The following is a 106191-nucleotide window of genomic DNA, read 5'->3' as shown; positions in this document are numbered from 1 at the left end:
GTACCGCACCGTGTGCATGACGAACTGGTAGAGGTGTATGCCTTCCCATCCCATCGCGACCTGAATGACGCCATGAAACTCGCGTAGCGTCATCGTCGAGAAAACCTGAACCCTACGCCACAGCATCGGGCTCACGTCCTTCAGCCAGATGCGGAATTGCAGGATGAAAATCTCATCCTCCGAGGCTGCCGCCTCTCCGGCGGTTTTCGTCGCTGCCCGTTTTGCCCTTTTCACATCCGCCAGTCCCGTCAAAATTCAACGACGACATACGTCGTTCCAGCCCGCCCCACAAATCCTCATGCTCCCCCAGTCTGGCGCATAGGCCGTACGCAGGCCAGGCGCACCATTATCGCGTCCGCCCTCGCGCATTCCCGCCGCATGAAAAGTTTCCACGCTCTCGCGGGTGGGCGCGGTAAGGCAGAGGTGCAAGTTGGACTTGTCATCCTCCGGCACGGGGCGTTCCGTCTCGCCAATCCAGAAGGCGACGGCCTCGCGCCCGTAACCGAGCGAGGTGGCATCCTCGCTAAGGCAGGTGTAGCCTAAGGGCGCGAACACGGCGTCATAAAAACGTTTGGTGCGCCCGATATCGCGAACGCCGATGGAAATGTGATCGAACATGGAATTCTCCCGAGTTTAGTGTGTCAGACGGCGGCCCAGCATCTCGGTTTGCAAAACCCACGTCGCTTCGCCGTCGAACGAGCGCTCGCCGAGCCATCGGAAGGAATCGTTCGTAATATCGGTAAAGCTCCATCGCATCGCGGCTCCGCTGTCGGCCTTGCCCAATTGAACAATATCCGATCCCCGCGCGCGGCCGATCTGGCGTGTATAGTTTTGCCGTAAAGGATCGCTCCAGATAATGTGCCAGGCATCGATACCGGGGTCGTAGATGCGCAAAGTGGTTCCATAAAAGAAGCCGGGCAGAATCCAGACATCCTGAATCGCGCGCCCTTCCAGCGCCCAGCCGAAGCGGATTTTGCCGCGGCCTTTATGTATTTCGCCATTTTCGGCGTGAATGGCGGCGTCCATCTCCCAGTTGCCGATGAGCCAGCCATAAAGGTCCATTTTGTCGGCGCGATCGGGCGCGGGGCCGTCTGACAATAGAAAATCGGCGAGAGAGGCAGAGGGTTGGTTCATGGTATTGCTCCATTGCGAATGCTTGCTTTCTAACTCCCGGACCCTTGCCGCCGCTTGGGAAAAATTGCTAAAATATCGGGCATGACGACGAGTTCTCAATTGCTGGCGTCCGGTCAAGGCTGGACGGTGAGTGACATTATCTGCACGGCCGGTCCGGGCGACCGCCCCTTCGAGGAGCGGCATGGCTCCGTCTGCATTGCGGCGGTCACGCGGGGCAATTTCCGCTATCGCGCGGCACAAGGAACGGCGACGCTGGCGCCGGGCGCGCTGCTCCTTGGCAATGAGGGGACGTGCTTCGAATGCGGGCACCAGCATGGTTTCGGCGACCGCTGCCTCTCCTTCCATTTTGCGCCTGATTATTTCGAAAACATTCTCGCGGCAGTCCCCGGCACGCGTCGGCTTGCCTTCACCCTGCCCCGATTGCCGCCCTCAACGACACTGCTCTCCCTCATCGCAGCGGTGGAAACGGCGCGGGACAATCTGGAATTTGAAGAGCTCGCCTTGCGCCTCGCGGCCATGGTTGCGACAAAGCTTGCGCCTGTCGGAAAGACCGCCATGCCGAGCCGGCGCGATGAGCGCCGTATTGCCGAAACGCTCCGGCATATTGAAGCCGGGGCGGATGAGCTGATTGCATTGGCGGATCTGGCGCGCGGTGCCGCGATGAGTCCGTACCATTTTCTGCGCACGTTTCGGGCAGTTGTCGGCATAACGCCGCATCAATTCATTCTGGCGGAGCGTCTCCGGCGAGCCGCAGTGAGGCTCCGCCGGTCGGACGAATCCGTTTCCACCATCGCCTATGATGCCGGGTTCAATGATTTATCAACCTTCAATCGGCGTTTTCGCTCGATCATGGGCGCAAGTCCAACCATTTATCGCTGGTCGAGACCTTCGCGAAAACCTTGAAACCGGAAATATTTTGTCTGATTGCTCGGGTAGCGGGCGTCCACATCAGAGTTCCAGATTGGCGTCGACAATCGTCTGGAATCATAAGACTTCCCGCCACTCAACCTCAATTTGAGCAAGAGTCAAAAACAGCTCCCGATCTTTCGGGATGAACTCTAAGCTGTTGATTATCGCGCGAATTTGACCCACTTTTTCATCTCGGACGGATCCGCCCACGCTGCAAGAAAATGTTTTCGATCAACACCATAAATGCAATTAGTTGGTACAACGCGAAATGAAAAAGTGGCGCAAATCTAGCTGAAACTCAACACTCCTGGCGTTGAAAATCCGGTCGAAACTAGACCTGTGGGACCATCGCGGACATGCGGCTTGAAGGTCCCACTGTTTCAATTTGACGTGATGATGAAACAAACCGAGCCTGGATCGGGTTTCCATGAGCGGACCTGCCGCAACTCTCTCCCGATCGGAATTTTAATGCCCATTGCCTTTTCATGCGATCTCCACGCTTCCGGCGCGGAGTTTGCGCATTTTTGGGAACACACTGTTGGTAGCGGTCATGCGACCCTGGCACTTCGTGCGGACTGGCAACAACAACTGAGTCTTGCGCACGCGGAGTTGGGTTTCCGACATGTCCGCTTCCATGGTATCCTCGACGACGACATGGGGACAATGATCGATCAGAACGACCAGCCGCTTTACTCATTTTTCAACACAGACCAGATTTTCGATTTCCTAGTGTCCATCGGCATGCGGCCATTTGTGGAACTAAGCTTCATGCCGTCGATGCTGGCCTCTACGGACCAGACAATCTTTCGATACCGAGCCAATGTCAGCCCGCCGAAAGACTATGAGCTGTGGGCGACTTTGATCAAAAAGATCGTTGGACATTGGGTCGACAGGTACGGAATTGCGGAAGTTCGAGAGTGGTTCTTTGAGGTCTGGAACGAGCCAAACCTAAACGCGTTCGGCGATGCCAAACAGGATGAGTATTTCAAACTCTATTCGAAAACAGCAGCAGCGATAAAATCCGTCGACCGTGACCTCAAGGTCGGCGGCCCTGCAACTGCAGCAAATGCCTGGATAGAGGACACGATCCAGTTTTCAATCGAAAACGGCCAGCCGCTCGACTTCATCAGTACTCACCATTATCCGACAGATTCTTTCGGCAAGCCCGGCGACGACACCGTCACTCAGCTTGCGATGAGCACAAGAAGTGCGTTACGGGACGAAGCGCAAACGGCGCGCAAGCAGGCCGGCGACCGGCCCCTTTACTACACGGAGTGGTGCACTTCTTCCAATCCTCGCGATCACATGCATGACGAACCCTATGCTGCAGCCTTCATCGCCAAGACGGTCATGGAGGCTCGTGGCCTGGTCCAGGGTTACAGTTATTGGACCTTCTCTGATATTTTCGAGGAGAATTACTTCCCGTCGATACCGTTCCACGGCGGGTTCGGCCTAATGAATATCCACGGCATTCCGAAGCCGGCATATCGGGCGTTCGAATTGTTGCATGCTCTTGGCAACGAAATCCTCGAGGTTGTTGGCGAACACGATACTGTCGACATTTGGGTCACACGCGCGAGTTCTTCGATCACCGTCTTGATCTCGAATTTTGCTCTGCCTCAGCATCCTATAGGCGACGAAGAAGTTCATCTGACGATGAGGGGTCCAAATCTTGCGAAGGACGCTAGCGTTAGAGTCATTGACGCAACTCGCTGCAATCCGAGGGCACACTGGGAGGAGCTGGGATCACCCGAGTATCTGAGCGGGGAGATCGTCGAGAGGCTCAAACAGACGTCTCGGCTTCGCGAGGAGTCCCTAAAGGTGTCAAATGCCTCGGGCACGATCGATTTGGCCATTGTCGTCAAGCCATACAGTGTCACAGCGATCAACATTGTCTTTTAGATCATCGTTGGAATTCGGCTTGAGGCTTTCGAGCAGGAGGTTGAGTGTGATGTGCTTTTTCCGAAAATCTATGTTCCGGCGATCGATCTGGACGAACTGTTCGACGATCTCTTTACACCGATCGCGCGCGATAGCGCGGCCTTCGTCGAGGTCGGCCTGAGGCTGCAGAAGGTCTTTGCCATCTTGGCCAGACTCCTCCAACCCAGCTATCGCGACAGTGCCTTCCGCCACTCGCAAGAGGCGCTGGCACGCGCCGAGCTCGAAGCCGTCAAGCCGACGCTCAGGATCGCGGAACGTGCATAAACGGAAGGCCGGCAACGAAGAAGTGCAACCCCGGATTAACCACGGGCGCCCAATAATCTCTCACCGCATAGCCGGGGCCGACAGCGACGAGAAACATACAGGCGAAAGAAAAATCATGCGCATCGAAGATTATGCCGTCATTGGCAATTGCGAGACGATGGCACTTGTTGGCAAGAATGGTTCGATCGACTGGCTGGGACTGCCGCGTTTCGACAGTGCCGCCTGCTTCGCGGCCCTGCTGGGCGATGGTCAAAACGGCCGATGGGTGCTCGCTCCGGACAATGAAAAATACAGCGTCACCCGCCGCTACCGCGGCGACACCCTGGTCCTGGAAACGGTTTTCGAGACGGAAACAGGCGTTGCCTGCGTCATAGATCTGATGACGACGAGAGACAGTGTATCGGACCTGACGCGCATCGTCCGTGGCCTCCTCGGCAGGGTTGCCATGCGGACAGAGGTTGTCGTCCGATTCGAATATGGAAGTGTCGTTCCTTGGGTCTCGAAGAGCGACGACGGACGGACCCAGTTCATCGCCGGCCCCAACAGGATCATGTTCGACGCGCCGATGCCGATGGAAGGCGAGGACATGACCACTGTCGCCTCGTTCGACGTCGCGACCGGCGCAGAGTTTTGCTTCACGATGAGCTGGACACCCTCTTTCAAACCGATCCCCAGCAAACTGCCCGGCCTGCAGGCGCTCCAACAGGCAGAAGCCTTCTGGTCCGAATGGGCAAGCGCCTACAAGCCTTTGAAGGAGTGGACCGCCCCGGTTCTGCGGTCTCTGCTCACACTCAAGGGTCTCAGCAGTCTCGAGACCGGCGGCATCGTCGCAGCGGCGACCACGAGCCTACCGGAGAAAATCGGTGGCCCGCGAAACTGGGACTACCGCTTCTGCTGGCTGCGGGATGCGACTTTCACGCTCTATGCATTGATCGGCGCAGGTTTTCTCGACGAGGCCGAGCAATGGCGGGACTGGCTGCTGCGGGCCGTGGCCGGCGATCCGGATGATCTGCAGATCATGTATGGCATCGGCGGCGAGCGACGCCTTGCCGAGTATGAGGCACCGTGGTTGGCCGGCTATGAGGGCTCGCAGCCGGTTCATATCGGCAATGCCGCCGCAGGCCAGATACAGCTCGACGTCTATGGCGAGGTGCTGGACGCGATCTACGTTGCCAAAAAAGCCGGGATGCCAGAGCGCGACGCGACATGGCCCGTGGCCCGCTCGCTCGTCCAACACCTGGCGACCATATGGAGCGAACCTGACGACGGCATTTGGGAGGTCCGCGGTGGCCGCCGGCAGTTCGTCCACTCCAAGGTGATGGCATGGGTCGCGATCGACCGCGCTGTCAGGATGATGGAAGAATTTGGCATGGAAGGGCCGCTTGCGGAATGGCGAACGTTGCGCGACGAGATCCATGCGCAGGTCTGCGAACAGGGGTTTAGCGAAAAAAAGCAATCCTTCGTGCAGTCCTATGGCTCCGAAATCCTCGACGCCAGTCTTCTCCTCATCCCGATGGTGGGATTTCTTCCGCCAGACGATCCGCGCGTGATCAAGACGCTGGCAGCAGTCGAACAGGACCTTGTCCATGACGGCCTCGTCATGCGCTACGATACCGGGGCTGGTTCCGACGGTCTGCCGCCGGGTGAAGGGGCATTTCTCGCCTGCAGTTTCTGGCTGGTCGACAATTACGTTCTGCAACGTCGATATGACGAAGCAAGGACGCTGTTTGAGACGCTGCTATCGCTTGCCAATGATGTCGGACTGCTGTCAGAGGAATACGACATGCCGAATAATCGGCAGCTAGGTAATTTCCCGCAGGCCTTTTCGCACCTTGCGCTGATCAACAGCGCCTACAATCTGGTCCACTACAACGGCCCGGTTCACCAGCGCTCCAATCGGGTCGCCGCAGAACCCTGAACAAATACTTCCAGAACGGCAGCGCCGTCGATGGAAGCGACCTACATCTGCTCCTTGATACCACACGGATCAGCCACCAGTTATCGGGATAGGCCATCGCAAAGCCGCAAATCATCGCGATCTGCATTATTAGCCAGAACTCCAGGCTCATAGGGACGAGTTCAGCGTTCAGCAGATCGCGAAATATCCAGAAGTGCGACGATGCCCATCGGGCTAGACACGCGCACAGCCATCCGCGGCAATCCAGATGGCAGCCGCCACACCGGCCGAGTTTGATCGCGGCCACTATCGCCTGCCATACATGCGCCGTTGGCAGTCCTTTTTGAAGAACCCGGCTGTTTTGGTCGCGCCACTGTTCATCCGGCTCTCAGAGGCGATGTTTAACCCGCCGGAGCACTCGTCGCGGCTGGGCTTACCGGCTCACCGGGATGAACTTTTAGAGAGAACCATATAGCCAGGCCACAAGCAATGACGAGGGCGACGGCGATGAAGGCGGCCATACGTTTGTAGGGTTTAGGTTGTCCCGTAGCCATGAGGTGCCCCGTCTATGAATGCGATGGCTTTGTCGCGGTCTTCGTATCTCGAACTTACCGGAATCGGTTAAGGCCAGTAGTCCTGAACAACTTAGATATGGACTGATGGTTCCTGCCAATTACCGTCTTGTTTAAACCAAGGAGACCTTGAAACTGGCGTCCTCCGGCATAGTTCGAAGAGGCGGTATGTGAACACTCGCGGTCCGCGGGTCAGGAGCGATTTAGCGTGTGGAACAATGGAATCCTTGCGCCGCAAGGCCCGGTCGCGGCGGCAGAAGCAAAGATTCTCTTTGATGCGACCGTGATCATGCTGGCTGTGATTATTCCCGTGATCCTTGCCACCATCGGCTTTGCCTGGTGGTTCCGCGATAGCAACACGAAAGCGCGCTATCTCGCGAATTGGACTTACTCTGGCCATATCGAGTTGGTGGTTTGGTCGGTGCCAGCCTTGGTCGTGATGTCCCTCGGCGGCATCACCTGGATCGGCACACACGATCTCGATCCTTACAAGCCGTTGCAGTCGAGCGAAAAACCCCTGAACGTCCAGGTCGTCTCCCTCGACTGGAAATGGCTCTTCGTCTATCCGGACGAGGGAATCGCCACAACGAGCACGCTCGTTGTTCCAGCCAGTCGGCCCATCCATTTCTCAATCACCTCCGCCACGGTGATGAACAGCTTTTTCATTCCCCAGCTTGGCAGCCAGATCTACGCGATGACGGGCATGGTGACGCAACTGAACCTCAAGGCCGATCAGCCTGGGGACTATCGGGGGCTGTCGGCCCAGTTCAGCGGTTCGGGCTTCTCCGACATGGTATTTGTCGTCAAATCGATGCGGGCCGCTGAATTCCAGAACTGGGTGGACAATACGAGAAAAAACAACAGCGTGCTCGACCAGACCGCTTATGGCAGTCTGTCCAAACCCGGCACGGCCCCCGCTGGCCAGACATTCGGAAAAATTCAACAGGGCCTTTTCGATTCCATTGTCCGGCTGACTAGCGGCCGGAACCAGGCGAAAAATGACGGCGCTCCGCAACCTGGCACCATGGAGATGCAGTGATGCTGGGCAAGCTCGATTGGAACGCTATCCCGCTCGGCCAGCCTATCCCGCTGATTGCCGGGGCAGGGATCCTGGTCGCAACGGCCGCGCTGCTTGGACTGATCACGTGGAAGCAGTGGTGGCCCTATCTCTGGCAGGAATGGATCACCAGCGTCGACCACAAGCGGATCGGCGTCATGTATGTGATGCTCTCCTTCGTGATGCTGCTGCGCGGATTTGTCGATGCGATGATGATGAGGACGCAGTTGGCGCTCGCAGCGAACGGCTCGCAGGGGTATCTTCTTCCGGAACACTACAACCAGATCTTTTCCGCGCATGGGACGATCATGATCTTCTTCGTCGGCATGACGTTCATGATCGGCCTGATGAATTTCGTCGTGCCCCTGCAGCTCGGTGTCCGGGACGTCGCCTTTCCGACGCTCAATTCGGTCAGCTTCTGGCTGACGGCGGCCGGCGTGCTGCTGATCAACATGTCGCTGGTCATCGGCGAGTTTGCCAAGACCGGGTGGCTCGTCTATCCGCCGCTGTCCGAAGTCACCTATTCGCCGGGCGTCGGCGTCGACTATTACCTCTGGGCGCTGCAGATATCGGGTGCCGGCACGCTGCTTTCCGGCATCAATCTCACGGCAACGATCCTGAAGTTGCGCGCGCCGGGCATGGGCTACATGCGCATGCCCATCTTCTGCTGGACGGCGCTGGCATCCAACCTGCTCATCATCGCAGCCTTCCCGATCCTGACGGGCACGTTTGCGATGCTGTTGCTGGACCGGTACCTCGGCTTCCACTTCTTCACAAATGAGCTCGGCGGCAACGCCATGATGTATGTCGACCTCATCTGGGCCTGGGGACACCCCGAAGTCTATATCCTCATTCTGCCGGCTTTCGGCGTGTTCTCGGAGGTGATCTCGACGTTCGCCAGAAAATCGATCTTCGGCTACCGATCGATGGTGGCGGCGACGATGGCAATCTGCGTTCTGTCCTTCCTCGTGTGGCTGCATCATTTCTTCACGATGGGGGCCGGCGCCGATGTCAACGGCTTTTTCGGCATCATGACGATGATCATTGCCGTGCCGACGGGCGTCAAAATCTTCAACTGGATGTTCACGCTTTATGGTGGCAGCATCCGCTTCAGTGTCCCGCTCTACTGGGCATTGGGGTTCATGGTTACCTTCACGATTGGCGGCAGGAGCGGCGTGCTGCTGGCCATCCCGCCCGCCGATTTCGTCCTTCACAACAGCCTGTTTCTCGTTGCCCATTTTCACAATGTCATTATCGGTGGCGTTCTGTTCGGAGCCTTTGCCGGCTATAATTTCTGGTTTCCGAAGGCTTTCGGATTCACGCTGAACGAGCGGCTGGGCAAGGCCGCATTCTGATGCTGGTTCGTCGGTTTCTATCTTGCCTTCATGCCGCTGTACCTGCTCGGACTAATGGGCGCGACGCGGCGAATGCAGCATTATGACGACCCAACCTGGCAGCCGCTGATGATCATCGCTCTTGCCGGGGCAATCCTGATATTGATCGGCATCGTGCTGATGGCCGTTCAGCTCTTCGTCAGCATCCGTGACCGCAACGACAATCGTGATACGACCGGGGATCCCTGGAACGGCCGATCGCTTGAATGGTCCACAACGTCTCCGCCCCCGCCCTGGAACTTCGCGACGTTGCCAGAGGTCGACGGCATCGATGCCTTCTGGAAAATGAAGCAGCAAGAGCACGTCGCTGGGAGGCAAGCCAAACCGTTGGAAGCGATCGAAATCCCGAAGAACAGCATGATCGGGATCACGATATCGTTCTTCGCCGTCATCATGGACTTTGCGCTGATCTGGCACATCTGGTGGATGGCGGTGATCGGCATCCTCGGCATCCTGGGTGCGTCGCTGGTTTTCGCATGGCGGACGTCGAACGAAATCGAAGTTTTGGTCGACGAACTCGCAGCCGAAGGGGCCCAGGCATGACCGAGACCACTGCTGCCGAACACGATCAGGACACCGTCGCGCTCTCCGAGCGCGGCCCTGCATCGAAAGACCTTGTTGTCCGCTTCGGTTTCTGGCTGTTCCTCCTGAGCGACATCGTCATCTTTGCCGCCCTGTTTGCCGCCTATTCGGTTCTCTCACAATCGACGGCAGGCGGCCCGTCCGGCGCGGCGCTGTTCAGCCGAACCCACACCTTCATTGAAACGACCTGCCTGCTGCTTTCCAGTTTCACCTGCGGATTGATGACCGTCGGCGTCGAGATCAGGAGCCGCATGATGATCTATCTGTCGGGGATGGGCACATTTGTACTTGGAACCGCGTTCGTTGTCCTCGAAGTCATGGAGTTCATGGATATCGTCGCCAAAGGTGCGGGTCGCACGCACAGTGCGTTCCTGTCGGCATTCTTCACCCTCGTCTCGACCCACGGACTTCATGTCACGGCAGGTCTGTTGTGGCTCGTCGTCATGATGGCGCAGGTGGCGACACTCGGCCTGCGGCCGATGGTCATCAGGCGGCTGTTCTGCTTCAGTCTCTTCTGGCACGCGCTCGATATCGTCTGGGTGGGCGTCTTCATAATCGTGTATCTGGGAGCCAGATGATGGTCGACCATAGCGACAGCCGAAACCAGGCAAGGGCAAAAGCGCCCGGTGAGCACAAGACGGGAACCGGCGCGATCAAGAATTACGTGGCGGGCCTTTTTCTGGCGTTCCTGCTGACAATTGCCTCATTCTGGGCGGCCGAGACCGATCTTGTCTATGCTCCGGCCGTGCCGTTGCTGCTGGCAGTGCTGGCGATTGCCCAGATGGGGGTGCATCTGGTTTTCTTTCTGCATATCTCGTCCGGTCCCGACGACACGAATAATGTTCTCGCTCTCGCCTTTGGCGTCTTTGTCGTCGGCCTGGTGGTGCTCGGTTCCATGCTCATCATGCACAATCTCAATGTGAACATGATGCCGCCCGACGAACTTATGAAAATGCCGCCGTGACCCGCACTCCTTTCCTTTCGGTATCTCGACGTCGCTGTTTGGCGCCGGAAAATGCGGCCGATCTCAATTAAGGTATCGAAGTGCTGATGCTGGGGCTCGTGACGGCGACGTGCGGGCTGGCCTAACGTAGCAATTCGGACGCCCCTTCCGGTCGAGGCCTCCGCTGCGAGGTGATCATCCGTCATGAAGTTTGCTCCATGCCGCTCTCCTATAACCGTTCGCGGATACTGTTGGCGACCCGAAGCGAATTGGCGATGATCGTCAGCGTCGGATTGACAGCGCCGATCGACGGGAAAAAACTCGCATCGACCACATAAAGATTGTCGATTTCATGCGCCCTGCAGTCGAGGTTGAGAACGGACGTTGCAGGGTCCTTTCCGAACCGTGCGGTGCCCGCCTGGTGGGCCGTTCCGCCAATCGGAATGTTCTTGCCGAGATACAGGCTTCGCTCCATCAGCACCGGATGCGCGCCGGCTTTGCCGAGCATGTCCTCCAGCTTCTTCTTCAGCCGATGGTGCGCCTCCATGTTGCCTTCCTCGACGTCGAGCACGACGCGATCGCCATCGTAGAAAATCCGGTTTTCCGGCTGCGGCAGGTCTTCGCTGGACAACCAGAAATCCATCGAATGGCGGGCCATTTCCTCGAATGGCATTTTTGGCATCCATTCGAGCCAGCTCGGAAGGGCTTCCCCGCGGATCTGCGCACCATGCGACGTGGCGCACATCTGGATCAGGCCGAGTGGAAACTCCCAGTCGGGGGCCCCGAAATAATAGTCGCTGACGGCGAGGGTCTTCTGGAAGACTGTGTCATTGCGCTGGCGCATCAGCGCCATCAGGATCGCCTGATTGTGGCGCATGTAGTTACGGCCGACCTGGTCCGACCCGTTCGCAAGCCCTCGCGGATGCCGTTCGTTGGCCGACCGCAGCAGAAGCAGGGCCGACGATAGTGCGCCACACGACGAGACGACGACGTCGGCGGAATATCGCTCTTCCTGTCCTTCGCGTGTTACGACAACATCGGTGATCGTCCGTCCGGTTGGGTCCGTCTCCAGTCTGGAAACATAGGCGCCCGTCAGCAAGGTCAGGTTGGGATATGCCTTGAGGGCCGGGTCGACGCACATCACCTGTGCGTCTGCCTTGCCATTCAGCAGGCAGGGAAACCCGTCGAACGCATCGCAGCGGATGCAGATGCTGGTCGGCGTGACCTTGCCGTTCTTCTCGTCCAGCAGGATTCCCAGCGGAAGATGAAAGGGATGCAGGCCATCCCTCGTCAGGCTTTCGCTGAGGGCGGCGACCTGTGGTTCGTGGGAAGCAGGTGGATATGGGAATGGCTCGCTGGAGGGTGGCTCGGTCGGGTCTTCGCCACGCTCACCATGGACGTGAAACAGCCGCTCCGCCTCGCTGTAATAGGGCTCGAATGCGTCATAGCCGATTGGCCACGCCGGCGAGATCCCGTCCTTGTGGATGATCTCGCCGAAATCCTGCTCGCGCAGCCGAAGTAGCGCTGCACCATAGACCTTGGAGTTGCCGCCGACATAATAATGAAGACCCGGATGGAATTCGCGACCTTCACGACCATACCAGGTTTCCGGTGATTGATAGGCGCCGTCGACGAAGACGGTTTGCGGATCCCAGTTCGCCGGAGAGCGCGGCAGATAATCGCCGCGCTCGAGCAACAATATGCGCTTGCCGGTCGCAGCAAGTTTTTGGGCCAGCGTTGCCCCGCCAGGGCCGCTGCCGATGATGATCACGTCGTAGTGGTCGGACATTGTCTGCTCCGTCTGGTGTGGGTCATCCGCCCGTTGCGAAACCTGGATATAGCGTCATGCCGCCATCGACAAACAGGGTCGTGCCGACGACGTAGTCGGAATGGTCCGACGCGAGCCAGACTGCGGCGCGGGCGATGTCTTCGGGCTCGCCGATGCGGCCATAGGGCACCAGCGTCATCAACTGATCGTAGGCTTCCTTCGTCTGCCATGCCGAGGTGTTGATCGGCGTCCTGACCGCGCCGGGCGCGATGGCATTGACGCGGATCCGATGCGGCGCGACCTCCTGGGCCAGGCTTTCCATCATCATCCTGATGCCGCCCTTGGAGGTCGCGTAGTTGGCATGGCCGGCCCAGGGAATTTCCTGGTGGACGGAGCTCATGCAAATGATCTTGCCTGCCGCGCTCGAGGTCGCCGGCACGATACCACGTCGCAGGAACTCGCGAACGGCTTCGCGGGCGCACAAAAACTGGCCCGTGAGGTTGACGCTGAGCACCTTGTTCCACTTGTCGAGGGTCATCTCCTGAAACGGCGCATCCCTTTGCAGGCCAGCATTGCTGACGAGGATGTCGATCGTTCCGAACTGATCGAACATCTTGCCGAACATTGCGGCGACTTCGGCTTCGGAGGAGACATCGGCCTTGTGGGCATAGGCCTTTACACCGAACGTCAGTATCTCTGCGACGACAGCATTCGCGGCATCGTCTCCGTCAACATAGTTGACGACGACATCTGCGCCAGCTTGACCAAGCGCGATGGCCACGCCTTTGCCTATGCCCGAGTTTGCACCCGTGACCAACGCCTTCTGCCCGGCGAGGACCTTATGGAGTGCAACAGGCGGCGCGGTCGTCATAGCTGGAGTCTGGTCGGTTTCAGTTGTCATAGGATGTTTGCTCCGGTTTATCTATCTTTGAAGAAAGGTCGGACATCTTGGTCTCGGCGGCGAAATTGCCGGCAAGATCTGCAGACTGCGAGACAAGGATTCGGTGACCGTCGGGATCGACAAAGCATTGGGACGCCCCTATCGCGCCGAAGCCGAGAGAAAGACGGGTCGCCGCTACGTCGTTGCCTGCAATCCTGATCGGACTGCGAGGGGTCGCGCGCTGATAACAGAGCAGTTCCAGGTGAGGCGTTTCGGGACCCAAAGCCAGGGACGTAACCTGAACCCTTACATCCGGAGCGCATCCATCAAGGGCTGCCTGCTCATTCCCCCGGTTCAGCATGCCGCCCAAAACACGAAATCCGAGCGACCGATAGAATGCGATACTCGTTTCGCTGCTGGAGACACTGATCGCCGAGTGATCGATGCCGAGGAAGAGATCCGCGGCCGGCATTGCTTTCCAGTGTTCTGGCATGGTCTCCGGTGGAAACTCGAGAAGTTCGAGCGGGTGTCCGTCAGGATCCCGAAATTTGAAGGCGCGGACGCCTCCGGATGAGGACGGCAGCTTTACGGGGCCGGCAATCGAGATCGGCTGCCAACCAGCGGCAGCACACAGTTGTCGATAGGCTCGGTCTATGTCGGTCACTACGATGGCAAAATGCTGAAAGAACAGATTCGCCGATGATCGGTCCTCGGGATAGGGCCGCCCCGGAACGTCAAACTGCAGCAGCTCAAGCAACGTTTCCCTGAGCCGCAGCTGGAAAACGGTTGCGCCACAGGCGACACTCGTAACGCGTTCGAAGTTTCCCCCCTCGTGTCTTGCGACCGACAGGATCTCGAAGCCGAAAGCCTGCCGATAGAAATCCGCCAGCCTCCGGGCATCCTGCGTCAACAGTGCGAAGGATCGCAGTCCGATCAGGCTCTCACCCCGTTCAGCATTCACGGCCATGCCACTCCCCGGCGATTGAGGAATATCGCATAGAGGGTGTGCGACCCGCCGATGAACAGCCGGTTCTTCAATCGCCCGCCAAAGGTGAGGTTCGACACACGATGGGGAACCAGCACCTTGCCCAGCAACTCGCCTTCGGGCGAGATACAGTGGACGCCATCGGCAGCGCTCGACCAGACATTGCCGTCTTCATCGACGCAAAGACCATCCGCATAGCCCGGCTCGATCTTGTGAAACAGATCGCCTCCGGACAACGTGCCTTCAGGGCTGACGTCGAACACACGAACATATTGCTTCGGGTGGTCGAGGGTCTGGTCGCCAGTTTCGGCCACATAAAGGCGCTGCTCGTCGGGAGAAAAGGCCAGGCCGTTCGGCCCATCGAAGTCGCTCGCAACACACATGATCGACCCAGAATTGGGATCAAGGGTATAGACTGCGGCCGGCTGCTCGGAGGCTTGGCGTCCGCCCTCGTAATCGTTCTGGATGCCGTAGAGCGGGTCGGTGAACCAGATGCTGCCGTCTGATTTCACAGTGACATCGTTCGGGGCGTTGAGGCGCTTGCCGGCATGCCGATCAACAAGGCGCGTGACGGTGCCATCCAGTTCGGTGCGAAACAGGCAGCGCTCCCGATGCGAACAGGCGATGAGGCGACCCTGGCGATCTCGGGCCTGGCCGTTGCCATATCCGGATGGCGAACGAAACATCGACACGCCGTTGCCTTCTATCCACCGCATGGTTCGGTCGCGCGGCAGGTCCTGAAACAACAGACAGTCGGCGTCCCCGAACCAAACCAGTCCTTCGATCCATCGGAAACCGCCGGCCAATTCCTCAAGTCCGGTATTGGCCAGCAAATAGTGCGCGAAGCGCGGTTGGATGACGTCAAACCCTTCCATCGCTTTCAGACGCCCTTGCAGGGTGGCGGTGCCGGGATATCGTCGTACTGGACGACCATCAGAACGGCCGGCACGTCGCCGATCGTTCCGGAGCGATGCCCGCGCCTGCCATCGACTTCGCGACAGTTCTGGTCGCCACCGAATGAGAATTCGCCCGGCCCCATCTCGACGCGGCTGCCGTCCATCGCCTCAACGAACCAGCGGCCTGTCAAAGGAACGATCCATTGCGGCTTCGGATTTTCATGCCACGTGCCGACCCAGCCCACGGGTTGAACTGTGATCATCGTCGTCATCTGGCCGCTGGCTTTCTTTCCGATCCACTGCGGGTCTGCGGGCGGCTTCATCGACTGGAGGTCGAATTCAGTTATCGAACAGAGATCTTGCCGGCTGATGCCGTCGTCTCCGGTCCAAAGATGCCAATACGGCACGATAGGCTTTTGGGACATCTAACGTTCTCCGATCGTATAAGGGTGGGACGAGGCCAACGGATGGGACAGGAACTGCTGCACGCCCGCAGCGTTTGGCCCGAACGCCAGCGTCAGGAAGCCACCGGCCAAGGCAAAATTCTTCAGGAAGTCCCAGAACATTTCGCGACCGCGGCTCTCTCCCTTGAGCCGGAAATCCGCAGTCTTCCAGAACTGCTTCCACATGATCGCGGTGATGGCGCAGTATACCGCAAGGATCAGCGCCGCCATCCTGTCCCACTCTCCCATCAAAACGGCGGCGGACATCAAGATCTCAACGCCCAGACCTGCAAAGATGAGCAAGCGTGCGACCGTCCCGCTGCGCACGGCACCCTTGGCCTGCTCAACCGCACTTTCAAAATTGAGGATCTTATCCAACGCACTAAAAGGCAGAAAAAGCCCAACCAACATGCACCGCGTGGCGAAGACGACCAGAATGTTCAGCACGTCAAAGACCTATTCCGCCAACCCAGCATGCCGGGTTCGTTAATCTGTGTCAGAGGAACGCGGCGAGACGCTATTGGTTACGATGTGATGGCAGGCTTCAGTAAATCGTGATCGAGCGCATTGGTGCGTGGATCATCATTTGTGCGGAATTCGCCCTTTGATAGGCCGCTTATTTCATTGCAGTGGTCGATGCCTCGCAACGAATGGATTTCGGGCGTCCGAAGGCGAGCATTCGGTTCAGTATGGTGACCCCGATCGCAGCTTCTGTCTGCTGCGCATAGAATGAACGGGCATGCAACCGCGGCCCAATTACGCCCTTGTATCGACCCATCGCGGTTTCAACCAAAGCTCGTTTGCCATAGCCGGTGGATGTCTGCCATTTCAACCGGCCATCTATCTGCATGGAGACTATGTGGTCGTCTCTCTGGCAGGATGCTTGGGCGTTGGGCCGTTCAACTCGTTCGAGCGCGGCGGGATGACTACCTTTGCGCCTGGGCCGTGACCCAGCACGGCGTCATAGCTTGGCTCGCCATCATAAGCTCCATCGGCAGTGAACTGGCCGATCTCGCCGTCGATCTGGTCCAGCAACGGCTCAAGCTGCGAGGCGTCGCCGGCCTCCTGATCTGTCAGACTATGTGCAATGATCTCGCCACTGTCGGCATCAACAGCCAGGTGCAGTTTTCGCCAGCCACGCCGGGACTTCGCTCCGTGCTTTTCTTCCAGCCATTGGCCAGCGCCATAGATCTTCAGCCCGGTACTGTCGACCAGAACGTGAATGGGGCCATCTACCACATGCTGCCGGTCGCGGCTTCTGGTCGATGGCTTCCAGGTTCTGGCCCTCCGGCTCAGTGTCGTGTGATCGGGCACAGGCAAATCCAATCCCATCATGTCAAGCACCGAACTCAAAAGCCCTTCGCTCTGGCGCAAACGCAATCCGAATACCATGCCCTGTATCAGCGTAGTTTCGATCGCCAGATCCGAACAGAGAGGTTGACCACCGCGCGTCTTGCGACGTGGGGCGGCCCAGCCCGCCAGAGCTTCCGGTGTTATCCAAAGGGTTAAACTGCCACGGCCGCGAAGGCCCGCCTCATACTCCGCCCAGTTCGTCACTTTGAACTTCATTTTAGGGGTCGGAACAAGAGCAGTCCGAAATCGTACGCGGCCTTTATCAACCAAAGACAGCAAATCTGTTGTGAAGCCGTGCTTTCCATGCGATTTTTCGGTCAGTCCCGAAGGAGGTAATTATGTCTGAAATGATGCTGGCAACGCTTTCCAATATTCGGACAGTTGAAGACATGGTCGCCGCGTTCCGGGACGAGGAGCATTGCCGTCGTTTGCTGGAAAGCATGGTATGGCCGAATGGCAGGTGCTGCCCCGCCTGTGGTTACAAACGCTCGATCGCGATAGCTGGCCGCGATACTGGCAAGCGCCGTGCGCGGCCGGGTCTCTATCGATGCTCCAGCGGTGATTGCCGTTTCCAGTTCACGGTGACAACGCATACGCCCTTGCACGCCACGAAACTTCCCTTGAGCGTGTGGCTCAAGGCGATGTGGCTGTTGCTGCAGTCGGACAAAGGCTTGTCATCGGTCCGTCTCGCCGAGATACTCGGGGTAAGCCAACCCACGGCCTGGCGGATCGGTCATGCTCTGCGTCTCATGGTGGCGCGCGAGAACATGCTCGACGGCACGGTAGAGATTGACCATTTCTATCTCGGTGGCAGGCCACGAAAGTATCCCGATGCTCCATCGCTCGGAAGGGGGCGCAAAGCGCAAGCAAAAACGCAGAAGACGCCGGTCGTGGCGATTGTTCAGCGACCAGCAGATGTCACCCCCGGTTCCGCTGCGGGCGATGCTCGCGCCGCTGTCGTTACCGGCCTTTCATTGCGTGCTGCCGTAGGTGCGATTGCGCCACAAGTCGAGCTTCAGGCACATTTGATGAGTGACGAGGCAAAGGCATTCATGGCTATTGGCGAGAGCTTTGCCGCACACGAGACGGTCAACCACTCCAGCCCCGAATATGTCCGTGATACCGTCCACGTTAATTCAGTTGAAGGGTTCAACGCTCGGGTCCGCCGAACCATCGCAGGTCTTTCATCACATCAGCCCGCAACTCGCCGATTTGTATTTCCATGAAATAGGCTTCCGCTGGTCACAACGTGTCGTAACCGGCCAGGCTATGCGAAAAAGCCGAAATGGCAGGGAAAGTATGAAAACCCTTTGGTCGCGGGTGCCTCCCGCGCTGCAGTTGTTGCAAGTGTTCCGCGCTGCCACCGGTCGCCAGATGCGCAGAAGTCCGGACGGCGGCATCACCATCAAATCGGCCGTAGCTGTCTTTGGTTGATAAAGGCCGCGTACGATTTCGGACTGCTCTTGTTCTGACCCCATGAACGCGACTTGTCGGTTGGCGGCTGACGACACATGAGGCGGCACCCGCCGGGACCCAACGCGATGTCCCCGAACGGGTGCGGAATTCGATCGGAAACCCTTCCTCTTCTCAGCCGTCTCGACCTCCATGCCGAACTTATCGGCGATGAAGGCACCAGCCAACATCGCCCCCAAATGCCCTAGAGGAGATTCAGATTATCACTAAAACACTTCCGTCTACGTCGATCTTGAACGCCCCCGGGATCGTTTCAGTCCACGATCTCTACTTCTGATCGCCTGGTTCCGCCGAAACCGCGCTGGCCTGCCGTTTGGTCGTGCCAGATGGTCATTCGAGCGGCGATATTCTGGAGGTGCATTTCGGCATCCGTCACCTCTCGCTTCAGCCGGAACGGAACGTCCACGTCCCCTGAGGTGCCGCAGGTTATAACGTGCTCGCTCCGCGCCCAGATGACACGGGAGACTCTGGAAATGCGATAGTCGCGAAATGGCAGCAATTAGATCGGCGAAAATATTGTCCTGCCGCATACCTCGAACAAGTCTGCCACGAATTGATCGGGTTCCCGAATATCTGGGTAGACGACCGGATCGAGATCTCTGGCATGCGCGGCAGCGATGAAGTGGATCCAGCCACAGTGTTAGACTGCCGCGACGGCGAAGGCCTGCTTCATACTCCCGCCAGTTCGTCACCTTGAACTTCATCTTGCTGATGCGATGACGGCGGGCGGCGTTATGCTTGTGCGGCATGGTGTGCGGATCAATCACGCTGGTTGCGATCGCAGACCCATAGGCGGAAATCGTTGAAATTCGATCCCTGCACCAATGCTATCTACACCCATCATTCACGGAATTCAACGACCGCAAAGGCCACATTCTTTCGAGTCCCTACGGTTGCAAAAGCACCGCGGCGATCCCAAGCGGTGCCGTCGTAGTTGGGAAAAAGCCGAGCGCTCGCAACGCTGTATCGATGCAGTGCGCGGGAACGTTTGGGCCGGACGAGCGTTAAGATCGATCCGCCGTCGCCCGGGGCGGACCCCTCTGGGGAAGGCCAGGTGTCAGCCGTGTCCCTCACAATTGCCCCTGGCCGCACCATCGTTTTATACATCCGCCGCCTCGTACAGTATCAGACATATGGTTGAACCCCCGTCCCTGAAGATTACAATTCCATTGCGAGCGCCAGTGCAGCGTATCAAACCGCTCGTCAAGTGAGGCTGCAATGGCAGACCTTTACGAGAGTTTTTTCGATGCCGATCGTAGGTCGTGCTTGAGGCTTTGACCCAATGGTGCATTCGCAAGCACGACGACCTTCCTGAAGCCGCTCGTCCCGATCTTCTTGGTGTCCTGAGTTGTCATCCCCAAAGTGAATTGCCATGGGGCGTCGGCGACGAAAAGGCCGGCTTTCTGCCAGCACGAACACCTGCCGTGCCTCCTCCAGCAAAAGATTTCCTTCATGACTTCGGTGCACAGCTCCAAGACCTGGAGTTCGACGGTGGCAGTCAGCACGGGACGGGCAGGCGAGGAACTCTGTCAAAAACGCCGTTGGCGAGACGTCTATCGCGTCGAAAAGAGGCCAGGAGCTTTTCGTCGTTTGGGGGAAACGTTGGCACCTGGTCTTAAGCCCGGCCGGGGAAGATAAACTATTTCAAATTTAGATTTTGTGCCTGCTGCTGTCAAGACATACAAACGGTTAGGCTCAGTAAGCTCATCAGCTTTCTAAGACGAAAAAACAGCTCTTGGACGGGAATTTGCTTCCTACCTTGTTGATTGTTTGGGATGCCCGCCCTGCCTGCGTTCGCCCATAGCGCTACAAGGGAACAGCAATGTCGGCGGGCAAACACCGCCGGGCATCCACACTGCTACAGCGCGACGATCAGGATGAGACGACCCCCCGGCCACTATCGTCGTTGATCATCCCGGAGAGCCGGTGACGGCTCCAGCAGAACCGGGCCCACCGTCACTCCGACGACGCGTGTCATCAAGTTTACAATCGGCAATCGCTTCACCGAGAGATCCGTTCCCGACTGCCCTTCGAGCACGGGATTGATCGCGGTTCCGCGATTTGCACCGAGCGGGAGCGCGAGTGCCTGGTATGGATTGACCAACGCTTTGCTAGGCCAGCGACACAATGAGGAGGACAACGACAACACTGGAATACGCCCGTCCAGGTTAAGATGGCGGCAAGCAGTATGTTGAGGATTGCGTCGTCGCAATAGCCCCCAGGACATAGGCAAGAGCCTTCCACCCTTCATACTGCGTCATCAGATCGAGAAGCTGGTGCAATGCCAGAGCATGAAACCGGAGCCCGCTCGCCCGAGGTCGTGAACCTGCGGATTGGCGACCCGCCGGAGCATCAATACCCCGATCAGGATCAGGGCCGTCGAGGCGGCGAAGCCCGACGCCATGAGCCCGGTCGCAGCGCTGCTCTGAAGAACTGCAGCCACGCCCATGCCCGCAAAAAATGCCTTGAAACTGTTATATTCTGGGGGACTGAGAGGAGGACGAACGTCCCAGTTCGGCACGATGTGCTAGGAAGTGTCGACAGTTATCTGATCCATTGGGCGATTAAGGCTCGCGGAATGCATGGCTGGCATTATGCGCTTTCACTGACGCTATAGATTGCGGCAAGGCGGCACCCATTGTGGTCGGAGCGTCAGGCACGGCTGTTCCTTCGTACGCATCCGCACAGAGCCTGAATGCGATTGAATTTTCAGAGATTCGGCTCTTTACTCAACGGTCGGGAGAGTGGTCGCCACCAAGAGCGATCCTTCCAAGGAGGAAACATCATGACGGACAAATGGAGCAGACCAATCGAAGTGGGTTTCGGCGTTTCAGGCTATCGGACCGTCACGGGACCGTTCGATGCGATGATCTGCCTCACCGATCTTTGGCCGGACAGACGAGGCTCACGCTTCATCCGGGCCCGCAACGCCTGCAGCGGGGCGATCGCCGGCCGGGTCGGTGCGGAGCAGGCGCGCGCGGAGTTCCTTGCGGCGGCGGAAGAAGCACATCTGAGCACACATTGACGTCACCGAGCGTCATTCAGGGTTGCGACCGTTGCGCATTTGATAGATGCGACGCCACGGGTTTTCGACAGACGTGGCCGCGAGAAGCTGCTCCGAAGACGGGCTTGGGACCTCTCTCAGGCGAAGCCGGTCTCAAGTTCTATCGGTCCTTGGACAGGCGTCCGGTGTCAAGCAGGCATTGGGCCTATGCCAGACAAGACGATATCGCCCTGGTCGATCAGCTTCTGGATGGAGAAAGCGGCCTGCAACTCGCCTGCTGCCTGATCGATCGCTTCAATACGGCCGTCTTTTTGTCACGGGAACGCCTGAAGCTGCCAGGCGGGAGTTCGGCGATGCTTTCGCGGTGATCGCCAAACCAATTGCCGACAAACAAGTCGCGGAGGCCCATCAGGCCCGTGGCATGCGGATCGAGATGAAAAGTCAAATCTCTTCTGATCGAGCTTCGATCTCTAGACTCCAAATAGCCCATTCGACAACGGCCTCGTCACCATGTGTTGCCCTACTCTTGCGCCAGGCTCCAGAGCACCGCCCAGGGACCGACCCTGTCAGGCGCGATATCACCGAGACTTAGGATAATCTTTTCCCAGTTTGGCACCGTCGTATCGACGGCCTCGCCAGAGAGGTTGGCCATGAGGTGGAGGACGGAGCGGCCTATTCGCCACGTTACGCAAACCGGCCCTCCGTCATTATCGTACTTAGCTGAATGGCCCTGTGCATCCGCGAGACATGGCACGATCCATTTTCTCCTCAGCGACAGCAGCAGTCGATAATATTCGAGGAACGGCTCGTTATGGATTGCTCCACTCCATTGCAACTTTGCCTGACGGAAGGTGCTTTCGCAGGTCGGATCGAGCGCGTCGTCCACATCGAAGCCGGGCAGCCGCGATAGTTCTTCTTTCCTTCCCGCTCTTATCCTTTCGTTCAACTCATCATCAAGATCGCAGAAGAATGGAAAGGGATCGGACGATCCCCATTCCTCGCCCATGAACAGCATTGGAATTTGCGGTGCCAACAGATAGACGGCCGCAATTGCCTTTATGGCTTCGATCGGATGAGACGCGTTCATCCGATCGCCCATTGCCCGGTTGCCGATCTGATCGTGGTTCTGGATGAACGAAACGAACGCGGTGGGCGGCAAGCCGGTGCTGGGCCTTCCCCTCGTTTTCCCCCGATAGGGCATGTGCTCGCCCTGGAATACAAATCCTTCCGCCAAGGCGCGACCAATCTTTGCGCTATCGCCGGCATAATCCCGATAGTAGCCGAATGTCTCGCCCGTCGCGGCAATATACAGGACATGATGGATATCGTCGTTCCACTGCGCCGTGAATTGCCGCGCTCTTCCCTGCGCGTCGCGGACCAGAAGATCGGCATTATTGTCTTCATTCTCGACGATCAGATGGATAGGCCGTTCGGGAACCGCCTCCCGCACGCGCTCGGCGAGTTCGCACAATATATGCGGATGGCCGTTATCCTTGATGGCATGAACCGCATCAAGCCGCAGGCCATCCATCCGAAACTCCCTTATCCAATAGTGTGCATTCTCGATGACGAAGTCCCGGACGAAACGACTGCCGGCGCCGTCGAAGTTGAGACCGCGGCCCCACGGCGTCTTGTGTGTCACTGAAGATCGGCGCATAATGCGGCAGATAGTTCCCGTCTGGCCCAAAGTGATTATAGACCACATCGAGAAACACGCAGATTCCGCATCCGTGCGCCGCGTCTACGAGTGCCCGCAAATCCTCGGGCCGACCGTAGCTGCTATCTGGCGCATATGGCAGAACACCGTCATAGCCCCAGCCGTATCGTCCGGGAAAATCGGAAAGCGGCATGAGCTGGATCGCGGTGATGCCGAGGCGCCGCAGATGCTCCAGCTTTTCGATCGCTCCCAGGAAGGTGCCGGCCTCGGTAAAGGCTCCGAGATGCGTTTCATATATTACCATTTCCTCCCAGGCGCGGCCGTTCCAGGGGTCGGCACGCCATGCGAAGGTCGGATCGATGATCTCACTGGGCCCATGAACGTCATGCGGTTGGAAGCGCGATGCCGGGTCCGGCACTTCAAGGCCATCTGGCAGAACGAACCTATAAAGATCACCCGGACGAGCACCCGGTACCTCAACACGATGCCATTCATCCGCCAATGGCTCCATCTGCCATTGTCCGCGCTTTTCGATTTTTAGGGTCACGCGCTGATGGAGCGGTGCCCAGAGGCGAAATGTGACCGCTTCGTCCCTGATTTCCGGACCATGTGCGATGTTGCTCAGCTGCATTTTCGAACCTCCCGCTCAGACCTGTTCCAACGATTGCCGCTCCCCAACGCGGCTGTTGCATTGCTGTTCCTGCGGATTGGAACAGATGTGACTCCGCATCGTTAGGTAGCCGAATGGAAAAAGAGGCCACGATGAGCGTTCCCACGTCCACCTACCGCCTGCAGTTTCGCAGCAGCATTACCTTCGATAAGGCGATCGGGCTTATCCCTCATCTCAAAGACCTAGGCATCAGCCATCTTTATGCATCACCGATTTTCACCGCCGCCAGGGGCTCGGCACATGGTTACGACGTCATCGACGCGAATGAGATCGATCCGGCGATAGGCGGGCGGGAAGGCTTCGAGCGTCTCGTCGTCGCCTTGCGGCGGGCCGGCCTCGGCCTCATCATCGATATTGTTCCAAACCATATGGCGGCGTCGTTTGAAAATGCGTGGTGGCGTGATGTTTTGCGACGGGGGAGGCATAGTCCCCACGCTCGCCATTTCGACATCGATTGGAACGAGAAGCTGACCTTGCCGCAGCTCGGCAAGCCGCTCGATGAAGTTTTGGCGGCCCGGGAACTGCAGCTTGCTTACGACCAAACTGAACATCTGGTGATGCTTGCCTATTTCGACAAGCACTACCCGCTGAGCGATGCCAGCAGCCGCCACATACTGGCGCAGACGGACGGAGACGACGAAAAGCTGAGAGCTTTTTCACAGAATACGACTGGGATGAAGCAGTTGCTTGCCGAGCAGCACTGGCGGCTGCTCTACTGGCAAGACGCGACCGTTCACCTCAACTACCGGCGCTTTTTCGATGTCGGCGGGCTCGCTGGCATCCGGGTTGAAGATCCCCAGGTTTTCGACGATGTCCACCGGTTGACCATTGAACTGGTTCGATCCGGTAAGGTGCAGGGTCTTCGCATCGACCATATTGACGGATTGGCCGATCCAAAAGCCTATCTCACGCGCCTGCGTCAAGCCGTCGGCGCGGAAACTTTCATCGTGGTCGAGAAGATCCTTGGCAGCAACGAAACCTTGCCGTCCGACTGGCCTGTCTCTGGAACGACCGGCTACGAATTCATCTCGGCGATGGCGCATCTTTTCATTGCCGGCGACGGCTTGCGCAAAATCGACATGGCATACGTGGCCGCAGGCGGTAAACAGGCTGATTTTCATGCAAGTTTGCGCGAAGCGAAGCTGCTGATAATCCGCCGCAGTTTTGCCGGCGAGATCAGACGGCTTATCCAACTTGCCCTGGCGATTTGCCCTGAACTTGGTCTCGACGATATCTCGTCTGCGCTCGAGGAATTGCTGATCGCTTTTCCAGTTTACCGCATTTACGGCTGCCGGAGGCCACTGGAGGCCCGGGATGAAGAGATCCTTGCCGGCGCGAGCGCACAAATTCAGCCGAGTTTGCAGCCCATTCCTGCGCTGGGGATGATCCTACGGATACTGAGAGGCGAAATCGGCGGCGCAGATGCCTTCGAATTCCGGACAAGATTTCAGCAACTTAGCGGCCCAATCATGGCAAAAGCCGTGGAGGATACGCTGTTTTATCGGTACAATCGTCTCATTGCTGCCAATGAAGTCGGCGGCGACCCGAGCCAAACGCCTGGTGGCGTCCCGATGTTTCATCGGATGATGGTAGATCGCACGCGGCTTCAACGATATGGGCTTTCGGCCACATCGACGCACGACACGAAGCGCGGCGAAGATGCGCGCGGCCGCCTTTACGCTGTCTCCGAGTGCCCCGACGTCTGGATTGAAGGCATCGGACGGTGGCGCGAATTGAACATGGCTTTTCGCCGCAACCTTTCGGATGGGCTGGCGCCGGAACCCAATGTCGAATGGATGCTCTACCAAGCCCTGGCGGGAATCTGGCCCGACGATCTCGAACACAGTCGAACCGAGGAGCTGCAGACCCGTTTCGTCGCCTACGTCGAAAAGGCCATAAGGGAGGCGAAGCTGCGGACCGACTGGGTGGCGCGAAACACCAATTACGAAGAAGCCGTGCTGGGGTATGCCGCAGCGCTGGTTTCTCCCGACAATCATGGCTTCGTAACGGACTTCGACAAGACCATGCGCCTCTTTGCCGAGCTGGGCTATTTGAACAGCCTGTCTCAAACCCTGATCAAACTTACCGCACCCGGCATTCCTGATATTTATCAGGGATGCGAAGGTCTGGATTTCAGTCTGGTTGACCCGGATAACCGCAGGATCGTTGATTATTCATCCCTTGGCGAACCCGGCACGGGCGACACCTCTTCCAACGCCCGGCAGGCGGCATCGCGGAAACGCCACATCATAAGAACCGTATTGCGGTATCGCAACGAGCGACCGCAGCTGTTTCTTGAGGGGCTTTACCAACCACTCGATGTCATCGGTCGACGGCAGGACAATCTTGTCGCATTTGCGCGCCGTTATGGAGATCAGACGGCGATAACGATCGCCCCCCGCCTGCTGGGCGACTATGCCGCCTCCGGCATGGACAAAGGAGGGGCCGATTTCTGGCAGGACACGGCGGTATTGATCCCGCCACGGCTTGGCGGACCGACACGGGATCTGCTGACAGGAAAATTCGTCGATGCCGGCGATATCGCAGCCTCGTCGATCCTCACAGATTATCCGCTCTCCGTTGTCGTTTCGGTTTCCTGAGCAACGACACTGCGGCCGGCTCGAGGCTGGCTGTTATCGGAACAAATCCGATCATACCGGGTTTCGCGCAGCAGCAAGGAGGACGCCGATGACGGAAAAAGTCGGGCGGCAGGTAATAGAACCGGGCGAATTCTCGCGTCTGGAGGCAAATTACGATGGCGACGGCGTCAATTTCGCACTGTTCAGCGCCTATGCCGAAAAAGTAGAGCTCTGCCTCTTCGACGAGAACGGAAACCGGGAGATCGAGCGGATCCCCTTGCCGGATTATACCAATGAGATCTGGCATGGCTACATTCCCGGTATGAAGCGCGGGGCCCTTTACGGCTATCGTGTCCATGGACCGTAAGATCTGGAACACGGTCATCGCTTCAATCCGAACAAGCTGCTTACCGATCGCTATGCGCGTGAACTTGTCGGCGACGTCGAGTGGTCGAATGCGCCGGATCGAGACCATTCATCAAAATTGCGTTCTATTTTGGGAATGCCACAGATCAAGTGTTTTCAGAACGGAACCCAGCGGGTACGAAGAAGGTTGTCGGAGAAACTCGCAGGGAGGGTCTCTCATGCAAAAAATCATCCACTTCGGCTTGCTCCTCACTCGGAGGGCCCCATGTACCTCCGGGTCGGCGATGGCATGCGCGCGTATCGATGGCGACGGCGCTTGCGCTGGCGGCGCGCCGAAACGCCTGAAGCGCGACCGCGACAACTATGCCAGCGACGTGAATGATCTCACCGGATCAGAAGCACAGCCCTCGAAGGCAGCAAACTGTAAAGCGGGGACTGCTGCGCGTAACTGTGCCCGCTAGACGCTTCATAGCAATCGTGATCCCGCAGGAAGAACTTACGAGGGGAACCAAAGACGAGGCATATTGCCACATGTATTCCAAGAACATCCAAATCCTCTAGCTCGAGGATGGCAATCATTAACTGATGCCGAGGAAGAAGGTCTCAGGTTTCGGTAGCCGATCATCAGGCGACTATGGCCGCAATAGTCAGAAGGTGGCCTGACAAGGCGGCGGCGCAGAAGGAGGCTTGATTGCCGGCGCTGACCTCGTGTCGTGGGCGCTATAAGGACGCATGGTGATATCGCTCGTGGACTTGACGGGCATGGGAGGCAGTCCGGTTGAAGATGCAGTCGAAGGCGCGGGAAAGGATCACCTATTTCATACTTCTGGCAATTCAAACGCTGGCAGTTGGCTTCCTGTTGTGGATCGTGTTCCCGATCTTCTATTCGGTGATCACACACTTCGGCGAGCAGCAGGACATCCGCCCGTCCAGGCAGCTTGGCGCGTTCGCAGGCACGCTCCTACTTCAAACATGCTATTGGGCGAGGGTTCGATGGGTGACCGTCCAACCACCATGCCACAACACGTTCATTGCTCATCTGGTATTCTTCGCAGCTCGCCTCAGCTTCGTGTTCGGGGGCGCATTCTTCTCGGCCATATTCTTCAGACATTTGCCTGAACTGGGAGCGCTGCCTCCGTTCGGCGAGGCGCTTATCAGGGCGGTTTCGATCGTCATCATACTGTTTGGACTGTTCTGCTATTCGCTCGAGCTGGACCGCCTCGGGAAAGCGATCGAGCCCCCGGCGACCTAATTTTTGGTCGCGTTGGTCAGTGGCAGTTTGTGCATCAACTTTCAGGAGAACCATAAGGTTGCCGAAGGTTGCACTGTAGCAGATTCGGCCGCTGCCCCTGTGGAACGGGGCAAATATGACTTGCTCGTTGAAGATGCCGGCGGCGTCGTGGGTGAGATAGACGGATTTCGACCAACCGCGCCTTTCAGTCGTCGTGTCGCGGCAACGCTCGAAGATCCTGAGCCCATGGCAGTTCCGAAGAACACCAGAACTGCGCCCATGGCTTGAGATCTTGCCGCTGGTTTATGGTACCGAGCCGGATGCCGACCTGATCAGCGTCCTGCAGCTCGCCTGTCGTGTAGATTGGCGACCCGCAGTTTGAGCAGAAGTACTGCATTCGTCGACGACCGTTGTCAGCGATTTTTATATACTCCTTCGGGTCGCCGCAGGTGATGCGGAACTTCTGCCGAAGCGCGCTGACCGTCACGCGATAGGCGGTGCCCGTTAGTCTTTGACAGTCCGTGCAGTGGCAGATCGTAATTTCGCGAGGGTCAACGTCCGCCTCATACCTCACTTGCCCGCACTGACACCCCCCGTCGATATACATGCCTGTCCTCCTTCTGCATCAATCCCCGGCGAGATAGAGATCTAAAGTCATAAGTCGACATGAGTTGGCTCAATTTCGGCATGAACCCGAGCGTGAAGCCGAACAAATGGGCGATCCGCTCGAGCGTACCGGTCTCGATTTTGAGGACCAGTCACTCAGTGTTGCCGGTGATGGCCGCAATGCTCCTGCGTCAGCCGGTGCGACTTGCGAATTTCACTACGGCAACCTAGTTCTCCAGCGGGCGCCTTATTCCTGCAAGCGGATACGTCCTTCACTACAAACTGCGGCCGCTGTTAAGAGGCGATGTGCCGGGGGTGGTGACGAGCACCGGGAAATCGTGAGTTGGAAAAGGGTCCCCGGTGGAAGTCCGGGACGAATGGGTCGCTCCTCAGGCCCATGCGCTATGGGAAGAGGCCGGCCGCTCTGACGGTTATGATGGCGAACACTGGGATCAAGCTTCTATCGAGTATGATGAGCTCCAAACTGCGGCGGCGGCTTAAACATCCTTAACCTGCTGTGACCGTTAAGCGCAGAAGGCGTGGAGCAGCCGACAAGAAGCCGGCCGCTCCCAGGTGTCTTAAAGACGGTTTGTTCGATATCGCTCACGCTCGGCAGCCATTTGCTCCGGCGTATAGGGGGCGGCCGCTTCATCGAACCGGGTCCAGCCCTCTTCGATGTAGCTCGCGCGACGGGCTGCTACATCTACCGGACGCGTGCTGTCCAGGATCGCCTGCGCCTGCGCGACTTTCCCTTCATCGACCTTCGCGGCGACGACGGAGCCGCCTCGACGGATGCTTTCGGCATAGAAATTCGCCTCGTCCCCAGGCACGCCTGCTCTTACCATCGCGCCGACGATGCCGCCAACCGCGCCGCCCGCCACCGCACCTGCAACCGCACCGGCGGCGGTCGCGGCAAGCCATCCTGCCGCCACCACCGGGCCAACGCCCGGAATGGCCAGCAGGCCAAGGCCAGTCAGAAGGCCGCCTGCGCCGCCCGCGAGGGCGCCGATACCGGCACCGGCGCCAGCGCCATCAGCGGCATGACTGCCCTGACCTTCGACGTCAGGGCCGTTCGCCTTGTTGGTGACGATGCTGATGTCGTCGGAGGAAACGCCGGCATCTTCGAGGGCCTCAACGGCAGCGCGGGCGTCGTCGTAATTGTCATAGAGTCCAATGATCGTTCTCATGGAAGTCTCTCCTCGTCGTTGTCGTTTTACTTGGCCATCGTCACGTTGCCCTGGAAGTCCAGGGAGACGCCCGCCTGCTTGCCATCCTTGGAAGCGGTGGCGCGCCAGACGCCCTGATCGTCGAGCTTCAATCCCGTGACGTCCTTGAACCCTGCTTCCTCGATGCGCGACTTCGCCTGCGCTTCGGTGAAGGAGTTCTTGCCTGCGACCGGGGCGCCGGGGTTCTGCTCGGTCTTAACGGCGGGGGTGGTTTGCGATGTCGTAGGGGTCTGGCTCTGCGCAAAGGCGACCGATGCGGTCACGGCGAGGGCAAGAGAAAGGATTGCAAGTTTTCTCATGGGTGTTCCTCCTGTTGGTGGCGAGGAAACAGCGAAAAAGCCTCTTTGTTCCAACGATTTAATTGTGAGCCGAACCGTTGTCGGTTTCGCTGAGCCGAGATGGTGAACGAGTTCTTCCAGCGTGGCGCGCCGCCAACTAGCCCAGACATGTTCCTCCCCAGTCTCGATTGTCCGAAATCATTCGGTTGATAACGTCGCTAACCTATTGACATTAGATTCGATTTTGAATCGGAACGAGTCACTTGAGCCGCCGTTCAGTCCCTTTGGGTTGCGAGTCGCAGGGATGGACATGGCAGCGCAGCGGGCACAGTGGAAAGGTTTCCTAAAAGTCGCAGAGGTTTCATTCGGCGTTGCGCTCCGTACGGCGGCATCGACCACCGAACGCATCGCCTTCAACACCATCAACAAGGCGACCGGCAACCGGGTGAACCGTGTTTTTGTCGATAGCGAGACCGACGATCTGCGAAGCGCAGGCCAAGGGCTTCGAAATCGAGAACGGTCAGTACGTCATGATCGATCCCGATGAAATCACCTCCGTGCTCCGACGTCGACGACGTCTACTTCGACAAGCCCTACTACCTCACGCCCGCTTTCTCCGTTAGCGTCGCGCGCGGTGTCAGGATTGTCTTTTGCAGGCATGTAGCCCGGAGGCGTGTATTTTTGAGGCCCCTCCCAGCGCGGCGTCTGGTCCGTGGTGCCGGGAGTTCCGTCCTTCGGTGTGATGGTTCCTATCGTCGTTCTCCATTCATCGAACTTGTCGAACTCTTCAGTAGCCGCCGACGATCGGCAGAACTTCGCCGGTGATGTAGCTGGACATCTGCGGCGACGCCAAAAAGACGTACGCGGGCGCGATCTCTTCGGGCTGCGCTGCGCGCTTCATCGGCGTCTGGCCGCCGAACTTCTCGATGTCGTCCGCCTGCTTGTCAGATGGGTTGAGCGGCGTCCAGACCGGGCCTGGCGCGACGGCGTTTACGCGAATGCCCTTGGGGACCAGTTGGCTGGATAGCGCCTTCGTGAATGCATGGATGCCGCCCTTGGTCATCGAATAGTCGAGTAGTTCCTTCGATCCCTCAAGACCCGTAACGGATCCCGTGTTGACGATCGCCGAGCCATTCTTCAGATGCGGGATCGCGGCCTTCGCCATATGGAAATAGCCGTAGAGGTTCGTCTTCAGCGTCTCATCGAAATGCTCGTCCGTCAGGTCTTCGATATCGGCCGTGTGGACCTGGAAGGCGGCGTTGTTTACCAGGACGTCAAGGCGGGAGAACTGCTTCACCGTCTTCTCAACGGCCGTCCGGCAGAACTTGGCGTCCTTTACATCGCCACGAATGACCATGCACTGACGCCCTTCCTTCTCCACTGCAGCCTTTTGTTGCCTCGGCGTCTTCGTTTTCGTCGAGATGGACGATGGCGACGTCGGCCCCTTCACGTGCGAACAGGATGGCGACCGAACGCCCGATGCCGGAGTCGCCGCCGGTGATCAGCGCGACCTTGTCCTTGAGCTTCTCGGATCCTTTGTAGAACGGCGCGTCGTACATCGGCTCGACAGGAAGATCGGCCTCCGAGCCGGGCTTGTCCTGATGCACCTTCGGAAAGGGCGGCTCTGGATAGCGGCGGGCACCCGCCTGCATCGCTCGGGAAGGCTTCGGCTTTTCCTTCTTGTCCGCCTTCTCGACCTGATCCTGGATTTCTCGCTGTTTCGCGATGGTGGCTTCGGATGACATTGGGCTCTCCCTTCGATTGTTGCGGGTACAACGTGGAACCAACGAAAAAGTTTGCAGCAGGAGATGCTCGTTTAGCGTCGACTTCCGGGTGCATGGAACTTTGGAGGCTCGTTGGTCTTTCTCACCCACACAGGAGGATGTCATGCCAGACCCCAAGGAATCCCCAGCAGTACGGTCGATGGAGATCGAGCAGGCCGAGCAGCGAAAACGTGCTTCGAAAGGTGACCTCGACACCGGACTTGAAGACAGCTTCCCCGCGTCGGATCCTGTCTCCGCCACCATCACCGCCATCCCGGCTGGTAGAACCGACGCCGACGAAGCCGACCGCCTGCGGAAGCGGCCGGCAACGAATGAAGACTTTCCGCTCGTCGAGGAGGCGCTCAAGTCGACCGGAGAAGGTCGGCGGTCCCAGCATGGCGTCACTGCCCCACAGGAGGGACTGCGTGCACTTCGAAGGGATGCGGACCGCATCGCCGAGACGGCCTCTGAAGTCGCACCCAGTGCGACGTCGTTCGCCGGGTCCGAAGTGCGAAACTTCGTGCATGATGTCGAAGGCAAGGTTCGCGAGCGGCCCATCGCAGCGGTTGCCATCGTCGCCGCGCTTGCCTTCGTCTACGGCGCGACGCGCTAGGAGTTGGCCATGGCTTCGCGTTGGACTGGAGGCTGTCTGTGCGGGCGGTGCCGCTATGAGTTCGAGGGCGATCCACCTCACTCGGGATACTGCCATTGCGACATGTGCAAGAGGGCGACCGGCGGACCGTTCGCAGTTCTTGTTCAGGCGAATCTCGAAGACCTTCGTTGGACAAGCGTGCCGCCCTCCTCCTACAGGTCGTCGCCGATCGCCAAGCGCGGCTTCTGTCCGAACTGCGGGACGCCTCTTTATCTCCAATACGACGGCGATGATCTCATTCGTGTCACGGCGGGTTCTCTCGATCATCCGGAACGCATTCGTCCCGCAGAACATTATGGCGTCGAAAGCCGTCTCGACTGGGCCGACTGCGGACGCGGGCTGCCCGAGGAAGGGACGCAGGAGACTTTCCGAAGGCAAGAGGCGAAATGAAGGACGGGCGGCAGGAAGAACGTATTGCGTGGTTCGCATCGATGAAGCCTGTCCTGCCTGAGGAGATGGTCGGCCTGTGGCGCGGAACAGGCATTCCGTCGGGACACCCTCTCGACGGAGTGATGGAAAACCTCGGCTGGTTCGGCAAGCGTTTCCAGCCTGATCTGAAGGCCGATGCCTTGTTGTTCCAGTGTAGGCCCGGTCGTGTCGTTCCACTCGAGCCATCCTTCTTCCCGATCGAGCTGGCGATCCGGCTCGCTCCATTTGCAAAAACTTTCGTGGCTCGGAACCTATTCTCGCATCTCCAGGAGGTCTTCCGCGCCCGCGACACGACGGCGATGCTGACCCTTCGTAGGATAGACGGCGCAGAGACCACCGCGATGGTCTACGACAAGCAGCCCATCGCCGACTTCTTCCGGAGAGTGGACGATCACGAAGTCGCCGGTATGATGGTCGTCGATGCGACGAACCGCGATACTTCTTCCGGCTCAGGAAAGTTCCACCGACGCCGGAGAGCGCCGCTTGAGGAAGGGAGAAGCCATTTCTGGAGACGCCCAACGGCCGCTACATCACGGAATTGCGCAATTGGCTGGAATCAAGGACGTCCGCGCCCTTCCTCGCGGTTTCACCTGGCCGCCGCCCCGCTGAGGTGGGTTTGAATGATCGCAATTGTGCGGAATCGGACATACGGTTGAATCGAATTTCCCAAGGTTTAAAATCCGATTGCGAGCGCTAGTGGAGCGTATCATCCGCTCGCTGAGTGGGGGCTGCGATGAATGGCCTTTCTGGAGCTTTTTTCCATGCAGATCCAGTGGTTGTCCTCGATGCCTTGACCGAATGGTGCATTCGGACGCGAGACGACCCGGACGATTATTTAGTATCGCTGGCAATCACCCTCTATAATGACGGCAACAATACTCCCGAGCGCCTGCTGAAGGCCCTCGAAATTGAACTCGTCGGCGACGACATTCCGCTTTCGCGGCTGGGAACCTCTGCGCGATTTGACCATTAGTTCAACAGTCAGGGTTTTAACAGCCGCACCCCGAGCGCTGGGCGCCAGGCGTAGGCTCCCGGTTTCCATGCTGCTTGGCTTACCGCCCCGGCTTGGCGTAGTGGCTTGTCCCGGCCGTCTCGGTACCCGTTGGCATTGCGAAGGCAAATTGCCTTGGCGTATCGGCCGCGACGAGGCCGGCCTCTTTTGTCGCGAGGATAAAGGCATGCCGTGCCTCGTCCGGAGGAAGATTGCCGTTCATCACTTCAGCGCAGACCTCCAGCGCCTGCCGCCGTTCAGCACCATTCTCAACCGTCCACTTGTAGGTCAGAATATTCTCTGCCTTCTTTGTCGAGCAGACGATCAGGTAGGCGTCGAGCCGGCCACACACATCACGTAGACGCATCGGGACCATTTTTTATCTGAAATAGGGGACATAGGCCTCCTCCCAGCGTTCGTCGTAACGGAGAGTCAATACGGCTATCGACAGTTGGTTCCGACGTCACGCCAAACGAGCTGTCATGTCATCGAAAGTATTGTCGTGCTTGGTTTGCCATTGAAGGCTGCGCGCGCCGCCTTGCGTCTTGCTGGGCAAGGCGAGCGTACCCCGATGGCGGGGCACGCGCTTAGATGTTTTAGCGTTCGGGGCAACCTGGAACATTTGCAAAACTGATACGGTCGAGCCCGCTATCGGTCATTCCTTCAACGACGATCCGACGCTCAGTAGCCCTGACGATCCTTGGATGATGAAATCCCTGCTCTCGAGCGGCCGCGATCGCCTCTCCCGGTGCGCAGCCATCGCGAGGCTCGTCGTCCCTAATCACCGGGCGAATGCCATGTTTTCCTATTTCGATATCGAGTCCCTGGGCGTTGGCAGACAGGCTTGAAAACATGATGCACGAAAGAATTGCCGCAACGCTGGCGGCTATGGGAACGAGTTTCATTGTGCCTCTCCTCAGAAGACTACACATCACAGTAAATCTCTGGGCGGGCTGCATGTTCCACGCTTCCAGTCGACGGAGCCGCCCTTCAATCTGACGCGCTTTTGCGCCTTTACCACCTGCTATACTGGCGACAGCGATGCCGATCGCAAGAGGCGATTTGGCGAGATGCGAATCCTGCTCGATCGGCGCAGACTGAAGTAGGGTCTAATCAATCGAGTTCATCGATCACCGTCCCCGCTCGATGAACTTGTTGAAGCGGCTTGTCTTGCCGTCCTTTGTTTCATCTTGATAAAGAAAGGCCAGGTTGTTTTCGTCGAAAATCCGGAAGAACGCGTCCCAATCTATCTCGTCAAACTCTTCTTCCTTTTCGCCGAAATCGATCCGGAGCAAACCGCCTTCGCCCCGCGTGCGGATGACGGCTGGACTCCCATTTCGGGCCTCCACCCACTTGCGAATTTCGTTGTGGTTGGTCGTCGTGTTAGAATCGCTCATTCTAATTCTCCACTTCTTCTTCTGCTGCGGGTAGCTCCTAGGAGAATAGAAACAAGCGCTCCGTCGGCCTGAACTCCCGTCTGCTTGAGGTACGAACTACGAAGTCGTGATCGGGTTCCGATGAAAGCATAGGCCTTTGCCTGCGCGGGAGAGTTCGTCGATGATCCGATGGAGGATCTCTTGCGACCCCTCTTCGCCCCAGCTTCTCGACCAACGCGTCTAAGACACTTCTAAACGGGCGGTTAACCACACAACCCTACCCTTGCGGCGGGCGATTCCATTGCAGGGGCCCCGGCTTTTTCTTTGGAGGAAGAGCGATTTCAGGCGAAGGACGGACATATCGATGGCTGACGATACCACCCAGAATAGCCAAGCTGCGGACGAGCACTCTGCGTACGCCCACCTCTGTGAACACCCGGACTGTACGAACTGGGGCGGATTCGGCTACGACGTAGACATGGGCCAGACCCAGTGGTTTTGCGGTGACCACAGGTGGGACGGCTATCGCCTGGGCAAGCCGCGGCGGACTTGGCCAGACAGCGAAACTTCGCCCATGAACGCGACGGAAATCCCGGCGCGCGCTGCAATGGTCCGCTGACATGATTACCCTAAGTGACCTCGTGGCCGAGCAATTTTATTGGGCAAGGCGAAGGATTGGAACTGACGCCGAGCGTGAACTTCAGATCGTGCGCGTTTCATCGATCTTCGGTTCAACGCGCGAGTTCCTCACCATTGCGATCGTCGGAAGCGACCAGCATTATGCCTTGGAGGAATTCGATTTTATCGGGATGGTAGCGCGGCGCCTTGCAGGCGACGTGCTCGATCACTAAAGTTTTGCGCGAAGTCGCAGAACCTTGGAGCAAGTCAGATGGCTATTGAACGCAGACATGCGGCGCTCCAACCTCTAGCCTGGGTCGGCTCACGCCTCTTCCGGGGCGATCTGAAGCATAACTGGATTTTGCTATGGCAAGAGAGGCCTGATGCCCAGGTTCTATTTCAACGTCCGTGCAGGGTCGACCATCATAGAAGACGAGGAGGGCACCGAGCTTCTTTCCCTCGAGGAGGCGAGGGCAGAAGCCCTGTTGGACGCCAGAAGCCTGATGAGCGCGGCGATCCTTGAGGGCGACGACATCTCCGGCCGTAGCGTCGAAATCAGCAACGATGCGGGCGAAGTCTTGTTCATTCTGCCCTTTACCGATGCGATCAACCCGAAAGCCTAGCTTGCTCGCTTTCTCTCCACAGCGATTGGCAGGCCAATGAGGCGCTCGTATTCGCGTTCAGGCAGGCCGTAGCAACCGCCCGCCACTTCCTCCAACCGCTCCCTGTCGATCACCTGGATGTTGCCGCGCGTCGCCTTGATCGCATGGAGGCCTTCGAGGATGTGGAGTTCGTTGGTCACACCGGAACGACGGACACCGAGCATCAGCGCCAGGAATTCATGTGTCAGCAGAAGGTGGTCGCCGCCGAGACGGTCGTGGCACATCAACAGCCAGCGGGCCAGCCGCTCCTGCATGCTGTAGCGGCCATTGGCAAGAGCCGAATGGGCAAGCTGCACTTCGCAGGAGTGAACATAACGCAGGAAGAGGTCCCGCGCCGCCTTGTGGCCGTCGAGAATATCGAGGAATGCGGCAACTGGCACGGACAGGCCAGTGCCCGGCGTCTGCATGAAGGTCCGGTTCGGTGTTCGGTCAGTCATCAGAACGACGTGATATCCGCCCAGACCTTCCCAGCCGACATGCCCAACCTCGATCCTTTCGTCGTCCGAGCTGGTGGCAACCACCGAGCCAAGCCCGCTCTCGATGAAATAGACGAATTCATTCGGCTCATTGGCTTCGGTCAGCACATATCTGAGCGGCAGGTCGAGCGCGGTCAGGTGCGGACGCAAAGCGGCGAAGGTCTGCTCCGGAAGGGCCTTGAGCAGCCGGTTTCCGACGGTCGATTGATCGAATTCTGCCATGCGATCTGCGATGGGGACGACGCCCGCTCTCCGTGAACCGTCACCTCAACGGGCGACAGACAGTTTATGCGACGAGAGCGTCGGTCTCGCCAAGATCGGTCATCGGCTCTGTACGCTTTTGACATTTCAGGCTGGGGAGCAATCTGGGGGAACCGAGAGGGAGGACGAACGTCCCAGGTCCGGCCCGAGCCTTTGGGCTCGCAGAATGCCTTGCTGGCATTATGCGCTCTAATGGCGGCGATAGATAGCAGCAAGGCGGCTCCCCATTGCGGTCGCCGGATCGGGCACTGCGTTCCATCGTACGCAACCGCACAGTGCATGAAAGCGATTGAATTTGCGCAGATTCGGTTCTTTACTCAACGGTCGGAAGAGCGGTCGCCATCAAGAGCGATCCTTCCGAGGAGGAAACATCATGACCGACAAATGGAGCAGTCCAATCGAAGTGGGTTTCGGCGTTTGGGGGTATCGGACCATCACGGGACCGTTCGATGCGATGATCTGCCTGACCGATCTTTGGCCTGACAGGCGCGGCGCGCATTTCATCAGCGCCCGCAGCGCTTGCCGCGGGGCAATCGCTGGCCGGGTCGGTGCCGAGCAGGCACGCTCCGAGTTCCTTGCGGCGGCCGAAGAGGCAAGAATCCTCACTCATTGAATAGTGGGCACTGGCTCTCAAAGAACCTCTCTCGTGGCCCGTCGATGAGAGAGAACAAGGACAGGGAGAATGCGTGTCTCTTCTCTGCTCGCCGGCGTATCGCTGCTGGTGATCGCCATGGCGATCCTTGTCGCGCTCAACCCGTTTGGCCGAAATCTCGGTGGCCGGAACGAGCCCGCGTTAACGCTGATCACACCGCGCCGTTGACCCGGTCACGAAGGGCAATTTGGTCGCGGACGGATAGCCCGCGACCACACCGGCGTTTGTTCGTTTCCAGTCAGGAATAGGCCCGTGACGGCTTTGATCCCGGCTTTGCCTCGCGCCGGCCGTTGCCCTCACGAGGAAACGATTGCCGTCCCAATGTTCTATCGCGCCCGATCCCCTGCGCCCACGCGCTTCGATGGCAGCGATCTATGGCGATCAGCCGCCAATTGGCACCCAGGGATTAGGTCCTGCCCGGAGAACTTTTCGGCATTCGCCGTCGGCGCCGGCGGATCGACCCGCGGGCGCAGGCGCTCGTCGCCCTTCTTCGCCACGGATTGCGCCAGGGGGCACCGTCAAGTTAACGGGTCGATCAAGATGTGGGATCTGGCCCCGTCTGCTGCGCTTTCGCGCTGTACCTTCGCCAGTCTGCGAGGGTTTTGATGCGTCGCGTGCGGCTGTACCGGCGCCATCGGATAAGGCGGGATCAGCCGCCTCGACGGGCTTGGCGCCCTCGATATCTGCCGTGCCATCATCACCGCCTGCCGTTTCGTCGGAATGATCCTTGGCCGCTGACACCGCATCCGATTGACCGTGAGGGACCGGCTTTTCGTCGACCGTCGCGGTGACACCAGCCGAGCAAGAAGTTTCCATGGAGACGCCATTTTATTCGACCTCAAATCCCGCCCGCATGCGAGCTGCGGACAAAAGCGTTGGCGGCAGGATAACCGCCGCCACAATGATCATCTCGAGAAGCATCAGCGCTTGGCCCAATGCTGCCGATCAACCGAGATTGAGCCGCTTGCGCAGATCGGCATTTTCAGCACGGAGCTTCTCGGCCAGCAGCTTGCGCAATCGTTGGTTCTCCTCTTCCAGCTGCAGAAGATCCGCGAACTCATCAACGGCCGCCACAGTCGGTGTAGTCGCTGTCTGCACAGCCCTCGGAGCTCGTTTGACAGGCACACGCTTGGCAATCGCCGAGCCTTCGTCAGACTTTGCCTTACGTCCTCTCTTCTGCTTTCCAGCTGCGGCGCTCGAAGCCGCTGGCGGTTCCGCCGAAACAGTGACTGAGGCCGTCTCAGGCGCCGCCTTCTTAGCGCGAGGTTTGCGCTGCTTCTTGGGTAGATCGGGCGCCGTTGCGGCCGGCGTGTCAGCATTCGTCATCGTATCGTTTTCGTCGGCCATTGCGGTCTCCTGTAAAGCCGATGCATTTGTCTCCTGCTGATGCGACAGTGTCAACGCCGCAGCGGCCTGTTCTTCTCCGGCGAAAGACATCTCGCTGCCGCTAATCGGTGAAGCTCCCGGCGGCAATGGCATTGCCCCCTCCTGCAGATCGTGCGCAACGGACTTGAGATCCCTGTCTCCCCAGATCGAGTTTGGTTTGGAGTTGAGTTTCCGCCGACCAGATTTGTATTCGACGGCAAAGCTGCGTTGGATTTTTTTCACGTTGAGAAGCCTTCGGTGTCCGTTGTATTTTTTCAGCGACCTCTTCAGCGTCGCAACATGTCCTGCCGATAACGACTATCGCGCTGGCAGTCTACCCACACACGAGCTCACATCGCCGCCTGTTGGGCTAAAGGGGGCGTCGAACAAGTTCGGCGACAGCCAAATCGCCTTCCGCTGCCGATCGCACTCGAGCGCACAACCGCTCCGGCTGGCTCACCTCATGTGGATCGAGCAATCGCAGCGGCCAGTTGGATTGCCGCTCATGAGTGGATCAAACCGGAGACCACTAAATCCAAACGGGTCAGCGTGTGACGCGATTTGGCCTTCCTATGCTTCGGCGTTCCCATTGAGACCTTATGCGACGTTATGAGCACAGACCGGGAACGCATATCCAGGGAGACGCACGAACACGAGCGGACCGTAATGCGATTTATGAAACTTTTTCCGAACTGGGGTTTGCGAATGTAATTACGGCGCAACAATTTCGTCATCGCGGACTGCTTTTCTCCAACCCACCGTCAGGGCACGGCAATCAGCACGCTTTGTCGGAGCCAACCTATCCGAGGACTGTCTGCTCCTGGGCTGCCGCCAAACTGGACAGCATTGCTGCCCGGCTAACTGCCAGATTCCTTGGAACCTTCGCTCAACTACGATGTTTGAAGAAGGGCCGCGAGGAAATCCAGCCCGCGGCCCTTCCGCCGATAACCTGCAGGGCAACTGTAGCGATCGACAGAAAGAACGAGTTGGAACAGGAAAACCCGAAGAACGCTGCCCCGGGCACGATAGCCCAAGTCTCCACGACGGGAAGGCCCTAGGAGAACACGCTACGCACATAGCAAAAGAGCATCCCGACAAGGACGGCGATGCGCTCGGTGAAAGCAACAGCGATCCGGAGATCAAGCATCTCTCGGACGCTTGCAGACCGAGGATAAGTAGACAGAACGCGAGGGGGGAGAATACTCTGCCCATGACATCCAATCATCCAAGGACGCGGCACAGGATGATCGCCTTCATCCTGGCGATTTTCGTGATCGCCTGCGTTATCGCAGTAATTTACAGCGTCGGCTTTCATCCCGGCCAGCCGGCGCCGCCCACGTGACCGCCGGCAGGAAATGCGCCCGGCGGATGTTCGATCACGTCCGCCGGAACTTTCGCCTGTCCGCCACGTTTGTCTTTATCCGGTCCGGCCATCAGGGGCAGTAAGTGGCGCAGATATTCACCGCTTCCGCTGACACGCGATTGCGCGCTTCCCTGCTCGCCGTTTTTCTCTGCATGTTTCTGATTGTTCTTGTCGTCGGTGGTTACGCCGACTCGAGCTACGGCACGTTGGTCGGATGGGTGCAGGATCAGTCCGTGCCGTTCAGCCACGAGCACCACGTCGCCGGGCTTGGTATAGACTGTCGCTATTGCCACACCTCAGTGGAAACCAGCGCCCGGGCCGGGCTGCCCGCGACGCATACCTGCATGAGCTGCCATTCACAAATCTGGACGGGCGCGGCGATGCTGGCGCCGGTGCGCCATAGTCTCGCCGCCGATGTGCCGTTGCATTGGAACCGCGTCTCCCGCCTGCCCGACTATGTCTACTTCAACCACTCCATCCATATCACCCGCGGCGTTCCCTGCGTCACCTGTCACGGTCGCGTCGATCAGATGCCGCTGATGACCCGAGCGGAACCCTTCCAGATGCAATGGTGTCTGAACTGCCATCGCAATCCCGGACCCAATCTGCGCCCGCCCGCCGAGGTTACCCGCATGGACTGGTCCGACTGGGATGCCCATCCCGATCTTCACAAGGATTTTGGCGAGCTGGTGGTGAAAACCTACGGCATCGAGCCCGCCAAGCTCACGCAATGCAACATATGTCACAGGTGATGGAATGACCGAAGGCCGATCCCCCAAGGCAGCCGATGCAATGCGCGAAGCGCTGGCCGGAAAGGCGGGACGCTCGTTCTGGCGCTCTCTGGAGAATTTGTCCCGCACCGACCTGTTCGGTCAGTTCATCGAAGAGGAGTTTCCAACCCTTTCCCGCCGCATGCCTGCCATCGATCGCCGATCTTTGCTGAAACTCATGGGGGCATCGCTAGCCCTGGCGGGGCTTTCGGCCTGCAAGGGCGAGGAGGACGAAACGGCCCTGCCCTATGTCAACGCTCCCGCAGACGTCACCGTCGGCGTCGCGAAATGGTATGCCACCGCCGTCACTCTTGCCGGATATGCACAGCCGGTGCTTGGCAGGACCTTCACCGGCAGGCCTGTAAAGTTGGAAGGCAATCCGGATCATCCGGTCTCGAACGGCGCCACCGACGCCTTCACGCAGGCAGCACTGCTGGGTCTCTACGATCCCGGCCGTTCGCAACTGCCGCTCCACCTCGGAAAACCGGCGGACTGGAATGCCTTCGACAGCGAGATGGCCGCAAGCGCAGCGGCGTTGGACAAAGTCCAAGGCGAAGGCTTTCGCCTGCTGACAGGCCCGATGAGCTCTCCGACGCTCCTCCGCCAGATTTCGGCAATGATGCAACGCTGGCCAAAGGCGCGCTGGCACATTTGCGATCCGGTCTCCAATGACCTGCAGCTTGCAGCATCGATGGATGTCTTTGGCCAGCCGCTCCAACCGCATCCCGCTTTCGACAGGGCGGAAACAATCCTCAGCCTGGATGACGATTTCCTTGGCCCTGGTCCGCGCCAGACCCTCAATGCGCGGCTATTTGCGGATCGGCGCCGCCTGCGACAGGATCGGCGAGGCCAAAGTCGCCTCTTCGTCGCGGAAGCCATCCTATCTTCGACCGGTTCTGTGGCGGATAGGCGGCTGACAGCTTCAGTGAATGCGATGGAGCACCTGCTGCGGGCGATCGGCAGCCTTCTCGGTATGGACACGACCGCAAGCGAGGCGTTGTCCGATGGCGAACGGCGATGGTGTGACGACGCAGCCGCGGCACTCGATGGATCGCGGGGGAGATCGCTGATCCTGGTGGGCACGCATTATCCGGCCGAGGTTCAGGCAATCGGCCTCATTCTCAACGAGAGGCTCGGAAATCTTGGCGCAACGTTGCGGTTTTCCGATCCCGTCCTTGCCGTGCCACCCGACGGCGCGCAGTCCCTGCTGGCGTTGGCGTCGGACATCAAGACCGGCCGGGTTTCGACGCTCGCGATCGTCGGCGCCAACCCCGCCTATACGGCTCCCGCCGACCTCGACTTTCCCAACCTGCTGCAGACGGTGGAATTCCGGATGCATGCTGGCCTGCATGTCGACGAGACCGCCGCGCTCTGTCACTGGCATTTGCCGTTGCAGCATGATCTCGAAAGCTGGAGCGATGCTCGGGCTTGCAATGGCGCAGTCAGCTTGATCCAGCCGCTGGTGCGCCCATTCTACGACGTGCGCTCGCTGCATGTGATCATGGAAAATCTGGCTGGTCATGCCGCGATCGATCGCGATCTAGTGCGCCAGACCTGGCGAGCGAATTGGGGACCGGATTTCGAGCGCCGCTGGACTGACAGTCTCAACCGTGGCTTCGTCGACGGTAGCGATCTCCCCCTGACCGCACCAGCGGTCGCCAATCGCTACATTTCACCGCCCGCGCCCCACCAGGAAGGCGGACTAACATTGGTCATCCGGCCGGATGCCGGCGTCTGGGACGGGACGCTCTCGGATAACGCCTGGGCGCAGGAGACGCCGCGGCCGCTGACGAAGATCACCTGGGGCAACGTCATCCATGTCAGCAATCGGCTCGCCGGACAATTGCGCCTGAAGAACGGGGATGAAGTGCGGCTGATCGTGGCGGGCGGATCGGTTGCCGGCGCCGTCTGGATCATGCCGGGCCAGGAGGCCAATACCGTTGCCGTGACGCTCGGCTACGGTCGCAGGATGAAAGGTTCGCTGTCCGAAGGACTTGGCTATGACGCCTATGCCCTGCGCCACTCAGACGATCTCTGGCATCGCTTCGGTGCCGCGCTGGAGGCCACCGGCGACACGGTCGCCATGGCAACGACGCAGTTGCACCAGGCGATCGACGGATTCGATTTCATCCGCACCGCCGATGTCGCCGAACTCGATCTGAATTCGAAAGCCGCCCAAAAGATCGAACCCCCTTCCCTTTATCCGGATCGTCCGAAATCCGATCCCTCCTGGGGTATGTCGATCGATCTCGACCTCTGTATCGGTTGTAACGCCTGCGTCACCGCCTGCCAGGCGGAAAACAACATCCCGGTCGTCGGCAAGGATCTTGTCGCCGAAGGCCGGGAAATGCACTGGCTGCGCATCGACCACTATTACGAAGGCCCAGTCGAGGAACCAAAGTCCTATTTCCAGCCGGTGCCCTGCATGCATTGCGAACAGGCGCCCTGCGAGATGGGCTGCCCGGTCAACGCCGCCGTCCATTCGATCGACGGCCTGAACCTGCAGATCTACAACCGTTGCATCGGCACGCGGACCTGCTCCTCCTATTGCCCCTACAAGGTGCGGCGATTCAACTGGTTCGATTTTACTCAAAACGATCCGGAGCCGGTCAGGGCAATGCGCAACCCTGACGTGACAGTGCGTAGCCGCGGCGTCATGGAGAAATGCACCTATTGCGTCCAGCGGATCGCCGAGGCGCGCATCACCGCCGACAAGGAGGGACGGCCGATCCGCGACGGCGAGATCGTTACCGCCTGCCAGCAGGCCTGCCCCACCCAGGCGATCGTCTTCGGCAATATCGCCGACAAGCAATCCGCCGTCAGCCGCCGCAAGGCCGGATCGCGTGATTACGCGCTGCTTGAAGACGCCAATACGCGGCCGCGTACTACCTATCTCGCCCGCATCGAAGACAAGAACCTGACCGGAAAAGGGGCTGCGGGATGACCGACTTCATGGCCGGGCAGAATGCCGTCATCACTGAGGAGATCACCCGTATACCGCTGCGCTATCCGGCACCGAGGGCTTGGTGGGCCTGCTTTTGCGTTTCGCTGATGCTGCTCTTGAGCTTCGTCATTTCAGCAACCGTGCTGTTGATCTATGGCGTTGGCGTCTGGGGCAACAATATTCCTGTTAACTGGGGCCTGGCGATCACCAACTACATCTGGTTCCTCGGCATCGGCCATGCCGGCACGCTGATCTCGGCCTTGCTTTTGCTACTCAACGCCCGTTGGCGCAATTCGCTCAACCGTTTTGCGGAAGCGATGACGCTGTTTGCTGTGATTTGCGCCGGGCTCTACCCGATCCTGCATCTCGGACGACCGTGGTTCTTCTACTGGATTGCGCCCTATCCGAACACGATGACGATTTCGCCGCAGTTCAAGAGCCCACTGAGTTGGGATTTCTTTGCGGTGCTGACCTATCTGACGGTATCAATCCTCTTCTGGTATATCGGCATCGTGCCCGACCTCGCCTCGGTGCGCGACCGGGCGCAAAAGCGCTGGCAGCAGGTGCTCTACGGTCTCGGGGCGCTCGGCTGGCGCGGCTCGGCGCGGCACTGGGCGCGATGGAACCAGGCCTACCGGCTGACGGCGGCTATCGCCGTCCCGCTCGTCGTCTCGGTCCATTCGGAAATTTCGCTGCTCTTTGCTGCCGGCCCGATCCCCGGCTGGAATTCGACGGTGTTTCCACCCTACTTCGTACTCGGCGCGGCCTTTTCCGGTTTCGCAGTCGTGGCGATGATCGCCGTCGCATTGCGCCATGCGCTGGGGTTGGGCGATATCGTCACCGAGCGGCATCTCGATCTGCTCGGCCGCTTCCTGCTCGCCACCGGCCTGATGACCGCCTACGGTTACTGGGCCGAGGTTTTCGACACGCTCTATGGCGGCGAGATGCAGGAGGTCGGCACGCTGATGGACCGGCTGACGGGTCTCTACGCCTACAGCTATTGGGGCGCCGTTATCCTCAATTTCGTGCCGTTGCAGCTTCTCTGGTTCGGCGCCGTCCGCCGGCAACCGGTTATCCTCTTTCTGATCGGCCTGTCGGTGACCATTGGCATGTGGTTCGAGCGCTATATGCTGCTCACCACCTCACTCTATCGCGACTACCTCGTCTCTTCCTGGGGCGAATATCATCCGAGCATCTGGGAATGGGGGCTTTATGCCGGCATGCTGGGCGTTTTCTTCACGCCGTTCCTGCTGTTCGTGCGCTTCCTTCCGGTTATTTCCGCCTTCGAGGTCAAAGAAGCCATGCATGAGACGGGAGATCTCAGCCATGCGTGAGCCGCGCCCCAGCACCGACATCTTCGGCCTGATGGCCGAATTCGATAGTCCAGAGCGGCTGGTTGAGTGCGTCTGGGCAGCGCGCCGAGGCGGCTTCCGGGCCTTCGACGCCTATTCGCCCTTTCCGGTGGAAGGTCTGACGGAAGCCATTGGGTTCGACGAAAATACCGTGCCATGGCTGACATTGATGGGCGGCGTCGCTGGCGCGGCGAGCGGCTACGGGTTGCAGCTCTGGACGAACTACGCCTACCCTATTGAGATCGGCGGCCGACCGATCTATGCGTGGCAGTCCTTCATGCTGATCACTTTCGAGCTGACGGTGCTCTTTGCCGTGCTTTTTGCGATCTTCGGAATGCTGCTGCTCAACCGCCTGCCGCGCCTGCATCATCCGGTGTTCGACGTCGCCGATTTTCATCTGGCAAGCAGCGACAAGTTCTTCCTCGTGCTCTTCAGCAATGACGCGCGCTTTCATCCCGATCGCACCCGCCGCTTTCTGGAAGGCCTCGACCCGGTCCGCATCGACATCGTCGAGCACACGGAGGAGCCGGAATGAAATACGGCCTGCTCCTTCTCCTGTCCCCCCTGCTGCTCGCTGCCTGCGATGACATGAACCGCCAGCCGCGCTACGATTCCTATGAGAAGAGCACGCTCTTTGCCGATGGCAAGGCGCTACAAGCCCCGCCCGAGGGGACGATCGCGCGGGACGATCCAGGTGAGGCCGCCGCGCTTGCCAAACGTCCCGCCATGACGCCCGAACTCCTGAAACGGGGGCAGGAGCGCTTCGGCATCTATTGCGCCCCCTGCCACGATGCCGGAGGTTATGGCAACGGCATTGTGCCCGCCCGCGGCTTCCCGCATCCGCCTAGTTTTCACATCGATCGGCTTCGCAATGCACCGTCGCGCTATTTCGTCGACGTGATCACCAACGGCCACGGCGTCATGTATTCCTATGCCGACCGCATCTCGCCTTCCGATCGATGGGCAATCGCCGCCTATATCCGCGCTCTGCAGCTCAGCCAGAATGCTGTGACAAGCACGCTACCGCCGGAGGACTTGGGCAAATTGGGAGCCGGCTCATGAACCGGATCGGAGCCTTGCCGACGAGAATGCTGGCCACCGCAGGCGCCATCCTGTGCTGCATCGCATGGATGATCGCCCTCGTTTCCCCCGTCGCCGCTTTCACTGGCTGGCTGGCGGGTTTTGCCTTCGTAAGTACCCTGCCGATTGGCGGGTTATGTCTCTTTATGATGATGCAGATCATTCCTGGAGAATGGCGGGACGAGTTGGGTCCGGTGACAAAGACGGGCCTGTTGTTGCTGCCGCTCGTACTCGCCGCGTCGCTGCCGGTCCTCTTCGGCCAGCACTGGATCTACGAATGGGCGCGAGGTGCATCGCTGGAGGGTATCAAGGCAGCCTATCTTTCCCCGATCTTCTTCGGCATGCGAACCTTGATCATTCTGGCCGGAGCCTGTCTGCTCGGCTGGCGGCTGCTCGTCAAGCGGGATCGCTCCCTGTCGCTTGCCATTGCTGGCCTCATTGTCTTCGTCATGGCGCAGAGCTTGCTGGCAGTCGACTGGCTGATGTCGCTGGACGTCGACTTCCACTCCTCTGGCTTCGGCCTCTATATCCTGTCCAGCCAGATGCTGGCGGCCCTTGCGATGCTGATCCTCCTGCGGCTTGCTACGGGTCGGCGGAGACATCCAGGGCCTCTCGGCGCCTTGCTGATGACCGCCATCCTGCTCTGGGCCTATCTCGCCTTCATGCAGTATTTCATCATTTGGTCAGGCAATCTCATCCAGGGCGTGGTGTGGTTTCAGGAGCGCGGCAAGGGTCCTTGGGCGGTGGTCGAGGGTCTCATGGCGACCCTGCACCTGCTGCCGCTCTTCCTGCTGTTCCTCCCACCGGTCCGCCGGAGCTGCGCCTGGCTGGCAACGCTCTCCATCACTATTCTCATCGGAAAATCGCTCGAATATGCCTGGCTGACCCTACCGACGCTGACGGGCGATATCGCGCTAGCAATCTTCGCCTATCTCATCTCGCTCCTTGGCCTCGCTTTTCTAGGTCTTGCCATCCTCTCCCAGGCGCCGATGCTGCTCGCCAAGCTGCAGTCCCCCCGCACCCAGGAGGCGGCACAATGAGGGGCCCTTCTCGAAAGGCCGGCAAGCGGCCCGGTGCCGCCGGATACGAGACGACCGACGTCTCCGCGCGCCTCATTCTGCTGGCCGGCGTTGGTCTCTTTGCCGGAGCAGCCCTGTCGATCGTCATCGCCTTCGGCGTCCTGCGTTCGGTCGAACCGGTACGGCAACCGCGCTCGCCGTCATTCAACTCGCAGCTAGATGGCGGACCGCGTCTGGAGGTCTCGCCATCGGCCGACCGCGTCCTGCTGCAGGCGGGGGCTCGGGAACGATTGGAAGGCTACGGCTGGATCGACCAATCCCGGCAGACCGCCCGCATCCCCATCGATCGGGCGATTGCCATCCTGGCCATGCGGGGTTGGCCGGATCCCGCCGAGAAGACAGGAGGCAGTCCATGAGACATCTTCTCCTGCTGATGCTGGTCTTCCTCGCTGTTCCCGGCATTTCTCCTGGCTTTGCCGCACCCTTCGATCCCTTCAAGGCGTCCGGCATCGATCCGAAACCGAACGCCGCCATCCCGCTCGGCGGACCTTTCGAAGATGAGGCCGGCCGTCGGGTCACGCTTCGTCAGGTCGGCGCCGGTAAACCGATGCTGCTGGTCCCGGTGCTGCATAAGTGCCCGAATATTTGCGGCGTTACGCTCGCGGGGCTGATGGAAGCCGTCGCGGGTCAGCGCTTCCGGCCGCCCGTCGATTTCACCATCATTGCCTTCGGCATCGATCCGAAGGAGGGTTCGAGGCAAGCGCGGCAAGCGCTTGACGATCTGCGGGAGCGCTTTCCGACGCTGGCCGCAACCGGCATCCACGCGCTGACTGGCAAGGAGTCCGATATACATTCCGTCACCGATGCGCTTGGCTATCGCTATGCCTTCGATCCGGACATCGGTCAGTACGCCCACGACGCGGCAGTCGCGGTGTTGACGCCGGACGGTCATCTGAGCGGCTGGCTTTACGGGCTGGCGCCGGATCCGCACGACCTCAAGTTGGCGCTGACGGAAGCCGGACACGGCCGGACGGGCGACTGGAGCGACCAGATCCTGCTGCTTTGCTACCACTACGATCCCGTCACCGGCCGATACTCTTCGCTGATCGGGCTGGCGCTGCATGCCGGCGGCGCCGCGACGATCGCGCTGGGCGGCGGGGTGCTCGCCTCTGCGCTGCTGCGGGAACGGCGCCGCGCCAAGAATGTGTCGGGAGGAAAGAACACATGAGCTTCATTCCCCTCTGGCCCGCGAGCATCTCAGGCTACAGTCATCAGGTCGACCTGCTGGTTGTCTGCTTCACCGTGCTGATCGTCGCCCTGTCTGCACCGGTCTTCATCCTCATCGTCGTCTTCGCCGCCAGATATCGACGCGGCAGAGCTGCCAACCGCAAGCATCCCGTAAACAGGAACGTCGTCGCCGAGGTCTCCTGGTCGGCCATCCCGTTCCTGGCACTGATCGGTTTCTACGTCTGGTCGACAGAACTCTTCGCTGGGCTCCATCGACCGCCGACTGGTGAGCTCGAGATCGACGTCGTCGCCAAGCAATGGATGTGGAAATTCCAGCATCCGGAGGGCCAGGCCGAAATCGACGAATTGCATGTGCCGACGGGACAACCGGTGAAGCTCACCATGGCCTCGCAGGACGTCATCCACAGCCTGTTCATCCCGGCACTGCGCATCAAGCAGGATGTCGTGCCCGGCCGCTACACCGGCCTCTGGTTCACCGCCGACAAGCCCGGCACCTATCGCCTCGCCTGCTCGCAATATTGCGGCACCAACCATTCAGAAATGATCGGCAGTTTCGTCGCCATGAAGCCGGCCGATTATGCGAAGTGGCTCAGCCAGTCCTCCAACGATCCGTCGCTGGCAGCCGAAGGTGCGGCTCTCTTCCGCGGGCGTGGCTGCAGCGGCTGCCATGGTCCCGCTTCCACTGTCCATGCACCTTCGCTGGTCGGCCTATACGGCAAGCCGGTGCCCTTGCAATCCGGCGAGGTCGTGGTCGCCGACGACGAATATTTGAGGGATAGCATCCTGCTGCCGCAGTCGCAGATCGTCGCCGGCTATCCATCCATCATGCCAACGTTCCAGAATGTGCTCAGCGAAGAGGACACGCTGAAGATCGTCGCCTATATCAAATCGCTAAGACCGGGCGAGGCCACGCAATGACGATCACCGCGGAGCAGCGACCCGACCCGGACAATCTTGACGATCGCGGCCTGTCGGAGACGGCAGCGGAACGGCTGAGCTATCTTCGCGCCGGCCACAGCTTGAAGTCCTGGCTGCTGACCACCGACCACAAGCGCATCGCCCTCCTCTACCTCGTCTCCATCACCTTCTTCTTCTTCATCGGCGCCTGCGCCGCCGCCCTCATCCGCCTCGACCTCCTGACCCCGGCCGGCGATCTCCTGACGAATGAAGGCTATGACCGGGCCTTCACGATTCATGGCGTCGTCATGGTCTGGTTCTTCCTGATCCCGTCCATTCCCAACACCTTCGGCAATTTCCTGATCCCGCTGATGATCGGCGCCAGGGACCTTGCCTTCCCAAGGCTCAATCTGCTGAGCTGGTACATCTATATGATCGCCGGCCTGTTCACCGTCTTCGTGCTGATCGCCGGCGGCGTCGATACCGGCTGGACCTTCTACACGCCTTTGTCGACCATGTACGCCAACGGCAATGTCATACTGGCCGCCACCGCCGTCTTCATCGTCGGCTTCTCCTCGATCCTGACAGGACTGAACTTCATCGTCACGGTCCACAAGCTGCGCTGTCCCGGAATGACCTGGGGTCGGCTGCCGCTCTTCGTCTGGTCGATCTATGCGACGTCGCTCATCTTGGTGCTGGCGACCCCGGTGCTGTCGATCACCCTGGTGTTGATCTCAGCCGAGCGCCTGTTCGGGCTCGGCATCTTCAATCCGGCGCTGGGCGGCGATCCGCTGCTCTACCAGCATCTCTTCTGGTTCTACAGCCACCCGGCCGTCTACATCATGGTGTTGCCGGCACTCGGCGTCGTCAGCGAGCTGGTGGCGGCCGGCGCCCGCAAACCGATCTTCGGTTATCAGTTCGTCGCCGGTTCTTCGATCGCCATTGCCGCCCTCGGCTTCTTCGTCTGGGGCCACCACATGTTCGTCTCAGGCCAGTCGATCTATGCCAGCGCCGCCTTCTCCTTCCTCAGCATCGCGGTTGCCGTTCCCTCCGGCATCAAGGTTTATAATTGGACGGCGACGCTGTACAAAGGCCACATCTCGCTCGATCCGCCCTTCCTCTTCGCGATGGCCTTCATCGGTCTCTTCGTCTTCGGCGGGTTGACCGGGCTGATGCTGGCGATGCTGGCGATCGACGTGCATGTGCACGACACCTATTTCGTCATCGCGCATTTTCATTACATCATGGTCGGCGGTACCGTTTCGGCCTTCTTCGGCGCCCTGCACTACTGGTGGCCAAAGATCATTGGGCGGATGTATCCGCTCGTCTGGGGCAGGTTGGCAGCGATCTTCATCTTCCTCGGCTTCAACCTGACCTTCTTCCCGCAATTCATCTTAGGTTATCTCGGTATGCCGCGGCGCTACCATGTCTACCCGCCGGAGTTCCAGGTCTGGCACGTCCTCTCCAGCGCCGGGGCGGGAGTGCTCGGCATCGCCTATCTCATGCCGCTCGTCTATCTCGCCTATTCGATGCGTTACGGCGAGCCGGCCGGGGATAACCCCTGGGAGGCTACGGGCCTCGAATGGCAGACGGCTTCGCCGCCGCCGAAGCATAATTTCGAAGAGATCCCCGTCGTCGACAGACCGCCCTACGACTACGAGATTGAGATGGAGGAAGAGAATGGCTGAGACGGCCGAGGTCACCGAACCGTATCGCGATGGCCGCCAGCAGCGTCAGGCGGCGACGATGGGGATGTATATCTTCCTCGGCAGCGAAATCATGCTCTTCGGTGGCATTGCTGCGGTACTGCTCAGTTTGCGGCTTCTGCATTCTGCCGAGATCGTCCAGGCCTCGCGCGCCCTGCATTTCGGTATTGGCGGTCTCAACACCGTGGTACTGTTGACATCGAGCCTCAGCGTGGCCTTCGCCACCGAAGCGGCCAAGACCGGCAAAGCGAGTTTGACGGCATTTCGGCTTGCCGCGGCATCGGTCTGCGGTCTCCTCTTCCTGGCAATAAAAGCCTACGAATACCACGCGGAATTCGCTGAAGGCCTTCTGCCCGTTCCCGGCGTCCAAACCCATTATGGCAGCAATGCCCAGCACCTCTTCATGAACCTCTATCTGGTCGCCACCGGCCTTCATGCCTTGCATCTTACAATCGGCATCGTGCTTCTCTGTCTGCTCGTCGTCCGGCTAGCCCGTGACACGCTTCCCCTGCCACAAAAGGCGATCGTTATAACCCTCGCCGGGCTTTATTGGCACCTGATCGACGTCATCTGGATCTGCCTTTATCCGATCTTGTACTTGGCGAGGTGATGATGGCGCGCGCCCTCCATCCGCTGTTGCTTGTCTGGTTTCTGCTGCTGTTACTGCTGACGGCAACCGTTGCGGCGAGCTTTCTGTTTAGCGGCATTGTAGGTTTTGCTATCGGCGTCTCAATTGCTGCAGTGAAAGCCGGGCTCATCTACTGGCGATATATGCACCTGGACGAAGAGGAACCGCTTTTGCGCATTGCGGCATTGGCGGCTGCGGCGTGGCTGATGATTCTTCTCGTCTTCCTGTGTGCCGACGATCTCACCCGGGCGCTCTGACAAGGCCTTTCGCCGCGACCTTCCCAAAACTTATTTCAGCTCAATCGAGGCCTTTGAGAACGGGTCAGGGCAAGACCCAAAAAAGGGCATTGCGCGCGGCAACGGCACATATCTGAAAACCTGAGAGACGCGGGGGTCTCACAGCTATCAATCGCCAAGCTTAGCCGTTGCGCCACTCATTTTGCACTGGTGATCGCCTCCACCTTCGGTCTGATCGCGGCGATATCCGCGCTTGAAACAGGGGCTGCCTGATTGCCCCAGGCCTGGCGGACATAGGTCGAAACCGCGGCAACCTGCTGGTCAGACAGTTTCCAGCCAAACGAAGGCATGGCCGTACCGTTTGGATCTGAGGCAGTCGTGGCGGCCTTTCCGCCGTTGAGGACCAGCCGTATCATGGACAGCGGATCGCGCGATTGCACCATGGAACTGCCCTTCAGCGACGGGAACAGGCTCGGCACGCCCTGGCCGCTGCTCTGGTGGCATGCTGAGCAGGCGTCGCGGTAGATTGCCTGGCCCGACGACACCGTCCCGGCCTCGGCCTTACTGCTCGGCGCCGAGGACGCCGACGCGGGCAGTGATTTCAGGTAGATCGCTATGTCGTTCAAGTCTTCGTCGGCCATCTTCGAAGCCGAATCCTCAACGACTTCGGACATCGCCCCATAGGCCGCGGTGCGCCGGTTGTGCCCCGTTTTCAGGAAGGCGACAATGTCGTCCAGGCTCCAGCTGCCAAGTCCGGAGACCTTGTTCGCGGTCAGGTCGGGCGCAAACCAGTTTTCGATTTCGGAGCCTTCGAAGCGGTGAGCATCCTTCACGGCGCCCAAGGCGTTCTTCGGACTGTGGCAGGCACCGCAATGTCCAAGCCCCTCGACGAGGTAGGCGCCCCTGTTCCATTCCGCGGACTGTGTGGTATCCGGCTGGAAAGTGCCGGGCGAAAAGAACATCGCATTCCAGCCGGTCATCGAAAAGGAATGATTGAGCGGCCAGACGAGCTCGTTTTCCGGCCGCTTGTTCCTGACCGGCGCGATCGTCCTCAGATAGGCCCTTATCGCGTCCACGTCCTCTCTCTTGACCTTCGTGAACCACGGATAGGGGAAGGCCGGATAAAGATGTGTGCCATCGGCCGCGATACCCTCGTGCATGGCCCGGTAGAACTGGTCGCCCGTCCATGCGCCGATCCCCGTTTGGGCGTCCGGGGTGATGTTCGGCGAATAGATCGTGCCGAATGGCGTATCGAGCGGCCGGCCGCCGGCGAAGGGCTTTCCGCCTTCCGCCGTATGACAGGCGACGCAATCACCCGCATCAACGAGACGATGACCGCGTTGCTCGAGCGCGAAATCGCCGACTTGCGCATCGGCGGCATGCCAGATCGCAACGCAGAGGAGTGACGAGAGCGAAGCCGCCCAAGCGGCGGCGGATATCCGCCTCCGGCTGCTCATGCCTGCACCAATGGGCCGGGATGTTTCAGATATTGGTTCTTGATTGCGTCGGCCGACCAAAGCGCCAGCGCGCTCACCGTTCCCGTCGGATTGTAGCCGCTGTTATGTGGAAAGGCGCTCGAGCCGACGACAAACAGGTTCGGTACCTGCCAATGCTGCAGATATCGGTTCACGACGCTGTCGCTCGGATTGGAGCCCATGATCGCGCCTCCGGTATTGTGGGTCGTCTGATAGGGATCGATATCGTAGTGCGGCCCGCGTGGAGCGGCGGCGATTTCGCGAGGCTGCATGGCTTTCGCGATCTCGGACATCTTGCCGATCGCAAAATCCTGCATCTTCAATTCATTGGCCTTGAAGTCGTAGGTCATGCGCATCAGCGGCCGGCCATGTACGTCGCGGTAGGTTGGGTCGAGATCGAGATGGTTGGTGCGATTGGGCATCACTGCCCCCATCAGGCCGATCGACATCGACGTCAAATAGTTCCTAACGAAGGCCTGCTTCCACTTCGCGCCCCATTTGGGCACTCCCTTGGGGAGCAGCTCGGTTTCGATCGGCCGGCCAGTGGTGACGTAGCCTGAGATGTAGCCGCCATGGATGAAGCCGAGCCCGGTGTGATCGAAATTGTCACCGTTCCAGTCATCGACGATCATGCCGAGCGCGCCGGCGCCTATGAAGGGGTTCAGGATCCTGTCGTCATAAAAGACGTTTACGCTGGGGTTCATCTGGTAACAGTAGTTTTTGCCGACCGTCCCCCTGCCCGTCGCAGGATCGTAGACATCACCGATACCGGACAGCAGCAAAAGCCGGACATTGTGTGTGATATAGGCGCAGACGATGACCATGTCGGCGGGCTGCTCAAATTCCTCGCCCTGGCGATCGACATAGGTCACGCCCGTCGCCCGCGTCCCGGAAGAGTCGCGATTTATCAGCAGCACCTCGCTGTCCGTGCGAACCGTGAAGCCTTTCTTCTTCATCAAAACTGGAAGAATCGTCGTCTGGGCGCTCGCCTTCGAGTAGTTGCCGCAACCGAATTTTTCGCAGAAGCCGCAATATGTGCATGGCGCCAGAGTGACGCCGAGAGGATTGGTATAGGCTTGCGACATATTCGCAGACGGACAGGGAAATGGGTGAAGGCCGAGGGACTGGGCTGCCTGTCCGAACAAGGTCGGACCAAAGGTCTGCTGCATCGGCGGGGTGGGGTAGGGTTTCGACCGCGGGCCTTCGAAGGGATTGCCCCCCGGCTGTTTCACGCCTCCAAGGTTTCCCGCCTGCCCCGATATCCCGGACAAGTCCTCAAACAGCGTATAGTAGGGCTCGAGCTCGTCATAGGTGACGCCCCAGTCCTGCAGCGTCATGTCCTCGGGTATCATCTGCGCGCCGTAGCGATCGGTCGTCCGGCTGCGGATCTCGAAATCATAAGGAAGAAAGCGCCATGTCTGGCCGTTCCAGTGGATGATGGAGCCGCCGACGCCGGTGCCCGGCAGAAAGGAACCGAGGCGCCGCATGGGTAGCGCGGTCTGATCGGGCGCGTTGCGGAACGTGACCGTCTCCTGCGCGGTCTGCTCGAACAGGTGTCCCTGATAGCGGTAGCGCAATTCGTCCTGGATGAAAGTCGGCGCAAAGTCGGTCGCGGTGTCGCGCCAGCTGCCGCGCTCCAAGGCAAGGACATCAAGACCCGCGTCCGTCAGCTGCTGGGCCATCAAGGCGCCCGTCCAACCAAACCCCACGAGGACGACATCGGTGTGAGGACGCTTTTTCGCCATGGTCAGCCCTGCTGGTTCCAGCCGGGACGTCCGGCAATTCCGACGGGTGGCCCGGAATAGCGCTCTCCATGTCGTCCTACCCAGTCGCGGTAATCGTAACGGGCACCGGGAAACCCGATCATCTTCCAGCCGGCCATGTCCTTGTTGCCGCCATAGATCGGATCGCTGAACATGCCTTCCTTGGTATTGAGAAGGAGCATCTTGAAGAAGGTCTTGGCATCGACGCCATCGAGGTCCAGTTTTCCCGACTCGAGACTGTCGAGCACCACATCCTGTTCGTCGGGCGTGAGGCCCGCGAATGCCTTGCCGTCGTGGCCCACACCGACATGCCTGTCGATCGCCGCGATCGCAGCCCGATACATGTCGGCAGGTGAAAGCCTGGACTGGTAGCCCTGCGTTTCCTCGCCTTTCGCCCAGGGCCCCTGCATATACCAGCTGCCGGCCCGTCCGTAGGCAGCTGCAAGCTGGTGGTCGATGAACAGGGCGACACGACACTCCTCGGCGCCGGGCCCAAGCTCGTCCTTGGGACAGACGCGCTCGGTTGCGGCGACGACGAAGGCGACCTCCGCCTGCGAAAGGAACTGATAAGATGGGGTGTCATCTGCGGAGGGATTGTCGGCCTGATGGGGTAGCCAAGGCTCCTCCCCGGAAATTTCCCTGCCGCGCGCCTTAGATCCGGCGACCACCGACGCGGCGCTGCCGCCAATAAACACGCGTCGTGTCAGCTCAATTTTCTCCATCCGCTGCGCTCCCGTTCAAGCCGCCTCGTCAGCGTATGTTGAACTCAGAAGCCGGATAGTTGTTCCCAGCGAACCGACGAAATTACCAGGAGACAGTCAATCAACCGCTGAACACCGAACGCTGCATGAATCGTTAATCAGGGGTTTGTTCCCGGGCAACTGGAGGTGCCGGTGGCTCTTGTCGGCGACTTCAACGTCATGCCGACTGACCTGGATGTCTACGCCCCTGAGCGGTGGCGCGATGATGCCCTGTTCGATCCGGAGGTGCGGGCCACCTATGCCGAGCTGATCGCCATGAGATGAACGGACGCTCTCCGCCTGCTGCATCCGGACGAGCGGATTTATACCTTCTGGAAGTATTTCCGGAAGGCGTTCGCGCGCGACGCCGGCCTTCGTATCGATCATTTCCTGCTCAGCCCGTCCCTGCGTGAACGGCTGACCGCGTGCGGTGTCGACAAGTTTGCGCGTGCCTGGGAGCACACCAGTGATCACGCGCCCACCTGGATTGAACTCGATGACGGGTAACTTATCTCGGGAGGAGATATCCCGTCTCGAGCAGCTCCCTCTGCGGGGTGTCCGTGCGGGAGATATCAATAGAAGGAGTAACGGTATGCCCGATCAAGCAGACTTTGATGCCGGTGATTTCGCCGATCGTCTTACCGCGATGAGCGACGTCGAACTGTTCGAAACCATGCAGAGGCTTGAAGAGGAAAGCGAAGACATCCGTCCCGGCGAGCGCGACGGCAGCGATGTATTCGCGAAGATCGCCCTGGTCGAGACAGCCATCGAGGATCGGTTCCCGGGCCAGCTCCTTGCGCCTTACAAGGATTGGCAGCAGCGTCGGGCCACGAGCTGAACAGGAGCGTCTATCATGACCGAATGATCCGAGAGCCCTGAACAGCTGTTCCAGCAGCTCGACGACCTTCTTGCTGACATCATCGACCAGTTCGAAAGCCAGGGATATGGAACGGCGGTCGTCATCGAAACGCTGCAGGACGTTCTGGCAAAGCGTCAGCTCGCCTATCAGCATGATCCGGATCCCGCAGAAGACGCGGTCGATGAACCCGCCAACGACTGGCCCGGCGCCGATGACCGGACCGGGGCGAAGGAGTAGCCGGCATGGTCCCATCCGCGGATTATCGTGGAGCAGCCGATACGGCGCGAAGCCTCACCCGCACGCAGCAGGAAGCCCTGAGAGCGATCGCGTTTTTCCGGCGGCAGAAAAAAGTCTGCAAGGGCTGGTTGGTCGGCGACAGGCGCCTGTCGGAAAAGATCGTCGAGCGGCTGGAGCGGTTGGAACTGGTGGAGGAGAGTTTCGTGCGAGGCGAACCGGTGCTGCAATTGACGATCGTCGGACAAGCGATCAAGGCTCGCCTGCTGCATTAGCCGTTGAAGCCCCTATCGCCTTCGAGGGTCCCATTCCCTCTCAAATTCTGTCTCGAAAATTTGAGCCTGAATTATCCACTCCAGGCTCCCGCCGAGGCGCCCTTGGTTTGGAAACGATCGAGAGACCTTCTGCAAACACTTTTCCGTTCCGAGAGCCGATAGAATACTGAAGCGCGGTTCCGCTTTCCAACGTCGGTAGGTTGGCCTCCTCGGCCTTTGAGAGATGCAGAAAGACGTCGGCGCCGCCGTCATCGGGCGTGATGAAACCGAAACCCTTAGCTGCGCTGAACCATTTCACCTTGCCGGTCGGCATATATAACTTTCCTTTTATGAGGAGATTGCCGGCGTTTTTGCAGCAGACATTCTAAAACGCGATCGGCAATGGCTCCCTTAGGTACCGGGATTTAGTTCGCGAAAGGTAATCGAATAGCGAAGCTGATGGACCGGCGGGATGGAATGCTCCCAAAGCGTTCTTGCGTCGCCCGCCATCACATATGCCGATCCCGGCTCGACCATGATCGAGCTGCGCTGCCACTTGTCGCCGTGGCGCCGCCTCAGCCTGAAGATGCACGGAGAGAGAAGCGAGATGCCGACCACTCGCCCGAAAACGGGCTTGTCCTTGTGCCAGCCGATCGGAGCGCCGGGACCATATTCGGTCACCAAAGCTTGTTCCAACCGGTCGGGATCGATACCGGCGAAACTGCCGGCAAGCGCGCGCGCGGGCAAAAGAAATGGCGGAATATCGTCGCCTTTTCGAACGCGCTGTGCATCGAAGTCGTATTTCCAGCCATACGAAACCGTCCTGCGCTTGCCTTCGAAACCGTGGAAATCGAAAGCCTTGAATGGCAGCTCGGGTATCTTTTGGAGAAGGGTCAGCTGCAGATCGTTGGGGACGACGTCGGGCGCATAGCGGAATCCATCCGGAAGTGCCGGCTCGATGGCGCCGAAGAGGTCACGCTGTTCCATCATGCTCATATCTGGTTCTCGAATTGTCTATCTCCTCAATGGACGCGCGGCGTTTTCATCACGGTCGCGAAATCCTCTGCGACCAGTTCGCTGACCGCGATCAGGACCTCCTCGCGCGAGAACCCGGTCTGCAGCGCACTGCGGATCAGGTCCTGGAGTTCCGGTTCTATGACGTCGCGGCATTCCTCCAGGCGCTCTTCGGAGATCGTTATGCTGGTGAGTTCTTCCATTCGTTTATCCTTTCAAGGAATGCCGCACGGCGTCGGGGCGAGATTGGGCACTATCGAGCGGAGGCCTTCCGCTTCGGCGCGGCGATCAGTCCTTCACGCTGCAGTTTCTTACGTGCGGCCTTGCGATGCCGGCTGATCGCCTGTGCCTTTTCCCGAACGCGGCGTTCGGACGGCTTTTCGTAGGCGCGCCGTTCCTTCATTTCTCGAAACAGCCCTTCGCGCTGCATCTTCTTCTTCAGAACCCTGAGGGCCTGGTCGACATTGTTGTCTCTGACGAGCACTTGCATCGAATTCTCCTTATTTTCGTGTTGTAGGCATCACTGATCAGCCAAGCTGATCGGTGATCAGTTCCTGCAGTTCACGGCGTGAGAGAAGGCAGGGATATGGTCTCCAGTTTTGGGTCAGCCGAACGACGGCCTCATCGCGCTCACGCGGCTTCACAGCCGCGGGCGCGGCAGCGATGTTTGTCTTATTCAATAGGTTTCCTTTGCCTGCCAATCGGCGGGCATCATCAATTGTTGTTGGTTTTGCCCGTCACGAAACAGTCGGAGGGCGCCAGCTTGCCGTTGTCTAAAAGACGACGGACCAATCCCAAGGGGTTGTCTGGCAAGTCTGAGATATGGGTATGCGCAAAGAATATTGCAATCTGCTGCGGCGCCTTTGCCTCCGCGCGAAAGGGCAAAAGGGGCTCGACCTTCGTCGCCCTCGCCATCCATCATGGCGTCGAAGCCGACCTTGGCGACGTCGGCAGGGTCGTCCTTCTCAGCCTGACCGACATCGGTGTCCAGCATGCCGGCGCGTTCGAAGAACCGTGTCTCCGTCGGCCGGGCATCAGGCAGGTGACCGTCACGCCGGTTTCCTGGAGTTCGTTGCCGATCGACTGACGCAACGGACATCGGCTGCTCGGGCGGTTTCATTGATGAGCCATGTTTTTTCCTTCAGGTCTTCCACTTCCTCCGAGGCCTGCCAGAAGAAGAGGTAGGGGCTGATCGTCATGCCGAAGATGGCGACGATCGCGGTCAAAAAGTCGGCTGAAAAAGTGATCTTCGGAATGAAAAAACCAATTCCGAGAGCAGCCCAGTCGATCTTGACGATAAACGGTGTTGCTACATAGGCGAGGAGCGCCAGGCTCAGCCATTTGAGAACACGCACATACTGTTTGTATTTCAGAAACACCTGCAGGGCCGCAGAAGCGAAGCCGAAAATCACGACCTTGAGCAGAGACGAACCGCCAAGGACAAGCTTGGTGGCGTCTCCCATAGCGCCGACATCGGCGCCGATGTTGATGGTGTTAGCAACAAGCAGGAGCGCAACGCAGGGCAGCACCAGCCAGTTGGAATAGTATTTTCGAAGATTGCCGGCAACGCCACGTCCGCTGGTGCGACCCAGGCGTCCGCTGATGATCTGGATCGCAACCATGAGAGGATTGGAAAAAAGCAGCGTCCAGGTTGCGCCGTAGGCAAAGCGGGCGCCGAGCTGGGAATAAGTAGCGATGCTGCTCGGTCATCGTCCGACGCCCGGTTAGCTCCAGGCCGAGGACTTCCAGGATGCGCGGCTTGCTTGGCTCCGCGACTGAACTGCGCTTGTTGCGATTGTCGCCGTCATCCTGCGCCGTTGGCATAAGCGTTCTCCGTTCCGCCTGATTTCAGACGGATTTCACGCTCAACACCCTGAAAGTTGGAAGTTCCAGCCCAAGGGCCGCTTACACTAGGCGGAATTTACAGGAAAACCGTTCTGATTGTAGATCGCTAAAACAGCTTCAAATCCGTCGCTTCAGAACGACATCTCTGCGCGAAACCTGTCCTCTGTGCTGGCGCAAGGATATTCGTCACTCAGCCACGGTTCGATACAGCAGATCGCGTGAAATAGCTTCTATTTGCCAAAGACGTCATAAGGAGCAGACAGGCGGATGCAGAGCCCATCCGGTAGCCACTCTCGCGTTATACTGAGTTTCAGGCTCTGCCCGATCATCTGCTCAAGCCTGCCCCCAAAGCCGATCGCGCCGCGATCTGTGTCGGTTCCCGAAGAGGAACCGCTCTCAAGCCAAGTGATTCCCACAGTTTCGTCTTCGATCGCAATCGTGATGGACAACTTTCCGTCTTCGACCGACAGCGCGCCATATTTTGCCGCGTTGGTCGCGAATTCATGAAACAGGAGAGCAAGGTTGGTGATCTTCTCACCGCTCACTTCGACGTCGCAGCCATTGAGCTTCCATCGATCCGAGCCGTCGTGGCCGTGGGGCGCGAGGATATTCGAAAGGAGCTGAAACAGCGTGGTGTGGCTGTCTCCGACGCTGTCGCTATCGCTCAGTGTCGGCAGCGTCATCTCGTGCGCCCGCGACAGAGCCATCAAGCTGTCCCTCATACGCGAGGCAAGATCGGCCGGCGTTTGCGCCGACTTGGCTGCAAGGCCAATGATGCTGCTCGTTATGGCGAAGAGGTTCTTCACGCGATGATGCATTTCCCGCAAAAGAAGTTCCTGGTGTTCCGCAGCTCGCTTTCTTTCGGATATGTTACGGGCGATCTTGGAAGCGCCGATAACCTTTCCGCTGCCATCACGTATGGGCGAGATGGTAAGCGATATGTCGATAAGGCTGCGGTCCTTGTGCCGTCGTACCGTCTCGAAATGATCGACCCGCTCACCGGCACGGATACGGCCGAGGATTGCCGGCTCCTCGTCGAGCCTGTCTTCGGGGATGACGATCGTGATTGGCCGATTGATCGCTTCTTCCGCCGTGTAACCAAAAAGGCGCTCCGCACCCTTGTTCCAGGAGGTGATGACGCCGGATAGACTCTTGCTAACGATAGCGTCATCCGAAGATTCCACGATGGCGGCCAGGAAGGCTGCCGCATCATGTCCGGCCTGAGCCACTTTCACGCCCTCTGGGTCTCCAAGGTGGCCTTCGACAAACTTAGAATCCTTCTCGCCATCGGAAATCGACATTTTTGCCCGCACGATCCAATTATTCGGAAGGACGATATGACGGATCCAACCGAATGCGTCGACCATATCCCCTTTCGATACCTGTGCAACCAGAATGCTCATTAGCCTATTACAAATTCGTAGGACAAAGTGTGTCGTGGGAATCGCAGGAAGAGGAAACCTTCGAAGAGCACTACCGCAAAGACAGCAGGAATTCCTCGGTCGTGACGAGATCGAGTTGGACGGAGAAACGGTCTCCCAGAAGTTCGAGGGTGGCATCGTGTGTCTCGTCCGCTCCGCTGCAAACCGCGTCGCGCAAGACGACGACGTGATATCCGAGATCGATCGCCCCCAACGCGGCGGAGAGAACGCAGACATCGGTCTCCCCTCCCGTGATCACCACGGCGTCGACGCCGTCGCTCGACAGGACCCCATGCAGTTCGCCGCCGACCCAGGGCGAATACGTCATCTTGTCGAACAGACGGGCAGGCGGAAGAAGTCGCTTCAGTGATGGGACAAGATCGAGAAGATCCGGATCGAGATGCTCACGGGTCATCTGGCGCCATTTCTCGTAGTATGGCTGCCACATGCCTGACACGTCCTGCGGCCTGACGGGCGTGACGAACCTTGTGAAGATCGTCCTCTCGGCATGACGGCCGGCGAGCTCTTCTATCTGCGGCGAGACCTCTCTCATCCATCGGACATGCCAGGGCGTCTCCTCTGCAAACATGCGTTGCATGTCGATACAAAGATGAATCCAGTTACCAGGCAATGTTTGATCCCTCCCTAACCTGCGACCCGGTACGACTGGTGAAACACAAAGTCGCACCGGAAGTTCCGCGGGCGATTGGCGCATCGTCAGCGGCTACGTTCTAAGGAAGCTGGTGATTGCCTTTGCAAGATCGCCCGGGTTTTCCTCGGCCACATGGTGCCCGCTATCAATGCCATATCCTCGGACGTCAGTCGCCCAGTCCTTCCAGATCGCCAGGGATCGCCGTAGATCTTTTCGAGATCGTCCCGGAGCGACCAGAGGCAGAGCATTGGACATCCGATTTTCCGGCTGGCGTCGCGATCCGCCTTGTCGTGAAGGTGATCGATGCGAATACCTGCGCGATGTCCTCGATCATCCCGCGCAAGGTTTCGGGCCGGTGGATGGCCTTGCGAATATCGGCGTATGCTTCTTCGCCCATGAGATCGGGCGAGAGTTTATACCATGCCTCGGGGTCAGCGGAGATCACACGCTCCACGCTCCGGCTTATCCGGCTGGGCGAAGAAAAACCAGTGGTACCAGTCCCGCGCAAACCTCCAGTCGGCTCGCTCGAGATGCTCAAGCACTGGAAGGCCATCGACGAGGATCAGCTTCCGCACCGCTTGCCCGTGGTTCATCGCCATTCGGAATGCGGTGAGGCTGCCTCGGTCGTGACCGACCAGGAAGAATTCGTGGTGGCCCATTCTTCTCATGAGTTCCACCATGGCTGCAGCCTTCGCCTCTTTCGACGAGTGGCGGCTGTCAGGCGCGTCTGGCGGTATATAGGTTGCCCGAAGCCGGGAAGGTCAGGACATATGACAGTGAATGAGGGCGCGAGAAGACCGGCGACGCTGCCCCAGGTCATATGGGTGCGCGGGTGCCCGTGCAGGAGGAGGACGGGCGGGCCGTTTCCTCCGACGCGAAGCCGGATCGCACCGGCGTCGACATGCACGGTCTGTAGTTCGAAGCCGCGGAACAACTGCACGTCACCCTCTGGCGATGCGCTCAATGCACGGAGGTCCAGATCTAGTCGTTCAGGGCTGGCCACTGCCGCCGGCCGCGCCGTAGACCTGACCCGTCGCGTAGCTCGCCGTTGGATCTGCAAGCTGGACATAGATCGATGCCAGTTCGGCCGGCTGTCCAGGACGGCCCAACGGGGTTTTGCCTCCGAACTGCTCAAGCTTTTCCATGGTCGCGCCGCCTGCCACCTGGAGAGGCGTCCAAATCGGGCCTGGAGCGACGCCATTGACCCGGATGCCTTTCGGCCCGAGCTGCTTGGCCATCGACTTCGTGAAGCTCATGCCGGCAGCTTTGGTCATGGCGTAGTCGACCAGATTTTCGGAAGGATCGTAGGCCTGCTCCGACGTCGTGATGATGATGGCCGAACCAGGTTGAAGGTGCTTCAGCGCCGCCTTCGTCAGCCAGAACATGGCGTAGATGTTCGTCTTGATCGTCGCGTCGAAAGCCTCCGACGTGATGTCCGACAGCTTGCCCGCCTGCTGCTGGCGCCCGGCATTGTTCACGAAGATATCGAGACCGCCAAGAGCTTCGACAGCGTCCTCGACGAGCTTCTCGCAGAATGCCGCATCGCGGAGATCGCCGGGAAGAGCGACAGCCTTGCGACCTTCCTTCTCGATGAGCGCGATAACCTCTTTCGCATCCGGCTCTTCATCCGGAAGATAGTTGATCGCGACATCCGCTCCTTCGCGGGCATAGGCGATCGCCGCGGCACGGCCCATGCCGGAATCGCCGCCGGTGATCAGTGCTTTCCGACCGGCAAGGCGCCCAGATCCCCTGTAGGAGGTCTCACCGTGGTCCGGCTTGGGGTTCATCCTGGCGGCGAGCCCAGGGAACGGCTGCTTCTGTTTCTCGAAGGGAGGCTTGGGGTATTTGGTGGTTGGGTCCTGCATGACAATGGTTTCCTTTGAGTTGGTCTGCGAGAATGCCGGGAACGCAGATGCCGCGAGTGCGGCGCTCGTGACCGCGAGCAAGGTTCATCGTTGAAACGAGACAAACCTTGGTGACCGCAACTTGTTCCGCCTCGGCCGTTCGAGCGGAACCAAGTGATCGCCGCGGTGTTGAAATTCACGTCAAGGAGCGATCATGTCCAAGCCGACGACGTCCGCATTCATTCACCAAGCATCGAAGCGCTCACGGCGAGCCCGTGCTGCTTCTCCACGGATGGCCCAACAACGCCTCTACCTCGGACGAGGTCATCGCGCGCTTTCCGGGTCACCGCTATCGCCTGATCGTGCCAACAATCAGGGGCTTCGGCGAAAGCGTGTTCAAACGCGACGATGCGCCGCGAACGGCGAACAGCGGCATCCTCGCAATATTGGGGCTCGAACATCGCCGAAGCGCTGGCGATCGGCTGGCCGGATCGGGTGGCGAATATCGCCTTGCTTTCGAGCATGCCGCGACTGGGAGGACTAGCCATGCCGCCGTTCTCGCAGGCTCAACGCTACTGGTACCACTGGTTCATGGCGACCGAGCGCGGCGCGAAGGCTATTGCCGACGATCGCAAATCGTTCACGCATCTCCAATGGGAGAACTGGGGCCCGGACGACTGGTTCGACGAGCGTACGTTCGAACAGGTCTCGAAGTCCTTCGACAATCCGGACTGGGTTGCCGTGACGCTGCACAGCTACCGCGTGCGTTGTGGCGAGGCCGAGCCGGATGCCCGAAGCCTATGGCTCGAAGACCCAATCAAGGAGAAGAAGACGCTATCTTTACCCGCCATCTACATCCAGGGGGACGAAGATGGGGTCAACCCACCGAAAGTGTCCGAGAATGTCCACGAGAAGTTCACAGGCCCGTTCCAGCGCATCCTCCTGCAGAACGTCGGTCATTTTCCGCAAAGGGAAGATCCGGAATCGACAGCGAAAGAACTTACTCTGTTCCTGGATGCACGCGTTGAGCGGCTCTCGGCTGGCCGGGTTTGAAATCGGGAAATCGGGCTTGTCTCCTGAGTGCCACCTCTGAATTGGCGTTGGAAGATGGCCACCGCGCCCTATTTGAAATGCGAATTCGAAGAAGGAAAATTGAATGACGACGATCACATATCATGTCGGTGAGCACGACGGTGGCTACGGGTATCGCCTCGGAGATGTCTGGTCGGAAACGTTCCCCGACCACGACACAGCTGTTGCCGCCGCCAAATCCGCTGCACAACGACAGCATGTCGAGGGCCGCGACGCCGAGATCTCATATCAGCTTTCCGATGGTCGCTGGCAGACGGAACATGCCGATGGTGGTGACCGCCCGGACACGGAGGTCATTGATGACGGCACGGGACCGGCGACATGAGCACGCTGGCGGGATCCTGCCGTTGCGGAAGTGCGGATCACGGTTCGGGGCCAACCGACCCGGATCGGCATCTGCCATTGCACAGATTGTAGACAGGAAAGCGGGTCTGCCTTCACCTACTTCGCTGTGTGGCCAGCCGGCCCGTTCGAGAGCAAGGGCGATACGACGGAATTCGCTGGCCGTCGGTTCTGCCCCGAATGTGGGTCGCGGATGTTCTCCGCCGACGAGAGAGAGGCGGAGATCAAGCTAGGCACGCTGACAGACGCGCCGACGCCCCTTGCTCCCACATACGAGCTTTGGATTACGCGACGAGAAGCTTGGCTTCATCCGATCGAAGGCGCAGAGCAATTCGAAGAAAATCGAGTGTAGGATACGGCAAGCCGAATTCCACGGACGCTCGCCCAGCAAGTGCTGACGAAACTTCAACTTCACGGCCAACCGGAGCTCATTGAAGCTCCGCAATATGCCCAAAGGGTTAAGCCCTGTATGTGTTTCACTCGTTCTTTCCCGGCAGGACTGAACTCAGCACCTGCCGCACCGTGCCGCGAATGATACCTTCCTCATTGGGATCGCCCTTCACCAGCGTCGTCGTGAGTTTTTTGACCTGCTCCAACGTCAGATGCGGCGGCAGCGGCGGGACTTCGGGGTCCGTCTTCACTTCAAATAAGACCGGCCGATCGGAGGCAAGCGCTTCGTCCCAGGCCGGACCCAAATTTTCCGGGCGATCGACAAACAGGCCCTTGAGGCCAATGAGCTCTGCAAATCGATGATATGGCACGTTGGGAATGCCTTGCGAGGCCTCGAATTTTGGATCGCCCTCCATCACCCGCTGCTCCCAATGCCTTTCGATGTCATGGTCGGGGTTATGCCAAAAAACCCCGCCGGTCCGCATTGGTTCCGCGTGCCAGAAAGGCCGGGCCAAAACGCCGCAACGCCACGATACGCCTGACATGAGTTCACCCGCTCGATGTCAAATCGCCGCGGAACTTTGCTGCGAAACCGCAGTTTTCCTCGATCCACATCAGCTGAGGAGATGTTCCATGCCCCAAGGTGACAAGTCAGCCTATACCGACAAGCAAAAGCGCAAGGCCGAGCACATTGAGGAAGGCTACGAAGACCGTGGCGTTTCCGAGAAGGAAGCCGAGCGCCGTGCCTGGGCCACCGTTAACAAGGAAAGCGGTGGTGGCAAGAAGTCTGGCTCCGGCCGCGGCCATGCCGAAAACCATGCCTCCTCCGAAAAGGGCGGGCGCAAGGGAGGTGCTGCGGCCGCATCGCGGACCAAGGAAGAGCGTTCCGCTTCGGCCAAAAAGGCCGCTGCCACTCGCAAGCGCAATGAGCACCACGCTCATCATTGACCCCTGATACGGCGCCGGCACCCATGGCGCCGCTTCCCATGCGGAGGATCCGATGCCGAAAAAGAAATCCAAGCAAAAGTGGTCGCAAGACGTGACCGACAATAGCGACGCGATGGACCTCGAAGGCGGCGTCTTTAAGCAGCGCAGTGCCAAGAAGATCGCGGATTCGCTGAAGCATTCCGCCGAGGAAAGCCCCAGGCGAAAGGCAAGCCCGTTCCAGTCTGCGATGTCGATGCTGACGTTCTACATCAATCGCGCCGGTAAGCAGCTGTCCAAATCACGCCTGGCGACATTGGACCGGGCCAAGGACGAATTGCGCAAGGACTTCGGCAAGCAACCGAAGCGCTGACGCGCCGTTTACCGGATGCGGGAGGGAGCAGCAATCGTGTCACAGGTAAAACCGCCGAATGACAATCCGCGCGACGATGACCTTGAGTGCCAACAGGCGCTTGAGGCATCCTTTCTGGCCATTGTTGATGAAGCCGTCACGGCCTGCTGGCCTCGTCGTCTCGTGCTGCAATCTCTCGGCGATCTCGCCGATAACCTCTGGACCGATGAAGAACAGCTCGGGCCGCAGCCAGAACTTACGGCCGTCAGCACCTTCGATCCTTAAGGGTTTCGCCTTGCCGCCACCACGTGAGGATCCAGATAGCGGTGTACAGCCCGGAGATCACTGACGAAGTTCCGCCGCTCGCTTTCGCGATCATCGTGATCGCGGATGCGCAGCAGATAGGAAGGATGGATCGTCACGAGAATATGCGTGCCGTCTACCACTTGCAGGACGTGGCCCCGCTCCTTTGTCAATCCGACTGATCGACCCATCAAAGCGTAAAGGGCCGTCGCGCCGAGCGCCACGATTAGATCAGGCCGGAGGAGATCCAGTTCGCCGCCCAGCACCACGCGCAACGTTGTATCTCGCCGGCCTTCGGCTTCGCGTGAAGACGCCGCTTGCCGCGCTGTTCGAACTTGAAGTGCTTGACCGCATTGGTCACGTAACAGAGCGAACGATCGACGCAGGCTTCCTCAAGGCATTCGTCGAGCAGCCTGCCGCCGGGCCGACGAAGGGCTTGCCGGCGATGTCTTCATGATCTCCCGGCTGCTCGCCCACAAAGACCACCCTCGCTTCGATGGCCCCTCGCCGAACACGGTTTGGGTCGCATGCTTGTAGAGATCGCAGCGTTCACAGGCCTCTGCTTGTCGCCGCAATGCGGTCAAACTCCGAGCATGTTGGTGCTGTTCTATGAAAGCGGGTGGGACCTGCGCCTTACGGGTTTCTGTGGCCGTCACCATTGCTCGCTACCCCTTTTCCCCTGGATATTGCGACTTCTTCAGGAGCTTGGCGAGATGCGTCGTGTTGCGCGCCAGCATGGATATCATTGTCGACACCGCATCCGGGGTCTTTTTCAGGTCAATGAAGTTCGTCGATCCCATGGCCTCGCCGACCCAGTAAGCCACGGCATTGGCCGGAATCGTGAAGCCGACATCGTTGAGGGCCTGGAAGACCTCTGCCGACACGTGGTGAGCGCCGTCCTCGTTGCCGACCACCGCAACCGCAGCGACCTTGCCGTATGACACCATGCGGCCCTGATCGTCGGTCTCCTCGAGAAATGCATCCATGCGCTCCAGCGCCCGCTTGCTAACACTTCCCGGTTGCCCGAGCCAGATCGGCGTGCCGACGAGCAGGATATCTGCCTTGAGGACCTTTTTGCGGATATCCGGCCAGGCGTCACCTTCGCCTTCGTCCGACGTCACGCCTGGCTTGATATTGTGATCGGTCAGCCGGATCGTCTCGGTTTCGACGCCGTGCTTCTTGAACTCTTCGGCAATGAGCTCAAGCAATTTTCCGGTGGAGGATGCCTCAGAAGAATCCGAAGGCTTCAATGTGCCGTTCAAGGCTAGTGCTTTCAAAGACATGGTTACTCCTGTCGTATGGGAGGGCGACCATTCCATCGGCATAATTTTCGGTGGTTATGGTGCCTCCGGTTCGCAGAGGCGAAACCGATCATCCGCCGAGTTGTTCCTTCCCTTCCACCCGCCGGGGAACAATCGCGTCGCGGTGCTGTTTCCGAATGAAGAACCAAGAATCCCGACCATCAAAGGAATATCGATATGCAAGCAGTGCGCATTCATCGCTTCGGCGGGCCGGAGGTCATGGCGATCGAGGAGATCGATCGTCCGATCCCGGCTGCCAATGAGGTTGTCATCAAAGTCTTTGCCGCAAGCGTCAATCCGGTCGATGCGAAGATGCGTGAAGGCAAATACCCGGTCGTCACCGAAAAGGATCTTCCCTATGTGCTCGGCCGAGATGTCAGCGGCGAGATCGCTGCCGCCGGTTCCGACGTTGCCAACTTCCTGATCGGCGACGAGGTCTTTGCATTCCTGTCGCCGGAACATGGTGGCTACGAGGAGTACGTCCTGGCGCGGGCTGATGAGGTGGCTGCCAAGCCGCGATCGCTCGACGCGGTTGGTGCCGCCGCCGTACCCCTGGCCGGCATTACTGCGTGGCAGGGCCTGTTCGATCATGGTGGGCTTCGATCCGGCCAACGCGTCCTCATTCATGGCGGCGCCGGCGGCGTCGGTCACTTCGCCATTCAGTTCGCCAAGGCGAAGGGGGCCTGGGTTGCAACGACCGTGTCCTCGTCAGACAGAGACTTCGTGACCGATCTCGGCGCCGACCAGGTGATCGATTACAAAGCTGAGAAATTTGAAGAGATCGTCGAGCCCGTAGACTTGGTATTCGACCTGATCGGGGGCGAGACACAGGAACGTAGCTTCAGCGTCGTCAAGCCGGGAGGAGCGCCGATCTCGACACTCCAGGAGCCGGACAAGGCACGCGCCAAAAAACTGAAGATTCGGGCGGGACGATACACCGCTCAGCCGAACGGCGCCCAGCTGCAGGAGATCGCGGCTTTGCTCGATCAGGGCAAGGTGAAGGTCGTCGTTGCCAGCACCTTCGGTCTCCGTCAAGCCGCAGAAGCGCGGTCCGCCCTTGGGGAAAACCACATCCGCGGCAAAGTCGTCCTGAAGGTCATCGAGCAGCAAGCAAGAACCGTGATTGACGACGATGCACGGAGATTGCGGGCATACCAAATCTGGGAAGACGAGGGACGTCCGGAGGGTCAAGACCTCGCGCATTGGTATAGAGCCGGTGATGCCGACGCACCAGAGGAACGTCCTGACTATCGGCGGTACTCTTCCGGCGTCGCGCCCGCTGGATCGCTGGTGATCAAATTCTATCATTCCGGCGATCAGGTTCGCGGATATGTGCGCAAGGTCGCGAACACAGATACGGAGGATACGATCTTTCCCGGCGAAGAAATGGAGCCGGAAGCGGCCTTCAAACTGGCAGATTCTCATAAGGCCGATAGCAGCCAACCTGTCTTCGTCGAGCTTGTCGAAGGCGTTGAATGGAATCCCACCTGGGGTCGGCTGGGATGATCGAGGAAGGAAATCGACAATGACGAAACACGAAACGTCGCCGGAAGGCACCCCTCCCGAGACAGATGATGCTCGCTCGATAGACGGCCCCGCCGCCGATCGCCATCGTAACGATCTGGCCAAGGCGGCGGAGAAAGGATTGCACCGGGCCATGAAAGAAACGGACCGGACATCAGACAGTCACACACCGACAACTAAGGAGCGCCACCAACATGGAAAAAAGTAAAAAGCAGTCGAAGGCACAAATCGAGCGCGATGCCAGAGGACAGTCCGAAAGCAATCATGCCGGAGGATCCAACAACGGCGTGAGCAGCGCCAAGCCGCGGGTCATCACGCATTCGGACGACGCGACAGTCAATAAAAAGACGCCGGGCGAGGATGAAGACGCCAAGGACTGGGACATCAATTACGTCGAGCGTGATATGAACGAAGGCGAGTTTCGGGGCTGAGGTCCGGCGGTGGCCGACAATTTGTCGCACGGACAGGGATGGGCCGGGGCCCCGTGGCCTCTATGTACGATCGATTTGATGGGCCATCTCCATGAACACTAGACCCCCCTTCTCGTTCTTCTCACCGGCGTCGTAATCGTCCTTCTTGGTCTGGTCCTTGCCGGGCTTGGCACATGGTTGGTGCTTCTCGGCGGTAGCCCCTATTATCTCCTGGCTGGCCTGGGACTTCTGCTATGTGGCGTCCTGCTAGGCCTGCGAAGATATGTGGGCGCCAGGGTCTATTCGACCCTCCTCGTCGCAACTGCCGTCTGGGCTGTCTGGGAAGTCGGTCTGGACGGATGGTCACTGATCCCGCGTCTCATTGCGCCTGCTGTGCTCGGCATCTGGATCTGGTCGCCTTGGATCGCCAGCCGCCTCGGACCGGCCGGTCGCGGCCGGCCTTGGCAGTGGGCAAATATCGGATTTTCGTTGGCCGTGATCGTGTTTGTCGCCGCCACTGGTTACCGCATCAGTGACAGTCGTTATCTGGTCTTCAGCAATCCGTCAGGATGGGAGAGCAGGGATACAGAGAGCGATCCGTCTGTTGCTGACGATGCGTGGAATTTCTACGGTCGCACGCCAGCTGGCGACCGTTACTCGCCTCTTGATCAGATCACACCGTCCAATGTGTCGCAACTAAAGCAGGCTTGGTCCTTCTCCACCGGTGATCTCCCGCGCCCCGGCGAAAACAAGGGCGGCCATGAATTCATCTTTGAAGCCACCCCGATCAAGGTCGGTGATGCCATCTACTTCTGCACGCCGCATAGGGAGGTCGTCGCCCTCGACGCCACCACGGGAAAGTTGAAATGGCGATATGATCCCGCCGGCGACATGTCTCACAATGTCTATCAGGCCTGCCGGGGCGTCTCCTATTTCGAGGCGCCCGCAGGAGCGCCCTGCCCGCATCGGATCATCTCGACGGCATCAGACCTGCCGCGACTGTTCGAAGTGGATGCCGATACCGGCAAGCTTTGCGAGAGTTTTGGCAACCACGGCACGGTCGACCTTCGCGAGCACATGGGTATCGTACCGCCGGGCTTCCATTTCATTTCGTCGCCTCCGATGGTCATCAATGGCAGGGCGATCCTCGGAGGATGGGTCTACGACAACCAGGCGGTCGGTGAACCCTCGGGGGTGATCCGCGCCTTCGATGCGACGACCGGCGCGTTGTCGTGGTCGTGGGATATGGGCAGGACGCCCGCCAACGCGCCCCTCGGTAAAGACGACATTTATACCCGAGGAACGCCCAATGGGTGGGGCGTCTATTCCGCCGACCCGAAGCTCAATCTCGTCTTCGTTCCCCTTGGCAACGCCACCCCGGATTATTACGGTGCGGAGCGGCGTCCCTTCGATGATGCCTATTCAAGCTCGCTGGTAGCGCTTGATATCACGACCGGACAGGAGCGTTGGCATTTCCAGACGGTCCATCACGATCTATGGGATTTCGATGTTCCCGTCGGCCCTTCCCTTGTCGATTTGCCTGGCACCAATGGCGAAGCCACCGTTCCGGCGCTGGTTCAGACGACCAAGCAGGGAGAAATCTATCTGCTCGACCGACGCAACGGCAAGCCGATCTCTCCCGTCGAAGAACGGCCTGTTCCCCAAGGTGATATTCCGAATGAACGCTATTCGAAGACACAGCCCTTTTCGGTGGGAATGCCGGCGCTTCGCGCTCCCAAGTTCCGGGAAGCGGATACATGGGGCGCCACTCCGATCGATCAACTCGTTTGCCGGATCCAGTATCAGCAAATGCGCGACGACGGGCTTTACACCCCGCCGGGCCTGAAACCGACCTTGGGCTGGCCGGCCTTTGATGGCACATCGGACTGGTATGGCTCGACGATCGATCCGGTCCGCAAGCTGCTGTACATCAATACAACCTTCATGCCTTTCAGGCTGCAGATGACCCCATACGAAAAGGGCTTGCAGCAGGGGCTGTATAAACCCTGGGGCGGCTGGGGGCAGCCGTATCCCCAATCCGACTTCAGCAACAACCCTGAGCACGGCACTCCGTTTGCTATCACGGTCGATGCGTGGCTGAACTTCCTGAATATTCCTTGCAGCCGCCCACCTTGGGGGCAGATGCAGGCAATCGATCTCCTCACCCACAAGGTCGTGTGGCAACGCCCGCTTGGGACAACAAAGAACATGGGGCCGCTAGGCATTCGCATGCCTGTCGGCTTGCCCACGGGTGTGTTCAGCATGGGAGGCAGCGTCGCTACCCGCAGCGGCATCGTGTTTATCGGCGGCACGACGGACCAAAGCATCCGCGCCCTTGACGGTCGCACCGGTCAAATATTGTGGGAAGGAGAGCTTCCTGCCGGCGGCAACGCCACGCCTTTGACCTATCTTGGCAAGGACGGCAGGCAATACGTTGTGATTGCTGCTGGTGGCCACGGTGGCCTTCAATCTCGCAACGGCGACGAGATCGTCGCCTTCGCGGTACCGAAAGGATCGTAAAAGGGCGCATGACCTCCGGCTAGCGGTCGGCGCGTGTCGGTCGTTTAGCCATCGGTTTCGCTTGTCCCGACGCCTTTAGTCTCGGAAATGTTCGCTTAGGGTTGCTCGGAAAGGTTGAGGCCATCCAGCTAGCCTGCGCAAAATTATAGTGGGTGAATATCGCCAATGGATCTCGATATCATGCCTGTCGTTCCGACTTGGGCCGAATTGCCTGGCGACTGGCGCTGACAGTCGCCGCCGGCTGCCTCATTGGCCTCAACCGAGAAGCCGGCGGCCACCCAGCAGGCTTTCGAACGACGTTGCTGGTCGGCCTCGCTGCTTGCCTCGCGATGATCCAGGCCAATTTGCTTCTCGGCGCCACCGGTAGAACCGATCAACCCTTCGCGGTTATGGATACGCTCCGGTTTCCACTTGGCATACTGACCGGCGTCGGTTTCATCGGCGGAGGAGCGATCCTCAAGGGGGGTGACATGGTCACCGGGGCGGCGACGCTGTGGATCATGACGGCGATTGGCCTATGCATCGGTGGCGGCCAGTGGATCGTCGGCAGCACCGGCGCCATCATAGCTTTCGTCGTTCTTTCGCCATTCAAAATGTTCGACGAAGCTATTCCTCGGATGCAGAAGGCTAGAATTGTTATCGAACCTCGCGATTCCAGCGATATTGTCGGTCTCTCGGAATTTCTCCCGGCAGGCAGTTCCTGCCGATTTGAGGGTCTCAATCGCGCCAGCCGGTGAGAGGCCGGGGGCGGAGGAGGGGGTCGCAAGATGCTCCATCGGATCATCGACGAACTCTCCCGCGCAGGCAAAGGACTATGCTTTCATCGGAACCCGATCACGACTTCGTAGTTCGTACCTCAAGCAGACGGGAGTTCAGGCCGACGGAGCGCTTGTTTCTATTCTCCTAGGAGCTCCCCGCAGCAGAAGAAGAAGTGGAGAATTGGAATGAGCGATTCTAACACGACGACCAACCACAACGAAATTCGCAAGTGGGTGGAGGCCCGAAATGGGAGTCCAGCCGTCATCCGCACGCGGGGCGAAGGCGGTTTGCTCCGGATCGATTTCGGCGAAAAGGAAGAAGAATTTGACGAGATAGATTGGGACGCGTTCTTCCGGATTTTCGACGAAAACAACTTGGCCTTTTCTAATTCGGTCAATCCGGTATTCACTGATGTTGTGACGCCTAGGGGTGCTAGCCCCCACCCCAGAGCCAGAGCACTAGCGCCGGAGACCTTCGCCGCCGTCGACCCTAACGGGCGAGCCGTTAACGCGGGGGGATTTTTCTGAAGCCAAAAAGACGATGACGTTTGCGACGTCTCTGCTTCAGTCCGGTCTGCCGGCGGTGATAGGGACTTGACCGTTGGGACGAGACTACGGGTATCGCTGTCTCGTCGCGTTTCCACAGCCCTCGTGTTTGCATCGATATTGGTTTTGACTCACCAGGGCAGACAGCGTTGATCCGAATGTGATTGCGCGCCGGTTGAAGGACCAGCTGCTACATCTCTACGTCATTGTCATTCCTCAAGGCTTGGTCATTTGCGGGTTTGTTCAAGCGCTGCTGGTGATAAGCAGCTGAACCATTCCCGGTCTCTTAGAACTCCACTTCGGCGTTATCCCCCATGCCGGGCTTTGTGTCCGATATCGCGGCGGCCGCCATGTTGATGTAGCTAATTACTGTGCCCGGACTATCCCAATACTCGGCCGATATTGGCGTGACCTTCAGCACACGGATCGACTGGTTGTTCTGGTCTTGCCACCATGCCTTGCCGGGCGTCGCCCAAAGCTCCTTGACGAGTTCGCGATCATCAATGACGACGGCCACGCCCGACACCGAAACATATTTTTGGCCCCTAATATCAGCAAATGCCAGGCAGACGTTTGGCCAACGAGCGATCTCACCATTCTTGTCGCTGGCGACATCGCTGAGAAAATAGATCGAGTTCTCGAGCGGCTCGGCGTAGGCGGACATCGGTCGCGCCTTAATATGTTCTCCCGAGCGCGTCGAAAGCATACAAAAGCCGATCTTATCGATGAGGCTCCATATGCGGGCGATGTCGTCGGTCTCAACCATCGGTCCTCTCCCGTTCCAACAATGCGAACAACAGATGGAAGCACGGGTTGTTCCGCGCATGCTATTATTGATGCGGGTTCGGATCGATCGCAAGACATCGAACGGTTGCTGCTCGTGTCACAGTCGGTGCCTAGCGACTACCGAATCGTCAGTTTGCAAGACTTTGCAACCATCTGTGCCCACCTCGGGGCCGCAGAATGGCCGGGCCGGCATAGAGGAGACGTAGGATGGGTTCCAGACTGGTCGGCTCGTCTGCCGTTCCGCACAGCTCACTCGTGGGGTCGTTCGGTCGCCACCCAACCAAACGCAGAAAACACTCCACGGGCGAAATGCGGTGCTAAGGGGCCTACACTTACCTTGCAGCACATTCTCTGGAGGGGATACGCCCGGCCAGCGTCGTCCGTTCTGACACCGGTGATGTCATTCACCTTTCTGCTCGTAGCCATCGCTTCTTAATGGCCGTTCGTCTCGCCGTTGGCGTCGCACGCCTCGTCGGGATCGTCCTTTGCAGAAAGAAAGCCGCGAGGCGTGTTTTCGCGGCCTTCCCAGCGTGGCGGCGGGTCAGTGGTGCCGGGAGCACCGTCCTTAGGTTTGTTCATACCCATGAAAATGTCTCCTTACCCATCGTCCTGAACGGCCGTGGGCGGTGCCAGTTCCCATTGGCACCCGCACATCGTGCGTAAGCCAAATTGGTCTCCTTGTTCTGTCAGTGGTAAACAAAATAGCCACTGAGCGGCCCACATTTAATCGGGCCGGCTTTTCGCCGCCGGCCGGCGGCAAACTCAAGGCGGGCAGTCGCACAGATTTCCAATTCCCTGGGCGGCCAGGGCACTCGGCGTCCGAACTCAACACCGCGAACCTGGGTTCGCTAGGGGCTATAGCAGCTTGACCGTCCCCCGCGCTGATTTTGTTAAGCGCCATACCGGCAACCGCTGCCCGGGTCCTCTCTGCTTCCAGCTCGCAAGTGACTCGACAGCGGTTCGACAACAGAACGGTGGAATCTTATCCCACAAAAATATCACGCAATCTGGCCAGTAGGCCGCGATGTGCTCCAGTGGATATCGCGCGGACATGATGGGCCGCATTCGACGCGCTGAACGTTGCCCCGAAATGGCAGTGGCAAACAAGCCTGTGCAGCTGATTGTCCGTCAGTTCGAAGAACCGCTTCGCTTCGCCGTAGCTATCGTTTTCCAATCCTGCTGTCCGCAGAAGCGGATCGTCAAACGCCACCGAGATCGGCGAACCGTCGCTGCGCATGACTGCACGCTCCGTGACCGATCGGTATTCGGTCCCGTGCAATGTTGAAAGCAGTCGGTGAGGGTTTCGTTCGAGCAACTCCGCCCAGCGGTCGAGACGTTCGCGACGCGACATTGCCGGGTGCGGGTAGTCGTGATTGACCTTGGCGACAATCTGCAATTGCTCAAGAGCATGGTGTTTCATCGAGGCCTCCTATTCAGATGATAGCTGGTCCATCCATGTGGGACTTACCCCCAAGTCGAGCGTGGCTCCGATCCATCATGAAGTCGGATCACGATGCCCCTGGATCAAGGCGAAAACATATCGCGAAGGCGGTGTAAGCTCGACCACGAACTCATCCGCAACGTCCGCTAGCTGCATATAGGGGCGATACGGATGGTCGGGGGCAGCGGCCCCCGCCCATCCATCATAGATCATTCGATGACGCGAACAACCTTGCGCGACGAGGGCTGGACGATCACACGCTGATGGTTAACTACGGCATAAGCGTAGCGAGGATCTTCGGGAATGGGTCGCACGACGACCGAGGACGGCAGGGGTTCGCCAACAACAACCTTTTCCTTTACGACGGCTTCATCACTGGGAAGCGGCTGCTGCTGCACGTAGGTGACGACCTTTTGCGGCGGAGGATCGATCGCCGTTCCAACAATTGCACCCGTGACGCCGCCGACCGCAGCACCAACCGGGCCGCCGATAACGGCACCGGTCGCAGCACCGCCAACGGCACCGGTGACCGTGGACGATTGGGCATAGGCTCCGCCCGTCAACAGGCCCAGCGAGGTCGCGGCAACGACGATAAGTTTCAACTTCATGACGCTCTCCATCAAGTATTGCACTTCACCGACCGTCTCCGCGAGAAGCGAAACGGTGGAACTGTGGTTAAAACGTCGATTCCCTCCAGCCGTTCCAGCTTGGGACTTCAGTCCAACGGCGCGTCGGACTTTGGTCTGATTCCGGGGGCAATATCGGTGCTAGGGCGCTGATGGCCGCGTAATGGCGTGCAGTTCTACGCCTCGACCCGCTACTTCATTGAAGAAAATGGTGGAGGCAATGCCGAACTTCCGAGACAAACGACGGATTGTCGAACTCTCGCCGGAAGTCGAGCAAAATATTTCCATCTATCTCATTACCATAACCATGATGAACGCTGTCGTTGGCGTAGCCAGTGGCGTGGCGATGTGGGCAACGGGACTGGGCGACCCGGTGCTATGGGGCGTCGTGGATTCCTCCTTAACTTTGTACCAATCTTAGGGCAACTTATTGGCGTTGGTGTTTTTCTTCTCGCGGGCCTTCTTCTCATCGACACATTGTAGCTCGCATTGCTCCCCTCAGTCGTTTATTTCGCGATCCATGTTGTCGAGGGCGAGATCATCACGCCGACACTTCTGGCGCGGCGCTTCACGCTCAATCCGGTTCTTGATTGTCCCTGTGCCTGGACGACAAGCACTTGACTGGCATCAGAGCGAACACGCGCTTGAGATTCCAGGCCACTCCTTCACCGGCTACGGCGTATGGCGCTCTGATCAAGCCCAATCCTGCTGCGCGATGGCGAGCGGATCGGCAGTGGGTGTCATCGAGGTTGGCGCCGTGTCCCTTGCCTCGATTTCGGGTTCACGCCCAAGTTGGGCATCGTATTTACAGTAGCCCTCTGCATAGCCCCCGTGTGCGGTGGAGTGCGTATATCGTGCGCAACCGCCTGGCACCGGGAGGGACGGTGGTCGTGCTTCTGGCTATCGCCGCTACGGGAGCTACTGGTTTTCCACGCCACTCGATCGAACTTTCGGCGATAGGGTGCGTCATCGTCGGACTGATGATCGCGTCTTGGGTACCACCACCCGGTTGTTCTTAGCGGGTTTGCGCCTCCCTCCAAGAGGGGCGGAGGTGTTCGCCTTGCTCCGAACCGTCAACTCGGTGGGCGTCATCTTTTCGAGTGCTATGCTAACCCGGATATCACTTGAATATTGTTTAGGGTATTTTGTTTTGAAATTGATACCGATCTGAACAAATTGCCTACCACTGATGCCGAAAAGGATGCAGCCATGAGCAGGCGGTTCGGCCCCAACAAGCGTTACATCCGCCGGAATCAAGGCAGATCAATAAGACACGCGTTCTTCACTCGCTATAGCCAACGCCCGTGACGTGAAATCGAATCGAGGTCGCAAACGCGCCACAAGCGCTGCTGTGGCTTCGACACCCACGAACCTGCCGTGGCCGACCAGCCGCCGCACAATGGCAGCATTCTTTTGCTCGACCAAAGCCTGATCGCTCTTTCGATCGGCGCCAGACCGCTCTCCCGCGTCCGCACCGGAACGCACTCTGTCCAGCCAATTGCGATATCAGTTAGCACCATTGTTTGCACAAGCTGCCCGATGCAAAGGTACCGGAATAGATCATAGAGTCGATCCTCGACATAACCTGGCGGTGGATCGTTCCAGTCCCCATAGTGCGCACAGGAACCGATCGCCGAACCGCCGAACTCATTCCCGGCCCAGCAGCGTTGTCCGCCGCAGGCCACTGCACGCACTTCCGGTAGTGGGCAATCCATGGTCGCTGCGCTGATTGTCAGCAGCTTGTCGCAAAGCGTAGGAAGGATCGCCACTTCCCGCTAACTGTTCAAACAGGCGGCCAGCTAGGTGTTGTTGCTTCGGGAGATAATCGGCCGGCATCGGCCGAGGCCCATGTCTTTCAAGCAGCCTGCAGTGTCGCATTGAGCGGCAACTCGACGTCGATCTCAAGAGTTGAGACGAATTCCGAGCGCTCGATCTTCACCTGCACCTTGTCAGCATCGAGCTGCACATGCTTGGAGATGACCGCGAGAATCTCTTCCCGAAGCAGGTTGATCAGATCCGAACCCGATGACGAGCGCTCGTGCGCAAGAAGCAGCTGGAGACGTTCGCGCGCCGCCGGGGCCGTTCTTTGCCGGTTGAAAAGTTTGAAGATGTTCATGCTGCCCTCCGACCGAAAAGCTTGTCAAAAATATTGCGTCGGTCGCCGGGCATGACGATGGGCAACGCTTCGCCGGCGAGGCGACGGGCGGCGTCGAAATAAGCCATGGCAGCCGCACTGCGGCTGTCGGCAATCGTTACCGCGCCCTATAGCGGACTGCAAACCCGGAAGCCCTGATTCCCCTGCCTGCGGTCGCGTTAAAGACCTTCAAGCCCTTTCGATAAGTCGGGACCAAAGGCTGGATAGTTGCGTTGGCAATTCGTCGGCGTTTTCGGGAGGCTGCTTTTGTGCGCAAGCTCGACCGCGTATTCATCGGCAACGTCAGCAATAACGAGTGCAACCTCGGCCTCCCCCCATCCAGCCGAGACGGCATCTATGACCAGTTGATGGAAGGCGGCCATGACTGCGGACTCGCAATCAAGCCAGCGCTCCGGGTAATCATCGTGCTGCTGCGGCGAAGTGATCTTTTCCACGTTGTCGCTCCCAATTCCCAGCCGACAATAGGCAAATGCATGACGTGAGGCGATTTGGCTCCCGACCTCGTGCGCCGTGGCGACCAGACGATGAGTCACGCCCGACTACCGATACTGATGGACGGGGGTCGCCGGCCCCCATCCATCATGCATCATTCAATGACGCGAATGACCTTGCGCGACGAAGGCTGGACGATTACGCGCCTATGGTTGACGACGGCATAAGCGTAGCGAGAATCGTCGGGAATGGGTGTCACCAAGACCGACGATGGTAAGGGCAAGGGCTCGCCCGAACAGACCTGAATGGTGCCGCAGTTCATCGAGCCTCAGTCGCCAGAGGGCGAGGAGAAAGAAGTCGGGATTAAGTCTCGTTGTAACTCGAACTGGCCATCACACGGCGCCATTCGTTCGGCCCGACCGGTGGGACGCCATTTATTTTACCCTAATGCCCTTCGGTCTCACCGTTCCACAATCTTTTCGCCTTCACCGAAATACGGAACCAATTGTACTTTTAGCCATTTTCCATTTTTGAAACCCGCCGAGATGGTCGGGGCAATAGCAATCGGAAAGAAAGGTAGGTCATTATGCCCGCAAATACGTTCACATCAATCGCGACGGGTGCAATCTTTGTGGCAGCATCCGTTTTCGCTCCTGAGACTTTTGCACAAAGTGCAACGCAGCCGGCAGACAACGCCGCTCCAGCCTCGAAGACGGCTCCTGCGACGACCACGACAACGGCACCGGCAACAACGACCAATACCACCCAGGTCGGCTCTTATCTAACCGAGCAGTCCCCCGATCAGGTCAGTGCCAACACGTATATCGGCCAGTCGGTCTACAACGGCAGCAACGAGAGCATCGGCAAAGTCACCGACCTGATCATGCAGAAGCAGGGTGGCATTGTGGCAGCAATCATTGGCGTCGGCGGTTTCCTCGGCATAGGCCAGAAGGATGTCGCTGTACCAATCAACAATGTGACGGTCGCTCAGAACCCCAAGGACGGCACCGTTAAGCTGACGACCTCGGAAACGGTCGCAACGCTGAAGGCAGCGCCTGAATTTAAGACGCTGGCAATGCAATCTGCGGAAAAGGCTCCAGCCACCACAGGCACCGGCATGGCACCGGCGACCGACACCACATCGACGGGTTCCACTACGAAATAGCCAATCCTTGCCTAGGGTTAAAACGGCGGCTTCCCAGCCGCCGTTTCGTTCTGGGGAAATATGATCACTGGGGGGTACGCGAGTCCACAAGCCATATTTGCCGACACCGAGGCTGACCGCCATGATTGGCACAAGTCGGGTGGAGCGTCAAAACTGGACCAGGAACTGCTTCTAAAGATGCGGTTTCCATGCCATTCCTGGAGCGCGCCGCTTTCGACATTGGCGAACGCCGTCGTCGTTGCAATTCCCGGTGAATGGTAAATTCAAACGAGTCTGGGCGTGGCGAAAGAATGGCAAAAGCGCTGAGAGGTTTAACAGCGCTGAACAACGGCGCTGTAGTCTTTGCTCCTTTCACCGGAGGCGCCCTTCTGGCTGAAGGCATTCCCAGCACCATGTTTCGGAATAGACGACGAATGCCAGCGGGAGGGCTACATGACGGCCAAAAGCAAGACGCAGGTCGCGCTTCCAATGGTGGCAAAAACGCCCTACGAGAGGGCCGAATCCGACGCGCTCTATCTGCCGACCAGTCCCGCGGTCGTTCTTCTTGCCATTCTTGTCATCCTGGCCCTGTTGTGCGCTGCCTATTTGGCGGCGGAAGTCGTCTTGCCGATCGTGCTGGCCTTGGTGCTGAAGCTCCAATTTCAACCGGCGATGCGTTTCCTCGACCGTTTGAGGGTACCGCGCGGTCTCGCAGCACTGGCCCTTATTCTACTTGTATTCGGCGCCATTGTCGGGATTGGCGCGGGCGTCTCCGGCCCCGCGGCGGAGTGGGCAAGCAAGCTTCCGAACGGAATTGCCAGGTTGCAAGAACGTCTCAAGTTTCTCAGCGAACCAATTGACACGCTGCGGACGTTTCTCAATGAGGTCGACGGGTCCATGCCGGGTGCTGGGAGGCCATCAACCAATGGCGGCGGTTCGGCTTCGGCAATCGCCGCGAGCCTTTTTTCAAGTACCACATACTTTGCCCGCAGTTTCTTCGAGACCATCCTTATCCTGTTTTTCTTGCTAGTTTCTGGCAGCACTTCACTGAAGAAATTGGTCGAGATAATGCCGAACTTCAGGGACAAACGGCAGGTTGTCGAACTCTCTCTGGAAGTCGAGAAAAATATTTCCGTCTATCTCATCACCATAACAATGATGAATGCTATCGTTGGCGTAGCCACCGGCCTGGCGATGTGGGCAATGGGGCTGGGCGACCCGGTGCTATGGGGCGTCGTGGCTTTCCTCCTTAACTTTGTACCAATCTTAGGGCCACTGACCGGGGTTGGTGTTTTTCTGCTTGCAGGCCTTCTTAGCACCGACACGCCGTGGCTCGCACTGCTTCCTTCAGTCGTTTATCTCACGATCCATGTTATCGAAGGCGAGATCGTCACGCCAATACTTCTGGCGCGGCGCTTCACACTCAATCCCGTTCTCGTCATCATTTCGCTAATCTTCTGGTTCTGGATGTGGGGTGTGCCCGGCGCATTCCTTGCCGTTCCAATGCTAGCTATCACCAAGATCGTTTGCGAAGGGATTCGGCCGCTGGCTGCTATAGGACATTTCCTCAGTGGCGATGGGTGATCTCAGTATCGAACCTCCGAGGAGCCGAATAGAAGCGGCGACCGCCGGTTTGTTCAAGACGCCTAACGCAGGCGAGAATACCGATCTTAAAGCTTCGGCTGCGAGCACGCTCTTTGCCCTGATCCGCTGGCAAAGGGGCAGTCCGCGCCACAGGTCGAACGGGTGCGAGACTGACATCCTCGTTCAAAAAACTCCGCGACCGTAGTTGGGTTTCAACGGAAGTAATCTTGCAAGAATGAGGAGGCATTCGACGACAACGCCGCCGCAGGAAGATCCACCCCGCGCTTGCTCACCCAGGGTGTGATCGCGCCATACAATAGCGACAGTCGCATTCGATATCAGTTGCACATTGACCGCTTCCGCCTCAATCTCAACAAGGGCGTCCGTGCTCAAGGTGCTCCTGCCTCGCCCGGTCGACCCTCCTTAGCGTCCGTTTTTGCCATCGCGCAATATGTTGAGCTCACGCCGGTACTTTTCTGCGTCCCCGCCGGTTTGATTGACCTGCCAGAGATTATCCTGCAGATCGGCTTGCTTTACGGGAACTGCCAAAGGACTTAGATCAGCCGAACCAAAGATCAGATAGCTCAGATCCTTCACTACACCCAGCGGCCGCCGCCATCCACATGCAATACTTCTCCGGTCACGAAGCGGTTCGCCATTAGGAAGAGGATCGCTTTGGCGATATCTTCCGGCCGGCCGATATTGCGGCTGGGCAGGGTCGAGGCTGTCTGCTCTAGCACCTGCTGCTTGGCCTCGCCCATCAACCCGTCGAGTAGCGGCGTATCTACCCATCCCGGTGAAACCGCATTGATGCGCATCGGCGACAATTCAATGGCGAGGGCGCGAACTGTGCTTTCGACAGCGGCGACGGCAGCTGCCACGATCGCACCGATGGCGGCGGGGCGAGAGGCGAACTGTCCGGAAGTCATGGTAACCGAGCTTGCGGCATGCAAAAGGGGAAGAGCCGCCTTGATGGCGAGCAAGGGTCCGATCAGGCGCTCGTTGGTGACCTTCGAGAGATCCGCCTCCGACTGATCTTTGAGCGGCTGAAGATGCACCGTTCCGGCCGTGATCAGCAGATGATCGATCCTGTCGATCCCTGCAAATATCGCCAACTGTGGGGCTGCAATGTCTGAGACGATCTGGACCGCGCCTCCGATCGCTTCGGCCGCTTCGCGAAGACGTTGTGGATTGCGGGATACCAGAAAGAGATTCGCGCCGACGTCCTTGGCCCGCCTGGCAGTCGCCAAGCCAATTCCCGAGGAGCCACCAATGATGACGATGTTCTGGCCCTGGAACGACTGAGCCTCGGTAATACGCGTTTGAGTGGTGCTGGTCTGCAAGACATGCCCTCCGATTGGATTGTTGACCCGGTCTTCAAACTCTTCGATCGGCATTCTCTTTAGAAGGGAGCGAATAACAATATTATTTATCGTAAAAAACGATAGAGTGCATATCATGGATATGCTCTCTGCCATGCGCATCTTTACCCGTGTCGTTGAACGCGGCAGCCTTTCGGCCGCTGCGCGCGATCTCGGCCTCGGCCAACCCACCGTCAGCGAACGCGTCGACAAACTGGAAAGGCATTTGAGCGCACGGCTCCTCTATAGAACGACGCGCTCGGTGCAGGCGACCGACGCCGGGGCGCGCTTCTATGAATATGCCAAGCGCGCCATCGAAGCAGCCGAAGAGGCCGAGGCTTCCGTCGCTTCAGCTGAAACAACGCTGACCGGAACGTTTCGGATCGCGGCGCCGCATGGGCTTGGAGAAATGACATTGCCGCGGCTGCTCATCGAATTCCAGAAACTACATCCGGCTCTGGCGATGGATGTGACCCTGAATGATCGCTTCGTCGATCCGATGACGGAAGGCGTGGATCTCTCCATCCGTATCGGCGAGATCGGCAGCGGCAATTTCATCGCCCGCCGGCTGGGGACGATGCGGCGGCTCTTGCTGGCCGCCCCTGGCTATATTGAGCGGCATGGGCTGCCGCGCGAACCGGCGGAACTAACGGCACACTCCTTCATCCGTTTCACCGGTTTCGCGACGGATGAACGCCTGCATCTGATCGGTCCCGATGGTAGCCCGATAGAAGTGCCCATCCGGACCGCATGGCGCGTCAATCACTGGAGGCCGCTCATGGAGGCAGTATTGGCGGAAAGGGGGATCGGTCCATTGTTCGCTGCCGTCTGTGGCCGAGAAATCGCCGAAGGGAGGCTGGTGCCCATCTTGCCCTCCTATGAGTTCAGTCGCGTGGACGTTCACGCTATCTATCCGTCGGGGCCACGACCAACTGCCCGAACGAAAGCCTTCATTACATTGCTCGGCGAGCAAGCAGGCGTGCTTTTTGGTCAGGACGCAGAGCCGCTGTCATCTTCCATCAAACAGAAATAGGTTCCTCAAACGTTCTCAAAAGGCGGACAGATCGAGCACTTTCGTGTCATGACGCCAAGTTGCACTCACTTCGCTCATCCGCGTTCAGCTTGAATAGCGAAAGACCCCCAAGCTTGGCGTTTAGAACCGGTGCACTCTTCCTCGCCGCCAACTTCCCAAAACAGTGAAGCGCCTTCACGCTTATCAACACCGCAAACGATCGCCTGAGCATAGCATGCTTGCATCATTATGGTGCGCGGCCTTGTGGCTGGTCAGCTGGGAAGCTCCAAGCTTGCCGAAGCTCGCCTTAAAAGCCTGAGACTGCACCAACAAATGTGAAGAAGAAGCCGCCAATAAAAGCTTACTCGACATCCCCGCAAGAGAGGGAGCGTCACTTCCGTTGCGCTTGAAGAGATTCGAACCGTCGGCCCTGCTATCCATGCTGACTGGAAAAGCAATGGGAGAGGGCTGTATGTTATTGATAATAATTGGAATATTCGCTCAGATCGGCTAGCCTTTAGGGCAGACGATGTCCAGCCACTTCGCTATTCCTGAGGGTGCTGTTCGTTCACTGTTTCGGATATCAAAAAGTGTCTCGCCTTGCCGGCGAACAACGCACACAGAAAATGCACGTTTTTCATCTCGGCTATTGTCGACAAGAACTGACGCGTCGGCGATATCGAGGGCTTGGCGAATGGCCTTTTGGGTTCTAGGAAATCTTTCTCTGAGCTTCGTTTCGTCTACCGCATGGCCGTGTTCAGCCACGCGTGTTCGAACACGCAAGATGGAAAGATCTGTGTCAGTGAGCCCGACAAAGAACAGAAGGACAAAATAGCCAGCAGCCTGAATGTCACGGATCAGATCAACTTTGGATTCGATCGATCCATCTTCGTGCTCTTTCCAATGTGAGAATACCGTTTCCATCGCGAACGGTACTTGAGCCTGCATTGCGTGACCGACGAACGCCTGCACGCCTTGCTGAGCCACAAGCATCCAGTTTCTGTCATTGTCACGAAGATCGAGCGCCCAGTCTGCCAAAGCGCCTTCGCTGTTCGGCTCCGGCAGGATGGACAGCATCATCCGGTCTGCATTGATAAGAGGAATCCGGAGCTGACCGGCGAGCGTCTTTCGCCACATCGTCGATTTACCAGATCCATTGTATCCGGCGAGAATAATCGCTAGTGGCTTCTTGGTATCGCGTTGGGTATCTACGATACTCGCCACAGCGCTGGCGAGATTATTCATCCGACAGGCTCGAACTCGCCGTTGACCATCCTACCGCGATCAACGTGCCCATCCAAAACCCTTACGAAGATCGTGGGGTCATTCTCATCGACAGAGAACCGAGGAATGCCTTTTTTCTTCGACAAAGTCACGCCCGGCTTGACTAGTTTTTTGCCAATGCGCGCGAGCGCATCCGTGCTCCGCTCGACGTTTGCTTTAATGCTCTCGGCACTCGGCCGATTTCCTGCAATGGTCACATCGCCGAAGGTCACCATGACGTAGCTCGCTGATTTCAACCCACGCGACTTTACCGAAACGTGAAGCTCGCGTTTCGAGGGAGACTCAGAGGACTTCGGCTTCATCTCTGTTTCCTGGGGCATGAAGTGAATATAGTCGAACTAATGAGTTCAATCTAGCCCAGATCGCTACGAGAGAAAACTCGATCGTGGCAGATCGACATACGATCGATGATGCGCTGTTACGGACATCCACTGACATGCTGCTGGGAACCGCCTCGCCTTGACAGGATTCGAACCGCCCGGCTAATCACGGGTAGGATAGCGGTGCTCAGCCTTTTGTTTCAACATTTTAGGCTACCTGCGGAAGATAAACTCACCGGTTATCTCCTTTCGATATCTGCGATGTTGAAACTAGCGCCGACTGCGGCCCATCCACCCCCCCCCGTTGCGTGGACGCGCACCGGGGAAGGTTTAGCGTTCGATCGAGCCTTTGCGCCGAATTTTCCTTTCAAGCAACCGCACCCCATAGAGAAGCGCCTCGGCCGTCGGTGGACAGCCGGGAACGTAGAAATCGACCAGCACGACCCGGTCACAACCGCGCGTGACAGAATAGCAATAGTGATAATAGCCGCCGCCATTGGCACAGGAGCCCATGGAAATGACATAGCGCGGTTCGGCCATCTGGTCGTAAACCTTTCGCAGCGCCGGTGCCATCTTGTTGCAGAGCGTGCCGGCAACGATCATCACATCTGACTGACGCAGACTTGCGCGTGGCGCAAAGCCAAACTGCTCGACGTCATAGCGCGGCATCGCCATTTGCATCATCTCGATGGCGCAGCAGGCGAGACCAAATTGCATCCACATCAAAGAACCGGTGCGGGCCAAGGTAACGAGGTCATCGGCTGACCTGACGAGATAACCCTTGTCTGCGAGTTCGTCATTCATCGCAATAGGAAAAGGGTTGCCGGCGGGACGATGATTTCCCGTTTCCAAAACGGTCTTTGCAGCAGGCGCAATCAATGGTTGTGTCTTTGCATGGTGGTGCGCGTTTAATGACCTGACAATAGCGCAATGCATGGCACCGTCGGAGCGCGGATGTTTGGAACATCGCCCGCCCTGGCGGGTTTTCACCACAACTGAGGTGAGGAGCGATATATGCTCTCCATTCAAAAAGGGGCTATCACTTGGGCCAGGCGTCTATGCTTGACGACAGGTGCGGCATGGCTCCTATCCGCGCAAGTTTTTGCCGCCAGCCCCACAAACCAGACGGACCGTTGCCAGGCGCCCGATCCGCAGCAGAACCAAAAAACCACCACGGAAAAGAAATCCGATACCAAAAAGCTGGCTGACTGCAAGGGTGTTTTAAAGCCTCCCCCGACGGGCGACAGCGATTTCGTCATACCGGCGCCGCCGGTCGGCGACACACCTGTGATCCCACCGGGGGCAGTTCCGCAAAAACAGCAGTGATCGCAGACTGCAAATTGGAGGGCGCAATGATCCACCACATTGACAAAGAAGCCTTGTTCGAATGGATCGAACCGGAGAACGCTGGTGCTGTCTGCCATCTTTCCGTCGACGGCAACTACGTTGGTTCGATCGCCCGCGATGCTGGAAATCCTTCGGCGCGGCTTCAATGGAGTTGGCGCGTGACCATGCCCGACAGCGTCGATCGCAAGACGCCTTTGGCCGGGCAGGCAATGGATGAGCACAGCGCTAAGAAGGCGGCGGAAGACGCATATTCGCGTGCCATCCAGGAGATGCGCCCGACCGACCACTGACAACCAGCGGATCGCACTCCCTCACCAGAGGCTCAGCGTTTAAAATGCCCTACCGGTCTTGCGGTCGCTCTCGATACGCGGCCGTTTTGCCGCGCTACTGCGTTTTGACCTCGATACGGCGGGATTTATCCTTTGCCGCGGGGTTCTTCGGAAGCTCGATTGCCAGAATACCGTTTTTGAAGCTGGCATGAACCTTGTCGGCGTCGATCTCGGCATCCAGGGGAATGGTCCGCTGAAAACGGCCGAAACTACGTTCTGTGTAGGCGCGGCCGCCGTCTTCTTCCTTATGTTCCGAGCGTTTCTCCCCGCTGATTGAAACCGCGTTGTCGCGCAAATTGACCTCGATATCTTTCTCCTCCAGGCCGGGCAATTCAGCGGTGATTTTGTACGCCTGATCAGTTTCGTGCACGTCAACGCTCGGCCACAAACTTCCAGCGGTATTTGCGGTGGCGGCATCAAGCGTCGGGGCAAAGAAGTCGTCGAATACGCGACCGATTTCTCGACGGAAGGACGTGAACGGATCGCGCCCAAGGGGATAAAGACTTCGAGATTGTGTCGAAGGCGTCACATGACGGTTTGGCATGGCTTCTTCTCCCTTCGTTGTCTGGTTGTCGCCGCATTTGCGACTTGTGAACAAACTCGCCGGCCACAGAAGATGTTCCGGGACACGAAGGAGAAGGATGGGGACGCCAGCTCCGCAGGCATCGCGAAGATATCCATAGATGCTCGCAAAAACTGAAACCGGCGGAAAACGCCATATTCGCATGCATTGCAGGATATGCGCACGGTCGAACACTAACAATCAGCGGATCACTTTGTCGGTCGTAATAGTCGGACGGTGAGGACTTCACGCATCCATGCAGAGACGCGAAACCAAGACGAAGCGCATACATATCCGATACATCGTAGCCGGACTTGTTAGGAGCGCTGCCCACCCCCCCTCACCCAGAGCCGGTCCCAACGAAACAGGATCATGCGGGTACTCCAATAACGGTTTGCCACCAAGATCAGCATTGGTGCAGGGATCGAATTTCAACGATTTCCGCCTATGGGTCTGCGATCGCAACCAGCGTGATTGATCCGCACACCATGCCGCACAAGCATAACGCCGCCCGCCGTCATCGCATCAGCAAGATGAAGTTCAAGGTGACGAACTGGCGGGAGTATGAAGCAGGCCTTCGCCGTCGCGGCAGTCTAACACTGTGGCTGGCGCCGGAAGCGCTTGCCGGATGGGCTGCGCCAAGACGCACGACACGGGGTGGCCAGCCGCGCTATTCGGATCTCGCCATCGAGGCCACCTTGACGCTTGGCATGGCGTTTGGGTTACCCTCCGCCAGGGCGAAGGATTACTGGGCTCGGTGCTTAAGCTGATGGGATTGGAGCTTCCCGTGCCCGACCACACAACCCTCAGCCGGCGGGCAAGAACCGGGAGGCCACCTGCCAAAGGCAATGACCGTCAGTCTATCGCGGATGGCCCCCTTCATGTTCTGGTCGATAGCACCGGGCTGAAGATCTACGGGGCGGGTCAATGGTTGGAAGAAAAGTATGGCGCAAAATCCCGCCGTGGTTGGCGCAAGTTGCATCTGGCGCTTGATGCCGGCAGTGGCGAGATCATTGCGCATGTGCTCACGGATCAGGACGCCGGCGACGCCTCGCAGGTCGAGCCGTTGCTCGATCAGATCGACGCTGCGATCGGCCAGTTCAACGCCGATGGCGCCTATGACGGCGATCCGAATTATGAGGCCGTCCTGCGTCACAGCACAAAAGCAAAGGTCGTCATTCCACCACGCTCAACAGCCGTCGCAAATCAAGACACTGAACCGCCAAGCCAGCGCGATCATCATATCGCGTCCATCAAAACGGATCGCCGCCTCGCATGGCAGGCTTCTACCGGCTATGGCAAACGGGCCTTGGTTGAAACGGGGATGGGCAGATATAAGGGCATCATTGGACGGCGATTGCGGGCACGATCATTCCATGCTCAGCAGACAGAAGTTGCCATCGGTGTTACCATTCTTAACCGGATGCTTGACACTGCACGCCCGGTTTCCGTCCGTTGCAAAGCGGCAACGGCGAATTCAAAGTAACCAACCCCATCAAAAAACCGAGCGGCGCCTTCATACTGATCCCTGCACCAACGCCGTTCGTCTTTGGATCAATCGCTTTGGCCGTCATTTTGCCCACTGCATTCGCAGGAACCGGCCAAAGCCAAACGACAAGTGGCATATGGATGAGGCCGTCATCACGATCGGCGGAAAGAAATTCTGGCTCTGGCGGGCAATTGACGCCGACGGCGATGTTCTCGACATTATGGTTCAGACTCGCCGTAACACCAAGGCTGCCAAGCGTTTTTTCTCCAGGCTGGTCAAGCAATTTGGTGAGCCACGCGTCGTCGTAACGGACAAGCTGCGCAGCTACATCAAGCCGATACAAAGTCTGGCACCAGATGCGGACCATCGGGCTCATAAGGGTCTGAACAACAGAATTGAAAACTCACACCGCCAGACCAGGAAGCGGGAGAAGATCATGGGGCGGTTCAAATCGCCTCGTCAAGCGCAACGATTTCTGTCAGCCCACGATCAAATCAATACGATCTTTCGTCCTCGCCGGTACAACCTCTCAGCTCTCTCATACCGCCACGCAAGGGCAGGTGCCTTCTGCCTGTGGGCCAATTATACTGCAGAAATGGTGGCTTGAAAAACCGCCGCATCGCAACCAAAGACAAACAACTTGGCAATACCAAGTTCGCCGATAATCTAGAAAGACAGCGTTTCCCGGTCCACACGTCATGCGGCGATATCCAAGATACTGTAAAATCTCGGCGCAATGCCGTTGGGCGCTTCTCCCACCGAAATCGTAGCTGGAAAGTTCGTCCGCTCGGACGCCGATCCGCTCAGCCAGATATTCGGCAGCATCGTTCGGGATCAATGTGCCATCGTCAGCGAAAAAACCGCGTGCGTTGAAAAAACTCAACTGCGCGGCCAAGCCGAGCCTCGTAGTGGCCGGTTTGGAATTGATGAAATCAATGTCGGCGAAGCTCAGGCTCCAATTGTCCGACAAAATCCGAACTCGAAATACTCGTACCCATTACAACGCTCCTCAAATTTGAGTGCAATGTCACGAACAGGCGCGTCGCGGGTCAATCCTGCAAGCTGCGTTCCCACAACGTTATTCGAGTTGGCCAGAATCGCATATGTGGAACGGCCCGCTTGGCAAGATCTTTCCTCGTGCATTTCCCAAATAAGGACGGTGCGGTCATATGTCCGGCCTATTTTCTGGCCTTTCAGCCATGGCCACGATGAGGTCCGCGGAGCAAATCGCCTAATCAGCTTCTCGCGCTGTAACGCGCTTGCGATTTTGCGGTCTGATTTGCTTCGGGATGTCGTCCCGTTGGGTCATCACAATTGGCACCTTGCCTCTCTCTCTCCGACTGGTTGGCCGGAAAGCTCGTATGTCTAAGGCTGGACGATCATCTTCGCTTCCCGATAGGTATCGCCACGAACGAGAAGAGCCCAGATGATGCGCGCGATCTTGTTTGCGAGTGCGACAGCGACAACCTTGAACGGGCGGCGCAACATCATGGCCGCTATCCATGGTGATGCCTGGAGGCCACGACGAGCGAGCTTGAGGATCGACGTCGCTCCAGCGACAAGTAGCGTTCGCAGTTGCTGGTTTCCACGCTTTGAGATCGAACCGATCCGTTCTTTTCCTCCGCTGGAATGCGCGCGTGGAGTCAACCCAATCCAGGCAGCGAAATCTCGACCGGTTCGGAAGCCAGCGGGATCCGGTACCACTGCTCGAATGGTCGCGGCAATGATCGGCCCCACACCGGGAATCGCTGTCAGGCGTCGAGCGCTGTCGTCTTTTCTCACCGCTTCAAGGATTTTTCGATCAAGCCTTTCAATGCGTGCCGTCACGGTCTCGATTTGCTCGACGAGCTCGTCCAAAGCCATTCGCGCTTCACCCGGCAATCTCAGGTCACTCTCGTCGCGCACAATGGCGGCGAGGCTAATGATTCCGACCAGACCGGTCGCCCTGACAATGCCCAGTTCGGCAAGATGAGCTCTCAAAGCATTGATGGCTTGAGTGCGTTGACGGATGAGCAAATCTCGTGCTTTGAGTACCATTCCGGCCGCCTGCTCGTCCTGTGTTTTTGCCGGCACGTAGCGCATGGTCGGCCGGGTGACCGCCTCGCAAATAGCCTCGGCGTCTGCGGCGTCAGTTTTATTGCGTTTGACGTAGGCCTTCACGTATGCGGGGGGCATCATCCGAACCGTGTGCCCCAGGGCCTGAATTTCCCGAGCCCAATAATGCGCGCTACCACAGGCTTCCATCCCTACAAGGCAAGGCTGCAAGTGCGAAAGAAGTCCAGCACCTGCGATCGACGCAGTGCGCGACGTACGATCACGCCTCCTTCTTCGGCTATGCCATGAACCTGAAAAACGGATTTGGCCAGATCGAGCCCGACTGTGGTAATCTTCTTCATGGAGCGGTCCTTCTTCTTTGTGCCGTTTCAACACGACCACGTTAGGCATTTGATGCCGTTTGAGAAGGGCCGTTCCACCTCATCAGCTTCGGGCCGACTGGGGCAGGTAGCGGTCTGGAATCCATAGAGAGAGGTCGTCCAAGGGCTCACTGCGGATAAGTGCTAAATCGCTCGATCGCCCCAACGCGTGTAACCTTTCGACGGAAAGATCGGAATATTGGATAGCGAGCCCGGCAGACGGTTGACGGGACACTTATAAACTACCAGGAGATTGCAATGCGCTTCACGAGAGCGATGACTGTGGGGATATTGACACTGGGCCTTTCCACCGGATTTGGCCATGTCACTTTTGCTTCGACGGAGGCGCCGTTCACTCAACAGGCGTTCGAAGAGACCCAACATGAAGGCAAGCCGATCCTGGTCCACATCACCGCTCCCTGGTGCCCTTATTGCGCAAAGCAGCGGCCTATCCTGAGTGCCCTGGAGAATGATCCCGCATTTAAAGATCTGGTCGTCTACAATATCGATTTCGACACGCAGAAGGACCTTGTCCGGGCGGTGGGTGCCCAGAAGCAAAGCACACTGATCGTTTTTCACGGGGCTGTCGAAAAGGGCCGCTCAACCGGTGATACCGACGCCAATTCGATCAAGACGCTGATCGAAAAGACGAACGATTAGATCCAAGGAGCATCGGTGTGGGTCTGCCATTCGCCAACATGGTGTTCGGGTTCGTCGCGGGAATGCTCTCGACTCTGTCCCCGTGTGTCTTGCCACTCCTACCGCTCGTACTCGGGCCGGCGCTCGCCGCGCATCGCTTGGGTGTCCCGGCATTGGTTGTGGGCCTTGTGCTATCTTTCACCAGCATCGGGTTGTTCGTTGCCACGGTGGGTTTCGCTATCGGCCTTGACGGCGATGTGTTCCGCAACATCTCCGCCGTCCTTTTGGCCGGTTTGGGCATCGTCCTGCTGAGCAGCCCATTGCAACAGCGCTTCGCAATGGCCACCGGAGGCGTCAGTGATGCTGCAAGCCGACTTATGGCTCGTGTGACCCCGACTGGAGCAAAGGGGCAATTCGTGGTAGGCGTTCTCCTGGGTGCGGTCTGGAGCCCTTGCGTGGGACCAACGCTCGGCGCCGCGTCGGTCCTTGCAGCTCAGAGCAAGGATCTCGCAAGCGTCGCAGCCGTCATGGTCGCATTCGGCTTGGGGACGTCTCTACCCTTGCTCGTCGTTGGATCGTTGTCCCGCGCAGCCATGATGCGCTGGCGGGGCAATATAATGAATACCGGAAAGGCGGGCAAATTTTTGTTGGGTGCAAGCGCGGTAACAGTTTCTCTTCTCATTCTGACGGGCGCGGATCACGAGCTGGAAACCGTGCTTGTAGTTGCCTCGCCCTCATGGCTCACCGACCTCACCACGCGGTTTTGAGATGTCCGGTTTGCGTGCGGCGGACCCGCGGGAATGGACCGCTCTTATGATGCTAGCGCAAGGAGGAGATACGACGGCGTACCACCGCCTTTTGCTAGGCATCACCCCTTACCTGCGGACGATTGCGAAACGGACGCATGGCAACGCCAGCGATGTCGAAGATACCGTTCAGGATATTCTTTTGACATTGCATGCCGTTCGATACACATACGACCCATCACGCCCGTTCAAGCCTTGGCTGGCTGGTATCGCGCGGCATCGGGTTGCGGATCGGCTGCAAGCCCTGGGGCGCGTGGCGGCGGCAGAGGTAACACTCGAAACCGAGCACGAGGCATTTGCCGCTCCCGACCAGAATATCGACCAGGTACTGGATAGCCGGACTGTGAATGCTGCCCTGCGGGAACTTCCAATGGGCCAGCGGCAGGCCATTTCGCTTTTAAAATTGCAGGAGATGTCGTTGAAAGAGGCTGCGGAGCAAAGCGGAATGTCGATCGCGTCGCTAAAGGTTTCTGCGCATCGGGGCATCAAGACGCTGCGGCGGCTTATAGGTCAGGGAGGCGGTTAGTAAGATGGAAACGACCGACCTTATCCGGACTTTGGTGAACGCGGCACCGCCCGTACGCGTCATTCGCCCTCCCGTCTTTCGCGCTGGCTGTTGGCTAGTAGTTGCAATCGCGGTCGTGACGCTGCTAGCCGTTGAGCACGGTGTGCGGTCGGACATCGCAATCCAGCTACGCAACCCGTCCTTCATCGTTGGAACGATGGCCTCACTTTTAACGGGTGCAACGGCCGCATTGAGTTGTCTGTTGGCAAGCCTGCCCGACCGTTCGCGGTCCTGGCTGCTGCTCCCTCTCCCGTCACTCGCCGTTTGGGTGGCCACCATTGGCTATGGGTGCTTGACGAACTCGGTCAACTACGATGCCGGCAGCCTGCGGCTCGGCCAGGCGTTTCAATGCTTTGCCACTGTGCTTCTCATCAGCGTGCCATTGTCGGGATCTATTTTTGTCATGTTACGTCATGTTGCCCGCCTGCGCCCACGCTTGGTAACACTGACGGCTGGACTGGCAGTGGCCGGGATGACCGCGACAGCCATGTCACTTCTTTATCGCCTTGACGCCACCATCATGAACCTGATGTGGAATCTTGGAACAGCAGTGCTCATTGTGATCGTTGAGGCGATCGTTGGACGACGTGTCTTCACAAGGATTGCGCTTTCAGCTGAACAAGCATCCAAATCGTGAATTCATCGGTGATCGAGTATATCGAGGTCGCTCGTAAAGTTCAGTGTGTTGATTTGCACTGAGAACTGACCCGGCATTGGAGTGATGATGTGGACGCCTCCGCCCGAGAGAACGGCTCTCGTGGTATCCGTTTTACGGTTGGATAGAGAAACAAGGAGCATCCGCATGGAAATCACCACGATCGGCCTTGATCTGGCTAAGAGCATTTTTCAAGTCCATGGCATCGATGCCGAGGGGAAAGCTGTCGTGCGGCGTAGCCAGCGTCGGGCAGATGTCCTGATGACCGGTCGTCCTTGCAGAAATCGAAATATTGCAGTCGATCTTTAATCGGTATGGAGGTTTCGGGGCGCTGTCGTGCCGCATAGCAGGGGTCGGTTCCGGCTGGGGGCGAAATGACGGTGCGCCGGGAGACCGGCAAGGAGTAGATGGAAGGGCATCGTAAACTTAACGGCAAAGAGGCCAGACGATGACGCCGGTCTGTTTTGTCAGTCATGCGCGGGCGATTTTCGCCCATAGGCTCATCGCCGCTGCGCGCAACTCGCGATGATGGCTGGGGGGATGTTGTGGCGCGGGACGTGGAACAGGTTGGCAATAGGGTCATGGATAGAGACAAAGCGTTGTAAATGAGACTTGAAGCACTTCATGATCCGCTCACGTCGCCGGACTGGCTGGTGGGAATTCTCCGCCCGATTGTTCAGGCCTTTGTGAGAGCGATGCTCGACACCGGGCATGATCTCCCGCTTTGCGGCGCCGTAGGATCGAAGCTTATCGGTGATCATCACCCGCGGCGCTCGGCCCTGGCTCTTCAGGAGCTTACGCATCAGGCGTTTGGCCGCCTTGGCATTGCGGCGGATTTGCACCAGCACCTCCAGAACGAAACCGTTCTGATCAACGGCGCGCCACAACCAGTGCTTCTTGCCTCGGATCGAAATGACGGCCTCATCAAGGTGCCACTTGTCTCCAAGCTGGCCGGATGAGCGACGACGGATGTCGATGGCAAAGGTCCGCCCAAATTTCTCCGCCCACAGCCGGACCGTCTGATGGGAGACGATGATCCCACGGGCAGCCAAGAAGTCCTCGACCATCCGTAGGCTGAGAGGGAAACGGAAATAAAGCCATACGGCGTGGGCAATGATTTCAGCGGGAAAGCGGTGGCGGCGGTATAGTCGCTCACGGTCTGTCATGGCCCGTAATTGTATATCGAATTCCAGTTTTTCGTTAAGTTGACGATGCCACCGATCCCTATCACGTTGACGCGCTTTTGTTACGCAAGACAACACCTTGGGTTCTTCGGTTCGCGCGGAAAACATCAGGGCCAGCGGTCATCACGCGCCGTATAAACAGGCCGGAGACATGCTGCACCCGACCAACTACGCCGAATAAAGAAGGCCCAACGCGAATGAAAATTAATACGCAAGCCAAGTCGCAGATGATCGGCAACCTCTGATATGGTTTATTGTAACTAATTCGCATAAGAGTTGTTGCGCCGTGCATATTTTAAGCGCATCTTGATATGTGTCGCCAGCCACGCAAGGGCGCTGACGATTGGAAGACCATGCTTTCGCCCCGCTGCCCGGAGAGCACGATGACCGGCCAAAATGCAAGCCTGTTCAAAAACCGTCTGCTCCGCGCGCTTTCGCCTGTCGACATCGGGCTACTTGCTCCCAGTATTGAGAGAGTGCAGCTCAAACTTCGGCAGCCGCTTGAGACAGCACATCAGCCGATCGATCTGGTCTATTTTCTTGGGTCCGGGCTTGCTTCGGTGGCGGCCAGAAAAGAAGGCGGCACGACGGTCGAAGTCGGTCTCTTCGGCCAGGATGGCATGACGGGCACCTCACTTGCCACGGGAGATACGGAAAGCCCGTTCGATTGCTTCAAGCAGACGGGCGGTTCGGCGATATGCATTTCGCGCAGCGGGGCGAGATTTTCGTCAAAGACCGAGAGGGGCTCATAAGCCTTACAAAAGGCGCATACGGCCCAGCGGAGGAAGAATATGAACGTCTGACCGGCATTCCCCTGGGAAAGTCGAAGCCAGTTCTCAATGACGATGCACATCTCTCGCGACCGGCCTAACACGCAAACTGCGCAGTCCAAGTTCGGCACAAATTTGGCAAACTTTGAGGACTAAGCATGACCTCAATTTACGACACGCCCATCGACGCAACATCCGCACCCAGTCTTCTCGATGCATTTATCGAGGTTTGCGCACAGCATGGAATTTCGCCTGACGGCGACGATGGTTCGGATCTCGCGACCGTTCTTAGTCACGCATTTGACCGGGGAATCACCAGCAAGGACGGACTTATCGCTCTCGTTCTGAACCTGGTCACAGAATGAACGGAGACCATAGCTGAGGTCGGGTATGCCGACGGCGACGGCGGCGTCGAAATTGGTCATATCCTCCGATAGCAGCCGATGATTTCCGACGGTCTGCAGCGACACTAGATAGGCCGCGCTGGAGCTAAAGAATACCACTGAACCGGCTTGGCGCGCGACACCCACTGCCATAACCACCACATAACTCACGGACTGCTCGGAACTTAAGAAGCTTGATCTGATTACACTCACTGGTCGCATGGGGTATCATGACGCAATCCGAGTCCTTTTCGGATTGTTAATCAGAATTTGCTAATGAAGAGCCTAAATCGCTTAGGTCGTGCCAGAGGCAGAACCCGCAGTAGACAGGGCAACTACGGAAGGCGCTAAATATGCGGAAAAGTCGTGCGGGTTGGCCGATCTTTGATAAAACAAAGGCGGCGACGTCGGTCTCTGCAGAAAAGCTTTTCCTATTTGATCGAGACTTCAAATCAGTTGAAAATCGGTTGGACATAAAACTACCAGTCTCGGTCAAAGCTGATAGATCGTTTTGGGAGCATTTTCCCGGGCTGGATAGACAGAAAATCGAGCTCGCTATCAGCTCCCTAAGTGAGAATGCGCCGCCTCTTCGGGTGACGCACGGTGTGGATGGAAGCGAGTTTTCCAACCTAACGATCTACTGTATCGCAGATCATATCGCCGTCATCGAGTCCGTGCGAAATCGTCCTGATGATGAGCGGGCAATACTTCTGCATCAAGCCACCCACGATGCGCTCACAGGGTTGCCCAACCGCCGCCAGTTCGGCGATGATCTAACCGCCTCGTTGCAGCAAATTGAGGGCACCGACGACATCGTGTCGTTGATGCAACTCGACCTTGATGATTTCAAACCCGTGAACGATACGCTCGGCCACCTCGCTGGCGACAAGCTGCTGCAGTTCGCTGCAATTCGCATCAAAGGGTGCCTCGACGACGACGACAGGGCCTATCGCTTGGCAGGCGACGAATTCACGATCATTTCGATGGGGCACGGACAGCCCGCCAAAGGGCATCGGCTTGCGGAAGCCTTGGTCAAGGCTTTCAAAAGGCCTTTTACGATTGATGGCATCGCGGTTTTCGTGGGTACCAGCATCGGGATATCTGTGGCTCCCCACGATGGTGCCAGTCCCGAACAGCTCATGAAGGCGTGCGATGTCGCGCTTTATGCTGCAAAGAAAGAAGGGCGCGGTCGCGCAAGCGCGTTCGACCCTGCYATGCTTGAGATCCTCGAACAACGCGAACTATTGCGCCGCAGCCTTCGAATGGCGTTGGAGCAGCAGCAGTTTTTCATCGAATACCAACCCATTGCTGAAAGCGGTCGAATTGTCGGGTTCGAGGCRCTGCTGAGATGGCAGCATCCTTTGCTGGGAAGAATTCCTCCCATCGCGTTTATTCCAATGGCAGAGGCCGACGGCATAATGCCGGAAATAGGTGGWTGGGTTTTGGAGCGCGCATGCCGCGAGGCGATGAATTGGCCGAAGGACTATATTGTTGCGGTGAATGTATCGGCCGCTGAATTCTTGACAAGTGGCCTGACGGACCGTGTTTCTCACACCCTCGACCTAGTAGGATTACCRCCCGATCGGCTGGAACTTGAGATCACAGAAAGCGTGCTACTGGAACGGACCGTCAATAATCTCGACACTCTGAACACTCTCAACGTGCTGGGCATTCGGATCTCGCTGGACGACTTCGGTACACAGTACTCTTCGCTGAGCTATCTCAAGACATTCCCTTTCGACACGATCAAAATCGACAGGTATTTCATCACCGATCTGGCGGACGATCTGAAAAGCCAGGCAATTGTCCGCTGCATCATCAACCTCGCTCACGATCTGGAGATGCTTGTAACAGCCGAAGGCGTTGAAACACCGCTGCAGGCGGAATGGCTACAGAATGCGGGATGCGATCGCCTCCAAGGCTACTTGATAAGCAGGCCGCTGCCAGCCGAAGCGATCAACGAATTCGTCTCAAACCTCGGGACGTCCCCACTAAGAGTGCCGCAATAAAGAACTATGCAACTTTCTGCGTGCTATTGTGTAAGATAATTCTCGTATCAAGATATGGAGGGTGTATTGGAAGAGGAAGCTTTGACCTCCGACGACAGTGCATTTGCCCCGATGGTTGCGTTGGAAATGGATGCGGCCGTCTTCAACTCCGATTGGAAGTTATGCGACGTCATTACGGAATATCTTTCAGACATTGTCGGTCAAGGTCATAGTGATCCTGCCAGATATTCGAATTTTGTTTCCGTGGCGGCCAACGAACTCATCGAATTGGCGTTCCGTTCGGCTCTCATTCCGGGAAGCTGTAACTTCAGTGTCTTTCGGAACTCGAAATGTAATCGTATGATTATCGCGTTTCCTTGTGACGATGCACTGAGAGAAGCCTACGCTGGCTCAAAAAGTTGGTCTTCAAACGAGCCACGGCGTCTGGTGGACGGCGGTTTTAACTCGCTAACCTCACCGATAGATCTAACGGATTTGGTGACGAATTTGGCGACGATATTCGGCGCTCATATCCAGATCGAAGGAGACGGAGCGAGCGGAATACGCTTTGTCGCGGATTTCTCCCCGGCAGAGGGTTTCCATTGAGCTCCCTTGGCGCACTCTTTACGGCCCACTTTGATCCGACAAATCAGGAGATTTTGCTCGCTGGCAAAATACGCCCTGAACGCGTCACTGATATCGCCGATCTGCTTGAACTGGTCCGGCGACATTTGGAAGAGAACAGCGGCATCGTCTATCTCAATGTCAAACGTCTGACACACATAAACTTGACGGCTTTCAATGCCCTGTCCGCAGTGCTTGCGACGTGCTGCCGGGCGAAGCCTCATCGGAAAATCGTGGTCGTTACCTCGAGTGTCGTGGCATGGTCGACAGCGATGTTCGAGAGGCTGGCTGGCTCGGAGGAGAATTTGTCGGTTCAGGTCTACGACTCTGCATTTTACCCGGGTCAGAGATTCGTCGAGGATGAAAGCTTTATTCCCATTCTGCGCACACAGACAAAAATGACGTGGAGGCACGAACGCGAGATATTGCCGCGCCACGGGCTGCGTAGCGGCCTTGCCATCGCCGATATCTGCTGTGGGATTGGCGACTTCGCATCACTGGTCTACCGTGAATTCAACCCGAGCCGGCTTGTGGCGCTCGATCATTCGATACGCAGCCTAGAGTATGCTCGCAGGGTCGCCGCCCATTTTGACTTGAAGGGAATTGAATACACCTATGGCGACGCCTCGCAAATGCTCCTTCGCGACAGTCAATTTGATTTCGTAACCTGCAGGCACTCGCTACAGATATTCGACAGGCCGGAAATGCTGCTGCGCGAGCTTTACCGCATCTGCAAACCGGGCGGCAGGGTATATATTACCAACGAAAAGAATTCGCATTGTCTTGGGGAGCCCCATTCCGAGTCGATAAAGTGGACATACGAGGAAGTCGCCAAACTGTTCAGCCATTTCGACATGGATGTCGAGATGGGACCGAAAAGCCGCAGTCTTCTCGCCAATGCAGGCTTTGATTCCATCAAGTTGGAATCCTTTATGGTGACCAACCTCGACGGCGATCCGCAGGACTTTGCAGACGTTATCGAGGCTTGGGAAAATGTCTATGCTGGCGAGATGGCGGTGCGCAGAGGCGATTCACCGGAGTTTATCCGAAGGTTCCGGCAGGGTTTCAAAGACCATGTCTTCGCAGCTCTGCATCCCAAAGGCTATGCGGGGTGGCCTATTTGGGCGGCTTCCGGACGAAAGCCGCTGTGATGGCCAGGATATCCTCAAAGCGGCCAATGAGATTGGGATCGTTCCGGGCAAAGTTCATTTTGGTCGTCGGCGGAGCAGTGCTCTTTGACCTGGTGGTAAGCGGTGGACTGGCACTGTGGAACGTCCAGAGACTATCGCGGGACGCAACCCTCGAAGTCGGGCAAGGTTTAGAGGCTGCAAGCCAAGACTACATACGCTCATATGCCAACTCCACCGCTGATCAGGTGAGCCTACTTCTCGGGCAGGTTCACAATGACGTTGGCGCTCTTGCAGGCGTCCTGCAGGCGCAGATTGACGATCCAGACCGCAATTCCAATATCGGCGCGGCGATGGCGCGCACATCCCCCAACAGCGTCGCCCTTTCCTACGATCAAAAGGGCCGATGGTCTCAAAACGCTCCAGGTTCTGCCTCCGTCGTCAGCGTTTGGGGATACCTGCTCGGACCGGACCACCAACCAAACTCGCAAGTCCAAGCAGACATCCAAACCAGCGCCGTTTTAGACCTTGTCGCTCCGAGTTTGTTGCAACACGGCGCTTCGAAACTTCAGATGTATTACATCGGTTCGAAAGCGCGGCCGATCTTCCGGACCGCACCCTACACGGATCAGGCGCAGACTTTCGATCGGCTGTATCCCGGCCACAACGATGCCAATTTCTGGGATTTCTTTTTTCCTGGACTTTATGACTCCTGGCAGGGCTGGGCAAAGGATACAAAAGACAGGCCGGTCAACGGCGATATAACCCAGACAGCGCCGTACACGGATGCAATAACCGGCAAGCTCATCGTGAGTTTCTTCCACCCACTCTGGTCTGCCGATCGGAAGGATGTTGCCGGGGCGGCCGGCGCTGACATCACGCTCGACCAACTTGCCCAGACAGTCGAAAATGTCAAAGTCGCCCAGACTGGTTTCGGGTTTTTATCGATGTCCGACGGAAACGTCGTCGCGATCAATAGCACAGGCGAGAAAATTCTTGGCCTACGCTCCGCCAGCGACGCCGTAGGAAGTGGGGTAACGGGGCTGGAGCGTTCCTTGAGGGGCAGCTCACAACCGGAGATCGCAAAACTTGCTCTCGATCGAGAAGAGGGCATCCAACATTTGTTGTTGCAACAGGACGGCAATAAGATCCCCTATATCGTTGCCGTGAAGAAACTTCCAGCGACCAATCTCTGGTCAAGTGGTCCGATCCGGCAAGAAGCAATGTCTTTGGGGATCGTTGTGCCTGAAAGGGAAATCGACGCGTCCCTCTTTGCCGCGCAGGCTGAGATTTCCAACGCTACGAACCGAATTGTCGTCTATCAGATACTTGCGATCCTTATGTCGTTGATCATCGTGACAATAGCGGTGCTGGCAGCTTCGAAGCGAATTACCGCCGGGATCAGCGCGCTCGCCGGAGCCGCCAAGCGCATTCAGGCAAAGGATTACTCGGTCAGGGTTGCCATCGCCAGCAGGGACGAAGTCGGCGAAGCTGGCGAAGCGTTCAACCGAATGGCTGAGCAGATCAGCTATCACACCGAAAATCTCGAGCAGCTCGTGGAAGAGCGCACGGCCCAAATCGAAGACGCCAAGCAAGAAATATCGACGCTGAACGCGCAGTTGCAGCACGAAAACCGTCGACTGGGCACAGAGCTTGCGGTTGCGGAGCGGATTCAATTGATGGTTCTTCCCCTCCCCCAGGAATTGGAGGCGGCTCAAAACCTCGAAATCGCCGCCTATATGAGGCCAGCGGAGGAGGTCGGCGGTGACTACTACGATGTTTTAGAGAACGGGAACCGGTTGAAGATTGGCATCGGCGACGTTACCGGTCATGGCCTGGAAAGCGGTGTGTTGATGTTGATGGTCCAATCCGTCGCCCGCGCGTTGCAGGAAGCGGGCAATACGGATGCATTGAAATTTCTGAAGGACTTGAACAGCGCGCTTTTCAAGAACATCGTCAGAACCAAGATCGACAAGCACCTTACCTTGGCGTTCCTCGACTATGACGGCAGGGAGATGATCCTGTCGGGCCAACATGAGGAAGTCATTCTTGTGCGATCGAATGGCGACCTCGAACGGATAGACACGACGGATTTAGGCCTGCCGATAGGGCTTGAGGCCGATATCTCCCCGTTCGTCAGAACCCTGAAGATACCGTTCCACAAGGGCGACCTCATCTTATTGCATACGGACGGCGTAACCGAAGCCGAAAACGGCGCGGGAGAACTTTTCGGTATAGAACGTCTTTGCCACGAAGCTCTCAGATTGAGGAACCTCAGTGCAAACGACGTCGTTTCTGGAATTGTTGAGACGTTGATGACTTACATCGGGTCGCAAAAAATCCATGACGACATTACACTTCTCGCTGTGCGGCACAGGTGATTGATGGCACCAATGATATACGGTACGGAATCTCTAGTGGGCATGAGCGTGAATTTTGGCACTCGCCTTACTCTGCGCGATGGCCCGCTTCATCTGAGTTGGAAACACTCGGGCGTGACCTCGGACTTCATAGCTGACATGATGGCTCTTCCATACGCGGCTTCGAAGTCCAGTCATACCCAAGTACATCACGACATCGGATACCTCAGCAACGAACTGATAGAAAACGCCATAAAGTTTCGACAACCGGGTGAGATTGTTGTTGAGGCCGGGACATCCCACGAAAGTTTTTTCATGAGGGTAAGAAACGCGATCGACCGCGAAACTTCATCTCGCTTTAGGGGCCTGTTGCACCGGATCGCATCCAGAGATCCCAAAGAGCTTCTGCTGGAGCAGATCGAAACGAATGCCATGTCAGATACAAGTGGTTCCGGCTTGGGCTTGCTTACGCTTCTGAGTGACTACAACGCCAAAATGGCTTGGGAATTTGAAGACTACCAAAACGAGTGTACTATGCTAACAACAACCGCGGCGGTGGCCATCCCGCCCTCCTCCAATCCGTGAGTGACGAATGGAAATCAGGGACGAAAATTTCCGCATATGGACGGAAAAGAACGAGGTTTTTTTTGACGGCATTCTCAGGCTAGCGGGGCCGGACGCCTATGCTCCCATTTATTCGTTAGCATTCGGTCTTCTGCACGGGGAGCATGACCAAGTCACGTTCAATTTAACCGGTCTCGAATTCTTGAACTCATCGGGGATAAATCTGCTAGCAAAGTTGACGATAGAAGCTCGCAAGAAACCCGATCTTCGGCTCGTCGTCAAAGGTACCAATCAGTTTCCTTGGCAGACAAAATCTTTGCCAAATCTAAAGAAGCTGCATCCCCTTCTCGATTTGCGACTGGCTTGAGGAACGGCTAACGCCGAGGCGGACACGACACAGCGTGACCCCGAAGCACGCCAATCGATTGATACAAGAAAGAATATGCAGTGATTCGGAGATGCTAATGGCAACGCGACTGGAGTACCTCTTGATTGCGCTTACCTTTTCGGTCGGGTGTGAAGGTCGATTGTCGCCGAAGCCTTCTTGTTTTGCCGATTTGTCCGTTTGGCGTTTGCGGGCGCACGGCGCCTGAAATCCGGAAGGCCTTCGACGGATTTTGGAACAGGGACAATATCCTGTATCATTTTGTGGACTGTGCAACTCACAACCACTCGAAGAGAGGATATCTGCGAGTTGCCCGGCCACTGTTTCGAGCTCGTGTTGATTGGCACAGCTTAAGGCGACACGACAACCTAGCCCCTGACGAAGCGTCGAAATGCCGATTCCGATGAAGCCGCCCCTTTGTTCCGAGATGATTGCGCCCCGGGATTCCGGGATGATCTCGCCCCCTTGAGGCTGGGGTCCTGCTGGCTTTGATTGTTGTCAATTCATTCGGGTAGGGAGTCAAGATTTCCGGCGCTGATTTCGCCGCAAGCTTTCGCCGGATAGGTCGATGCGGTGGGCGTTATGAACGAGCCTGTCGAGGATGGCATCGGCGTAGGTTGGGTTGCCGATGATCTCGTGCCAGGCTGATACCGGAAGCTGGCTGGTGATAATCGTCGAGCGGCGTCCGTAGCGGGG

The 106191-nt window shown here is 58.3% G+C and carries 111 protein-coding genes and 23 pseudogenes; 72 read left to right on the top strand and 62 right to left on the bottom strand.

The window, feature by feature from the left end:
• The 3 genes from AB4Z52_RS22140 to AB4Z52_RS22130 all read right to left on the bottom strand — a co-directional run.
• On the bottom strand, window positions 1–234 hold a 234-nt coding region (locus AB4Z52_RS22140; protein ID WP_442220041.1), incomplete at its 3' end, for an IS1096 element passenger TnpR family protein.
• A gap of 21 nt (window positions 235–255) precedes the next feature.
• Window positions 256–618: a VOC family protein gene (locus tag AB4Z52_RS22135; protein ID WP_442220040.1), complete on the bottom strand. Its 363-nt coding sequence runs from the start codon at window positions 616–618 to the stop codon at window positions 256–258.
• A gap of 15 nt (window positions 619–633) precedes the next feature.
• Entirely contained in the window at window positions 634–1134 is a 501-nt protein-coding gene (locus AB4Z52_RS22130; protein ID WP_442220039.1) for a hypothetical protein, read from the bottom strand.
• A gap of 81 nt (window positions 1135–1215) precedes the next feature.
• Here AB4Z52_RS22130 and AB4Z52_RS22125 point away from each other — a divergent pair, with 81 nt between their 5' ends.
• The 4 genes from AB4Z52_RS22125 (at window position 1216) to AB4Z52_RS22110 (ending at window position 6166) form a co-directional block, all read left to right on the top strand.
• Window positions 1216–2037 (top strand): helix-turn-helix domain-containing protein, encoded by an 822-nt coding sequence (locus tag AB4Z52_RS22125; protein ID WP_442220038.1) that lies wholly within the window; start codon window positions 1216–1218, stop codon window positions 2035–2037.
• Between the two features lie 474 nt (window positions 2038–2511).
• On the top strand, window positions 2512–3945 hold the full coding sequence (locus tag AB4Z52_RS22120) for a GH39 family glycosyl hydrolase (RefSeq protein WP_442220037.1): 1434 nt from the start codon (window positions 2512–2514) through the stop codon (window positions 3943–3945).
• Between the two features lie 51 nt (window positions 3946–3996).
• Entirely contained in the window at window positions 3997–4248 is a 252-nt protein-coding gene (locus AB4Z52_RS22115; RefSeq protein WP_442220036.1) for a hypothetical protein, read from the top strand.
• Between the two features lie 115 nt (window positions 4249–4363).
• Window positions 4364–6166 (top strand): glycoside hydrolase family 15 protein, encoded by a 1803-nt coding sequence (locus tag AB4Z52_RS22110; RefSeq protein WP_442220035.1) that lies wholly within the window; start codon window positions 4364–4366, stop codon window positions 6164–6166.
• Here the strand turns inward: AB4Z52_RS22110 and AB4Z52_RS22105 are convergent.
• Entirely contained in the window at window positions 6090–6452 is a 363-nt protein-coding gene (locus AB4Z52_RS22105) for a DUF4396 domain-containing protein (protein ID WP_442220034.1), read from the bottom strand. The genes AB4Z52_RS22110 and AB4Z52_RS22105 overlap by 77 nt on opposite strands.
• On the opposite strand from AB4Z52_RS22105, the gene AB4Z52_RS22100 reads away from it, so the two are divergent.
• The 5 genes and pseudogenes from AB4Z52_RS22100 (at window position 6414) to cyoD (ending at window position 10714) form a co-directional block, all read left to right on the top strand.
• The gene (locus AB4Z52_RS22100) at window positions 6414–6620 is read left to right on the top strand and encodes a hypothetical protein (protein ID WP_442220051.1); all 207 of its coding nucleotides are present in this window, start codon (window positions 6414–6416) and stop codon (window positions 6618–6620) included. The two genes, AB4Z52_RS22105 and AB4Z52_RS22100, sit on opposite strands and share 39 nt — an antisense overlap.
• A gap of 305 nt (window positions 6621–6925) precedes the next feature.
• On the top strand, window positions 6926–7756 hold the full coding sequence (gene cyoA / locus AB4Z52_RS22095; protein WP_442220033.1) for a ubiquinol oxidase subunit II: 831 nt from the start codon (window positions 6926–6928) through the stop codon (window positions 7754–7756).
• Window positions 7756–9711: pseudogene (gene cyoB / locus AB4Z52_RS22090) on the top strand (cytochrome o ubiquinol oxidase subunit I). The gene cyoA and the pseudogene cyoB overlap by 1 nt, the downstream one beginning before the upstream one ends.
• Complete coding sequence (locus tag AB4Z52_RS22085; protein WP_442220032.1) at window positions 9708–10328, top strand: cytochrome c oxidase subunit 3; 621 nt, start codon at window positions 9708–9710, stop codon at window positions 10326–10328. The pseudogene cyoB and the gene AB4Z52_RS22085 overlap by 4 nt, the downstream one beginning before the upstream one ends.
• Window positions 10328–10714 (top strand): cytochrome o ubiquinol oxidase subunit IV, encoded by a 387-nt coding sequence (gene cyoD, locus AB4Z52_RS22080; RefSeq protein WP_442220031.1) that lies wholly within the window; start codon window positions 10328–10330, stop codon window positions 10712–10714. The genes AB4Z52_RS22085 and cyoD overlap by 1 nt, the downstream gene beginning before the upstream one ends.
• Before the next feature lie 208 nt (window positions 10715–10922).
• Here the strand turns inward: cyoD and AB4Z52_RS22075 are convergent, their stop codons facing one another.
• From AB4Z52_RS22075 to AB4Z52_RS22045, 7 genes and pseudogenes are all read right to left on the bottom strand, one after another.
• Entirely contained in the window at window positions 10923–12482 is a 1560-nt protein-coding gene (locus tag AB4Z52_RS22075) for a GMC oxidoreductase (protein WP_442220030.1), read from the bottom strand.
• A gap of 22 nt (window positions 12483–12504) precedes the next feature.
• Window positions 12505–13362, bottom strand: a complete 858-nt coding sequence (locus AB4Z52_RS22070; RefSeq protein ID WP_442220029.1) for an SDR family oxidoreductase — start codon at window positions 13360–13362, stop codon at window positions 12505–12507.
• Window positions 13352–14308: a VOC family protein gene (locus AB4Z52_RS22065; RefSeq protein WP_442220028.1), complete on the bottom strand. Its 957-nt coding sequence runs from the start codon at window positions 14306–14308 to the stop codon at window positions 13352–13354. Before AB4Z52_RS22065 ends, AB4Z52_RS22070 begins: the two co-directional genes overlap by 11 nt.
• Window positions 14299–15201: an SMP-30/gluconolactonase/LRE family protein gene (locus tag AB4Z52_RS22060; protein ID WP_442220027.1), complete on the bottom strand. Its 903-nt coding sequence runs from the start codon at window positions 15199–15201 to the stop codon at window positions 14299–14301. The genes AB4Z52_RS22065 and AB4Z52_RS22060 overlap by 10 nt, the downstream gene beginning before the upstream one ends.
• A 5-nt stretch (window positions 15202–15206) precedes the next feature.
• Entirely contained in the window at window positions 15207–15647 is a 441-nt protein-coding gene (locus AB4Z52_RS22055) for a cupin domain-containing protein (RefSeq protein WP_442220026.1), read from the bottom strand.
• Entirely contained in the window at window positions 15648–16112 is a 465-nt protein-coding gene (locus AB4Z52_RS22050; protein ID WP_442220025.1) for a DoxX family protein, read from the bottom strand. It lies immediately after the preceding gene.
• 169 nt (window positions 16113–16281) lie between these two features.
• Window positions 16282–17234 (bottom strand): annotated as a pseudogene (locus AB4Z52_RS22045) (IS5 family transposase).
• Between the two features lie 122 nt (window positions 17235–17356).
• On the opposite strand from AB4Z52_RS22045, the pseudogene AB4Z52_RS22040 reads away from it, so the two are divergent.
• Window positions 17357–18452: pseudogene (locus tag AB4Z52_RS22040) on the top strand (IS1595 family transposase).
• 605 nt (window positions 18453–19057) lie between these two features.
• Here AB4Z52_RS22040 and AB4Z52_RS22035 read toward each other — a convergent pair.
• Window positions 19058–19240: pseudogene (locus AB4Z52_RS22035) on the bottom strand (IS5/IS1182 family transposase); the annotation flags it as partial.
• A gap of 1511 nt (window positions 19241–20751) precedes the next feature.
• Window positions 20752–20934 carry a hypothetical protein gene (locus AB4Z52_RS22030; RefSeq protein WP_442220024.1) on the bottom strand — a complete coding sequence of 61 codons (183 nt, stop codon included), beginning with the start codon at window positions 20932–20934 and terminating at the stop codon, window positions 20752–20754.
• A gap of 339 nt (window positions 20935–21273) precedes the next feature.
• Between AB4Z52_RS22030 and AB4Z52_RS22025 the strand changes: the two genes are divergently transcribed.
• Both AB4Z52_RS22025 and AB4Z52_RS22020 read left to right on the top strand, forming a co-directional pair.
• Window positions 21274–21516 carry a DUF982 domain-containing protein gene (locus tag AB4Z52_RS22025; protein ID WP_442220049.1) on the top strand — a complete coding sequence of 81 codons (243 nt, stop codon included), beginning with the start codon at window positions 21274–21276 and terminating at the stop codon, window positions 21514–21516.
• Window positions 21517–21680: 164 nt separating this feature from the next.
• On the top strand, window positions 21681–21863 hold the full coding sequence (locus tag AB4Z52_RS22020) for a hypothetical protein (protein ID WP_442220023.1): 183 nt from the start codon (window positions 21681–21683) through the stop codon (window positions 21861–21863).
• Between the two features lie 152 nt (window positions 21864–22015).
• Here AB4Z52_RS22020 and treZ read toward each other — a convergent pair.
• Window positions 22016–23783: pseudogene (treZ, locus tag AB4Z52_RS22015) on the bottom strand (malto-oligosyltrehalose trehalohydrolase).
• A 131-nt stretch (window positions 23784–23914) separates the two neighbouring features.
• On the opposite strand from treZ, the gene treY reads away from it, so the two are divergent.
• The 3 genes and pseudogenes from treY (at window position 23915) to AB4Z52_RS22000 (ending at window position 28019) form a co-directional block, all read left to right on the top strand.
• Window positions 23915–26422, top strand: coding sequence for a malto-oligosyltrehalose synthase (gene treY, locus AB4Z52_RS22010; protein ID WP_442220022.1), 2508 nt, complete (start codon window positions 23915–23917; stop codon window positions 26420–26422).
• Between the two features lie 88 nt (window positions 26423–26510).
• Window positions 26511–26861: pseudogene (locus AB4Z52_RS22005) on the top strand (glycogen debranching protein GlgX); the annotation flags it as partial.
• Between the two features lie 690 nt (window positions 26862–27551).
• Window positions 27552–28019, top strand: a complete 468-nt coding sequence (locus AB4Z52_RS22000) for a hypothetical protein (RefSeq protein WP_442220048.1) — start codon at window positions 27552–27554, stop codon at window positions 28017–28019.
• A 184-nt stretch (window positions 28020–28203) separates the two neighbouring features.
• On the opposite strand, the gene AB4Z52_RS21995 is transcribed toward AB4Z52_RS22000, so the two are convergent.
• Entirely contained in the window at window positions 28204–28605 is a 402-nt protein-coding gene (locus AB4Z52_RS21995) for a GFA family protein (protein WP_442220021.1), read from the bottom strand.
• A 359-nt stretch (window positions 28606–28964) separates the two neighbouring features.
• On the opposite strand from AB4Z52_RS21995, the gene AB4Z52_RS21990 reads away from it, so the two are divergent.
• Window positions 28965–29105 carry a DUF2934 domain-containing protein gene (locus tag AB4Z52_RS21990; RefSeq protein ID WP_442220020.1) on the top strand — a complete coding sequence of 47 codons (141 nt, stop codon included), beginning with the start codon at window positions 28965–28967 and terminating at the stop codon, window positions 29103–29105.
• Between the two features lie 77 nt (window positions 29106–29182).
• Here the strand turns inward: AB4Z52_RS21990 and AB4Z52_RS21985 are convergent, their stop codons facing one another.
• The 4 genes and pseudogenes from AB4Z52_RS21985 to AB4Z52_RS21970 form a co-directional block, all read right to left on the bottom strand.
• Complete coding sequence (locus tag AB4Z52_RS21985; protein ID WP_442220019.1) at window positions 29183–29791, bottom strand: general stress protein; 609 nt, start codon at window positions 29789–29791, stop codon at window positions 29183–29185.
• Window positions 29792–29817: 26 nt separating this feature from the next.
• Complete coding sequence (locus AB4Z52_RS21980; RefSeq protein WP_442220018.1) at window positions 29818–30129, bottom strand: PepSY domain-containing protein; 312 nt, start codon at window positions 30127–30129, stop codon at window positions 29818–29820.
• A gap of 528 nt (window positions 30130–30657) precedes the next feature.
• Window positions 30658–30861 carry a hypothetical protein gene (locus AB4Z52_RS21975; protein WP_442220047.1) on the bottom strand — a complete coding sequence of 68 codons (204 nt, stop codon included), beginning with the start codon at window positions 30859–30861 and terminating at the stop codon, window positions 30658–30660.
• Window positions 30862–30895: 34 nt separating this feature from the next.
• Window positions 30896–31853, bottom strand: a pseudogene (locus AB4Z52_RS21970) (SDR family oxidoreductase).
• Between the two features lie 142 nt (window positions 31854–31995).
• On the opposite strand from AB4Z52_RS21970, the gene AB4Z52_RS21965 reads away from it, so the two are divergent.
• The 4 genes and pseudogenes from AB4Z52_RS21965 (at window position 31996) to AB4Z52_RS21950 (ending at window position 33925) form a co-directional block, all read left to right on the top strand.
• Window positions 31996–32484, top strand: a complete 489-nt coding sequence (locus AB4Z52_RS21965) for a hypothetical protein (RefSeq protein ID WP_442220017.1) — start codon at window positions 31996–31998, stop codon at window positions 32482–32484.
• A gap of 9 nt (window positions 32485–32493) precedes the next feature.
• A complete protein-coding gene (locus AB4Z52_RS21960) occupies window positions 32494–32913 on the top strand; it encodes a GFA family protein (RefSeq protein WP_442220016.1) in 420 nt (139 codons plus the stop codon).
• Window positions 32910–33439, top strand: a pseudogene (locus tag AB4Z52_RS21955) (GXWXG domain-containing protein). Before AB4Z52_RS21960 ends, AB4Z52_RS21955 begins: the two are co-directional and overlap by 4 nt.
• A gap of 246 nt (window positions 33440–33685) precedes the next feature.
• Complete coding sequence (locus AB4Z52_RS21950; protein WP_442220015.1) at window positions 33686–33925, top strand: hypothetical protein; 240 nt, start codon at window positions 33686–33688, stop codon at window positions 33923–33925.
• 79 nt (window positions 33926–34004) lie between these two features.
• Here the strand turns inward: AB4Z52_RS21950 and AB4Z52_RS21945 are convergent, their stop codons facing one another.
• The 3 genes from AB4Z52_RS21945 to AB4Z52_RS21935 all read right to left on the bottom strand — a co-directional run bounded on the left by AB4Z52_RS21945 (window position 34005) and on the right by AB4Z52_RS21935 (window position 35340).
• A complete protein-coding gene (locus AB4Z52_RS21945; RefSeq protein ID WP_442220014.1) occupies window positions 34005–34319 on the bottom strand; it encodes a DUF982 domain-containing protein in 315 nt (104 codons plus the stop codon).
• A gap of 220 nt (window positions 34320–34539) precedes the next feature.
• On the bottom strand, window positions 34540–34848 hold the full coding sequence (locus AB4Z52_RS21940; protein ID WP_442220013.1) for a hypothetical protein: 309 nt from the start codon (window positions 34846–34848) through the stop codon (window positions 34540–34542).
• Window positions 34849–35073: 225 nt separating this feature from the next.
• Window positions 35074–35340, bottom strand: coding sequence for a hypothetical protein (locus AB4Z52_RS21935; protein ID WP_442220012.1), 267 nt, complete (start codon window positions 35338–35340; stop codon window positions 35074–35076).
• Between the two features lie 599 nt (window positions 35341–35939).
• Here AB4Z52_RS21935 and AB4Z52_RS21930 point away from each other — a divergent pair.
• Together AB4Z52_RS21930 and AB4Z52_RS21925 are read left to right on the top strand one after the other, a co-directional pair.
• A complete protein-coding gene (locus AB4Z52_RS21930) occupies window positions 35940–36170 on the top strand; it encodes a hypothetical protein (protein ID WP_442220011.1) in 231 nt (76 codons plus the stop codon).
• A 150-nt stretch (window positions 36171–36320) separates the two neighbouring features.
• Complete coding sequence (locus AB4Z52_RS21925) at window positions 36321–36560, top strand: DUF6894 family protein (protein ID WP_442220010.1); 240 nt, start codon at window positions 36321–36323, stop codon at window positions 36558–36560.
• Here the strand turns inward: AB4Z52_RS21925 and AB4Z52_RS21920 are convergent.
• A complete protein-coding gene (locus tag AB4Z52_RS21920) occupies window positions 36557–37297 on the bottom strand; it encodes a Crp/Fnr family transcriptional regulator (protein ID WP_442220009.1) in 741 nt (246 codons plus the stop codon). The genes AB4Z52_RS21925 and AB4Z52_RS21920 overlap by 4 nt on opposite strands.
• A gap of 412 nt (window positions 37298–37709) precedes the next feature.
• On the opposite strand from AB4Z52_RS21920, the gene AB4Z52_RS21915 reads away from it, so the two are divergent.
• The 3 genes and pseudogenes from AB4Z52_RS21915 to AB4Z52_RS21905 form a co-directional block, all read left to right on the top strand.
• Window positions 37710–37949 carry a DUF982 domain-containing protein gene (locus AB4Z52_RS21915; RefSeq protein WP_442220008.1) on the top strand — a complete coding sequence of 80 codons (240 nt, stop codon included), beginning with the start codon at window positions 37710–37712 and terminating at the stop codon, window positions 37947–37949.
• A 69-nt stretch (window positions 37950–38018) separates the two neighbouring features.
• Window positions 38019–38156 carry a hypothetical protein gene (locus tag AB4Z52_RS21910; RefSeq protein WP_442220007.1) on the top strand — a complete coding sequence of 46 codons (138 nt, stop codon included), beginning with the start codon at window positions 38019–38021 and terminating at the stop codon, window positions 38154–38156.
• Window positions 38157–38392: 236 nt separating this feature from the next.
• Window positions 38393–38503: pseudogene (locus AB4Z52_RS21905) on the top strand (AraC family transcriptional regulator); the annotation flags it as partial.
• 430 nt (window positions 38504–38933) lie between these two features.
• Here the strand turns inward: AB4Z52_RS21905 and AB4Z52_RS21900 are convergent.
• Entirely contained in the window at window positions 38934–39596 is a 663-nt protein-coding gene (locus tag AB4Z52_RS21900; protein WP_442220006.1) for a transcriptional regulator, read from the bottom strand.
• 967 nt (window positions 39597–40563) lie between these two features.
• Between AB4Z52_RS21900 and AB4Z52_RS21895 the strand changes: the two genes are divergently transcribed.
• The 13 genes from AB4Z52_RS21895 to AB4Z52_RS21835 all read left to right on the top strand — a co-directional run bounded on the left by AB4Z52_RS21895 (window position 40564) and on the right by AB4Z52_RS21835 (window position 52617).
• Window positions 40564–40695 (top strand): hypothetical protein, encoded by a 132-nt coding sequence (locus AB4Z52_RS21895; protein WP_442220005.1) that lies wholly within the window; start codon window positions 40564–40566, stop codon window positions 40693–40695.
• A 104-nt stretch (window positions 40696–40799) separates the two neighbouring features.
• A complete protein-coding gene (locus tag AB4Z52_RS21890; protein WP_442220004.1) occupies window positions 40800–41468 on the top strand; it encodes a cytochrome c3 family protein in 669 nt (222 codons plus the stop codon).
• A gap of 4 nt (window positions 41469–41472) precedes the next feature.
• Window positions 41473–44430: a TAT-variant-translocated molybdopterin oxidoreductase gene (locus AB4Z52_RS21885; protein ID WP_442220003.1), complete on the top strand. Its 2958-nt coding sequence runs from the start codon at window positions 41473–41475 to the stop codon at window positions 44428–44430.
• Window positions 44427–45764, top strand: a complete 1338-nt coding sequence (gene nrfD, locus AB4Z52_RS21880; RefSeq protein WP_442220002.1) for an NrfD/PsrC family molybdoenzyme membrane anchor subunit — start codon at window positions 44427–44429, stop codon at window positions 45762–45764. The genes AB4Z52_RS21885 and nrfD overlap by 4 nt, the downstream gene beginning before the upstream one ends.
• A complete protein-coding gene (locus tag AB4Z52_RS21875; RefSeq protein ID WP_442220001.1) occupies window positions 45757–46317 on the top strand; it encodes a DUF3341 domain-containing protein in 561 nt (186 codons plus the stop codon). Before nrfD ends, AB4Z52_RS21875 begins: the two co-directional genes overlap by 8 nt.
• Window positions 46314–46844, top strand: coding sequence for a c-type cytochrome (locus tag AB4Z52_RS21870; protein ID WP_442220000.1), 531 nt, complete (start codon window positions 46314–46316; stop codon window positions 46842–46844). Before AB4Z52_RS21875 ends, AB4Z52_RS21870 begins: the two co-directional genes overlap by 4 nt.
• Entirely contained in the window at window positions 46841–47902 is a 1062-nt protein-coding gene (locus AB4Z52_RS21865) for a hypothetical protein (RefSeq protein ID WP_442219999.1), read from the top strand. Before AB4Z52_RS21870 ends, AB4Z52_RS21865 begins: the two co-directional genes overlap by 4 nt.
• The gene (locus AB4Z52_RS21860; protein WP_442219998.1) at window positions 47899–48297 is read left to right on the top strand and encodes a hypothetical protein; all 399 of its coding nucleotides are present in this window, start codon (window positions 47899–47901) and stop codon (window positions 48295–48297) included. Before AB4Z52_RS21865 ends, AB4Z52_RS21860 begins: the two co-directional genes overlap by 4 nt.
• Window positions 48294–49109 (top strand): SCO family protein, encoded by an 816-nt coding sequence (locus tag AB4Z52_RS21855; RefSeq protein WP_442219997.1) that lies wholly within the window; start codon window positions 48294–48296, stop codon window positions 49107–49109. The genes AB4Z52_RS21860 and AB4Z52_RS21855 overlap by 4 nt, the downstream gene beginning before the upstream one ends.
• Window positions 49106–50047: a cytochrome c oxidase subunit II gene (gene coxB, locus AB4Z52_RS21850; RefSeq protein WP_442219996.1), complete on the top strand. Its 942-nt coding sequence runs from the start codon at window positions 49106–49108 to the stop codon at window positions 50045–50047. Before AB4Z52_RS21855 ends, coxB begins: the two co-directional genes overlap by 4 nt.
• Window positions 50044–51714 (top strand): cytochrome c oxidase subunit I, encoded by a 1671-nt coding sequence (locus tag AB4Z52_RS21845; RefSeq protein ID WP_442219995.1) that lies wholly within the window; start codon window positions 50044–50046, stop codon window positions 51712–51714. The genes coxB and AB4Z52_RS21845 overlap by 4 nt, the downstream gene beginning before the upstream one ends.
• Entirely contained in the window at window positions 51707–52342 is a 636-nt protein-coding gene (locus AB4Z52_RS21840; protein ID WP_442219994.1) for a cytochrome c oxidase subunit 3, read from the top strand. The genes AB4Z52_RS21845 and AB4Z52_RS21840 overlap by 8 nt, the downstream gene beginning before the upstream one ends.
• Before the next feature lie 2 nt (window positions 52343–52344).
• Complete coding sequence (locus AB4Z52_RS21835) at window positions 52345–52617, top strand: cytochrome C oxidase subunit IV family protein (RefSeq protein WP_442219993.1); 273 nt, start codon at window positions 52345–52347, stop codon at window positions 52615–52617.
• Window positions 52618–52793: 176 nt separating this feature from the next.
• On the opposite strand, the gene AB4Z52_RS21830 is transcribed toward AB4Z52_RS21835, so the two are convergent.
• The 3 genes from AB4Z52_RS21830 to AB4Z52_RS21820 are packed head-to-tail and all read right to left on the bottom strand — an operon-like array spanning window position 52794 to window position 56556.
• Window positions 52794–54053, bottom strand: coding sequence for a cytochrome c (locus AB4Z52_RS21830; protein ID WP_442219992.1), 1260 nt, complete (start codon window positions 54051–54053; stop codon window positions 52794–52796).
• Window positions 54050–55816: a GMC family oxidoreductase gene (locus AB4Z52_RS21825; protein ID WP_442219991.1), complete on the bottom strand. Its 1767-nt coding sequence runs from the start codon at window positions 55814–55816 to the stop codon at window positions 54050–54052. Before AB4Z52_RS21825 ends, AB4Z52_RS21830 begins: the two co-directional genes overlap by 4 nt.
• A gap of 2 nt (window positions 55817–55818) precedes the next feature.
• On the bottom strand, window positions 55819–56556 hold the full coding sequence (locus tag AB4Z52_RS21820) for a gluconate 2-dehydrogenase subunit 3 family protein (protein ID WP_442219990.1): 738 nt from the start codon (window positions 56554–56556) through the stop codon (window positions 55819–55821).
• Window positions 56557–56712: 156 nt separating this feature from the next.
• On the opposite strand from AB4Z52_RS21820, the pseudogene AB4Z52_RS21815 reads away from it, so the two are divergent.
• A pseudogene (locus AB4Z52_RS21815) lies at window positions 56713–57081 on the top strand (exodeoxyribonuclease III); the annotation flags it as partial.
• A 1-nt stretch (window position 57082) separates the two neighbouring features.
• On the opposite strand, the gene AB4Z52_RS21810 reads toward AB4Z52_RS21815, so the two are convergent.
• Entirely contained in the window at window positions 57083–57586 is a 504-nt protein-coding gene (locus AB4Z52_RS21810; RefSeq protein ID WP_442219989.1) for a hypothetical protein, read from the bottom strand.
• 89 nt (window positions 57587–57675) lie between these two features.
• Here AB4Z52_RS21810 and AB4Z52_RS21805 point away from each other — a divergent pair, with 89 nt between their 5' ends.
• Window positions 57676–57942: a hypothetical protein gene (locus AB4Z52_RS21805; RefSeq protein WP_442219988.1), complete on the top strand. Its 267-nt coding sequence runs from the start codon at window positions 57676–57678 to the stop codon at window positions 57940–57942.
• Between the two features lie 40 nt (window positions 57943–57982).
• Here AB4Z52_RS21805 and AB4Z52_RS21800 read toward each other — a convergent pair whose 3' ends face one another.
• The 12 genes and pseudogenes from AB4Z52_RS21800 to AB4Z52_RS21745 form a co-directional block, all read right to left on the bottom strand.
• Complete coding sequence (locus AB4Z52_RS21800; RefSeq protein ID WP_442219987.1) at window positions 57983–58255, bottom strand: cold-shock protein; 273 nt, start codon at window positions 58253–58255, stop codon at window positions 57983–57985.
• Between the two features lie 77 nt (window positions 58256–58332).
• Complete coding sequence (locus AB4Z52_RS21795) at window positions 58333–58917, bottom strand: alpha-ketoglutarate-dependent dioxygenase AlkB (protein ID WP_442219986.1); 585 nt, start codon at window positions 58915–58917, stop codon at window positions 58333–58335.
• Between the two features lie 26 nt (window positions 58918–58943).
• Window positions 58944–59138 (bottom strand): hypothetical protein, encoded by a 195-nt coding sequence (locus tag AB4Z52_RS21790; protein ID WP_442219985.1) that lies wholly within the window; start codon window positions 59136–59138, stop codon window positions 58944–58946.
• Window positions 59139–59188: 50 nt separating this feature from the next.
• On the bottom strand, window positions 59189–59425 hold the full coding sequence (gene rpsU, locus AB4Z52_RS21785) for a 30S ribosomal protein S21 (RefSeq protein ID WP_003551351.1): 237 nt from the start codon (window positions 59423–59425) through the stop codon (window positions 59189–59191).
• A gap of 37 nt (window positions 59426–59462) precedes the next feature.
• Window positions 59463–59615 (bottom strand): hypothetical protein, encoded by a 153-nt coding sequence (locus tag AB4Z52_RS21780; protein ID WP_442219984.1) that lies wholly within the window; start codon window positions 59613–59615, stop codon window positions 59463–59465.
• Window positions 59616–59836: 221 nt separating this feature from the next.
• A pseudogene (locus AB4Z52_RS21775) lies at window positions 59837–60006 on the bottom strand (SDR family NAD(P)-dependent oxidoreductase); the annotation flags it as partial.
• Window positions 59985–60578, bottom strand: a complete 594-nt coding sequence (locus AB4Z52_RS21770; RefSeq protein WP_442220046.1) for an NRAMP family divalent metal transporter — start codon at window positions 60576–60578, stop codon at window positions 59985–59987. The pseudogene AB4Z52_RS21775 and the gene AB4Z52_RS21770, both read right to left, overlap by 22 nt.
• Before the next feature lie 432 nt (window positions 60579–61010).
• A complete protein-coding gene (locus AB4Z52_RS21765) occupies window positions 61011–62147 on the bottom strand; it encodes a PAS domain S-box protein (RefSeq protein ID WP_442219983.1) in 1137 nt (378 codons plus the stop codon).
• Between the two features lie 106 nt (window positions 62148–62253).
• The gene (locus AB4Z52_RS21760) at window positions 62254–62832 is read right to left on the bottom strand and encodes a cysteine hydrolase family protein (protein ID WP_442219982.1); all 579 of its coding nucleotides are present in this window, start codon (window positions 62830–62832) and stop codon (window positions 62254–62256) included.
• 93 nt (window positions 62833–62925) lie between these two features.
• Window positions 62926–63787: pseudogene (locus AB4Z52_RS21755) on the bottom strand (alpha/beta fold hydrolase).
• Between the two features lie 55 nt (window positions 63788–63842).
• Complete coding sequence (locus AB4Z52_RS21750; RefSeq protein ID WP_442219981.1) at window positions 63843–64718, bottom strand: SDR family oxidoreductase; 876 nt, start codon at window positions 64716–64718, stop codon at window positions 63843–63845.
• Between the two features lie 218 nt (window positions 64719–64936).
• On the bottom strand, window positions 64937–65245 hold the full coding sequence (locus AB4Z52_RS21745) for a hypothetical protein (protein ID WP_442220050.1): 309 nt from the start codon (window positions 65243–65245) through the stop codon (window positions 64937–64939).
• Here AB4Z52_RS21745 and AB4Z52_RS21740 point away from each other — a divergent pair.
• The 3 genes and pseudogenes from AB4Z52_RS21740 to AB4Z52_RS21730 all read left to right on the top strand — a co-directional run bounded on the left by AB4Z52_RS21740 (window position 65193) and on the right by AB4Z52_RS21730 (window position 66483).
• Window positions 65193–65750: an alpha/beta hydrolase gene (locus AB4Z52_RS21740; protein ID WP_442220045.1), complete on the top strand. Its 558-nt coding sequence runs from the start codon at window positions 65193–65195 to the stop codon at window positions 65748–65750. The genes AB4Z52_RS21745 and AB4Z52_RS21740 overlap by 53 nt on opposite strands.
• 103 nt (window positions 65751–65853) lie before the next feature.
• On the top strand, window positions 65854–66114 hold the full coding sequence (locus tag AB4Z52_RS21735) for a DUF2188 domain-containing protein (protein WP_442219980.1): 261 nt from the start codon (window positions 65854–65856) through the stop codon (window positions 66112–66114).
• Window positions 66111–66483: pseudogene (locus tag AB4Z52_RS21730) on the top strand (GFA family protein). The gene AB4Z52_RS21735 and the pseudogene AB4Z52_RS21730 overlap by 4 nt, the downstream one beginning before the upstream one ends.
• Window positions 66484–66607: 124 nt before the next feature.
• On the opposite strand, the gene AB4Z52_RS21725 reads toward AB4Z52_RS21730, so the two are convergent.
• Window positions 66608–67066, bottom strand: a complete 459-nt coding sequence (locus AB4Z52_RS21725) for a thiamine pyrophosphate-dependent enzyme (RefSeq protein ID WP_442219979.1) — start codon at window positions 67064–67066, stop codon at window positions 66608–66610.
• 88 nt (window positions 67067–67154) lie between these two features.
• Here AB4Z52_RS21725 and AB4Z52_RS21720 point away from each other — a divergent pair, with 88 nt between their 5' ends.
• From AB4Z52_RS21720 to AB4Z52_RS21710, 3 genes are read left to right on the top strand one after another with little or no spacing between them, the layout of a single operon-like run.
• A complete protein-coding gene (locus AB4Z52_RS21720; protein WP_156537383.1) occupies window positions 67155–67469 on the top strand; it encodes a plasmid stabilization protein in 315 nt (104 codons plus the stop codon).
• A gap of 52 nt (window positions 67470–67521) precedes the next feature.
• Window positions 67522–67818: a DUF3175 domain-containing protein gene (locus tag AB4Z52_RS21715; protein ID WP_442219978.1), complete on the top strand. Its 297-nt coding sequence runs from the start codon at window positions 67522–67524 to the stop codon at window positions 67816–67818.
• Between the two features lie 36 nt (window positions 67819–67854).
• Window positions 67855–68082 (top strand): hypothetical protein, encoded by a 228-nt coding sequence (locus tag AB4Z52_RS21710; protein WP_442219977.1) that lies wholly within the window; start codon window positions 67855–67857, stop codon window positions 68080–68082.
• On the opposite strand, the pseudogene AB4Z52_RS21705 reads toward AB4Z52_RS21710, so the two are convergent.
• From AB4Z52_RS21705 to AB4Z52_RS21690, 4 genes and pseudogenes are all read right to left on the bottom strand, one after another.
• A pseudogene (locus AB4Z52_RS21705) lies at window positions 68079–68402 on the bottom strand (uracil-DNA glycosylase family protein); the annotation flags it as partial. The gene AB4Z52_RS21710 and the pseudogene AB4Z52_RS21705 sit on opposite strands and share 4 nt — an antisense overlap.
• Window positions 68327–68512, bottom strand: a complete 186-nt coding sequence (locus tag AB4Z52_RS21700) for a hypothetical protein (protein ID WP_442220044.1) — start codon at window positions 68510–68512, stop codon at window positions 68327–68329. The pseudogene AB4Z52_RS21705 and the gene AB4Z52_RS21700, both read right to left, overlap by 76 nt.
• On the bottom strand, window positions 68458–68577 hold the full coding sequence (locus AB4Z52_RS21695) for a hypothetical protein (protein ID WP_442219976.1): 120 nt from the start codon (window positions 68575–68577) through the stop codon (window positions 68458–68460). Before AB4Z52_RS21695 ends, AB4Z52_RS21700 begins: the two co-directional genes overlap by 55 nt.
• Window positions 68578–68765: 188 nt before the next feature.
• Window positions 68766–69383: a flavodoxin family protein gene (locus AB4Z52_RS21690; RefSeq protein ID WP_442219975.1), complete on the bottom strand. Its 618-nt coding sequence runs from the start codon at window positions 69381–69383 to the stop codon at window positions 68766–68768.
• A gap of 195 nt (window positions 69384–69578) precedes the next feature.
• On the opposite strand from AB4Z52_RS21690, the gene AB4Z52_RS21685 reads away from it, so the two are divergent.
• From AB4Z52_RS21685 to AB4Z52_RS21660, 6 genes and pseudogenes are all read left to right on the top strand, one after another.
• Window positions 69579–70907 carry a zinc-binding dehydrogenase gene (locus tag AB4Z52_RS21685; RefSeq protein WP_442219974.1) on the top strand — a complete coding sequence of 443 codons (1329 nt, stop codon included), beginning with the start codon at window positions 69579–69581 and terminating at the stop codon, window positions 70905–70907.
• A 19-nt stretch (window positions 70908–70926) separates the two neighbouring features.
• Complete coding sequence (locus AB4Z52_RS21680) at window positions 70927–71133, top strand: hypothetical protein (protein WP_442219973.1); 207 nt, start codon at window positions 70927–70929, stop codon at window positions 71131–71133.
• Window positions 71120–71356 (top strand): hypothetical protein, encoded by a 237-nt coding sequence (locus AB4Z52_RS21675; protein WP_442219972.1) that lies wholly within the window; start codon window positions 71120–71122, stop codon window positions 71354–71356. The genes AB4Z52_RS21680 and AB4Z52_RS21675 overlap by 14 nt, the downstream gene beginning before the upstream one ends.
• 132 nt (window positions 71357–71488) lie before the next feature.
• Window positions 71489–73855, top strand: a pseudogene (locus AB4Z52_RS21670) (membrane-bound PQQ-dependent dehydrogenase, glucose/quinate/shikimate family); the annotation flags it as partial.
• A 197-nt stretch (window positions 73856–74052) separates the two neighbouring features.
• Entirely contained in the window at window positions 74053–74592 is a 540-nt protein-coding gene (locus tag AB4Z52_RS21665; protein ID WP_442219971.1) for an MgtC/SapB family protein, read from the top strand.
• A gap of 207 nt (window positions 74593–74799) precedes the next feature.
• Window positions 74800–74997 (top strand): annotated as a pseudogene (locus AB4Z52_RS21660) (hypothetical protein); the annotation flags it as partial.
• A 448-nt stretch (window positions 74998–75445) separates the two neighbouring features.
• Here AB4Z52_RS21660 and AB4Z52_RS21655 read toward each other — a convergent pair.
• The 8 genes and pseudogenes from AB4Z52_RS21655 to AB4Z52_RS21620 all read right to left on the bottom strand — a co-directional run bounded on the left by AB4Z52_RS21655 (window position 75446) and on the right by AB4Z52_RS21620 (window position 80921).
• Complete coding sequence (locus AB4Z52_RS21655; RefSeq protein WP_442219970.1) at window positions 75446–75925, bottom strand: pyridoxamine 5'-phosphate oxidase family protein; 480 nt, start codon at window positions 75923–75925, stop codon at window positions 75446–75448.
• A gap of 452 nt (window positions 75926–76377) precedes the next feature.
• A complete protein-coding gene (locus AB4Z52_RS21650) occupies window positions 76378–76530 on the bottom strand; it encodes a hypothetical protein (protein ID WP_442219969.1) in 153 nt (50 codons plus the stop codon).
• Window positions 76531–76927: 397 nt separating this feature from the next.
• A complete protein-coding gene (locus AB4Z52_RS21645) occupies window positions 76928–77365 on the bottom strand; it encodes a hypothetical protein (protein WP_442219968.1) in 438 nt (145 codons plus the stop codon).
• Between the two features lie 230 nt (window positions 77366–77595).
• Window positions 77596–77994 (bottom strand): DUF1236 domain-containing protein, encoded by a 399-nt coding sequence (locus tag AB4Z52_RS21640; RefSeq protein ID WP_442219967.1) that lies wholly within the window; start codon window positions 77992–77994, stop codon window positions 77596–77598.
• A 1873-nt stretch (window positions 77995–79867) separates the two neighbouring features.
• Window positions 79868–80128: a cell division topological specificity factor MinE gene (minE, locus tag AB4Z52_RS21635; protein WP_442219966.1), complete on the bottom strand. Its 261-nt coding sequence runs from the start codon at window positions 80126–80128 to the stop codon at window positions 79868–79870.
• Window positions 80125–80268 (bottom strand): annotated as a pseudogene (locus AB4Z52_RS21630) (septum site-determining protein MinD); the annotation flags it as partial. The pseudogene AB4Z52_RS21630 and the gene minE, both read right to left, overlap by 4 nt.
• 57 nt (window positions 80269–80325) lie before the next feature.
• Entirely contained in the window at window positions 80326–80601 is a 276-nt protein-coding gene (locus AB4Z52_RS21625) for a hypothetical protein (protein WP_442219965.1), read from the bottom strand.
• 152 nt (window positions 80602–80753) lie between these two features.
• Window positions 80754–80921, bottom strand: coding sequence for a DUF1236 domain-containing protein (locus tag AB4Z52_RS21620; RefSeq protein WP_442219964.1), 168 nt, complete (start codon window positions 80919–80921; stop codon window positions 80754–80756).
• 264 nt (window positions 80922–81185) lie between these two features.
• Between AB4Z52_RS21620 and AB4Z52_RS21615 the strand changes: the two genes are divergently transcribed.
• Together AB4Z52_RS21615 and AB4Z52_RS21610 are read left to right on the top strand one after the other, a co-directional pair.
• A complete protein-coding gene (locus AB4Z52_RS21615) occupies window positions 81186–81764 on the top strand; it encodes a PRC-barrel domain-containing protein (RefSeq protein ID WP_442219963.1) in 579 nt (192 codons plus the stop codon).
• Window positions 81765–82232: 468 nt separating this feature from the next.
• Entirely contained in the window at window positions 82233–83327 is a 1095-nt protein-coding gene (locus AB4Z52_RS21610) for an AI-2E family transporter (protein WP_442219962.1), read from the top strand.
• Window positions 83328–83923: 596 nt separating this feature from the next.
• Here the strand turns inward: AB4Z52_RS21610 and AB4Z52_RS21605 are convergent.
• Window positions 83924–84670: an SDR family oxidoreductase gene (locus AB4Z52_RS21605; RefSeq protein WP_442219961.1), complete on the bottom strand. Its 747-nt coding sequence runs from the start codon at window positions 84668–84670 to the stop codon at window positions 83924–83926.
• 115 nt (window positions 84671–84785) lie between these two features.
• Here AB4Z52_RS21605 and AB4Z52_RS21600 point away from each other — a divergent pair, with 115 nt between their 5' ends.
• A complete protein-coding gene (locus AB4Z52_RS21600; protein WP_442219960.1) occupies window positions 84786–85721 on the top strand; it encodes a LysR substrate-binding domain-containing protein in 936 nt (311 codons plus the stop codon).
• A gap of 489 nt (window positions 85722–86210) precedes the next feature.
• On the opposite strand, the gene AB4Z52_RS21595 is transcribed toward AB4Z52_RS21600, so the two are convergent.
• The 3 genes from AB4Z52_RS21595 to AB4Z52_RS21585 form a co-directional block, all read right to left on the bottom strand.
• Window positions 86211–86945: a zeta toxin family protein gene (locus tag AB4Z52_RS21595; RefSeq protein WP_442219959.1), complete on the bottom strand. Its 735-nt coding sequence runs from the start codon at window positions 86943–86945 to the stop codon at window positions 86211–86213.
• The gene (locus tag AB4Z52_RS21590; protein WP_442219958.1) at window positions 86942–87286 is read right to left on the bottom strand and encodes a hypothetical protein; all 345 of its coding nucleotides are present in this window, start codon (window positions 87284–87286) and stop codon (window positions 86942–86944) included. Before AB4Z52_RS21590 ends, AB4Z52_RS21595 begins: the two co-directional genes overlap by 4 nt.
• 348 nt (window positions 87287–87634) lie before the next feature.
• Complete coding sequence (locus AB4Z52_RS21585; RefSeq protein WP_442219957.1) at window positions 87635–88240, bottom strand: NuoB/complex I 20 kDa subunit family protein; 606 nt, start codon at window positions 88238–88240, stop codon at window positions 87635–87637.
• 126 nt (window positions 88241–88366) lie between these two features.
• Here AB4Z52_RS21585 and AB4Z52_RS21580 point away from each other — a divergent pair, with 126 nt between their 5' ends.
• Both AB4Z52_RS21580 and AB4Z52_RS21575 read left to right on the top strand, forming a co-directional pair.
• On the top strand, window positions 88367–88630 hold the full coding sequence (locus AB4Z52_RS21580) for a hypothetical protein (protein ID WP_442219956.1): 264 nt from the start codon (window positions 88367–88369) through the stop codon (window positions 88628–88630).
• A gap of 26 nt (window positions 88631–88656) precedes the next feature.
• The gene (locus AB4Z52_RS21575) at window positions 88657–88941 is read left to right on the top strand and encodes a hypothetical protein (protein WP_442219955.1); all 285 of its coding nucleotides are present in this window, start codon (window positions 88657–88659) and stop codon (window positions 88939–88941) included.
• Between the two features lie 94 nt (window positions 88942–89035).
• Here AB4Z52_RS21575 and AB4Z52_RS21570 read toward each other — a convergent pair whose 3' ends face one another.
• Window positions 89036–89737: an Hsp20/alpha crystallin family protein gene (locus tag AB4Z52_RS21570; RefSeq protein WP_442219954.1), complete on the bottom strand. Its 702-nt coding sequence runs from the start codon at window positions 89735–89737 to the stop codon at window positions 89036–89038.
• A gap of 293 nt (window positions 89738–90030) precedes the next feature.
• Here AB4Z52_RS21570 and AB4Z52_RS21565 point away from each other — a divergent pair.
• Window positions 90031–91028 (top strand): annotated as a pseudogene (locus AB4Z52_RS21565) (IS5 family transposase).
• A gap of 52 nt (window positions 91029–91080) precedes the next feature.
• Window positions 91081–91638 (top strand): annotated as a pseudogene (locus AB4Z52_RS21560) (IS6 family transposase); the annotation flags it as partial.
• Between the two features lie 87 nt (window positions 91639–91725).
• On the opposite strand, the pseudogene AB4Z52_RS21555 reads toward AB4Z52_RS21560, so the two are convergent.
• Window positions 91726–92029: pseudogene (locus tag AB4Z52_RS21555) on the bottom strand (DUF4158 domain-containing protein); the annotation flags it as partial.
• A 367-nt stretch (window positions 92030–92396) separates the two neighbouring features.
• Window positions 92397–93427 (bottom strand): annotated as a pseudogene (locus AB4Z52_RS21550) (IS110 family transposase).
• Window positions 93428–93703: 276 nt separating this feature from the next.
• Here AB4Z52_RS21550 and AB4Z52_RS21545 point away from each other — a divergent pair.
• From AB4Z52_RS21545 to AB4Z52_RS21525, 5 genes and pseudogenes are all read left to right on the top strand, one after another.
• Window positions 93704–94105, top strand: coding sequence for a thioredoxin family protein (locus AB4Z52_RS21545; protein WP_442219953.1), 402 nt, complete (start codon window positions 93704–93706; stop codon window positions 94103–94105).
• A 38-nt stretch (window positions 94106–94143) separates the two neighbouring features.
• Window positions 94144–94851: a cytochrome c biogenesis CcdA family protein gene (locus AB4Z52_RS21540; RefSeq protein ID WP_442220043.1), complete on the top strand. Its 708-nt coding sequence runs from the start codon at window positions 94144–94146 to the stop codon at window positions 94849–94851.
• A gap of 46 nt (window positions 94852–94897) precedes the next feature.
• The gene (locus AB4Z52_RS21535) at window positions 94898–95416 is read left to right on the top strand and encodes a sigma-70 family RNA polymerase sigma factor (protein ID WP_442219952.1); all 519 of its coding nucleotides are present in this window, start codon (window positions 94898–94900) and stop codon (window positions 95414–95416) included.
• Window positions 95417–95420: 4 nt separating this feature from the next.
• Window positions 95421–96092: an NrsF family protein gene (locus AB4Z52_RS21530; protein ID WP_442219951.1), complete on the top strand. Its 672-nt coding sequence runs from the start codon at window positions 95421–95423 to the stop codon at window positions 96090–96092.
• A 165-nt stretch (window positions 96093–96257) separates the two neighbouring features.
• Window positions 96258–96371, top strand: a pseudogene (locus AB4Z52_RS21525) (IS110 family transposase); the annotation flags it as partial.
• Between the two features lie 210 nt (window positions 96372–96581).
• Here AB4Z52_RS21525 and AB4Z52_RS21520 read toward each other — a convergent pair.
• Window positions 96582–97276 (bottom strand): annotated as a pseudogene (locus AB4Z52_RS21520) (IS6 family transposase).
• Between the two features lie 401 nt (window positions 97277–97677).
• Here AB4Z52_RS21520 and AB4Z52_RS21515 point away from each other — a divergent pair.
• The 8 genes from AB4Z52_RS21515 to AB4Z52_RS21480 all read left to right on the top strand — a co-directional run bounded on the left by AB4Z52_RS21515 (window position 97678) and on the right by AB4Z52_RS21480 (window position 105477).
• Entirely contained in the window at window positions 97678–98046 is a 369-nt protein-coding gene (locus AB4Z52_RS21515; RefSeq protein WP_442219950.1) for a hypothetical protein, read from the top strand.
• A gap of 176 nt (window positions 98047–98222) precedes the next feature.
• Complete coding sequence (locus AB4Z52_RS21510; protein ID WP_442219949.1) at window positions 98223–98429, top strand: hypothetical protein; 207 nt, start codon at window positions 98223–98225, stop codon at window positions 98427–98429.
• A gap of 371 nt (window positions 98430–98800) precedes the next feature.
• Window positions 98801–100456 (top strand): putative bifunctional diguanylate cyclase/phosphodiesterase, encoded by a 1656-nt coding sequence (locus AB4Z52_RS21505; protein WP_442219948.1) that lies wholly within the window; start codon window positions 98801–98803, stop codon window positions 100454–100456.
• A 66-nt stretch (window positions 100457–100522) separates the two neighbouring features.
• Window positions 100523–101041 carry a hypothetical protein gene (locus AB4Z52_RS21500; protein ID WP_442219947.1) on the top strand — a complete coding sequence of 173 codons (519 nt, stop codon included), beginning with the start codon at window positions 100523–100525 and terminating at the stop codon, window positions 101039–101041.
• Window positions 101038–102210: a methyltransferase domain-containing protein gene (locus AB4Z52_RS21495; RefSeq protein ID WP_442219946.1), complete on the top strand. Its 1173-nt coding sequence runs from the start codon at window positions 101038–101040 to the stop codon at window positions 102208–102210. The genes AB4Z52_RS21500 and AB4Z52_RS21495 overlap by 4 nt, the downstream gene beginning before the upstream one ends.
• Entirely contained in the window at window positions 102210–104567 is a 2358-nt protein-coding gene (locus AB4Z52_RS21490) for a SpoIIE family protein phosphatase (RefSeq protein ID WP_442219945.1), read from the top strand. The genes AB4Z52_RS21495 and AB4Z52_RS21490 overlap by 1 nt, the downstream gene beginning before the upstream one ends.
• Window positions 104568–104570: 3 nt before the next feature.
• Complete coding sequence (locus AB4Z52_RS21485; protein ID WP_442219944.1) at window positions 104571–105131, top strand: DUF6272 family protein; 561 nt, start codon at window positions 104571–104573, stop codon at window positions 105129–105131.
• Between the two features lie 7 nt (window positions 105132–105138).
• On the top strand, window positions 105139–105477 hold the full coding sequence (locus AB4Z52_RS21480) for a slr1659 superfamily regulator (protein WP_442219943.1): 339 nt from the start codon (window positions 105139–105141) through the stop codon (window positions 105475–105477).
• 537 nt (window positions 105478–106014) lie between these two features.
• On the opposite strand, the gene AB4Z52_RS21475 is transcribed toward AB4Z52_RS21480, so the two are convergent.
• A partial coding sequence (locus tag AB4Z52_RS21475; protein WP_442220042.1) for an ATP-binding protein occupies window positions 106015–106191 on the bottom strand: 177 nt, incomplete at its 5' end.

Origin of the sequence: Rhizobium sp. 2YAF20 (assembly GCF_052114685.1) — a bacterium.
Taxonomy (GTDB): Bacteria; Pseudomonadota; Alphaproteobacteria; order Rhizobiales; family Rhizobiaceae; genus Rhizobium.
Note: the sequence above shows the minus strand (reverse complement) of the source record. Positions and strands in the feature narration are given on the sequence as shown.

Coding starts and splice junctions, on each gene's coding strand:
- AB4Z52_RS22135 (WP_442220040.1), bottom strand. CDS start 618: ATGTTCGATCACATTTCCATCGGCGTTCGCGATATCGGGCGCACCAAA.
- AB4Z52_RS22130 (WP_442220039.1), bottom strand. CDS start 1,134: ATGAACCAACCCTCTGCCTCTCTCGCCGATTTTCTATTGTCAGACGGC.
- AB4Z52_RS22125 (WP_442220038.1), top strand. CDS start 1,216: ATGACGACGAGTTCTCAATTGCTGGCGTCCGGTCAAGGCTGGACGGTG.
- AB4Z52_RS22120 (WP_442220037.1), top strand. CDS start 2,512: ATGCCCATTGCCTTTTCATGCGATCTCCACGCTTCCGGCGCGGAGTTT.
- AB4Z52_RS22110 (WP_442220035.1), top strand. CDS start 4,364: ATGCGCATCGAAGATTATGCCGTCATTGGCAATTGCGAGACGATGGCA.
- AB4Z52_RS22100 (WP_442220051.1), top strand. CDS start 6,414: ATGGCAGCCGCCACACCGGCCGAGTTTGATCGCGGCCACTATCGCCTG.
- AB4Z52_RS22085 (WP_442220032.1), top strand. CDS start 9,708: ATGACCGAGACCACTGCTGCCGAACACGATCAGGACACCGTCGCGCTC.
- cyoD (WP_442220031.1), top strand. CDS start 10,328: ATGGTCGACCATAGCGACAGCCGAAACCAGGCAAGGGCAAAAGCGCCC.
- AB4Z52_RS22075 (WP_442220030.1), bottom strand. CDS start 12,482: ATGTCCGACCACTACGACGTGATCATCATCGGCAGCGGCCCTGGCGGG.
- AB4Z52_RS22070 (WP_442220029.1), bottom strand. CDS start 13,362: ATGACAACTGAAACCGACCAGACTCCAGCTATGACGACCGCGCCGCCT.
- AB4Z52_RS22065 (WP_442220028.1), bottom strand. CDS start 14,308: ATGGCCGTGAATGCTGAACGGGGTGAGAGCCTGATCGGACTGCGATCC.
- AB4Z52_RS22060 (WP_442220027.1), bottom strand. CDS start 15,201: ATGGAAGGGTTTGACGTCATCCAACCGCGCTTCGCGCACTATTTGCTG.
- AB4Z52_RS22055 (WP_442220026.1), bottom strand. CDS start 15,647: ATGTCCCAAAAGCCTATCGTGCCGTATTGGCATCTTTGGACCGGAGAC.
- treY (WP_442220022.1), top strand. CDS start 23,915: ATGAGCGTTCCCACGTCCACCTACCGCCTGCAGTTTCGCAGCAGCATT.
- AB4Z52_RS22000 (WP_442220048.1), top strand. CDS start 27,552: ATGCAGTCGAAGGCGCGGGAAAGGATCACCTATTTCATACTTCTGGCA.
- AB4Z52_RS21995 (WP_442220021.1), bottom strand. CDS start 28,605: ATGTATATCGACGGGGGGTGTCAGTGCGGGCAAGTGAGGTATGAGGCG.
- AB4Z52_RS21985 (WP_442220019.1), bottom strand. CDS start 29,791: ATGAGAACGATCATTGGACTCTATGACAATTACGACGACGCCCGCGCT.
- AB4Z52_RS21980 (WP_442220018.1), bottom strand. CDS start 30,129: ATGAGAAAACTTGCAATCCTTTCTCTTGCCCTCGCCGTGACCGCATCG.
- AB4Z52_RS21965 (WP_442220017.1), top strand. CDS start 31,996: ATGCCAGACCCCAAGGAATCCCCAGCAGTACGGTCGATGGAGATCGAG.
- AB4Z52_RS21960 (WP_442220016.1), top strand. CDS start 32,494: ATGGCTTCGCGTTGGACTGGAGGCTGTCTGTGCGGGCGGTGCCGCTAT.
- AB4Z52_RS21950 (WP_442220015.1), top strand. CDS start 33,686: ATGAATGGCCTTTCTGGAGCTTTTTTCCATGCAGATCCAGTGGTTGTC.
- AB4Z52_RS21945 (WP_442220014.1), bottom strand. CDS start 34,319: ATGGTCCCGATGCGTCTACGTGATGTGTGTGGCCGGCTCGACGCCTAC.
- AB4Z52_RS21940 (WP_442220013.1), bottom strand. CDS start 34,848: ATGAAACTCGTTCCCATAGCCGCCAGCGTTGCGGCAATTCTTTCGTGC.
- AB4Z52_RS21935 (WP_442220012.1), bottom strand. CDS start 35,340: ATGAGCGATTCTAACACGACGACCAACCACAACGAAATTCGCAAGTGG.
- AB4Z52_RS21930 (WP_442220011.1), top strand. CDS start 35,940: ATGATTACCCTAAGTGACCTCGTGGCCGAGCAATTTTATTGGGCAAGG.
- AB4Z52_RS21925 (WP_442220010.1), top strand. CDS start 36,321: ATGCCCAGGTTCTATTTCAACGTCCGTGCAGGGTCGACCATCATAGAA.
- AB4Z52_RS21920 (WP_442220009.1), bottom strand. CDS start 37,297: ATGGCAGAATTCGATCAATCGACCGTCGGAAACCGGCTGCTCAAGGCC.
- AB4Z52_RS21915 (WP_442220008.1), top strand. CDS start 37,710: ATGACCGACAAATGGAGCAGTCCAATCGAAGTGGGTTTCGGCGTTTGG.
- AB4Z52_RS21910 (WP_442220007.1), top strand. CDS start 38,019: ATGCGTGTCTCTTCTCTGCTCGCCGGCGTATCGCTGCTGGTGATCGCC.
- AB4Z52_RS21895 (WP_442220005.1), top strand. CDS start 40,564: ATGACATCCAATCATCCAAGGACGCGGCACAGGATGATCGCCTTCATC.
- AB4Z52_RS21885 (WP_442220003.1), top strand. CDS start 41,473: ATGACCGAAGGCCGATCCCCCAAGGCAGCCGATGCAATGCGCGAAGCG.
- nrfD (WP_442220002.1), top strand. CDS start 44,427: ATGACCGACTTCATGGCCGGGCAGAATGCCGTCATCACTGAGGAGATC.
- AB4Z52_RS21875 (WP_442220001.1), top strand. CDS start 45,757: ATGCGTGAGCCGCGCCCCAGCACCGACATCTTCGGCCTGATGGCCGAA.
- AB4Z52_RS21870 (WP_442220000.1), top strand. CDS start 46,314: ATGAAATACGGCCTGCTCCTTCTCCTGTCCCCCCTGCTGCTCGCTGCC.
- AB4Z52_RS21865 (WP_442219999.1), top strand. CDS start 46,841: ATGAACCGGATCGGAGCCTTGCCGACGAGAATGCTGGCCACCGCAGGC.
- AB4Z52_RS21860 (WP_442219998.1), top strand. CDS start 47,899: ATGAGGGGCCCTTCTCGAAAGGCCGGCAAGCGGCCCGGTGCCGCCGGA.
- AB4Z52_RS21855 (WP_442219997.1), top strand. CDS start 48,294: ATGAGACATCTTCTCCTGCTGATGCTGGTCTTCCTCGCTGTTCCCGGC.
- coxB (WP_442219996.1), top strand. CDS start 49,106: ATGAGCTTCATTCCCCTCTGGCCCGCGAGCATCTCAGGCTACAGTCAT.
- AB4Z52_RS21845 (WP_442219995.1), top strand. CDS start 50,044: ATGACGATCACCGCGGAGCAGCGACCCGACCCGGACAATCTTGACGAT.
- AB4Z52_RS21840 (WP_442219994.1), top strand. CDS start 51,707: ATGGCTGAGACGGCCGAGGTCACCGAACCGTATCGCGATGGCCGCCAG.
- AB4Z52_RS21835 (WP_442219993.1), top strand. CDS start 52,345: ATGGCGCGCGCCCTCCATCCGCTGTTGCTTGTCTGGTTTCTGCTGCTG.
- AB4Z52_RS21830 (WP_442219992.1), bottom strand. CDS start 54,053: ATGAGCAGCCGGAGGCGGATATCCGCCGCCGCTTGGGCGGCTTCGCTC.
- AB4Z52_RS21825 (WP_442219991.1), bottom strand. CDS start 55,816: ATGGCGAAAAAGCGTCCTCACACCGATGTCGTCCTCGTGGGGTTTGGT.
- AB4Z52_RS21820 (WP_442219990.1), bottom strand. CDS start 56,556: ATGGAGAAAATTGAGCTGACACGACGCGTGTTTATTGGCGGCAGCGCC.
- AB4Z52_RS21810 (WP_442219989.1), bottom strand. CDS start 57,586: ATGCTGATAGGCGAGCTGACGCTTTGCCAGAACGTCCTGCAGCGTTTC.
- AB4Z52_RS21805 (WP_442219988.1), top strand. CDS start 57,676: ATGGTCCCATCCGCGGATTATCGTGGAGCAGCCGATACGGCGCGAAGC.
- AB4Z52_RS21800 (WP_442219987.1), bottom strand. CDS start 58,255: ATGCCGACCGGCAAGGTGAAATGGTTCAGCGCAGCTAAGGGTTTCGGT.
- AB4Z52_RS21795 (WP_442219986.1), bottom strand. CDS start 58,917: ATGAGCATGATGGAACAGCGTGACCTCTTCGGCGCCATCGAGCCGGCA.
- AB4Z52_RS21790 (WP_442219985.1), bottom strand. CDS start 59,138: ATGGAAGAACTCACCAGCATAACGATCTCCGAAGAGCGCCTGGAGGAA.
- rpsU (WP_003551351.1), bottom strand. CDS start 59,425: ATGCAAGTGCTCGTCAGAGACAACAATGTCGACCAGGCCCTCAGGGTT.
- AB4Z52_RS21765 (WP_442219983.1), bottom strand. CDS start 62,147: ATGGTCGACGCATTCGGTTGGATCCGTCATATCGTCCTTCCGAATAAT.
- AB4Z52_RS21750 (WP_442219981.1), bottom strand. CDS start 64,718: ATGCAGGACCCAACCACCAAATACCCCAAGCCTCCCTTCGAGAAACAG.
- AB4Z52_RS21745 (WP_442220050.1), bottom strand. CDS start 65,245: ATGGCTAGTCCTCCCAGTCGCGGCATGCTCGAAAGCAAGGCGATATTC.
- AB4Z52_RS21735 (WP_442219980.1), top strand. CDS start 65,854: ATGACGACGATCACATATCATGTCGGTGAGCACGACGGTGGCTACGGG.
- AB4Z52_RS21725 (WP_442219979.1), bottom strand. CDS start 67,066: ATGTCAGGCGTATCGTGGCGTTGCGGCGTTTTGGCCCGGCCTTTCTGG.
- AB4Z52_RS21720 (WP_156537383.1), top strand. CDS start 67,155: ATGCCCCAAGGTGACAAGTCAGCCTATACCGACAAGCAAAAGCGCAAG.
- AB4Z52_RS21715 (WP_442219978.1), top strand. CDS start 67,522: ATGCCGAAAAAGAAATCCAAGCAAAAGTGGTCGCAAGACGTGACCGAC.
- AB4Z52_RS21690 (WP_442219975.1), bottom strand. CDS start 69,383: ATGTCTTTGAAAGCACTAGCCTTGAACGGCACATTGAAGCCTTCGGAT.
- AB4Z52_RS21685 (WP_442219974.1), top strand. CDS start 69,579: ATGCAAGCAGTGCGCATTCATCGCTTCGGCGGGCCGGAGGTCATGGCG.
- AB4Z52_RS21680 (WP_442219973.1), top strand. CDS start 70,927: ATGACGAAACACGAAACGTCGCCGGAAGGCACCCCTCCCGAGACAGAT.
- AB4Z52_RS21675 (WP_442219972.1), top strand. CDS start 71,120: ATGGAAAAAAGTAAAAAGCAGTCGAAGGCACAAATCGAGCGCGATGCC.
- AB4Z52_RS21655 (WP_442219970.1), bottom strand. CDS start 75,925: ATGGTTGAGACCGACGACATCGCCCGCATATGGAGCCTCATCGATAAG.
- AB4Z52_RS21650 (WP_442219969.1), bottom strand. CDS start 76,530: ATGGGTATGAACAAACCTAAGGACGGTGCTCCCGGCACCACTGACCCG.
- AB4Z52_RS21645 (WP_442219968.1), bottom strand. CDS start 77,365: ATGAAACACCATGCTCTTGAGCAATTGCAGATTGTCGCCAAGGTCAAT.
- AB4Z52_RS21640 (WP_442219967.1), bottom strand. CDS start 77,994: ATGAAGTTGAAACTTATCGTCGTTGCCGCGACCTCGCTGGGCCTGTTG.
- minE (WP_442219966.1), bottom strand. CDS start 80,128: ATGAACATCTTCAAACTTTTCAACCGGCAAAGAACGGCCCCGGCGGCG.
- AB4Z52_RS21620 (WP_442219964.1), bottom strand. CDS start 80,921: ATGAACTGCGGCACCATTCAGGTCTGTTCGGGCGAGCCCTTGCCCTTA.
- AB4Z52_RS21615 (WP_442219963.1), top strand. CDS start 81,186: ATGCCCGCAAATACGTTCACATCAATCGCGACGGGTGCAATCTTTGTG.
- AB4Z52_RS21610 (WP_442219962.1), top strand. CDS start 82,233: ATGGTGGCAAAAACGCCCTACGAGAGGGCCGAATCCGACGCGCTCTAT.
- AB4Z52_RS21600 (WP_442219960.1), top strand. CDS start 84,786: ATGGATATGCTCTCTGCCATGCGCATCTTTACCCGTGTCGTTGAACGC.
- AB4Z52_RS21595 (WP_442219959.1), bottom strand. CDS start 86,945: ATGAATAATCTCGCCAGCGCTGTGGCGAGTATCGTAGATACCCAACGC.
- AB4Z52_RS21590 (WP_442219958.1), bottom strand. CDS start 87,286: ATGAAGCCGAAGTCCTCTGAGTCTCCCTCGAAACGCGAGCTTCACGTT.
- AB4Z52_RS21585 (WP_442219957.1), bottom strand. CDS start 88,240: ATGCATTGCGCTATTGTCAGGTCATTAAACGCGCACCACCATGCAAAG.
- AB4Z52_RS21575 (WP_442219955.1), top strand. CDS start 88,657: ATGATCCACCACATTGACAAAGAAGCCTTGTTCGAATGGATCGAACCG.
- AB4Z52_RS21545 (WP_442219953.1), top strand. CDS start 93,704: ATGCGCTTCACGAGAGCGATGACTGTGGGGATATTGACACTGGGCCTT.
- AB4Z52_RS21540 (WP_442220043.1), top strand. CDS start 94,144: ATGGTGTTCGGGTTCGTCGCGGGAATGCTCTCGACTCTGTCCCCGTGT.
- AB4Z52_RS21535 (WP_442219952.1), top strand. CDS start 94,898: ATGATGCTAGCGCAAGGAGGAGATACGACGGCGTACCACCGCCTTTTG.
- AB4Z52_RS21530 (WP_442219951.1), top strand. CDS start 95,421: ATGGAAACGACCGACCTTATCCGGACTTTGGTGAACGCGGCACCGCCC.
- AB4Z52_RS21515 (WP_442219950.1), top strand. CDS start 97,678: ATGACCGGCCAAAATGCAAGCCTGTTCAAAAACCGTCTGCTCCGCGCG.
- AB4Z52_RS21510 (WP_442219949.1), top strand. CDS start 98,223: ATGACCTCAATTTACGACACGCCCATCGACGCAACATCCGCACCCAGT.
- AB4Z52_RS21490 (WP_442219945.1), top strand. CDS start 102,210: ATGGCCAGGATATCCTCAAAGCGGCCAATGAGATTGGGATCGTTCCGG.
- AB4Z52_RS21485 (WP_442219944.1), top strand. CDS start 104,571: ATGGCACCAATGATATACGGTACGGAATCTCTAGTGGGCATGAGCGTG.
- AB4Z52_RS21480 (WP_442219943.1), top strand. CDS start 105,139: ATGGAAATCAGGGACGAAAATTTCCGCATATGGACGGAAAAGAACGAG.